The sequence below is a fragment of the Sphingomonas sp. UYAg733 genome (assembly GCF_054057355.1).
This window is the reverse complement of the sequence record NZ_JBSRZE010000003.1, coordinates 1-113,084: the sequence shown is the minus strand read 5'-3', so window position 1 is coordinate 113,084 and position 113,084 is coordinate 1. Positions and strand designations below refer to the sequence as shown.

Annotated in this window: 107 protein-coding genes, 2 tRNA genes, 1 other RNA gene and 1 pseudogene (1 of these 111 running past the window's edge); 66 read left to right on the top strand and 45 right to left on the bottom strand. The window is 63.7% G+C overall.

The window, feature by feature from the left end:
* Positions 1-487, bottom strand: the 5' end (the start) of a protein-coding gene (locus ACVWZA_RS07940) for an RcnB family protein (protein WP_457310653.1). The gene continues 524 nt to the left of window position 1, outside the view; the window shows 487 of its 1,011 coding nt (coding positions 1-487); the start codon lies at positions 485-487; its stop codon lies off the left edge, out of view.
* Positions 488-608: 121 nt separating this feature from the next.
* Positions 609-1,148 carry a (2Fe-2S)-binding protein gene (locus tag ACVWZA_RS07935; protein ID WP_457310652.1) on the bottom strand — a complete coding sequence of 180 codons (540 nt, stop codon included), beginning with the start codon at positions 1,146-1,148 and terminating at the stop codon, positions 609-611.
* A gap of 92 nt (positions 1,149-1,240) precedes the next feature.
* Between ACVWZA_RS07935 and ACVWZA_RS07930 the strand changes: the two genes are divergently transcribed.
* The gene (locus tag ACVWZA_RS07930; protein WP_457310651.1) at positions 1,241-2,053 is read left to right on the top strand and encodes a DODA-type extradiol aromatic ring-opening family dioxygenase; all 813 of its coding nucleotides are present in this window, start codon (positions 1,241-1,243) and stop codon (positions 2,051-2,053) included.
* A 32-nt stretch (positions 2,054-2,085) separates the two neighbouring features.
* Here ACVWZA_RS07930 and ACVWZA_RS07925 read toward each other — a convergent pair whose 3' ends face one another.
* The gene (locus ACVWZA_RS07925) at positions 2,086-2,844 is read right to left on the bottom strand and encodes a class II aldolase/adducin family protein (RefSeq protein ID WP_457310868.1); all 759 of its coding nucleotides are present in this window, start codon (positions 2,842-2,844) and stop codon (positions 2,086-2,088) included.
* 137 nt (positions 2,845-2,981) lie between these two features.
* Between ACVWZA_RS07925 and ACVWZA_RS07920 the strand changes: the two genes are divergently transcribed.
* Positions 2,982-4,289: a sugar MFS transporter gene (locus ACVWZA_RS07920; protein WP_457310650.1), complete on the top strand. Its 1,308-nt coding sequence runs from the start codon at positions 2,982-2,984 to the stop codon at positions 4,287-4,289.
* Here ACVWZA_RS07920 and ACVWZA_RS07915 read toward each other — a convergent pair.
* From ACVWZA_RS07915 to ACVWZA_RS07900, 4 genes are all read right to left on the bottom strand, one after another.
* A complete protein-coding gene (locus ACVWZA_RS07915; RefSeq protein ID WP_457310649.1) occupies positions 4,286-5,404 on the bottom strand; it encodes a CaiB/BaiF CoA transferase family protein in 1,119 nt (372 codons plus the stop codon). The genes ACVWZA_RS07920 and ACVWZA_RS07915 overlap by 4 nt on opposite strands.
* Positions 5,401-6,546: a CaiB/BaiF CoA transferase family protein gene (locus tag ACVWZA_RS07910; protein WP_457310648.1), complete on the bottom strand. Its 1,146-nt coding sequence runs from the start codon at positions 6,544-6,546 to the stop codon at positions 5,401-5,403. Before ACVWZA_RS07910 ends, ACVWZA_RS07915 begins: the two co-directional genes overlap by 4 nt.
* 126 nt (positions 6,547-6,672) lie before the next feature.
* On the bottom strand, positions 6,673-7,857 hold the full coding sequence (locus tag ACVWZA_RS07905; RefSeq protein WP_457310647.1) for an acyl-CoA dehydrogenase: 1,185 nt from the start codon (positions 7,855-7,857) through the stop codon (positions 6,673-6,675).
* A 62-nt stretch (positions 7,858-7,919) separates the two neighbouring features.
* The gene (locus ACVWZA_RS07900) at positions 7,920-9,164 is read right to left on the bottom strand and encodes a TetR/AcrR family transcriptional regulator (RefSeq protein ID WP_457310646.1); all 1,245 of its coding nucleotides are present in this window, start codon (positions 9,162-9,164) and stop codon (positions 7,920-7,922) included.
* 142 nt (positions 9,165-9,306) lie between these two features.
* On the opposite strand from ACVWZA_RS07900, the gene ACVWZA_RS07895 reads away from it, so the two are divergent.
* The 6 genes from ACVWZA_RS07895 (at position 9,307) to ACVWZA_RS07870 (ending at position 16,425) form a co-directional block, all read left to right on the top strand.
* Entirely contained in the window at positions 9,307-10,584 is a 1,278-nt protein-coding gene (locus tag ACVWZA_RS07895; protein ID WP_457310645.1) for an acyl-CoA dehydrogenase family protein, read from the top strand.
* Between the two features lie 100 nt (positions 10,585-10,684).
* Complete coding sequence (locus ACVWZA_RS07890) at positions 10,685-11,770, top strand: Zn-dependent alcohol dehydrogenase (RefSeq protein WP_457310644.1); 1,086 nt, start codon at positions 10,685-10,687, stop codon at positions 11,768-11,770.
* 11 nt (positions 11,771-11,781) lie between these two features.
* Positions 11,782-12,849: a phosphotransferase family protein gene (locus ACVWZA_RS07885; RefSeq protein ID WP_457310643.1), complete on the top strand. Its 1,068-nt coding sequence runs from the start codon at positions 11,782-11,784 to the stop codon at positions 12,847-12,849.
* A gap of 24 nt (positions 12,850-12,873) precedes the next feature.
* Positions 12,874-13,638 (top strand): SDR family NAD(P)-dependent oxidoreductase, encoded by a 765-nt coding sequence (locus tag ACVWZA_RS07880; RefSeq protein ID WP_457310642.1) that lies wholly within the window; start codon positions 12,874-12,876, stop codon positions 13,636-13,638.
* A gap of 114 nt (positions 13,639-13,752) precedes the next feature.
* Positions 13,753-14,553, top strand: a complete 801-nt coding sequence (locus ACVWZA_RS07875) for an SDR family NAD(P)-dependent oxidoreductase (protein WP_457310641.1) — start codon at positions 13,753-13,755, stop codon at positions 14,551-14,553.
* Between the two features lie 159 nt (positions 14,554-14,712).
* Positions 14,713-16,425, top strand: coding sequence for an alpha/beta hydrolase family protein (locus tag ACVWZA_RS07870; protein WP_457310640.1), 1,713 nt, complete (start codon positions 14,713-14,715; stop codon positions 16,423-16,425).
* Positions 16,426-16,880: 455 nt separating this feature from the next.
* Here the strand turns inward: ACVWZA_RS07870 and ACVWZA_RS07865 are convergent, their stop codons facing one another.
* Positions 16,881-18,725 (bottom strand): DUF885 domain-containing protein, encoded by a 1,845-nt coding sequence (locus tag ACVWZA_RS07865; protein WP_457310639.1) that lies wholly within the window; start codon positions 18,723-18,725, stop codon positions 16,881-16,883.
* Between the two features lie 125 nt (positions 18,726-18,850).
* Between ACVWZA_RS07865 and ACVWZA_RS07860 the strand changes: the two genes are divergently transcribed.
* On the top strand, positions 18,851-19,504 hold the full coding sequence (locus ACVWZA_RS07860; protein WP_457310638.1) for an NADPH-dependent F420 reductase: 654 nt from the start codon (positions 18,851-18,853) through the stop codon (positions 19,502-19,504).
* 12 nt (positions 19,505-19,516) lie between these two features.
* Here the strand turns inward: ACVWZA_RS07860 and ACVWZA_RS07855 are convergent, their stop codons facing one another.
* The 6 genes from ACVWZA_RS07855 to ACVWZA_RS07830 all read right to left on the bottom strand — a co-directional run bounded on the left by ACVWZA_RS07855 (position 19,517) and on the right by ACVWZA_RS07830 (position 27,524).
* On the bottom strand, positions 19,517-20,392 hold the full coding sequence (locus ACVWZA_RS07855) for an acyl-CoA thioesterase (RefSeq protein ID WP_457310637.1): 876 nt from the start codon (positions 20,390-20,392) through the stop codon (positions 19,517-19,519).
* Between the two features lie 14 nt (positions 20,393-20,406).
* Positions 20,407-21,546, bottom strand: a complete 1,140-nt coding sequence (locus ACVWZA_RS07850; RefSeq protein ID WP_457310867.1) for an acyl-CoA dehydrogenase family protein — start codon at positions 21,544-21,546, stop codon at positions 20,407-20,409.
* 100 nt (positions 21,547-21,646) lie between these two features.
* Complete coding sequence (locus ACVWZA_RS07845; RefSeq protein ID WP_457310636.1) at positions 21,647-22,831, bottom strand: acyl-CoA dehydrogenase family protein; 1,185 nt, start codon at positions 22,829-22,831, stop codon at positions 21,647-21,649.
* 22 nt (positions 22,832-22,853) lie between these two features.
* A complete protein-coding gene (locus tag ACVWZA_RS07840) occupies positions 22,854-24,164 on the bottom strand; it encodes an amidase family protein (RefSeq protein ID WP_457310635.1) in 1,311 nt (436 codons plus the stop codon).
* Positions 24,164-26,194 carry a 3-hydroxyacyl-CoA dehydrogenase NAD-binding domain-containing protein gene (locus ACVWZA_RS07835; RefSeq protein WP_457310634.1) on the bottom strand — a complete coding sequence of 677 codons (2,031 nt, stop codon included), beginning with the start codon at positions 26,192-26,194 and terminating at the stop codon, positions 24,164-24,166. Before ACVWZA_RS07835 ends, ACVWZA_RS07840 begins: the two co-directional genes overlap by 1 nt.
* 109 nt (positions 26,195-26,303) lie before the next feature.
* Positions 26,304-27,524, bottom strand: coding sequence for a serine hydrolase domain-containing protein (locus tag ACVWZA_RS07830; RefSeq protein WP_457310633.1), 1,221 nt, complete (start codon positions 27,522-27,524; stop codon positions 26,304-26,306).
* A gap of 116 nt (positions 27,525-27,640) precedes the next feature.
* Here ACVWZA_RS07830 and ACVWZA_RS07825 point away from each other — a divergent pair, with 116 nt between their 5' ends.
* Together ACVWZA_RS07825 and ACVWZA_RS07820 are read left to right on the top strand one after the other, a co-directional pair.
* Entirely contained in the window at positions 27,641-29,407 is a 1,767-nt protein-coding gene (locus ACVWZA_RS07825) for an AMP-binding protein (RefSeq protein WP_457310632.1), read from the top strand.
* 174 nt (positions 29,408-29,581) lie between these two features.
* Positions 29,582-30,553, top strand: a complete 972-nt coding sequence (locus ACVWZA_RS07820) for a M23 family metallopeptidase (protein WP_457310631.1) — start codon at positions 29,582-29,584, stop codon at positions 30,551-30,553.
* A 72-nt stretch (positions 30,554-30,625) separates the two neighbouring features.
* On the opposite strand, the gene ACVWZA_RS07815 is transcribed toward ACVWZA_RS07820, so the two are convergent.
* On the bottom strand, positions 30,626-32,089 hold the full coding sequence (locus tag ACVWZA_RS07815; protein WP_457310630.1) for an FGGY family carbohydrate kinase: 1,464 nt from the start codon (positions 32,087-32,089) through the stop codon (positions 30,626-30,628).
* A gap of 177 nt (positions 32,090-32,266) precedes the next feature.
* On the opposite strand from ACVWZA_RS07815, the gene ACVWZA_RS07810 reads away from it, so the two are divergent.
* Positions 32,267-33,412 (top strand): AI-2E family transporter, encoded by a 1,146-nt coding sequence (locus ACVWZA_RS07810; RefSeq protein ID WP_457310866.1) that lies wholly within the window; start codon positions 32,267-32,269, stop codon positions 33,410-33,412.
* A gap of 56 nt (positions 33,413-33,468) precedes the next feature.
* Positions 33,469-33,545, top strand: a tRNA-Asp gene (locus ACVWZA_RS07805).
* A gap of 94 nt (positions 33,546-33,639) precedes the next feature.
* Here the strand turns inward: ACVWZA_RS07805 and ACVWZA_RS07800 are convergent.
* From ACVWZA_RS07800 to ACVWZA_RS07780, 5 genes are all read right to left on the bottom strand, one after another.
* Positions 33,640-33,852, bottom strand: a complete 213-nt coding sequence (locus tag ACVWZA_RS07800) for a DUF2842 domain-containing protein (protein WP_457310629.1) — start codon at positions 33,850-33,852, stop codon at positions 33,640-33,642.
* Complete coding sequence (locus ACVWZA_RS07795; protein WP_457310628.1) at positions 33,849-34,394, bottom strand: 5-formyltetrahydrofolate cyclo-ligase; 546 nt, start codon at positions 34,392-34,394, stop codon at positions 33,849-33,851. The genes ACVWZA_RS07800 and ACVWZA_RS07795 overlap by 4 nt, the downstream gene beginning before the upstream one ends.
* 20 nt (positions 34,395-34,414) lie before the next feature.
* Positions 34,415-34,571: non-coding RNA, 6S RNA (gene ssrS, locus ACVWZA_RS07790), on the bottom strand.
* Positions 34,572-34,598: 27 nt separating this feature from the next.
* A complete protein-coding gene (locus tag ACVWZA_RS07785; RefSeq protein ID WP_457310627.1) occupies positions 34,599-34,886 on the bottom strand; it encodes a cell division protein ZapA in 288 nt (95 codons plus the stop codon).
* Positions 34,886-35,071 carry a hypothetical protein gene (locus ACVWZA_RS07780; protein ID WP_457310626.1) on the bottom strand — a complete coding sequence of 62 codons (186 nt, stop codon included), beginning with the start codon at positions 35,069-35,071 and terminating at the stop codon, positions 34,886-34,888. Before ACVWZA_RS07780 ends, ACVWZA_RS07785 begins: the two co-directional genes overlap by 1 nt.
* A gap of 168 nt (positions 35,072-35,239) precedes the next feature.
* On the opposite strand from ACVWZA_RS07780, the gene tkt reads away from it, so the two are divergent.
* The 6 genes from tkt (at position 35,240) to ACVWZA_RS07750 (ending at position 41,810) form a co-directional block, all read left to right on the top strand.
* Complete coding sequence (tkt, locus tag ACVWZA_RS07775) at positions 35,240-37,204, top strand: transketolase (RefSeq protein ID WP_457310625.1); 1,965 nt, start codon at positions 35,240-35,242, stop codon at positions 37,202-37,204.
* Positions 37,205-37,217: 13 nt separating this feature from the next.
* Positions 37,218-38,228, top strand: coding sequence for a type I glyceraldehyde-3-phosphate dehydrogenase (gene gap, locus ACVWZA_RS07770; protein WP_457310624.1), 1,011 nt, complete (start codon positions 37,218-37,220; stop codon positions 38,226-38,228).
* Complete coding sequence (locus ACVWZA_RS07765; protein ID WP_457310623.1) at positions 38,228-38,803, top strand: MOSC domain-containing protein; 576 nt, start codon at positions 38,228-38,230, stop codon at positions 38,801-38,803. The genes gap and ACVWZA_RS07765 overlap by 1 nt, the downstream gene beginning before the upstream one ends.
* Positions 38,800-40,005 (top strand): phosphoglycerate kinase, encoded by a 1,206-nt coding sequence (locus tag ACVWZA_RS07760; protein WP_457310622.1) that lies wholly within the window; start codon positions 38,800-38,802, stop codon positions 40,003-40,005. The genes ACVWZA_RS07765 and ACVWZA_RS07760 overlap by 4 nt, the downstream gene beginning before the upstream one ends.
* 163 nt (positions 40,006-40,168) lie before the next feature.
* A tRNA-Thr gene (locus ACVWZA_RS07755) sits at positions 40,169-40,240 on the top strand.
* A gap of 421 nt (positions 40,241-40,661) precedes the next feature.
* Complete coding sequence (locus ACVWZA_RS07750) at positions 40,662-41,810, top strand: slipin family protein (protein ID WP_457310621.1); 1,149 nt, start codon at positions 40,662-40,664, stop codon at positions 41,808-41,810.
* Between the two features lie 54 nt (positions 41,811-41,864).
* Here ACVWZA_RS07750 and ACVWZA_RS07745 read toward each other — a convergent pair whose 3' ends face one another.
* Positions 41,865-42,374, bottom strand: coding sequence for a TlpA family protein disulfide reductase (locus ACVWZA_RS07745; RefSeq protein WP_457310865.1), 510 nt, complete (start codon positions 42,372-42,374; stop codon positions 41,865-41,867).
* Positions 42,375-42,518: 144 nt separating this feature from the next.
* Between ACVWZA_RS07745 and ACVWZA_RS07740 the strand changes: the two genes are divergently transcribed.
* The 4 genes from ACVWZA_RS07740 to ACVWZA_RS07725 are packed head-to-tail and all read left to right on the top strand — an operon-like array spanning position 42,519 to position 44,995.
* Positions 42,519-43,427, top strand: coding sequence for a class I fructose-bisphosphate aldolase (locus tag ACVWZA_RS07740; protein ID WP_457310620.1), 909 nt, complete (start codon positions 42,519-42,521; stop codon positions 43,425-43,427).
* A gap of 7 nt (positions 43,428-43,434) precedes the next feature.
* Positions 43,435-43,836: a putative quinol monooxygenase gene (locus tag ACVWZA_RS07735; RefSeq protein ID WP_457310619.1), complete on the top strand. Its 402-nt coding sequence runs from the start codon at positions 43,435-43,437 to the stop codon at positions 43,834-43,836.
* On the top strand, positions 43,833-44,519 hold the full coding sequence (gene thiE, locus ACVWZA_RS07730) for a thiamine phosphate synthase (protein WP_457310618.1): 687 nt from the start codon (positions 43,833-43,835) through the stop codon (positions 44,517-44,519). Before ACVWZA_RS07735 ends, thiE begins: the two co-directional genes overlap by 4 nt.
* The gene (locus tag ACVWZA_RS07725; protein ID WP_457310617.1) at positions 44,516-44,995 is read left to right on the top strand and encodes a GFA family protein; all 480 of its coding nucleotides are present in this window, start codon (positions 44,516-44,518) and stop codon (positions 44,993-44,995) included. The genes thiE and ACVWZA_RS07725 overlap by 4 nt, the downstream gene beginning before the upstream one ends.
* Positions 44,996-45,148: 153 nt before the next feature.
* Here ACVWZA_RS07725 and ACVWZA_RS07720 read toward each other — a convergent pair whose 3' ends face one another.
* Positions 45,149-45,382 carry a hypothetical protein gene (locus ACVWZA_RS07720; RefSeq protein ID WP_457310616.1) on the bottom strand — a complete coding sequence of 78 codons (234 nt, stop codon included), beginning with the start codon at positions 45,380-45,382 and terminating at the stop codon, positions 45,149-45,151.
* A gap of 234 nt (positions 45,383-45,616) precedes the next feature.
* Positions 45,617-46,159, bottom strand: coding sequence for a DUF882 domain-containing protein (locus ACVWZA_RS07715; protein WP_457310615.1), 543 nt, complete (start codon positions 46,157-46,159; stop codon positions 45,617-45,619).
* Positions 46,160-46,241: 82 nt separating this feature from the next.
* On the opposite strand from ACVWZA_RS07715, the gene ACVWZA_RS07710 reads away from it, so the two are divergent.
* The 26 genes from ACVWZA_RS07710 (at position 46,242) to ACVWZA_RS07585 (ending at position 70,182) form a co-directional block, all read left to right on the top strand.
* Positions 46,242-47,255 carry a L,D-transpeptidase family protein gene (locus ACVWZA_RS07710; protein ID WP_457310614.1) on the top strand — a complete coding sequence of 338 codons (1,014 nt, stop codon included), beginning with the start codon at positions 46,242-46,244 and terminating at the stop codon, positions 47,253-47,255.
* A gap of 5 nt (positions 47,256-47,260) precedes the next feature.
* Positions 47,261-47,848, top strand: coding sequence for a M23 family metallopeptidase (locus ACVWZA_RS07705; protein WP_457310613.1), 588 nt, complete (start codon positions 47,261-47,263; stop codon positions 47,846-47,848).
* Positions 47,849-47,883: 35 nt separating this feature from the next.
* Positions 47,884-48,447 carry an elongation factor P gene (gene efp, locus ACVWZA_RS07700; protein WP_457310612.1) on the top strand — a complete coding sequence of 188 codons (564 nt, stop codon included), beginning with the start codon at positions 47,884-47,886 and terminating at the stop codon, positions 48,445-48,447.
* Positions 48,448-48,616: 169 nt separating this feature from the next.
* Positions 48,617-49,429: an inositol monophosphatase family protein gene (locus ACVWZA_RS07695; protein ID WP_457310611.1), complete on the top strand. Its 813-nt coding sequence runs from the start codon at positions 48,617-48,619 to the stop codon at positions 49,427-49,429.
* Positions 49,426-50,358: a hypothetical protein gene (locus ACVWZA_RS07690; protein WP_457310610.1), complete on the top strand. Its 933-nt coding sequence runs from the start codon at positions 49,426-49,428 to the stop codon at positions 50,356-50,358. The genes ACVWZA_RS07695 and ACVWZA_RS07690 overlap by 4 nt, the downstream gene beginning before the upstream one ends.
* 88 nt (positions 50,359-50,446) lie before the next feature.
* A complete protein-coding gene (locus tag ACVWZA_RS07685) occupies positions 50,447-50,821 on the top strand; it encodes an NADH-quinone oxidoreductase subunit A (RefSeq protein WP_457310609.1) in 375 nt (124 codons plus the stop codon).
* On the top strand, positions 50,812-51,351 hold the full coding sequence (locus ACVWZA_RS07680; protein ID WP_457310608.1) for a NuoB/complex I 20 kDa subunit family protein: 540 nt from the start codon (positions 50,812-50,814) through the stop codon (positions 51,349-51,351). The genes ACVWZA_RS07685 and ACVWZA_RS07680 overlap by 10 nt, the downstream gene beginning before the upstream one ends.
* Entirely contained in the window at positions 51,348-52,244 is an 897-nt protein-coding gene (locus ACVWZA_RS07675; RefSeq protein ID WP_457310607.1) for an NADH-quinone oxidoreductase subunit C, read from the top strand. Before ACVWZA_RS07680 ends, ACVWZA_RS07675 begins: the two co-directional genes overlap by 4 nt.
* Entirely contained in the window at positions 52,237-53,472 is a 1,236-nt protein-coding gene (locus tag ACVWZA_RS07670; RefSeq protein WP_457310606.1) for an NADH-quinone oxidoreductase subunit D, read from the top strand. The genes ACVWZA_RS07675 and ACVWZA_RS07670 overlap by 8 nt, the downstream gene beginning before the upstream one ends.
* Positions 53,469-53,633, top strand: coding sequence for a hypothetical protein (locus ACVWZA_RS07665; protein ID WP_457310605.1), 165 nt, complete (start codon positions 53,469-53,471; stop codon positions 53,631-53,633). Before ACVWZA_RS07670 ends, ACVWZA_RS07665 begins: the two co-directional genes overlap by 4 nt.
* Positions 53,626-54,294 carry a complex I 24 kDa subunit family protein gene (locus ACVWZA_RS07660; RefSeq protein ID WP_457310604.1) on the top strand — a complete coding sequence of 223 codons (669 nt, stop codon included), beginning with the start codon at positions 53,626-53,628 and terminating at the stop codon, positions 54,292-54,294. The genes ACVWZA_RS07665 and ACVWZA_RS07660 overlap by 8 nt, the downstream gene beginning before the upstream one ends.
* Positions 54,291-54,455: a hypothetical protein gene (locus ACVWZA_RS07655; RefSeq protein ID WP_457310603.1), complete on the top strand. Its 165-nt coding sequence runs from the start codon at positions 54,291-54,293 to the stop codon at positions 54,453-54,455. The genes ACVWZA_RS07660 and ACVWZA_RS07655 overlap by 4 nt, the downstream gene beginning before the upstream one ends.
* Entirely contained in the window at positions 54,455-55,759 is a 1,305-nt protein-coding gene (gene nuoF, locus ACVWZA_RS07650) for an NADH-quinone oxidoreductase subunit NuoF (protein WP_457310602.1), read from the top strand. The genes ACVWZA_RS07655 and nuoF overlap by 1 nt, the downstream gene beginning before the upstream one ends.
* Positions 55,756-56,442, top strand: coding sequence for a hypothetical protein (locus tag ACVWZA_RS07645; protein WP_457310601.1), 687 nt, complete (start codon positions 55,756-55,758; stop codon positions 56,440-56,442). Before nuoF ends, ACVWZA_RS07645 begins: the two co-directional genes overlap by 4 nt.
* A gap of 8 nt (positions 56,443-56,450) precedes the next feature.
* Entirely contained in the window at positions 56,451-58,469 is a 2,019-nt protein-coding gene (gene nuoG / locus ACVWZA_RS07640; protein ID WP_457310600.1) for an NADH-quinone oxidoreductase subunit NuoG, read from the top strand.
* A gap of 118 nt (positions 58,470-58,587) precedes the next feature.
* Positions 58,588-59,769 carry an NADH-quinone oxidoreductase subunit NuoH gene (gene nuoH / locus ACVWZA_RS07635; RefSeq protein WP_457310599.1) on the top strand — a complete coding sequence of 394 codons (1,182 nt, stop codon included), beginning with the start codon at positions 58,588-58,590 and terminating at the stop codon, positions 59,767-59,769.
* Positions 59,766-60,251, top strand: a complete 486-nt coding sequence (nuoI, locus tag ACVWZA_RS07630) for an NADH-quinone oxidoreductase subunit NuoI (RefSeq protein WP_457310598.1) — start codon at positions 59,766-59,768, stop codon at positions 60,249-60,251. Before nuoH ends, nuoI begins: the two co-directional genes overlap by 4 nt.
* A gap of 147 nt (positions 60,252-60,398) precedes the next feature.
* The gene (locus ACVWZA_RS07625) at positions 60,399-61,010 is read left to right on the top strand and encodes an NADH-quinone oxidoreductase subunit J (protein WP_457310597.1); all 612 of its coding nucleotides are present in this window, start codon (positions 60,399-60,401) and stop codon (positions 61,008-61,010) included.
* Complete coding sequence (gene nuoK, locus ACVWZA_RS07620) at positions 61,007-61,312, top strand: NADH-quinone oxidoreductase subunit NuoK (RefSeq protein WP_034161248.1); 306 nt, start codon at positions 61,007-61,009, stop codon at positions 61,310-61,312. The genes ACVWZA_RS07625 and nuoK overlap by 4 nt, the downstream gene beginning before the upstream one ends.
* A 109-nt stretch (positions 61,313-61,421) precedes the next feature.
* Positions 61,422-63,509: an NADH-quinone oxidoreductase subunit L gene (gene nuoL, locus ACVWZA_RS07615; RefSeq protein WP_457310596.1), complete on the top strand. Its 2,088-nt coding sequence runs from the start codon at positions 61,422-61,424 to the stop codon at positions 63,507-63,509.
* The gene (locus ACVWZA_RS07610) at positions 63,506-65,050 is read left to right on the top strand and encodes an NADH-quinone oxidoreductase subunit M (RefSeq protein WP_457310595.1); all 1,545 of its coding nucleotides are present in this window, start codon (positions 63,506-63,508) and stop codon (positions 65,048-65,050) included. The genes nuoL and ACVWZA_RS07610 overlap by 4 nt, the downstream gene beginning before the upstream one ends.
* The gene (gene nuoN / locus ACVWZA_RS07605; protein WP_457310594.1) at positions 65,050-66,495 is read left to right on the top strand and encodes an NADH-quinone oxidoreductase subunit NuoN; all 1,446 of its coding nucleotides are present in this window, start codon (positions 65,050-65,052) and stop codon (positions 66,493-66,495) included. Before ACVWZA_RS07610 ends, nuoN begins: the two co-directional genes overlap by 1 nt.
* Positions 66,496-66,542: 47 nt before the next feature.
* Positions 66,543-67,316: a biotin--[acetyl-CoA-carboxylase] ligase gene (locus ACVWZA_RS07600; RefSeq protein ID WP_457310593.1), complete on the top strand. Its 774-nt coding sequence runs from the start codon at positions 66,543-66,545 to the stop codon at positions 67,314-67,316.
* Positions 67,317-67,327: 11 nt separating this feature from the next.
* Complete coding sequence (locus ACVWZA_RS07595; protein WP_457310592.1) at positions 67,328-68,125, top strand: type III pantothenate kinase; 798 nt, start codon at positions 67,328-67,330, stop codon at positions 68,123-68,125.
* 127 nt (positions 68,126-68,252) lie between these two features.
* Positions 68,253-69,893 (top strand): ribonuclease J, encoded by a 1,641-nt coding sequence (locus ACVWZA_RS07590; protein ID WP_457310591.1) that lies wholly within the window; start codon positions 68,253-68,255, stop codon positions 69,891-69,893.
* A gap of 7 nt (positions 69,894-69,900) precedes the next feature.
* Positions 69,901-70,182, top strand: coding sequence for a DUF1467 family protein (locus ACVWZA_RS07585; protein ID WP_457310590.1), 282 nt, complete (start codon positions 69,901-69,903; stop codon positions 70,180-70,182).
* Between the two features lie 331 nt (positions 70,183-70,513).
* On the opposite strand, the gene ACVWZA_RS07580 is transcribed toward ACVWZA_RS07585, so the two are convergent.
* A complete protein-coding gene (locus tag ACVWZA_RS07580; protein ID WP_457310588.1) occupies positions 70,514-72,820 on the bottom strand; it encodes a hypothetical protein in 2,307 nt (768 codons plus the stop codon).
* An 81-nt stretch (positions 72,821-72,901) separates the two neighbouring features.
* On the opposite strand from ACVWZA_RS07580, the gene ACVWZA_RS07575 reads away from it, so the two are divergent.
* The 4 genes from ACVWZA_RS07575 (at position 72,902) to ACVWZA_RS07560 (ending at position 77,082) form a co-directional block, all read left to right on the top strand.
* Complete coding sequence (locus ACVWZA_RS07575) at positions 72,902-73,195, top strand: Hpt domain-containing protein (protein WP_457310586.1); 294 nt, start codon at positions 72,902-72,904, stop codon at positions 73,193-73,195.
* Positions 73,196-73,379: 184 nt separating this feature from the next.
* Positions 73,380-74,561, top strand: a complete 1,182-nt coding sequence (locus ACVWZA_RS07570) for a hypothetical protein (protein ID WP_457310585.1) — start codon at positions 73,380-73,382, stop codon at positions 74,559-74,561.
* Between the two features lie 35 nt (positions 74,562-74,596).
* Positions 74,597-75,712, top strand: a complete 1,116-nt coding sequence (locus tag ACVWZA_RS07565) for a DUF2336 domain-containing protein (protein ID WP_457310583.1) — start codon at positions 74,597-74,599, stop codon at positions 75,710-75,712.
* A complete protein-coding gene (locus ACVWZA_RS07560; RefSeq protein WP_457310582.1) occupies positions 75,709-77,082 on the top strand; it encodes a sensor histidine kinase in 1,374 nt (457 codons plus the stop codon). Before ACVWZA_RS07565 ends, ACVWZA_RS07560 begins: the two co-directional genes overlap by 4 nt.
* A 10-nt stretch (positions 77,083-77,092) precedes the next feature.
* On the opposite strand, the gene ACVWZA_RS07555 is transcribed toward ACVWZA_RS07560, so the two are convergent.
* From ACVWZA_RS07555 to gltX, 3 genes are read right to left on the bottom strand one after another with little or no spacing between them, the layout of a single operon-like run.
* The gene (locus ACVWZA_RS07555) at positions 77,093-77,281 is read right to left on the bottom strand and encodes a hypothetical protein (protein ID WP_457310581.1); all 189 of its coding nucleotides are present in this window, start codon (positions 77,279-77,281) and stop codon (positions 77,093-77,095) included.
* Positions 77,278-78,564 carry a citrate synthase gene (locus tag ACVWZA_RS07550; RefSeq protein ID WP_457310580.1) on the bottom strand — a complete coding sequence of 429 codons (1,287 nt, stop codon included), beginning with the start codon at positions 78,562-78,564 and terminating at the stop codon, positions 77,278-77,280. The genes ACVWZA_RS07555 and ACVWZA_RS07550 overlap by 4 nt, the downstream gene beginning before the upstream one ends.
* Positions 78,565-78,606: 42 nt before the next feature.
* Positions 78,607-80,049 (bottom strand): glutamate--tRNA ligase, encoded by a 1,443-nt coding sequence (gltX, locus tag ACVWZA_RS07545; RefSeq protein WP_457310864.1) that lies wholly within the window; start codon positions 80,047-80,049, stop codon positions 78,607-78,609.
* A 36-nt stretch (positions 80,050-80,085) separates the two neighbouring features.
* On the opposite strand from gltX, the pseudogene ACVWZA_RS07540 reads away from it, so the two are divergent.
* Positions 80,086-82,269: pseudogene (locus tag ACVWZA_RS07540) on the top strand (ComEC/Rec2 family competence protein); the annotation flags it as partial.
* Here the strand turns inward: ACVWZA_RS07540 and lexA are convergent.
* On the bottom strand, positions 82,247-82,912 hold the full coding sequence (gene lexA, locus ACVWZA_RS07535; RefSeq protein WP_457310579.1) for a transcriptional repressor LexA: 666 nt from the start codon (positions 82,910-82,912) through the stop codon (positions 82,247-82,249). The pseudogene ACVWZA_RS07540 and the gene lexA sit on opposite strands and share 23 nt — an antisense overlap.
* Positions 82,913-82,968: 56 nt before the next feature.
* Entirely contained in the window at positions 82,969-84,159 is a 1,191-nt protein-coding gene (locus ACVWZA_RS07530; protein ID WP_457310578.1) for a molybdopterin molybdotransferase MoeA, read from the bottom strand.
* A 170-nt stretch (positions 84,160-84,329) separates the two neighbouring features.
* Between ACVWZA_RS07530 and ACVWZA_RS07525 the strand changes: the two genes are divergently transcribed.
* The gene (locus ACVWZA_RS07525; protein WP_457310576.1) at positions 84,330-86,279 is read left to right on the top strand and encodes a hypothetical protein; all 1,950 of its coding nucleotides are present in this window, start codon (positions 84,330-84,332) and stop codon (positions 86,277-86,279) included.
* Positions 86,280-86,337: 58 nt separating this feature from the next.
* On the opposite strand, the gene moaC is transcribed toward ACVWZA_RS07525, so the two are convergent.
* Genes moaC through ACVWZA_RS07500 form a run of 5 tightly spaced genes read right to left on the bottom strand, consistent with a single transcriptional unit; the run spans position 86,338 to position 89,878 of the window.
* Entirely contained in the window at positions 86,338-86,805 is a 468-nt protein-coding gene (gene moaC, locus ACVWZA_RS07520; RefSeq protein WP_457310575.1) for a cyclic pyranopterin monophosphate synthase MoaC, read from the bottom strand.
* Positions 86,802-87,587 carry an indole-3-glycerol phosphate synthase TrpC gene (trpC, locus tag ACVWZA_RS07515; protein WP_457310574.1) on the bottom strand — a complete coding sequence of 262 codons (786 nt, stop codon included), beginning with the start codon at positions 87,585-87,587 and terminating at the stop codon, positions 86,802-86,804. Before trpC ends, moaC begins: the two co-directional genes overlap by 4 nt.
* Positions 87,584-88,579: an anthranilate phosphoribosyltransferase gene (trpD, locus tag ACVWZA_RS07510; protein WP_457310573.1), complete on the bottom strand. Its 996-nt coding sequence runs from the start codon at positions 88,577-88,579 to the stop codon at positions 87,584-87,586. The genes trpC and trpD overlap by 4 nt, the downstream gene beginning before the upstream one ends.
* A complete protein-coding gene (locus tag ACVWZA_RS07505; protein ID WP_457310572.1) occupies positions 88,576-89,175 on the bottom strand; it encodes an anthranilate synthase component II in 600 nt (199 codons plus the stop codon). The genes trpD and ACVWZA_RS07505 overlap by 4 nt, the downstream gene beginning before the upstream one ends.
* A 10-nt stretch (positions 89,176-89,185) precedes the next feature.
* On the bottom strand, positions 89,186-89,878 hold the full coding sequence (locus ACVWZA_RS07500; protein ID WP_457310571.1) for a phosphodiester glycosidase family protein: 693 nt from the start codon (positions 89,876-89,878) through the stop codon (positions 89,186-89,188).
* Positions 89,879-90,111: 233 nt separating this feature from the next.
* Between ACVWZA_RS07500 and ACVWZA_RS07495 the strand changes: the two genes are divergently transcribed.
* Positions 90,112-90,522 (top strand): hypothetical protein, encoded by a 411-nt coding sequence (locus tag ACVWZA_RS07495; RefSeq protein WP_457310570.1) that lies wholly within the window; start codon positions 90,112-90,114, stop codon positions 90,520-90,522.
* Positions 90,523-90,574: 52 nt separating this feature from the next.
* Here ACVWZA_RS07495 and trpE read toward each other — a convergent pair whose 3' ends face one another.
* Both trpE and ACVWZA_RS07485 read right to left on the bottom strand, forming a co-directional pair.
* Positions 90,575-92,026 carry an anthranilate synthase component I gene (gene trpE / locus ACVWZA_RS07490; protein ID WP_457310569.1) on the bottom strand — a complete coding sequence of 484 codons (1,452 nt, stop codon included), beginning with the start codon at positions 92,024-92,026 and terminating at the stop codon, positions 90,575-90,577.
* Positions 92,027-92,126: 100 nt separating this feature from the next.
* Positions 92,127-94,073 carry a SurA N-terminal domain-containing protein gene (locus ACVWZA_RS07485; protein ID WP_457310568.1) on the bottom strand — a complete coding sequence of 649 codons (1,947 nt, stop codon included), beginning with the start codon at positions 94,071-94,073 and terminating at the stop codon, positions 92,127-92,129.
* A gap of 150 nt (positions 94,074-94,223) precedes the next feature.
* Between ACVWZA_RS07485 and tpiA the strand changes: the two genes are divergently transcribed.
* Complete coding sequence (gene tpiA, locus ACVWZA_RS07480) at positions 94,224-94,976, top strand: triose-phosphate isomerase (protein WP_457310567.1); 753 nt, start codon at positions 94,224-94,226, stop codon at positions 94,974-94,976.
* Between the two features lie 82 nt (positions 94,977-95,058).
* Complete coding sequence (locus tag ACVWZA_RS07475; protein WP_457310566.1) at positions 95,059-95,205, top strand: hypothetical protein; 147 nt, start codon at positions 95,059-95,061, stop codon at positions 95,203-95,205.
* Positions 95,206-95,613: 408 nt separating this feature from the next.
* Here ACVWZA_RS07475 and ACVWZA_RS07470 read toward each other — a convergent pair whose 3' ends face one another.
* Positions 95,614-97,008 carry a leucyl aminopeptidase family protein gene (locus ACVWZA_RS07470; RefSeq protein ID WP_457310565.1) on the bottom strand — a complete coding sequence of 465 codons (1,395 nt, stop codon included), beginning with the start codon at positions 97,006-97,008 and terminating at the stop codon, positions 95,614-95,616.
* A complete protein-coding gene (locus ACVWZA_RS07465) occupies positions 97,005-98,438 on the bottom strand; it encodes a serine hydrolase domain-containing protein (protein WP_457310564.1) in 1,434 nt (477 codons plus the stop codon). The genes ACVWZA_RS07470 and ACVWZA_RS07465 overlap by 4 nt, the downstream gene beginning before the upstream one ends.
* A 177-nt stretch (positions 98,439-98,615) precedes the next feature.
* Here ACVWZA_RS07465 and ACVWZA_RS07460 point away from each other — a divergent pair, with 177 nt between their 5' ends.
* Both ACVWZA_RS07460 and ACVWZA_RS07455 read left to right on the top strand, forming a co-directional pair.
* Complete coding sequence (locus ACVWZA_RS07460; protein ID WP_457310563.1) at positions 98,616-99,413, top strand: ceramidase domain-containing protein; 798 nt, start codon at positions 98,616-98,618, stop codon at positions 99,411-99,413.
* A 251-nt stretch (positions 99,414-99,664) separates the two neighbouring features.
* Entirely contained in the window at positions 99,665-99,928 is a 264-nt protein-coding gene (locus ACVWZA_RS07455) for a hypothetical protein (protein WP_457310562.1), read from the top strand.
* A gap of 142 nt (positions 99,929-100,070) precedes the next feature.
* Here the strand turns inward: ACVWZA_RS07455 and ACVWZA_RS07450 are convergent, their stop codons facing one another.
* Both ACVWZA_RS07450 and ACVWZA_RS07445 read right to left on the bottom strand, forming a co-directional pair.
* The gene (locus ACVWZA_RS07450) at positions 100,071-101,624 is read right to left on the bottom strand and encodes a hypothetical protein (protein WP_457310561.1); all 1,554 of its coding nucleotides are present in this window, start codon (positions 101,622-101,624) and stop codon (positions 100,071-100,073) included.
* Positions 101,625-101,809: 185 nt separating this feature from the next.
* Positions 101,810-102,532 carry a hypothetical protein gene (locus tag ACVWZA_RS07445; protein ID WP_457310560.1) on the bottom strand — a complete coding sequence of 241 codons (723 nt, stop codon included), beginning with the start codon at positions 102,530-102,532 and terminating at the stop codon, positions 101,810-101,812.
* Between the two features lie 88 nt (positions 102,533-102,620).
* Between ACVWZA_RS07445 and ACVWZA_RS07440 the strand changes: the two genes are divergently transcribed.
* Complete coding sequence (locus tag ACVWZA_RS07440; RefSeq protein WP_457310559.1) at positions 102,621-103,484, top strand: LysR family transcriptional regulator; 864 nt, start codon at positions 102,621-102,623, stop codon at positions 103,482-103,484.
* Here ACVWZA_RS07440 and rimO read toward each other — a convergent pair.
* Complete coding sequence (gene rimO, locus ACVWZA_RS07435; protein WP_457310558.1) at positions 103,471-104,832, bottom strand: 30S ribosomal protein S12 methylthiotransferase RimO; 1,362 nt, start codon at positions 104,830-104,832, stop codon at positions 103,471-103,473. The two genes, ACVWZA_RS07440 and rimO, sit on opposite strands and share 14 nt — an antisense overlap.
* 438 nt (positions 104,833-105,270) lie before the next feature.
* On the opposite strand from rimO, the gene ACVWZA_RS07430 reads away from it, so the two are divergent.
* The 4 genes from ACVWZA_RS07430 (at position 105,271) to ACVWZA_RS07415 (ending at position 108,464) form a co-directional block, all read left to right on the top strand.
* Entirely contained in the window at positions 105,271-105,828 is a 558-nt protein-coding gene (locus ACVWZA_RS07430; RefSeq protein WP_457310557.1) for a DOMON-like domain-containing protein, read from the top strand.
* Positions 105,825-107,021 carry an exo-beta-N-acetylmuramidase NamZ family protein gene (locus ACVWZA_RS07425; RefSeq protein WP_457310556.1) on the top strand — a complete coding sequence of 399 codons (1,197 nt, stop codon included), beginning with the start codon at positions 105,825-105,827 and terminating at the stop codon, positions 107,019-107,021. The genes ACVWZA_RS07430 and ACVWZA_RS07425 overlap by 4 nt, the downstream gene beginning before the upstream one ends.
* Before the next feature lie 38 nt (positions 107,022-107,059).
* Positions 107,060-108,061: a hypothetical protein gene (locus ACVWZA_RS07420; RefSeq protein ID WP_457310555.1), complete on the top strand. Its 1,002-nt coding sequence runs from the start codon at positions 107,060-107,062 to the stop codon at positions 108,059-108,061.
* 259 nt (positions 108,062-108,320) lie between these two features.
* A complete protein-coding gene (locus ACVWZA_RS07415) occupies positions 108,321-108,464 on the top strand; it encodes a hypothetical protein (RefSeq protein ID WP_457310554.1) in 144 nt (47 codons plus the stop codon).
* A gap of 113 nt (positions 108,465-108,577) precedes the next feature.
* On the opposite strand, the gene ACVWZA_RS07410 is transcribed toward ACVWZA_RS07415, so the two are convergent.
* Positions 108,578-109,210 carry an immunity protein Imm33 domain-containing protein gene (locus tag ACVWZA_RS07410; protein WP_457310553.1) on the bottom strand — a complete coding sequence of 211 codons (633 nt, stop codon included), beginning with the start codon at positions 109,208-109,210 and terminating at the stop codon, positions 108,578-108,580.
* Positions 109,186-109,587 (bottom strand): hypothetical protein, encoded by a 402-nt coding sequence (locus tag ACVWZA_RS07405; RefSeq protein WP_457310552.1) that lies wholly within the window; start codon positions 109,585-109,587, stop codon positions 109,186-109,188. Before ACVWZA_RS07405 ends, ACVWZA_RS07410 begins: the two co-directional genes overlap by 25 nt.
* Positions 109,588-109,613: 26 nt before the next feature.
* Between ACVWZA_RS07405 and ACVWZA_RS07400 the strand changes: the two genes are divergently transcribed.
* A complete protein-coding gene (locus tag ACVWZA_RS07400; RefSeq protein ID WP_457310551.1) occupies positions 109,614-110,507 on the top strand; it encodes a hypothetical protein in 894 nt (297 codons plus the stop codon).
* A gap of 74 nt (positions 110,508-110,581) precedes the next feature.
* On the opposite strand, the gene ACVWZA_RS07395 is transcribed toward ACVWZA_RS07400, so the two are convergent.
* The gene (locus ACVWZA_RS07395; protein ID WP_457310550.1) at positions 110,582-111,760 is read right to left on the bottom strand and encodes a vWA domain-containing protein; all 1,179 of its coding nucleotides are present in this window, start codon (positions 111,758-111,760) and stop codon (positions 110,582-110,584) included.
* A 21-nt stretch (positions 111,761-111,781) separates the two neighbouring features.
* Positions 111,782-112,894 carry a hypothetical protein gene (locus ACVWZA_RS07390; RefSeq protein WP_457310549.1) on the bottom strand — a complete coding sequence of 371 codons (1,113 nt, stop codon included), beginning with the start codon at positions 112,892-112,894 and terminating at the stop codon, positions 111,782-111,784.
* Positions 112,895-113,084: the final 190 nt, after the last annotated feature.

Sequence of the window (113,084 nt, the reverse complement as noted above, 5' to 3'; positions counted from 1 at the left end):
GATCACCGCGACCGTCGCCGCGTACATCGGGGCGACCAACGCGACCATCGACACGCAGGTCGGGCCGTTCGCGGCTCACGTCCGGACCGCGCCCGCCCTGACCGCGCCAGTCTTGGCCGCGCCCGTCTTGACCGCGAACACCGCCTTGGCCGAAGCCACCGCGGTTCGGTTGCACTTGCGGCTGTTGCACCTCGGGTTGACGGACCTCCGGTCGGCCTTCCCAATTGCCGCGGCCCCAATTGCCACGGCCCTGACTGCGGCCCTCGACCGACTGCGGACGCGGCTGTTGCGGCTGAGCCTCGGGTGCGGGCCGCGGGTTTTCGCGGCGCTGCTCCTCGCGCGGCGCACTGGGCTGGCCACCGTCGCCGCGACCCTGGCGGAAAGCTCCACCTCGATCGCCGCGGTCACTATTAACATTCTCGGCCGATGCCACCGCCGGGATCAGTGCTGTCGCGGCCAACAAGGCCGCCAATATCGAAACACGCATTACGAACCCTCCAAAGCGCCGGCACACAGAAAGGCCCGGTCGACGGACAGGCTTTGCACTATTGTCGATGAGCCGTTTCTGAATTGCGATGACAGCATCGCGAAAGGAATCAAACCTGGGCTTATGGCGTCGGCACAAGGGCCGGAACGACCCGGGCGGCATCGCGGGGATCGATCCCCGGCGCCATACCCGCATCGATCTGCTCATCGCCGCGCTGTACTCGCGCGGCGCGCAGCACCGCCTCGATCAGCCGGGGATAGACGCCGCAACGGCACAGATTGGTGATCCCCTCGCGGATATCCTCCTCGCTCGGGTTGCCGTTCTTCTTCAGCAGCACCGAGACTGCCATGATCATGCCGGGAATGCAGAACCCGCATTGCGGTACATTGTCGGCGATGAAGGCCAGCTGCGCCGGATGGTCGCGCTCGCGCGACAGGCCCTCTATCGTGGTGACGATGCTGCCCTCGATCGAGCCGATCGTCGTCTGGCAGGATTTGACCGCTTGACCATCGATATCGACCGTGCACGCGCCACACTGGCCGTTGCCGCAGCCATATTTCGTCCCGGTCAGGTTTGACGCATCGCGCAGCGCCCAGAGCAGCGGCGTCGCCGGATCCATCTTGTACTGGATTGGTTGATTATTGACGGTGAAGCGGGTCATGCGCCCACTCTAGCGCCGCTGCGAGATTTGCGAAACGCCGCGTTTCGGATCGTGGCATTGTCGGGTCGATGGACCTCGCCGATATTCCTGCCATGACCCGACATACCACATTGCCGGCCTTGTTCATTCCGCATGGCGGAGGCCCCTGCTTCTTCATGGATCCGGCTGGCGGTCCGCCCGACCCGATGTGGCGGCCGATGCAAGCCTATCTCGCCGGTCTGATCGATTCGCTGCCGGAGCGCCCCAAGGCGATCCTGATGGTGTCCGGTCATTGGGAGGAAGATGCCGTCACGGTGCATGTCGGCGACGGCCAGCCTTTGATGTACGATTATTTCGGCTTCCCCGAACACACCTATAAGCTGCAATGGCCAGCCCGCGGCGCACCGGATGTGGCGCGTCACGCAGCGGCGCTGGTTGCGGAAGCGGGGTTTGCGGTGCGCGAGGAAGCATCGCGCGGCTGGGATCATGGCGTGTTCATTCCGATGATGGTCGCGGTGCCCGGCGCGGACATTCCGCTGGCGCAGATGTCGTTGCGCAAGGATCTCGATCCCGCCGCGCATATCGCGATCGGGCGGGCATTGGCACCGCTGCGTGACGAGGGCGTGCTGATTATCGGCTCCGGCATGAGCTTCCACAATTTGCGCGCACGCGGGGCGCAGGTGACTGCGGCCGCGGACGAATGGGACGCGGCGCTGACCGCAGCGGTGACTGATCCCGATCCGTCGGCGCGGGCGGAGCGCGTTTCGCGATGGGTGGAACTACCCCATGCCAGGTTCGCGCATCCTGAAGCCGAGCATCTGCTACCGCTGATGGTCGCGCTTGGCGCCGGCGGCGATGATCCGGTCGTCTGCGACTATCGCGATCACGTGATGGGTTGGGCCGTGTCGGGATACAGGTTCGGGTGACCTTGATCCTCCCCGTGCCGGGGAGGAGTAAGTTAATTCCGCCAGCTGGTGTCGATTTTGTCGACCTTGCGCACCATCGCCGCGAAGTCAGCCGCGCCCGCGCCGCCGGGCACTTGCGCCATATAAAGGTCGCGCTGATGCACCGCGATCACCTCGGGCGGGACGATCAGGGGCTCGCCCATGCCGAGCGTCGCAACCTGGATCTCGCACGCGCGCTGCAGTGCCCAATGCTTGACGAACGCCTCGGGCAGGGTCTTGCCCATCACTAGGATGCCGTGATTCTTGAGCAACATGACGCGCTTGTTGCCGAGATGATCGAGCAGCCGCTCGCCCTCTTCGTCGCGGACGGTGACGCCCTCGAAATCATGATAGGCGATCTGGCCGATGAAATTGCAGGCGTAGAAATTGGTCGGTTGAAGCCCGCCCTTGACCGAACTCACCGCCATGCCCGCCGTGGTGTGCGTGTGCATGATGCAATGCGCGTCGGGCAAGTGACGGTGGAACAGCGCATGCTGCACGAAACCGGCGCGGTTCACTGGATAGGGATTGTCGTCGAGCTTGTTGCCGTCGATGTCGATCTTGACCAGGCTCGATGCGGTGACCTCGCTGAAATGCAGCCCGAACGGATTGATCAGAAAGGCGCCTTCCTCATCCAGCTTCACAGTGATGTGATTGTAGATCATTTCCGACCAGCCGAGCATGTCGAACACGCGGTAACAGGCGGCAAGCTCCTGCCGCGCTTCCCATTCGGCTTCGCTCATCTGGCTGTTGCGTAGCGCTGCGGTGGCCATGACACTCTCCTCGGTCGCCTTGATCTTCTGCATTTTGATATCGCATGCGTCGAGACCGATTGCCAGACCGGGCAGCAATGCGCCAAGGTGCGCCGCGAGTCACCGGTGCCGTAAAGGCCGGACGAGAGGGAGCGCCAATGCACGTCGATCCAACCACCACCGCACCAGGTCTGCTGCCGGTCGATGAAACCGCGACCAAGGGCGTCGATGCGCCCGATCTGCAGGTGTTTGTCTTTGCGCTGTTCTTCATCTTCGGCGGCATCACCTCACTCAACGACGTGATCATTCCCAAGCTGAAAGATCTCTTCACGCTCAGCTATGCGCAGGCGCTCCTGGTCCAATCGGCATTTTTCGCCGCCTATTTTATCTTCTCGATCCCGGCTGCCGCCATCGTACGCAAGGCGGGATACCTGCGCGCCGCGTCGATCGGTTTGCTGACCATGACCGCTGGCTGCCTATTGTTTGTGCCGGCATCGCAATCCGGCACCTTCGGCGTATTCCTGCTCGCGCTGTTCGTGCTCGCGGCGGGAATTACCACGGTCCAGGTCGTATCAAATCCGCTGATCTCACTGCTGGGCAATCCGCGCACGGCGCACAGCCGGCTGACGTTCGCGCAAGCTTTCAATTCGTTCGGTACAACGATCTTTCCCTATGTCGGTTCGATCCTGATCCTGGGTTCGCTCGCCACGGTCGATGTGTCGACTTTGACCGGTGCGGCGCTCGATGCCTATCGCACGGCCGAAACGCAGGTCGTGGTACGCACCTATCTCGCGCTCGCCGTCGCGCTGGTGATCGTCGCCGCAGTCGTGTGGACGCGCCGCAACCGGCTCGGCAATGTGGTCGATGACAGCGGCAGCGTGCTCAAGGCGTTCGGCTTGCTCGAACGGCCGCGCTTCGGCATCGGTGCTTTGTGCATCTTCCTCTATGTCGGTGCGGAGGTCGCGATCGGGTCGCTGATCGTCAATTATTTGATGCAGCCCGAGGTCATGGGCCTGGGCGCGGAAAGCGCAGGCAAGCATGTGCCCTTTTACTGGGGCGGCGCGATGCTCGGTCGCTTTATCGGTGCCTATCTGCTTCGCGTGGTATCGCCGGGCAAGATACTGGCAACGGTCGCTGCCGGATCGATCGTGCTGCTGTTGATCTCGGCCAACACAATTGGCGCGGTGTCGGGTTGGGCACTGCTCGCGATCGGCCTGATGAACTCGATCATGTTCCCGACGATCTTCAGCCTGGCCAGCGAAGGCCTGGGCCGGCGCGCGGCGGAAGGATCGGGCATTATCGCGATGGCGATCGTCGGCGGTGCGATCATCCCGCCGCTGACCGGTCTGATCGCCGATCATTCGACGTTGCAGTTCGCGATGCTGCTGCCGGCGCTCTGTTACGGCGTCATCCTCGCCTATGGCATCTATGCGCGCCGCCCGGCGCCGGAGATCGCCGCAAGCTAAGCGGTCAGCGCGGCGATCTCGTCCGGCGTAAAGCCGCATTCGGCGAGGATCGCCGCGCTGCCCGACCCATCGGACAGCGCGGGCTTAACCGTTTCGCTGACCGAATAACGCGGGGCAGGGGCGGGCTGGACGATCCCGCCCACATCGACGAACGCGCCGCGCGCGACATTGTGCGGATCGGCGATCGTTTCGTCGAAACCGAGCACCGGCGCGAAGCATACTTCATGGCCCTCGAACGCCGCGCACCATTCGTCGCGCGTGCGCGTCTTGAACATGTCGGTCAGGCGCGCTTTGAGCACCGGCCATTGGCGTGGGTCGAACTGTGCGGCCCATGCGTCGTCGTCCAGCGCCATGACCTGGCGGAGCGCGGCGTAGAATTGCGGCTCGATCGCCCCGATAGAGACCCATTTCCCGTCGGCGGTCTCATAAGTGTCGTAGAAATGCGCACCGCCATCGAGCAGGTTGGTGCCGCGTGCATCGCTCCAGCGGCCGGTGCCGCGAAAGCCCCAGATCATGCTCATCAGCACTGCCGACCCTTCGGTCATCGCACAATCGACGACCTGGCCTCGACCGGTCGCCTTGACGCCGAGGATGGCGCTGAGCATGCCGAATGCGAGCATCATCCCGCCGCCACCGAAATCACCGACCATGTTGATCGGGAAGGCCGGCTTGCCGCCAGCCGGGCCATAAGCATGCAGCGCACCCGACAGCGCGATATAATTGATGTCGTGGCCGGGCGCCTGGGCGAGCGGCCCGGTCTGTCCCCAGCCGGTCATGCGGCCATAGACGAGCTTCGGATTGTCGCCGATCAATATGTCGGGGCCAAGGCCGAGCCGTTCCATAACGCCGGGCCGGAAGCCCTCGATCAGTCCATCGGCGGTGGCGGCGATCTTGCGCACGGCGGCGATCGCTGCTGGATTCTTGAGGTCGAGGGTGATCGTGTGGCGTGAGCGGAGCAGCGGATCGGTCGCTTCGATGGTGACGCCGCCAGCGCCGCCGGGGCGGGCGATGCGGATCACCTCAGCACCGTGATCGGCGAGCATCATACCGCAGAACGGGCCCGGACCGATACTGGCGATCTCGACGATACGGATGCCGTGAAGCGGTGGGCTCATTGCTCCGTCTTCGGGTTGTCGGCCCCAAGCATCGGCGCGGCGCGATCGAGCGTGAGGCTCGAGTCGGAGAAAGTGATCGGTGTACGCAGCCCGGGAAGCGCCTGGCCGTTGCGGTCAAGCGTCAGCGCCATGCCGCGGTGCACGACCTGCGGATCGGTGAATGCCTGGGCGACGGTATTGATCGGTCCGGCGGGTACGCCCACCGCCTCCAGCGTCGCGAGCAGCGGATCGCGGTCGAGCCTGGAGGTCGCCTCGCCGATCGCCGCGAACAAGGCCGGCTTATGCTCCAGTCGTCCGGCGTTGCTCGCATATCGCGGATCGGCCGCCATTTCCGTCAGCCCGAGCGCCGCGCAGAAACGCTGGAACTGGCCGTCATTGCCGACCGCCAGGATGAACCAGCCGTCACGTGTCGGGAAAACGGCATAAGGCGACACGTTCATATGCGCGTTGCCGACCCGCGCCGGAGTCTGGCCGCTGACGAAATAGTTCATCGCCTGGTTGGCGAGCACGCCGGTCATCGTGTCGAGCAACGACATGTCGATCTGCTGTCCACGCCCGGTCTTGTCACGCGCGGCGAGCGCCGCCTGGATCGCGATCACCGAATAGAGACCGGTGAACAGGTCGGCAAAGGCTACGCCGGTCTTTTGTGGTGCGCCGTCGGGCTCGCCGGTCAGGTCCATGATACCGCCCATGCCCTGGATGATGAAGTCGTATCCGGGGCGATGCGCATAGGGGCCGGTCTGGCCGAAACCGGTGATCGAGCAATAGACGAGCCGCGGGTTGAGCGCGCTCAGGCTGGTATAATCCAGGCCATATTTGGCCAGTGCGCCGACCTTGAAATTCTCGATCAGCACATCGGCTACGGCGACCAGTGCACGGACCTGTGCCTGGCCCTCTGGGTCACGGAAATCCACCACCACCGATTTCTTGCCGCGATTGGTTGCGTGGAAATAGCCGGCGTCTTTGGTGCCGTCCGGATTGGTGATGAAGGGCGGCCCCCAGGTGCGCGTGTCGTCGCCCTCGGGGCTTTCGACCTTGATCACCTCGGCGCCAAGATCGGCAAGGGTCTGGCCGGCCCATGGCCCGGCGAGGATCCGTGCGAGTTCCACGACCTTCAGGCCGGCAAGGGGCGGTTCACCCACAGGTGTTATTCCAGCGACGACACGTCACCCCAGCAAAGGCTGGGCTCTCTCGGTTGGATAACGCTCGCCCACCCCCTGAGACCCTCGCCTTTGCTGGGGTGACGATTATGGGGCAGGTGCGGGGCATTAAAATGCCGCGATACCCGTAATCGCGCGGCCGAGGATCAGGGCATGGACGTCATGCGCGCCCTCATAGGTGTTGACGGTTTCGAGATTCATCAAATGGCGCATCACCTGATATTCGCCCGAGATGCCGTTGCCGCCATGCATGTCGCGGCTCATCCGCGCGATATCGAGCGCCTTCCCGACATTGTTGCGCTTGACGATCGAGACCATCTCCGGCGCGAACCGTCCTTCGTCCATCAACCGACCGACACGTAAGGATGCCTGCAGGCCAAGCGCGATCTCGGTCTGCATATCCGCGAGTTTTTTCTGGTAAAGCTGGTTGGCGGCGAGCGGCTTGCCGAACTGATGCCGGTCGAGGCCGTATTGCCGCGCGGCATGCATGCAGAATTCGGCCGCGCCGAGTGCGCCCCAGCTGATCCCGTAGCGCGCACGGTTAAGGCAGCCGAACGGACCCTTCAGGCCCTGCACATCGGGCAGCAGCGCATCCTCGCTCACCTCAACCCCGTCCAGCATGATCATGCCGGTGATCGAGGCGCGCAAGCTGAGCTTGCCCTCGATCTTTGGAGTCTCCAGTCCTTTCATGCCCTTTTCCAGGACGAAGCCGCGAATGCCGCCGCCATGATGGTCGGACTTGGCCCAGACGATGAACACATCGGCGATCGGCGAATTGGAAATCCAGGTCTTCGACCCCGACAGGCGGTAACCGCCGTCGATCTTCTCCGCCTTGGTGCGCATCCCGCCCGGGTCCGACCCGGCATCGGGCTCGGTCAGGCCGAAACAGCCGATCCATTCGCCGCTCGCAAGTTTCGGCAGATACTTATGCTTCTGCTCTTCCGATCCATAAGCGTAGATCGGATACATCACGAGGCTCGACTGCACGCTCATCATCGAGCGATAGCCGGAGTCGATCCGCTCGACTTCGCGCGCGACCAGGCCGTACGCGACATAGGAAGCGCCAACGCCGCCATATTGTTCGGGCACGGTCGGGCCGAGCAAGCCGAGCTCGCCCATTTCGCGGAAGATCGCGACATCGGTGACTTCGTTCTGGAACGCGTCGATGATGCGCGGGGCGAGTTTCTCCTCTGCATAGGCGCGCGCCGTGTCGCGAATCATCCGCTCGTCTTCCTCGAGCTGGTCGTCGAGGAAGAAGGGGTCAGCCCAGTCGAATGCGCCCATGCCGCTCATGTCAGTCTCCAGAATATGATCTGCCGTTGCCAGCTAGGCCGCCCGCTTGTCCAGCCGTGGCGTTAAAGACCCAGCACCCGATCATCGAACAGGCCGAAAGCCAGGGTCGAGGCATAGAATGCCACCGCGCGGTCGCGCGGCATGGTGCCGGCCCATTTGCGCATGTCGAAGGCGGCGTTCTGCAGCGCCATCAGCGCTTGCGCTGCGATCAGTGAGTCGATTGCACGGATCGATCCTTCGGCGATGCCGTCGCTCATCGTCCCGGCGTAACGCCGCGCGATCCGGTTCGACCTTTCGACCATCGCGCGCCGTACGCCCGCTGGCAGGCCGTGCAACGCGGTGGTCCGGAGCAGCGGCCCGGGTTCGGAGAACTGGATGTCGCACAGCGTCGCGATGGTGCTCGACAGGCGGTGCCAATAGCTCCCGCCACGCTCGTCCGACAGATGCTGCGCGTCGGCGATCGTATCGAAGCTGCGCTTGTAGCAGGCGATGACCAGATCGTCCTTGGCATCGAGGTGATGATAGAAGCTGCCCTTGGTGACATTCAGTTCCGACGCGATCTTCTGAACCGAGGCCCCCCGATAGCCGAGCTCATTGATTAGCCGCGTCGCGGCGAGCAGGAACGCCTCGCGCCCGGGCTCCGAATCGTCATGGTCGAGATCGATCAGTTCGGGGGTCCATTGCTGGCCGGTCGCGGCGATGCCGTGTTCGAACACGTCCATCAGCCGCTTTTCGACCCGGTCGAACTGATCGAGTTCGTAACGCACCAGCCAAACCGGCAACCAGAAAGTATTTTCAAGCAGGACATGCGCGCGCGCGCCGAACAGGTCGGTCTCCGCGCGGCTGCGGCCTGGACCCCACAGGCTGCGCGTCTTGCGGAACACGTCGCGCCACGCTCCCATCAACTGGCCGCGCATCGGTTCTTCCATCGCGCGCAAGTCCGACAGCACGGCAAAGGGCGTTTCCAGTCCCTGCTCTATGCGCTTCAGGCGCTGCATGTTGATCGACAGATAGCGGGCGACGCGGCGCTGCGGCGTCGGCTCCTTCATCGCCTGGTCGAGCATTTCCTGCAACCGGTCGAGCGTGTTCTCGAAACAGGCGGTGGCAAGGTCGTCCTTGCGCTTGAAATAATAAGTGACGCTGGTGGTGTTGAGCCCGACGCGGCGCGCGACATCGGCGAAGGTCATGCCCTTCGCGCTCTGTTCGTTGATTGCCTGGGCGGCGGCGGCAAGGATCGCATCGCGCTTCGCGCGGAAACGCTTCGTGCCGCTTTCGTCGTCCTGATACGCTGTGTCCGGTTCCCCCATGGCGGATATGTATCAGTATCTTTTCGAAGAAACAGTGTTTTTTCGAATGGCGCAATATCCGGCCATTTCATCGCTTATGACGCTTTACCGAAAACGCGGTACGGTCTAACGAACCCGGGCTTATAGCCGCAGGAGAAAGCACATGGATTTCACATTGAGTGAGCGGGAGACCTATTTTCGGGACCGCGTAAAGAGCTTTATCGATCAGAATATCCGGCCCCGGCAAGACGATTACAACAAGCAAAGCCATGAGGGCGATCGCTGGAAAGTGATCCCGGTGATCGAGGAGATGAAGGAAAAGACCAAGGCCGCCGGCCTGTGGAATTTCTTCATGCCGCCGCATTCGGGCCAGACCCATGTCGATGACAGTTTCGAATTCGAAGGCACGCAGCTCACCAACCTCGAATATGCATTGTGCGCCGAGGAAATGGGCCGGGTCGGCTGGGCATCGGAATGCTTCAACTGCTCCGCGCCCGACACCGGCAACATGGAAGTGCTGCACCGCTACGGCACGTTGGAGCAGAAGGAGAAGTGGCTCCGCCCGCTGATGAACGGCGAAATCCGCTCCGCCTTTCTGATGACCGAGCCGGCGGTGGCCTCGTCCGATGCGACCAATATTGAAACGCGGATGGAGCGCGACGGCGATCATTATGTGATCAACGGCACCAAATGGTGGTCGAGCGGTGTCGGTGATCCGCGCTGCAAAATCGCGATCACCATGGGCAAGACCAATCCGGAAGGATCGCGGCACAGCCAGCAGAGCCAGATTCTGGTGCCGATGGACACGCCTGGCGTGACCATCAAACGCATGCTTTCGGTTTATGGGTATGATCATGCGCCCCACGGGCATGGCGAAGTCGTGCTCGAAAATGTGCGTGTGCCGGTGGAGAATTTGCTGCTCGGCGAAGGTCGCGGATTCGAGATCGCGCAGGGGCGGCTCGGGCCGGGCCGCATCCATCATTGCATGCGCACCATCGGCGTCGCCGAGAACGGCATTGAGGCGATGGCCAAGCGGCTGTTGACCCGCGTCGCGTTCGGCAAGCGCATCGCCGATCATTCGGTGTGGGAGGAACGCATCGCGCGCGCACGCATCGATATCGAGATGACACGCCTGCTCTGCCTGAAGGCGGCCGACATGATGGATCGCGCGGGCAACAAGTCGGCCCAGCTCGAGATCGCGATGATCAAGGTCGCCGCACCGTTGATGGCGCTGAAGATCCTCGACGATGCGATCCAGGCGCATGGCGGTGGCGGCGTATCGAGTGATTTCCATCTGGCGCACGATTGGGCGGCATTGCGCACCTTGCGTTTTGCCGACGGTCCCGACGAGGTTCATAACCGGGCGATCGCGCGCAACGAGTTCGGACGTTACGCCGACCTGCCCGAGGCAATCGCGGCGAAGGAGCAGGTGCGGCGCTAAGCCAAATCTGTCATCCCGGCGCAGGCCGGGTCTTATTGTAACGAAGCGCACCCATGCGGCATAAGATCCCAGCCTGCGCTGGGACGACGAAGGAGCAGGAATGAAAGCAGCCGTTCTTTTCGAAGCCAGGACCGACCTCCGGATCGAAGATATCAAAATGTCCGACCCCGGCCCGCGCGAGGTGCTGATCCGCACCGCGGCGGTCGGCGTGTGCCGGTCCGATCTGCACTTCGTCGATGGCGCCTTCCCGCATCCGGTGCCGACCGTGCCCGGGCATGAGGCGGCGGGCGTGGTCGAGGCGGTGGGCAGCGATGTCGCGCACCTCAAGGTTGGCGACCATGTCATCACTTTCTTCACCGTGTTCTGCGGCGCATGCGAAATGTGCGTCACTGGCCGGCCGTCGCTGTGCGTCGACCCGTCGACGCGGCGGCCAAAGGGCGCGCCGTCGCGCCTGACGTTGAAGGACGGCACGCCGCTCGCGCCGTTCCTCAACCTGTCGGCCTTTGCCGAAATGATGCTGGTACATGAAAATGCCTGTGTCGCGATCTCGAAGGACATGCCACTCGACCGCGCCGCCTTGCTCGGTTGTGCGGTGATCACCGGTGCGGGATCGATCTTCAACGACAGCCAGTTGCGCCCCGGCGAAAGCGTCGCGGTGATCGGTTGCGGCGGCATCGGCCTGGCTGCGGTCAATGCGGCGAAAATTGCCGGTGCGGGCACGATCATCGCCATCGATCCGGTCCCCGAAAAGCGTGCGCTGGCCGAGAAGCTGGGCGCGACGCACAGTCTCGACGCGTCTGATCCCGATGTGGCGAAAAAGGTCGCCGGCCTCACTGATGGCGGTGTGCATTATGCGATCGAGGCGGTCGGGCGGTCGAACACCGCTGAACTCGCCTGGACGATCCTGCGGCGCGGCGGCACCGCCACGATCCTCGGCATGATCGCGCCCGGCAACGAAGTGAAAATTCCCGGACCGACATTCCTGACCGGCAAGAAGCTGCAAGGCTCGCTGCTTGGCTCGACGCGCTTCCCGATCGACCTGCCGCGGCTGGTCAAGCTCTATCTCGACGGCAAGCTCGACCTCGATTCAATGGTCGCGGAACGGATCAGGCTTGAAGATATCAACGAAGCGTTCGCCAAGCTGCGCACCGGTGATAGCGTCCGCTCCGTCATCGAGTTCGCGTGAATGGAGTCTGCATGATGGATGAGGCGCAATCGGCCTGGACCGGCACGATCGAGGTCGAGGAGCGCGACCGGCTCGATCTCGACAATCTCACGGCGTGGATGACCGCCAATGTCGCGCGATTTGCGGGGCCGCTGCGCTACGCCAAGTTCGCCGGCGGCCAGTCCAACCCGACCTATCGCCTGTCGAGTCCCTCGGGCGATTATGTGTTGCGGCGCAAGCCGTTCGGGCCGCTGCTGCCATCGGCACATGCGGTCGATCGCGAATATCGCGTGATCGCCGGTCTCCACCCGACCGGCTTTCCGGTGCCGCTGCCCTATGGTCTGTGCGAAGATCCCGACGTGATCGGATCGGCCTTTTATGTGATGGAACTGGTGATCGGCCGCACGCTTTGGGACGGCACCTTGCCCGACATGACGCCGCCTGAACGCCGCGCACATTACGATGCGATCACCGACACGCTCGCCGCACTTCATAACGTCGATTACGCCGCCGCCGGGCTCGAGGCCTATGGCAAACCCGGCAATTATTTCGAACGTCAGGTCGGACGCTGGACCAAGCAATATCGCGCGTCGGAAACCGAGCGCATGGATACCGTCGAGCGCCTGATCGAATGGCTGCCCGCAACCCTGCCGCAGCAGACGCGCACCTCGATCGTCCATGGCGATTACCGCATCGACAACATGATCTTCGCACCCGACAAGCCAAAGGTCATCGCGGTGCTCGACTGGGAATTGTCGACGCTGGGTGACCCGCTCGCCGATTTCTCCTATTATCTGATGAGCTGGGTGACCAAGCCGGAAGGTCGCTCCGGCGTCGAGGGCATGACCGGCCCGGAAACGGGCATCCCGACGGTTGAGGATATCGTCGCGCGCTATTGTGCCGCGACCCGGCGCGACGGCGTGCCCGACCTCAACTGGTATTTCGCTTATAATCTGTTCCGGCTGACCGGCATCGTCCAGGGCATCAAGAAACGCATCGTCGACGGCACCGCGTCGAGTGCCCAGGCGGAAAAATCCGCGGCCGGCGTCTATCGCCTCGCCGATGCGGCCTGGGGCTTTGCGCAAAAGGCGGGCGCCTGACGACAACAAAAAGGAGGGGCGAGGATGAGTTTGTTCGATCTGACCGGCAAGGTCGCCATCATCACCGGTTCCACCAAGGGGATCGGCAAGGCGAGCGCGTTAGAACTCGCCGAGCACGGCGCGAAAGTGGTGATTTCGAGCCGCAAGCAGGATGCCTGCGACGCGGTCGCGGAGGAGATCAACGCCAAATACGGCGACGGCACGGCGATCGCCGTGGCGGCGAACATCTCTGACAAGGCCGGCTTACAGAATCTGGTCGATGAAACCCGCCTCGCTTTCGGGCAAGTCGACGTGCTGGTCTGCAATGCCGCGTCGAACCCCTATTACGGGCCGCAATCGGGCATTTCCGACGAGCAGTTCCGCAAGATCCTCGACAACAATATCGTGTCGAACCATTGGCTGATCGGCATGGTCGCGCCCGAGATGCGCGAACGCAAAGCCGGGTCGATCGTGATCATCTCCTCGATCGGCGGCATTCGCGGCACGCCGGTAATCGGCGCCTATGCGATATCAAAGGCGGCCGATATGCAGCTGGCGCGCAATCTGGCGCATGAATTCGGCCCCGATAATGTCCGCGTGAACTGCATCGCGCCGGGGTTGATCAAGACCGATTTCGCCCGCGCATTGTGGGAGGATCCGGAGCGGATCAAGGCCGCCAACACCAGTGTGCCGCTGCGCCGCATCGGCGAGCCCGATGAGATCGCCGGCGCGGTGGTGTTCCTCGCCAGCCGGGCAAGCGCGTTCATGACCGGGCAGGCGATCGTCATCGATGGCGGCGTCACGATTTAACGAAACCCAATTTCCCGTTCGTGCTGAGCCTGTCGAAGCACTGTACTTCTAGCAACGCGGGAAAAGAAAAAGCAGCCCTTCGACAAGCTCAGGGCGAACGGAAGGTTGGAGAAGATGGCAAGGTTTACCGGAAAATCGATCATCGTCACCGGCGCGGGCTCGGGTATCGGACGCGCTGCGGCGATGCTCTTCGCCGGCGAAGGCGGGCAGGTGTTGTGCGCCGACAAGACCGAGGCAGCGGCCGAAACCGCCGACCTGATCGTCAAGGCTGGCGGCATCGCGCACTCGATCCAGATCGACGCAGGGACCGAGGACGACGTGATCCGCGCGGTCAATGTCGCGTGCGAATATTATGGCGGGCTTGATGTGATGTTCGCCAATGCCGGCATTTCAGGCGGCATGGCCAATATCTTCGACACCGATGTATCGCTGATAACCGAAGTGCTGCGAGTCAATCTGATCGGGCCGTATCTGGCGATCAAGCATGCCGCACCGAAGATCGCCGAACGTGGTGGCGGCGCGATCGTGCTCACCGCCAGCGTCGCGGGCATTCGCTCGGGCGCGGGTAGTCCCGCCTATTCCGCGTCCAAGGCGGGCGTGATCAATCTGGCGATGGTCTCGGCGCAGCAATTGTCCGGCTCGAACGTGCGGGTCAACGCGATCTGCCCCGGCCTGACCGAGACCGGCATGACCAAGCCGACCTTCGATTACGCCAAGGAAGCGGGCAAGATGGACCGGGTCGGGCGGCTCAACCCGTTGCGCCGCGGCGCGCAGCCCGAGGAACTGGCCAAAGTCGCGGCGTTCCTCGCCTCCGACGATGCGAGCTATGTCAACGGACAGGCGATCGCGGTCGATGGCGGCCTGTCGTCGAGCCATCCGGTGACCAAGCAGGAATATGGCAGGACGGCGGTTTGAGTTGATATCTTGGATTACCTCCTCCCGTTCGAGCTGAGCTTGTCGAAGCACCGCCTTTCCTCTCGATGGTCGATAAGAAGAACGGTCCTTCGACAAGCGCAGCGCGAACGGGGTGACGGCCTACATAATCGGACTTGATCCGGAAGCGGGGGGAGAGCGATGACCGACACAAGACCGGGCTATCCGCGCGCAAAGGGCTGGCTTGCCGCCCTTGGCCTGTTGCTCATCCTCGCCGGGGCGTGGCTGGCCGCCACGATCCAGACATCGGGTGGGGTCAGCGTCCGCGATATTCGCTTCGCCGGTACAAATGGCACGGTGATGAGCGCACTGCTCTATGTGCCGCGCGGCGCGACGGCGACGACGCCCGCACCCGGTATCCTCGCGGTGCATGGCTATATCAATTCGCGCGAGACGCAGGACGGCTTTGCGATCGAATTCGCGCGGCGTGGTTATGTCGTACTGGCGATCGACCAGACCGGGCATGGCTATAGCGGCGGCAAGGCTTTCTCGAACGGGTTCGGCGGGCCGGATGGCCTGACCTACCTGCGTTCGCTACCAATGGTCGACAGGGGTCAGGTCGGGCTTGAAGGGCACAGCATGGGCGGCTGGACCGTGCTCGCGGCCGCTGCGGCGATGCCCGACTCCTATCGTTCGATCGTGCTGGAAGGGGCCTCGACCGGCGCGCCCTATGCCAGGGATGGCAGCCCGACCTGGCCGCGCAATCTGGCATTGGTGTACAGCCGCCACGACGAATTTTCCGCGCTGATGTGGAACAGCCCGCGCGCGATGGATGTCGTGGGCAGCGCGAAACTGCAGGGCGTGTTCGGGTCGGGCGGGGCGATTGAGCGCGGCAAGCTTTACGGCTCGATCGATGCCGGCACGGCACGTGTCCTGTTTCAGCCGGTAACGACGCATCCGGGCGACCATTTCTCGCCCGCCGCGATCGGCCATGCGACCGATTGGTTCGCGCGCACGCTCAAGGGCGGTACGCCGCTCCCGGCGAGCGACCAGCTTTGGTACTGGAAGGAGATTGGCACTGGCATTGGTCTGGTCGGCTTCGTGCTGTTGATCCTCGGTACGCTCCACCTGCTGCTTCGTACCGCGCCGTTCCGCACCTTGCAGGGGGCTGCGATCCCGGCGGTCGCGGCCCGCGATACGCGCTGGCGGCGCGGTATGTGGCTGACCACGCTGGTGCCGATCCTGCTCTTCTTCCCGGCATTCATTGCGATCTTCGTGCTCGTGCCGCCGACCGCGATCCTGCCGCAGACGGTGACCACGCAGGTGGCTTTCTGGGCATTGCTCAGTGCAGGCGTCGGCCTGTTGTTGCGACGCTTCGGCCCGGCCCCGCAACCATCGCCCACGTCACCCTGGCTGCCGGCGATCGGCATCGCGCTGGCAACGGCCGCCATCGGCTATTTGGCGGTGTTCGCGGTCGACCGCCTGTTCACTACCGACCTTCGTTTCTGGATCGTCGCCATAAAATGGCCGAGCGCGCGGCAATGGGGCATTGCCGCTGTGTATCTTGTGCCGATCACGCTCGCTTTCCTCGTGACCCTGCGCGGGTTGCAGGGGCTGATGGTGAAGGGCGAGAGCGCGGGGCAGACGTACCGGTCGGCGATAGTCGCGATGGCCGGCGGCTTCGCGGGCGTTATCGCGCTGATCTATGCCGGCTTCTTCGCCACCGGCACGCTGGTCACCGGCTTTGATCCACTCAGCACGGTGATCGCGCTGCAATTCGTCGCGGTGCTCCCGGTGATCGCGGTCATCGCGACCTTCGCCTGGCGGCGGACAGGGAGCTACCGTGTCGGCGCGCTGCTCGTCGGGTTGCTCGTCACGCTCTATGTCTGTGCGGGCACTGCGACGCAGGGATAAGGCGGTGTTTGACAGGAGGTCCCGACCTCCCCACCCCTGCGCCGGAACGAGGGTGGGGCATAGACGGGCAGATATCGCGGCATGATCAACGCAGCCAAGTTATCAGGCGCTAGTATTTGATATATAGGGACTTATTCAAATTTTCGCCGTGGCGACGTTGAGAAAAGATATGATACATAAGGGTGTGACATATCTCCCGACGTTCGTCCCGCAGCTCCATCGCCTTGCGAGAAGTGCGCCGGCAGCGATTCAACCATCACACGGTATTTGGCATGTCCGCCCGTGCCGGATTTATGCCGGTGCGCCCTTTCTCAATTGTCGAAAACAAATTGCTGCGGGGCGGTGAGCTCAACGGCCCTGGCGCGTGACCCGCGCAACGCTTTGGCCTCGATAACCTCAGATCAAGTCCGGGGACGGACGATGGTTGGGGGCATTCCCGTCGTCCCGCTGACGCGTTAAGCCCTCGCTGCCGTCGCCCAATTGTCGACCACACGCTCCAGCACGTTCAGCGGCACACCCCCGACTCCGACGGTCAGGTCGTTGAACGCCTTCACATCGAACTTCGCACCTAGCGTCGCCTTCGCTTTGCTGCGCAGCCGGTTGATCTCGTTGTGCCCGGTCTTGTAGCCGAGCGCCTGACCCGGCCAGGCGCAATAGCGGTTGAGCTCGGATCGGCATTGCGACGCGGTGTAGCCCGTCGCTTCGCCGAACCAGCGCATCGCCTGCTCCATCGTCCAGCGTTTGTGATGCAGCCCGGTATCCGCGACGAGGCGGCTGGCGCGGAAATTCATCGATTGCAGATAGCCCAGATGCGCAAGCGGATCCTCCGCATAGACCCCGACCTCATCGGTGAGCTGCTCGGCGTAAAGCGCCCAGCCTTCGCTATAGGCATTGAACGCGAGCAGCGTGCGGACCAGCGGCAGGCTGAACGTATATTCGCCCTGCCAGACATGCCCTGGAATCCCTTCGTGACTGACCAGGGTCGGCAGCGAGAAGCGCGGCCAGATGCTCGTGTCCTTCAGGTTGATGTAGAAATTGCCCGGCGACTTGCCGTCGATCGATCCGGCACCGGCATAGGCATTGGGTGCGCCCCCTTCGATCGAGACGGGCACGCGCTTCACGATAAGTTTGCCCGCGACCACCTTGCCGAACACCTGTGGCATCTTGCCGCGAATGCTGGCGACGGTGCGGTTGAGATAACCGAGCAGCTCGGCGCGCCCGGCATCGGTGTTCGGATAAAGCAGGTCGGGCCGCTTGCCGAGTTCGGCCAGCCGCGCGCCGACGCTGCCCTTGGTCAGGCCTTGCGCTTTCAGCAGAACATCCATCTCGGCACTAAGCGCCGCGACTTGCTCCAGGCCGGATTGGTGTACCTCCTCGGGTGTGCGCCGCGTCGTGGTGCCGGCCTCGACCAGCCACGCATAGGCGCGCTCGGCCTCCGGCAGGCTCCACATGCCCGGTGTGTCGCCGGCCTTGGGCCTTAGCCCGGTCAGCGTGGCGGCTTGACGGGCGAGCGCTGGGGCGATCTTGCCGGTCGCGATCGCCGTCGCGCTGTCACTCCATGTGCCCGCGACGCCAGCCTTGTCGGCCTTTGTCACGAAGGAGCGGATCAGGCTCCATTCTTCGACCTTCTGAGCGGCAGCGGCGTCGAGCTGACCCGCGGTGATGTCGAGCAGAAAGCGCGGCAGGACGATACCCTTGCCGGCATCGGCGACGATCCGCGCGGTCTCGGCATCGAGCGACCCGGCATAAGCCTCGAGCCGCGCGAGATAGGCATCGGCATCGCCGCGCATCGCGATCTCGTGCTTGCTTTCCATCATGTCGGGCACTTCGGCAAACGCGCCCGTACCCTGCGACACGATATAGGGCGTGCTGCGATAGGAGATATTCTGGTTAAGGATCGCGACATCGCCGCCGGGCAATGCTTCCCAGCCGTCGTGCGCGAGCTGATATGCCGCCTGGGCGACATCGACATCCAGCTCGATCTGGGATGACAGCGCCGATCGGTCGATGGCTTTCAGCGCAAGCAGCCGCGACCTGGCAGCGGCGCGGTGCCTACGATCGCCAGTCGCGCTGCGATCGGTCAGCTTTGCCTTGAGTTCGGCACGCGTGCCGGCGTCGATGCCGAGCGTCGTGGCGTTGTCCGGAAACGTCGCCAGTATTTCCTCCGCGATCGAGGCGAGCGTTTTCGCCGCTGCTTCGTCGCCCGGTGCCGCGGGCGTTCCCGCAGCGAGAGCAGGGAAGGCAGCTGCGACACCGGCAATGCCGGCGCCGGCAAGGAGGTTTCGTCGATTGAGCAGCATGAGTCATCCTGTGGTGAGCGATCCAAGAAGATGCTGCCACAGGTCAGGCGGTCGATGACAGCGAAATGCTTGACGCCGCCGCGATCAATGTTAGTTGCAAAACGAAACTTGATTGGGGCTGGATTATGAAGATCGGCATTATCGGCGCGGGCTTTATCGGCCGCGCGGTCGCGCGGCTGGCGATTGTCAATGGGCATGAGGTGATGATCAGCAATTCGCGTGGTCCCAAATCGCTGATGAGCACGATGATCGCGCTGAAATGCGCGGTCGGTACGGGCGCGGATGCGGCGACATTCGGCGATGTGGTGCTGATGGCGATTCCCTTCTCCGGCATCGAGGATCTCACGCCCGCGCCGTTCGCGGGGAAGATCGTGATGGACGCCAATAATTATTATCCGCAGCGTGACGGTCAGATCGAAGCGCTCGATACGCATGCGACCACGACCAGCGAAATGCTTGCCGCGCATCTGCCCGGTGCGCGCATCGTCAAGGCGTGGAACGCGATCCTGGAAAAGGATATCGAGGCAGATACGCGTATGGCGGGTGCGGCGGATCGCCGTGCATTGCCGATTGCCGGCGATGATGAGGATGCTAAGGGTGTGGTCGCCGGCCTGTTCGACAGTTTGGGCTATGATGTGGTCGATGCCGGCGCCTTGTCGGAGGGCTGGCGTTTCGAACGCGCTCGCCCGGCTTATTGCATGCCTTTCGACATAGCGCGACTCAAGGCTGCGCTCGACGATGCCGGTGCGACTGTGGCCGAAGGATCGTGGCGGACCTGATCGACGGCGGGATCATTCCCGCAGCCGCATCAGTCCCTCTTGCGCGCAGCTGGCGACCAGTCGCCCGTCGCGGGAATAGATGCTACCGCGATTGAAGCCGCGCGCATGGCCGGCCCAGGGGCTGTCGGTGGTGTAGAGCAGCCAGTCGTCGGCGCGGAATTCCTCGTGCAGCCAGACCGAATGGTCGAGGCTGGTCGCCTGCAGCTTGTGCGTCATCCAGCTGACGCCATGCGCCAGCGAGGCCGTGCCAAGCAACGTCATGTCGGACGCATAGGCCAGGATCGCACGGTGCATCGCCATATCGTCGCCGATCGGCGCGACGACGCGGAACCAGCTGCTTTGCTTCGGCTCCTGCTTGACCGGGTTGAGCCAGCCACGCGGCGACACCGGGCGGATCTCGATCATGCGTGGACGCAGGAACTGGTGGCGAAACTTTTCCGGGATCCTGTCGCCCATCGCCAGCCGCAACTCATAGTCCGACTGCAGGCCCTCGGGCGGCGGTACTTCGGGCATCGGGTCCTGGTGCGCCAGCCCGCCCTCCGGCGCTTGCAGCGAGCACGCCATGTTGAGGATCGGCTGCCCTTTTTGCATCGCGATGACGCGCCGTGTCGCGAAGCTGCGCCCCTCGAAATCGCGCACCACGCGGTAGATGATCGGCAATTCCTCCGCGCCGGGTCGCATGAAATAGGCGTGGAGCGAATGCGCGACCTTCGGCGCATCGGTCGACCGCTGCGCCGCTTGCAACGCCTGCGCGATCACCTGTCCGCCGAATACCCGGCCGAATCCGTCATTGCCGACTTTGCCGCGATAGAGATCGGTGTCGAGCTCCTCGACGTCGAGCAGGTCGAGCAGGTTCAGGGCGAGCTGTTCGGGTGTGGGATCGGTCATGACGGACGCGCCTATCAATAGCCCGCCGCGACCGCTAGCCGGTCGGCATGGAAATTCGCGTCGCCGAACATCTCGGCGAGCACGCGCGCGCGCTTCATGTAGAAGCCAATGTCATATTCGTCGGTCATGCCCATGCCGCCATGCATCTGCACGCCTTCCTGTACCGACAGGGTGGTGGCGAGCGCGGTCATCGCCTTGGCGACCGACACCGCCACATCCGCGCCATTGCCAACCACGCCGTTGCCCTCATTAAGTAGCTGCGCGGCCTTGAGCACGGCGGCGCGGGCGACTTCCATTTCGGAATAGAGATGCGCGGCGCGGTGCTGCAGTGCCTGGAAACTGCCGATCGTCGCACCGAACTGCTTGCGTTCCTTCAGGTAATTGACGGTCAGGTCCATCGCCCCGCCGCCGACGCCGAGCAGTTCGGCAGACGCCCCGGTACGGCCAGCGCGCAGCAAGCGATTGAGAGGCTCGCTGCCGGCATCGACTTCACCGATCACCGCATCGGCATCGACCTCGACGCCGTCGAATGTCAGCCGTGCGGCGAGGCTGGAATCGGCGAGCCGTTCGGCTTCGGCGGTCAGCTTCGCGGCACCCTTGTCGACCGCGAACAGCGTGATGCCCTGTTCGTCATCGGCTGAACCAGCGGTACGCGCGGCGACGATGATCAGGTCGGCATTGTGGCCATGGGTAACGAACTGCTTCCTGCCCGACAGCTTGAAGCCGTTGCCCGAACGCTCGGCCTTCATCGCGACGGTGCCGCGATGCTTGGCACCCTCGTCGATCGCCAGCGCGGCGACGGTCTCGCCGGCGATGATACCGGGGAACCAGCGGCCGGCCTGTGCCGTGCCCTTCAGTGCTTCGACCGCCGCGACGGCGGTCGACAGGAAGGGGGAGGGGGACAGGTTGCGGCCGATTTCCTCGAGCACGATCCCCGCCTCGACATGGCCGAGGCCAAGGCCGCCGTCATCCTCACCGATCAGGATGCCGGTGAAGCCCATCTCGGCAAAGCTCTTCCACAGATCGCGCGAAAAGCCGGTTGCATCCTTTGCGTCGCGCAGCGCGCGCATGTGCGAGACGGGGGCATGTTCGGCGACGAAATCGCGCGTCGTGTCGCGGAGCATGGTCTGTTCGTCGTTGAGATAGAGAGGCATTTTTCTCACTTTCGTCATCCCAGCGAAGGCTGGGATCTCGTGCCGCGAGGGCGCGCTTCGTTACGGGAGAACCCAGCCTGCGCTGGGGTGACGGATTGGATCAGGTGCTGGGCAAATCCAGAATCCGCTTGGCGATGATGTTGAGCTGGATTTCGCTGGTGCCGCCCTCGATCGAGTTCGCCTTGGTCCGCAACCAGCCGCGCGGCGCGCTGCCGCCCGACGACCGCTCGCTCTCCCATTCCAGCGCGTTCGATCCACCCGCCGACATCATCAGCTCATGGCGCGCCTTGTTCAGCTCGGTGCCGTAATATTTCATCATGCTCGGCTGCGCGGGATGCGCGCGGCCTGCCTTGAGTTCGTCGATGAAACGCTCGGACATCATTCCGAATGCCTTCGACCGCACCTCGAACATCGCGATGCTCGCGCGCAGCAACGGGTCGGCGAGACGCCCGTCATGGTCGAGACCGATCGTGGCGATCGCACCGTCGATCAGCGGATTGCCACCGGTCGAGGCAAGGCCCATGCCCGAGATCATCTCGCGTTCATGACCGAGCAGATATTTGGCGACGTCCCAGCCCTTGTTCTCATCATGGATGCGATTGGCCTTGGGCACTTTTACATTGTCGAAAAAGGTTTCGCAAAAGGGTGAATAGCCGCTGATCAACAGGATCGGCTTGGTCGACACACCTTCGCTCGCCATGTCGAACAGCACGAAACTAATTCCGCCCTGCTTGCTGCTCTTGTCGGTGCGTACCAGGCAGAAGATCCAGTCCGCCTTGTCGGCATAGCTGGTCCAGACCTTCTGGCCGTTGACGAGGTAATAGTCGCCCTTGTCTTCGGCAGAGGTGGCGAGGCTGGCAAGGTCGGAGCCGGCATTGGGTTCCGAATAACCCTGGCACCAGCGGATCTCGCCGCGCGCTATCTTGGGCAAATGCTCGAGCTTCTGTTCCTCGGTGCCATATTTCAGCAATGCCGGCCCGAGCATCGAAATGCCGAATGAGTTGAGCGGGTTACGCGCCTTGATGGCAGCCAACTCTTCGCGCAGGATCTTGGTTTCGGCGGGCGACAGGCCGCCGCCGCCATAGGCCTTGGGCCAGTCGGGTACGGTCCAGCCGCGGCCGGCCATGGCGTCCATCCATTCCTTTTGCCCGGGCTGGAAATCGGGATTGCGCCCGCCCCAGGTCGCATCCTTTTCGGAACGAAGGGGTTCGCGCATCTCGGGCGGACAATTCGCCGCCAGCCAGGCGCGGGTCTCGGTGCGGAAGGTGTCGAGATCGGTCATCATGTCATTTCCTGGGTCTGGCAGTTCATCCGATCGCGCCATCGACGAGGCGGGCGACCGCTATGGCGGTATGATCGCGGTGCGGTGCGGCGATCACTTGCATGCCGATGGGCAAGCCATCGGCGGTGGTGCCGATCGGCACGGCGGTAGCGGGCAGGCCGGGATAGGTGGCCAGGCCGGGCCAGGCGAATTGCGCCGCGAACGGCGTCTGTTCGCCATCGATCAGCAGCGTTCGGATGCGCAGCTCGGTATCGTCATGCGCAAACGCCGCGCTGCCCAGGACGGGCGCGAACACGACATCGAAATCCTCGAACAAGCGCACCCACGCCCGCGTGTTGCGCGCCTGATCGTCCATCATGTCGAACCACTGCACCAGGGTCGCGGGCGTCCCGCCGGCCGGCGCGATCCCGCGCGCCATTGCGATGGCGAGCATGCGCATATAACCGCCTTGTTGCTTCGCCAGGTCGGGAAGCAGATCGGTCTTGCGCGTGATCTGCGCGCCGGCCGCCGCGAGCGCGCTCGCGGCCTTTTCGATTGCCGCGACGATCGCCGGATCGGCTTTGGCGAGCGGATGGTCGGTCAACAGAAGGACGCGCAAGCCGCGCGGGCCCTCGATCGTCGAGCGCGGTTGCGGCACATCGGCGACCAGATCGAATGCCAGCGCCAGATCGGCACCATCGCGCGCCAGCGGGCCGATCACCGAGAGGACGGCGCGTGCGCCGTCAGTGCCGGGGAAGAAATGCCCCTCGGTTGGCAAGACTCCAAAGGTCGATTTATGTCCCCACACGCCGCAGAAATGCGCCGGCACGCGGATCGAGCCACCAATGTCGGAGCCATATTCGAGCGGCACCATGCCCGCGGCGAGTGCCGCCGCCGATCCTCCCGACGATCCGCCCGGGACATGCGCATGATTGTGCGGATTGTTGGTGCGGCCATAGACCGGATTGATCGATTGCAGGTCCGCCAGGCTGACCGGCACATTGGTCTTGCCGAGAAACACGACGCCGGCCGCCTTCAGACGTTGCACCGCGACCGCGTCTTTCTGCGCGAGGTGACCGCGATGCGCCTCGAAGCCCCAGGTCGTCGGCAAGCCGGCGATGTCGTAGCTTTCCTTGATCGTCATCGGCACGCCGAGCAGCGGCGCGGTATCGCCGGCGGCGAGGCGGCGGTCCATTTCCGCCGCCTGCGCCCGCGCGCGATCGAAATCGCGCACGACCACTGCGTTGATCGGCCCGTCGCGCGCCTCGATCCGGTCGATCGCGGCTTCGCATTCGAGGAGAGCGCTGCTCTCCCCGCTACGGATCACGGCGGCGGTTTCGAGCGCGGACCGTTCCATCAGCTGAAGCGCCCGTTGCTTTCGGCCTTGCTCTTGAGCAATTCGGCGACCTTGAAGCCGTGCTTCTCCAGGCCGGCAACGATCTTCTTCAGGCCTTCGGTGTCGGCCCAGAACATCGGGCCGCCGCGATAGACCGGCCAACCATAGCCATAGATCCAAACCACATCGATGTCCGACGCGCGCTGCGCCATCTTCTCCTCGAGGATCAGCGCGCCCTCATTGACCATGGTGTAGAGCGTCTTCTCGATGATCTCCTCATCGCTGATATCGCGCTTCTGCAGGTTCGATTTGCTGCGGAATTGCTCGATGATCTCGGCGACGCGGGGGCTGGGGGTCGGATTGCGCTTCTCGTCATAATCATAGAAGCCCTTGCCCGTCTTCTGGCCCCAACGGCCTTCGGCGGCGAGCGCGTCGCGGATATTCTCGATCCGGGTCGGGTCGCGGTGCCAGCCAATATCGACGCCGGCGAGATCGCTCATCTGGAACGGGCCCATCGGCATGCCGAACGCGACATGGACGCGGTCGATCTGCTCGGGCGTCGCGCCTTCCATCAGCAGCTTGTTGGCTTCGACCTGACGCGGCATCAGCATGCGGTTGCCGATAAAGCCGTGGCACACGCCCGCGACCACCGCGACCTTCTTGATCTTCTTGGCCAGCGCCATGACCGTCGCGAGCACATCGTCCGCGGTCTTCGCACCGCGCACCACTTCGAGCAGTTTCATAACATTGGCGGGCGAGAAGAAATGCATCCCGAGCACGTCCTGTGGACGACCGGTGACGGCAGCGATCTCGTCGATGTTGAGATAGGATGTGTTCGATGCGAGGATCGCACCGGGCTTGGCGATGGTGTCGAGCTTGGTGAAGATCTCCTTCTTCACTTCCATCGTCTCATAGACGGCTTCGATGATCAGGTCGCACTCGGCGAGTTCGGCGAAATCCAGCGTCGGCTTCAGCGCGCCCATCGCCTGCTCGACCTGCTCGGGCTTGAGCCGGCCCTTGGCGGCCGACGCTTCGTAATTCTTGCGGATCACGCCGGTGCCGCGGTCGAGCGCTTCCTGCTGCATTTCGACGATCGTCACCGCAACACCGGCGGACAGGAAGTTCATCGAGATGCCACCACCCATCGTGCCGGCGCCGATCACCCCGACGCGCTTGATGTCGCGCAGCGTGATATCGGGTGCGATGCCGTCGATCTTCGCGGCCTGGCGCTCGGCGAAGAACAGATGGCGCTGCGCGGCGCTCTGCACGCCCATCATCAGCTTCATGAATTCCTGGCGCTCGAACGCGATACCCTCGGCGAAGGTCGAGCCGTCAGATGCCTTTTCGACGCAGGCGATGTTGGCGGCGGGCGCGTCAAAACCGCGGAAGCGCTTGGCATTGTCCTTCTTGAATGCGGCGACCGCATCGGGGTCGGCCTTGGCGACCTTCTCGCTGGCGCGGGGCAGGGGGCGTGTATCCGCGACTTCACGGGCGAAGGCGATCGCATCGGCGGCAAGGCTATCCTCACCGGCGAGGCGGTCGATCAGGCCGGCATCGAGTGCGCGCTTTGCGGGGATCGGGTCGCCCTTGGCGGTCAGTTCGAGCGCGATCGGGACACCGGCGACGCGCGGAATGCGCTGCGTGCCGCCGGCTCCGGGGAGCAGGCCGAGCTTCACTTCCGGAGTGCCGATCTTCGCGCTCGGTACGGCGATACGGTAATGGCAGCCGAGTGTGACCTCGCATCCACCGCCGAGCGCGGTGCCGTGGATCGCGGCGACCACGGGCTTGTCCGATGCCTCGATCATGTCGACCAGCGTTGGCAGGCCGGGCTCCTGCATCGCCTTGCCGAATTCCGTGATGTCGGCACCGGCGAAAAAGGTGCTGCCGTCGCAGCGGATCACCATCGCCTTGACGCTGGCGTCGGCGAGACCTTCCTTGAGGCCGGCCTCAAGGCCCTGGCGCACGGCGGCGCCGAGCGCGTTGACCGGCGGGTTGTTCGAAATGATGACGAGGACATCGTCATGGCGTTCGGTGGTGATCGGACCGGTCATATTCTCTCTCCAGTTTCAGTATCGTCGTGCCAGCGAAAGCTGGCATCTCATGGGACGGGCGATAGGCCGGCCTCACAAAGACCCCAGCCTTCGCTGGGGTGACAGTCGGTTAAGTCAGCGCGGAATAAATCAGCGTCTTCAGTTCGCGCCGGATCGGATAGACGTTCGATGGACTCATCTGCGTCATGAATATCATGTGGAGCTTCTCGACCGGGTCGATGAAGAAGGCGGTCGAGAACATCCCGCCCCAATAATATTCGCCGACCGATCCCGGGATCATCGACCGCGCAACATCGATATTGACCGCGAAGCCGAGCCCGAAGCCGGTGCCGGCATTGGCCGCTTCGCTGAACAGTGACCGCGACATGGTCGAAAGGTCGGAACCGCCGGGCAGATGGTTCTGCGTCATCAGCTCCAGCGTCTTGCGCCCGACGATACGCGCGCCGTCGAGCTCGCCGCCATTCAGGCACATTTGGCAGAAGCGATGATAATCGAGCGCGGTCGAGACCAGCCCGCCGCCACCCGAGAGAAGCTTTGGCTTGCGGCTCCAGGCACTTTCCGTCCCGCGATCATACATCACGCGGCCCTTGCCAGCGACGAAAGTGTAGCAATCGGTCAGCCGTTCGGTCTTGTCCGCCGGAACCTCGAAGAAAGTGTCGTGCATCTTGAGCGGCACGAAGATGCGCGCGCGGAAGAAATCGTCGAGTTTCATACCCGATACACGTTCGACCACGGCGCCGAGCACATCGGTCGACACGGAATAATTCCAACCTTCTCCGGGCGAGAATTCGAGCGGAATCTTGCCCAGCGCACCGATGAAACCGTCGAGATCGAGATTGCCGCGCCAATTCTCGATTTTGCCCTCGCGGTAGGCGGCATCGACGTTGGAGCGATTCTGGAAACCATAGGTCAGGCCCGAAGTATGGCGAAGCAAGTCGACCATGCGCATCGGCTCGGCCGTTGCCTTGGTCGCGAACGGCACACCAGCGCCGCCGCCATTATAGACCCCAAGCCCCTTGAATTCGGGCAGCACGTGGTGAACCGGGGTATCGACCGCGACCAAACCCTGTTCGACCAGCATCATGAAGGCGATCGAGGTGATCGGCTTGGTCATCGACGCGATGCGGTAGAGCGAGCTTTCATCGACCGGCTTACCGCCTTCGCGCGCCGCGCCCTGGCTGCTGAAATGGACGATCTCGCCGTCGCGCGCGATCAGCAACTGAGCGTTGGGCAGCTTGCCCGTATCGAGATAGCGCTCTTTCAGCAGGCCATCGATATGGGCCAGTCTGGTGGAGTCTAAACCGTGCGATCCTGGCTTGGCGATCTTCATCTGGCTTTCCATACCCCCGGTTCGAAACTGGCTGCACCCTATTGCCTTGAGTAGCGCGCGAATCAACACTAACCTTGGATGAAACGGTAGATAAGCCAAACCCGAAGTTCAGAAATATGGAGAGACGCGCCTTGGATATCGAACCTCTCGTCGCGCTCGACCCCAATTGGCCCAAGGTCTCGCTGGCGCAGGCGCAGGCTGCGCTGACCGTACCCGGCAGCAAGTTCGAAATGGATCTGATCGATATCCGCGGTGTGCCGACTCGCGTGTGGAAACATGCGCCGCCAACGCTCGGTTTCCTGATCCAGGCAGCGCGCGCCTATGGGCAGAACGTCTTTACCATCTATGAGGACGAACGTGTCACCTATGAGGCGAATTATCGCGCGGTCGCGACGCTGGCGACCCGATTGCAGGAGATGGGCATTGCCAAGGGTGACCGCGTCGCGATCGCGATGCGCAACCTGCCCGAATGGCCGGTGATCTTCTTCGCCGCCGCGTCCATCGGTGCGATCGCTGTGCCGCTCAATGCGTGGTGGACTGCGGGCGAACTGGAATACGGCATCGACGATTCGGGTGCGCGCATCCTGTTCGTCGACGATGAACGCCATCTGCGGCTGGTCGATTCCGGTACGGCACTTCCCGCGATGGAGCGGGTCATCGTCGCGCGCGCATCGCATCCGTTGGAGGGCAGGGCCTCGCGGCTGGAGGATCTGATCGGCACGCCGGCCGACTATGCGGCGCTGCCCGACTTGCCTTTTCCGCAGGTCGAGATCGACACCGATGACGATGCGACGATCTTTTACACCAGCGGTACGACCGGTAGCCCCAAGGGCGCGCTCGGCACTCACCGCAATCTGATGACCAATATCCTGTCGGGTGGCTATGCTTCGGCACGGTCGGTGCTGCGCCGCGGCGAGGCGGTCCCCGATCCGTTGCCGCGCACCATGCTGACGGTTATCCCGCTCTTCCACGTCACCGCGTGCAGCGCGAGCCTGATGGGGGTGATCGCGACCGGATCGACGATGATCTTCATGCGCAAATGGGACGTGGTGCGCGCGATGCAGATCATCGAGCGCGAGAAGGTCAACGTCACTGGCGGGGTGCCGACCGTCGCCTGGCAACTGATCGAGCATCCCGATCGCCACAAATACGACCTCTCCTCGATCGAGGCGATCGCCTATGGCGGCGCGCCGGCGGCGCCCGAACTGGTCAAGCGCATCCATGAGGAATTCGGTGCGCTGCCAGGTAATGGCTGGGGCATGACAGAGACGATGGCGACGGTGACGAGCCATTCGAGCGAGGATTATCTCAATCGCCCGACCAGCGCGGGACCACCGGTCGCGGTGGCCGACCTCAGGATCATGGATGATGACGGCACGACCGAAATGCCGCTCGGAGAGGTCGGAGAGCTCTGGGCACATGGCCCGATGATCGTGAAGGGCTATTGGAACAAGCCGGAGGCGACCGCCGAGACTTTTATCGACGGCTGGGTGCGCACCGGCGACCTGGCGCGGCTCGACGATGAGGGCTTCGTCTATATCGTCGATCGCGCCAAGGACATGATCATCCGCGGCGGCGAGAATATCTATTCGAGCGAAGTCGAAAACGTCCTTTACGCGCATCCCGCAGTGACCGATTGCGCGCTGATCGGCATCCCGCACCGGACACTCGGCGAAGAGCCTGCGGCGGTGGTCCATCTCGCACCCGGTATGGAAGCGACCGAGGCGGAACTGCAGGCCTGGGTGCGCGAACGGCTCGCCATTTTCAAGACGCCGGTCGCGATCCGCTTCGTGCATGAAACCTTGCCGCGCAATGCGAACGGCAAGATCATGAAAAAGGATCTGAAGATATTGTTCGAGGACAGGGTTGGGGTGGCCGCCTGACGCGGTTACGTTGCGTCGATGCGTTATCGCCATTGGCTCCTGTTGTGTGTTGCTCCTGTCTTGCTGGGGGGTACTGGCGGCGAAGCGGCGCCTGAATCGTTCGATGTCGGCATTCCGCAGCTTCCCCAAATCGTCGCCACCGATGGCGGGAAAGCGGTTCGCTACGAGCTTCATGTGACGAATTTTTCCGCGGTGCCGCTGGCGGTGCGCGGCATATTGGTCACCGATGCCGACACCGGCAAGGTCATCAGGAGTTTCAGGCTGCGGCCGTTACTGACGCATTTAATCCCGCTCGCCGGGGCGAAGGATGATCCGGCTTCGGCGCAGGTCGCGATCCAGCCCGGCGCGAGGGCGGTCCTCTATGTCGAACTGACCGGCCCGGTGCCACGGCGGATCGGCCATACGGTAGATTATCTAGGCGGCTGCGAGACTTGTCCCTCGCGTCTCGACGTCGCCGCCGTTGCGGTGAACCAGACCGCGCCGGTGACGCTCGCGCCGCCACTGGCTGCGGGACTTTGGGCGGCGGTACAGTCGCCGAACTGGCCGCGTGGCCATCGACGCGTAATCTATACGCTCGGCGGAAAAGCTCGAATTCCCGGGCGTTACGCGATCGACTGGGTCGGCATCGATGAAAATGGCCGGACGACTCGTGGCGACCCCGATCGCCCCGCCGACGCGATCGGTTATGGCGCGCCAGTTCTGGCCGGCGCCGATGCACGCGTCGCGGCGGTGCGCGACGGCATGGCGGAGAGCGCCTCGATCGAGCGCAGTACCAAACATCTGCTGGGGGACGGTGCGGGCAATTATGTCGCGCTCGACCTCGGCCATGGCCGCTATGCATTTTACGAACACCTGCAGCCAGGCAGCGTCAGGGTGAAGATCGGCCAACGCGTCGGCCGCGGCGAGTCGATCGGCGCGCTGGGTTTCAGCGGTGATACGACCGGGCCGCACCTCCATCTCCATGTCGCCGATGGGCTCGATCCGCTGAGGGCGGAAGGGTTGCCGTTCGTGATCGATGCTTATACCCAAGTCGGGCGATACGACGATATCGGCTCGCTCGGGCGCGCGAAATGGCAAGCGCCGGGCGTCGCACTCAAGTTGCGCGAATGGCCGGCCTCGAATGTCGTGGTGCGCTTCACGCGGTAATAAGGGAGGGTATCTGTCTGTTCCCCTCCTTTATGGGGGGAGAGAACAGCCTCCTGTACTGAATCTAACCCTCTATGCGCCGACGACATTGCCAACCGCGCTCTTCCAGCCCTTCAGTCGCGCGGCACGAATATCGCGTTCCAGGGCGGGCTCGAATGTCTCGACCGCGCTGCGCATCACCGATGCTTCTTCCAGCCCGTCGAACAATCCGCACCCGATGCCTGCAAGCATCGCCGCGCCGAGCGCTGTCGTCTCGGCGAATTTCGGCCGTTCGACCGTCACGCCGAGAATGTCGGCCATGTCCTGCGCCATCCAGTTGTTGGCGACCATGCCGCCATCGATCCGCACACACTCCCAGTCCACACCATCGGCGGCGAAGGCTGTTTTCAGGTCATGCGCCTGGTGCGCCATCGCCTCGAGCGCGGCGCGCACGATATGCGCCCTGGTGGTCGAGAAGCTCAGGCCGGACAGCGCGCCGCGTGCCTCAGGTTGCCACCATGGCGCGCCTAGGCCCGACAATGCGGGGACGAGATAGACGCCGCCATTGTCCGGCACGCTACGCGCCATTGCCTCGGTCTCCGCGGCGGTGCCGATCAGGCCGATTTCGTCGCGCAGCCATTTGATCAGGCTGCCCGCGACGAACACCGATCCTTCGAGCGCATAGGCGCGACGCCCGTCAAGCTGCCAGACGATGGTCGAGAGCAAGCGGTTGCGCGAGGTCGGCGGAATCGCACCGGCCTGGGTGAGAACGAACGCACCGGTGCCAAAGGTCGCCTTGGTCTCGCCGGCCTTGAGGCAGGACTGGCCGATCGTCGCGGCCTGCTGGTCGCCGGCGATGCCGCAGATCGGGATCGCCGCCCCGAACAGAATGGTCTCGCCGAACTGTCCCGCACAATCGACGATCTCGGGCAACGCCTTGCGCGGTGCGCCAAACAATTCGATCAGCCCGTCATCCCAATGGCCGCTGCCGATCGCCATCAGCGCGGTGCGACTGGCGTTGGTTGCGTCGGTGATGTGCTCACCACCCGTCAGCTTCCAGATCAACCAGCTTTCGATCGTGCCGACCGCGAGCCGGGCTCCGGCCGCCTTCAATTGCGGCCAGTTCTGCATCGCCCAGCCGATTTTCGATCCCGAGAAATAGGGATCGAGCAGTAATCCCGTCTTGGCTTGTACGGCGGGTTCATGGCCCGCCTCTCGCAAATCCCGGCAGATCGCAGCGGTGCGGCGGTCCTGCCAGACGATCGCGGGCGCAAGCGGTTCGCCAGTCGTCCGGTCCCAGAACACCACTGTCTCGCGCTGGTTGGTGATGCCGATCGCCGCGATCCGCTCCGCGCCGCCGGCCAGTTCGACCATCGCACCGGTGACGGCGAGGGTGCGTTGCCAGATTTCGGCGGCGTCATGCTCGACACGACCAGGTTCGGGATAATGCTGAGTGAGCTCCGCAGCCTCGCTGCCGATGCAACTTCCGTCGGGTTTGAAAAGCATGGCACGGGTGGATGTCGTGCCTTCGTCGATAACGAGGATGAGGTCGCGCATCAAACAAGGCTAGCCGGGATTACAAGCTGAGGGAATGAGGCTAGTGTCGTGGCGAACACAACAAGGACGGATGTAATAGTGGCGGACGAGGCGACGGGAGAAGAACGGCCGATCGAACAGCCAGCGATCACGCCGGCATCGACATTTGGTGCGTTCGGACTGCCGCTGATCGGCACCATCGAGGCGGGCGAAGATGCCCGAATCGCGACGCGCCGCGACCGTCTGCTCGCGGCGCTGACGCTGATCTGCGGCATCGGCCTGGCGCTGGCCTTGCCCTTCGCACTCAAGGCGGGGGCGGAGTTCTTCCTGCCGACCACGGCGGCGCTGGTCGTCGCGATTGCACTGGTCCCGGTGCTCGAATGGCTAGAGCGGCATCACGTACCGTCGCCGCTCGCGGCGCTGACCTGCGTTCTGCTGTTCCTGGTCGCGGCGAATATCGCGCTCGCCGCAATCGTTGTCCCGGCGACCGAATTCTTTCGTAAGCTGCCCGAGCGGATCAACCGCATTCAGATGAACATCCAGCCGATTCTCGACCTATATTCGACGCTGGAAAAATATATCAACCGCACTGTGCGCCAGCTCGCCTCGAACGAGGCGGTACGCCAGCCGCAGACGGTCGCCGCGACACCGCCCAATTCGATACTCGAACTCGCCGCGACGTCCGCGCCGACGCTGATCATCCAAGTGTTTTTCGCCATTCTTGTGGTCTATTTCTTCCTTTCCGGCTGGACCCGGTTGCGCAAGAAAACGATCACCAGTCGGTCGAGCTTCGGTGGCGCAATGGCCACCGCACGAGTGATCCAGGATGTGGTCGACGACGTGTCGGCCTATCTCGGTACGATCACGATCATCAACCTTTCGCTCGGCGTGGTCATCGCCTTTGCGCTTTGGCTGATCGACATGCCCTATCCGCTGATGTGGGGCGGCATCGTCGCGCTGCTCAACTATATCCCCTATTTCGGGCCGATCATCGCGGCGATGCTGTTGCTGCTCGGCGGGCTGATGACTTTCCAGGACATATGGGTCGCGGTGCTCCCCGCCGCGATCATGATCGGAGCGCATCTGATCGAGGCCAACGCGATCACACCATTCATCGTTGGACACCGCCTGACCATTAATCCGATCCTGATACTCATATCGCTGAGCTTCTGGGGGTGGGTGTGGGGGACGACCGGTGCGTTGCTCGCGGTGCCTTTGCTGATCATCCTGCAGACGGTGATCGGTGCGGCGGGCAAGCCCGATATCGCCGGCTTCCTGTTTGAACACGGTACGCTGACGCAGCAGCGCAAGCGGCGTGGACGCAATGATCCAGCGGACAGCTAAACAGTCGTTGACAGGGTAGGGCACCTCGCTTAGGTGCCGCGCCTCACGCTTCATAAGCGGGTGTAGCTCAGTTGGTTAGAGCGCCGGCCTGTCACGCCGGAGGTCGCGGGTTCGAGCCCCGTCACTCGCGCCATTCCCAAGTTGGAATGGCCTAAGTGTTCTTCGAAAAATCGCGATCCTGCCGCAGGCCTGAGCCGCGCGCTGCGTCTACCCAGCACCAAAACTCCTCAGCGCCAGCGTCCGGTTTCCATCCACAGCAACATTCGCCGCATCGGCAGGATCCACAGCCAGACGATGCCCGTGACGAGATAAAAGGCAAGCTGCAGCAACCAGTGCCAATTACCCACCCAGTTCGAGGCACTGGCGACAGCGATCACCCACAGGGCGATCAATACCAGGATCGCGAGCATGCCGACCGGTTTGCGCCAGCTGGGGGTCATCGGACGATCCATTCTCTTTCGGTGGTGATGACATGGAGCGGTACGTCCCACGGCTCCACGGGCAGCGAGTCGACCTGCTGTATCGACCAGGCAATGCCGATGCGCCAGCTTTCCGGAAAGCGCAAAAAAGCGCGATCGTAATAGCCGGCGCCCTGCCCTAGGCGGTTGAGGCCGTGGTCGAACGCCACCAGCGGGGTCAGGATGATGTCGGGGCTAAGCTCGGCCGCCGCCTCTGCCGGCTGGTGCAGGCCGAACGGTCCGGCCATCAACGCCGCTTCGGTATCCCAGGCGAGGAAGCGCATCGGCTTTGTACGATCGACGATATGGGGCAGGGCGATGACGCACCCGGCCTCGACTGCGGCGCGGGCGAGCGGGCTTGGGTCGGCTTCGCTGCCGATCGGCACGTAAGAGGCGATGGTCAGCCCGTGCGACAGGCGGGCGAGATAGGCGGGTGGTGGCGTCATGATCGGCCGCGTGTCCGCCACGAAGCGGTCGCGGGCGGCACGCGTCGCCGCGCGCAGGGCTTGCTTGTCGAGCATCATCTGAAAAAGCCGGTGGAAGTGGCGGGACCACCGTGGCCGTTTGCCTGAATATCCTCTGACGCCGTTAGCATCAGGTGGGGATCATGTACGACAGGCCAGGACCTGCGCAGGGACAACCCCCTAGGAAGAATAATCGCCTCAGGGATAATCGGTAAGGCTCGTACCGGGCAGTGCCCGCCACTTATACCTATAGCAACTGAGAGGTTAATTCTCAAGGGTCGCGGCCAGCCCTTCGAGCCGATCGGCCAGTTTTTCGAGCAACGCCTCGCCGGCCTTGTCGGGCGCGCGGCGTTCGGCCTCGTCGAGCGAATCGCCCAGCATCAGCGCGATGAACAACATCGTACGTTCGGCATTCATTCCGCCAGCCGCGCGTGAGGCGGCGGGCCAGCGCCCGTCGAGCATCGCGCCGACGCGGCGCAATTGCTCTTCCTCGTCATCGCGGCAGGCGACGATATGGCGGCGGTCACCGATGGTGAGCGTGACGTCTGCCATCAATCTTCTCCGCCCTGCGCGATTACCTCGTCGAGCGCGACGATCGCTTCGGCCATACGGCTGCGCAGCGTCTCGTGACGCCGGACGAGCGCATTGTTTGCCCGAGTCCGGGCAGCCATCGCAGCCTCGATCCGGGCGATAGCGTCCTCGATGCGGTCGGTGGCGGAAGAAAGGGCATCGGCCATGTTGTTGCGATAGCACGGCTTCGCGTGACGACAAGATCGATTTGGACCAGCGCGGTTGACGCAGAGGGCGAGCCACCGCAAAGACCGCGCACATTATCGACTCGCCGGCTGCCCCACCAAGGCTTTTTGGGCCAACAGCATTTGGGCCCCGGCAACCCGAGGAAACCGATGGCCGCTTCTGATACCGATCTCGCGAACGCAATCCGCGCGCTTGCGATGGACGCGGTGGAGGCCGCCAATTCCGGCCATCCAGGTATGCCGATGGGCATGGCGGACGTCGCGACCGTGTTGTTCACACGCTATCTGAAGTTCGACCCGGCCGACCCGCACTGGCCGGACCGCGATCGTTTCGTGCTGTCGGCCGGCCATGGCTCGATGCTGATCTACGCGCTGCTCCATCTGACTGGTTATGAAAAGCCGACGATGGACGACATTCGCAACTTCCGGAAACTTGGCAGCCCGTGCGCCGGCCATCCGGAGAATTTCGAACTCGCCGGCATCGAGGCGACGACCGGACCTTTAGGGCAGGGATTCGCGATGGCGGTCGGCATGGCGGTCGCCGAACGTCATCTCAATGCGGTGTTCGATGGCGATCTGGTCGATCACAACACCTGGGTGATCTCGGGTGATGGCTGCCTGATGGAGGGCATAAATCACGAAGCGGTCGGGCTCGCCGGGCATCTCGGCCTGGGCCGGCTCAATGTGCTGTGGGACGATAATCGCATTACCATTGACGGTGCGGTCAGCTTGTCGTCGAGCGAGGACATCCCCGCACGCTATCGTGCGAGTGGCTGGCATGTCGCATCGTGCGACGGTCATGACGTGGCCGATATCGCGCGCGCGATGGATGAAGCACTGGCCGACCCGCGCCCTTCGCTGATCCAGTGCCGCACGATCATCGGCAAGGGCGCCCCTAACAAGCAAGGCACCTCGGCGACTCATGGCGCCGCGCTGGGTGCCGCCGAAGTGGCCGCGGCGCGTGAGACGCTCGGCTGGAGCTCGGCGCCGTTCGAGATTCCGCAAGATATTCGCGACACCTGGCTAGAGGCAGGCAAGCGCAGCGTCGAGGTTCGCAAGGCTTGGATGGAACGTCTGGCAAGCCATTCGGATCGGGCCGAATTCGAGCGCCGTATGGTGGGCGATATCAAGGCAAGCGATGCTGTCGCAGCAGCCTTTTCCAATTGGGAAAAAATGCCAGCTTCGGTGGCGAGCCGCAAGGCATCGGAACTGGCGCTGGAAGGTCTTGTGGCGGCGATGCCCGAATTGATCGGCGGCTCGGCCGACCTGACCGGGTCCAACAACACCAAGGCCAAGGCGCAGGGGCCGCTGACCCGCGACGATTATGCCGGACGATATCTCTATTACGGCATCCGCGAATTCGGCATGGGCGCGGCGATGAATGGCATGGCGCTGCACGGCGGCGTTATTCCCTATGGTGGCACTTTCCTGGTGTTCAGCGACTATGCGCGTCCCGCGATCCGCTTGTCGGCGATCCAGCAGACCCGTGTCGTCTATGTCATGACCCATGATTCGATCGGGCTCGGCGAAGACGGCCCGACGCATCAGCCGATCGAACATCTGATGAGCTTGCGCGCGATCCCCAATCTCGACGTCTATCGCCCGTGCGATTCGGTCGAGACGGCGGAATGCTGGGCTCTTGCGCTGGAAAAGAAGACCGGCCCCGGTCTGCTCGCATTGTCGCGGCAGAATCTGCAACAGGTTCGTACCGGTGGCGAGATGCTCAGCGCGAAGGGCGCGTACCGCCTGCGCGAAGCGAACGCCGCACGGCGCGTCGTGCTGATCGCGACCGGGTCCGAAGTACAACTGGCGGTGTCGGTCGCTGACCGCCTTGAAGAACATGGCATCGGTGCCGATGTGGTTTCGATGCCGTGCACCTCGCGCTTCGATGCGCAGCCCGACGCCTACCGCGCCGATGTGCTGCCGGCTGGTGCGTTGCGCGTCTCGATCGAGGCGGGCGCGACCTGGGGGTGGGAACGCTATACCGGCGATACTGGCCTGCGCTTTGGCATCGACAGCTTCGGCGCCTCCGCGCCAATCGAAGCACTATATGAGCATTTCGGCCTGACCGCGGACGCGATCACGCCACAGATCATTGCGAAACTGGAAGCTTGAGGGAGACGATTCGATGACGGTCAAGGTTGCGATCAACGGGTTCGGGCGTATCGGGCGGCTTGTCGCGCGTGCGGTGCTGGAGCGGGGCGATACCGGGTTGGAACTCGTCGCGATCAACGATCTGGCAGATGCCAAGTCGAACGCGTGGCTGTTCAGCCGCGATTCGGTGCACGGCAAATATCCCGGCAAGGTCTCGGCCGAGGGCCAGGACCTGGTGGTTGACGGCAAGCGCATCCGCGTCACCGCCGAGCGTGACCCGGCGAACCTGCCGCACAAGGAACTGGGCGTCGACATCGTGCTCGAATGCACCGGTTTCTTCACCGACCGTGAGAGTGCGCAGAAGCATCTCGATGCGGGGGCAAAGAAGGTGCTGATCTCTGCCCCGGCCAAGGGCGTCGACCTGACCGTGGTGTACGGCGTCAACAACGACAAGCTTGAGGCTGGGCACAACATCGTCTCGAACGCATCGTGCACGACCAACTGCCTGGCGCCGGTCGCCAAGGTGCTGAACGACGCGATCGGCATCGAGCGCGGCCTGATGACCACGATCCATGCCTATACCAACGACCAGAAGATCCTCGACCAGATCCATCCCGATCTGCGCCGCGCGCGTGCCGCCGGCATGTCGATGATCCCGACCACCACCGGCGCCGCGCGTGCCGTCGGTGAAGTGCTGCCCGAACTGAAGGGCAAGCTCGATGGCTCGGCGATCCGGGTGCCGACCCCAGACGTCTCGCTGATCGACCTGACCTTTACCCCGTCGCGCGACACGACCCGGGAGGAGGTCAATGCGATCCTCAAGGCCGCGTCGGAAAGCGCTGTTCTCAAAGGCATTCTCGACTACACCGACGAGCCGCTGGTTTCGATCGACTTGATGCACACCTCCGCATCATCGACCGTGGACAGCCTGGAAACCGCGGTGCTCGACGGCAAGCTGGTCCGTGTGGTCAGCTGGTACGATAACGAATGGGGCTTCTCCAACCGCATGGTCGACACCGCCGGCGCAATGGCCAAGTTCATCTGATGGGCACGCTCGTCATGCCAGCGCTGGCTGGCATCTCCTCGTTCGAGCCGGATCGCTCGCCACAGGGAGATCCCGGCCTTGGCTGGGGTGACAGCAAGAATGGCATTGAGGGTGCCATCGGCGTGATCGCCGGTATTGCCCGCCATGCCCGTGCCAAGGCGCCGATGGAGGTGATCGAGCGCGCGGTGGTGACGCTCGACGGCGGCATCACCGGGGATCATCGCGGCGTGCGCAAACCCGGCGCATCGGGCAAGCGCCAGGTGACGCTGATCGAACGGATCGACTGGGATGCGGCGATGGCCGAGGTCGGGCATAACATTCGCTGGTACGAACGGCGCTGTAACCTGCTGGTCGACAGGTTGGACTTGCCGCAACTGGCCGGTACGCGATTGCGTATCGGCGCGGATGTGCTGCTTGAAGTGACGCGCCAGACCAACCCGTGTGAGCGGATGGAGGCATTGGCGCCGGGATTGTTCGCGGCACTGCTGTCAGACTGGCGCGGCGGCGCATGTACGCGTGTTCTTGCCGGCGGCACGATCGTCGTCGGCGATATGATCAGGATTGAAGAAACATGACCAGGTCCTTCAAGACGCTCGATGATATGGGCGATATTTCGGGCAAGCGCGTGCTCGTGCGCGAGGATCTGAACGTGCCGATGGCCGGCGGTGCGGTGACCGACGATACGCGATTGCGCGCGACCCTGCCGACAGTGACCGAACTGGCGGAAAAGGGCGCGATCGTCCTGATCCTGGCGCATTTCGGGCGGCCCAAGGGCCAGCGTAACCCGGAATTGTCGCTGGCGATGTTGACCAAACCCTATGAGGTCGTGCTTGGCCGCCCGGTTCGCTTCATCGGCGATTGCGCCGGTGCGGAAGCCGCAGAAGCGGTCGCCACGCTACAGGCGGGTGACGTCGCGATCCTCGAGAATACGCGCTTCCATGCCGGCGAAGAAAAGAACGACCCCGCTCTGGTCGCCGAAATGGCCAAGCTCGCCGATTTCTACGTCAACGATGCCTTTTCCGCCGCGCACCGCGCGCATGCATCGACCGAGGGGCTGGCGCATGTCCTGCCGGCCTTTGCCGGTCGCGCGATGGAGACGGAATTGGACGCGCTCGACAAAGCTCTGGGCAATCCCGAGCATCCAGTCGCGGCGGTGGTCGGCGGCGCCAAGGTGTCGACCAAACTCGACGTGCTCAAGCATCTCGTTGCCCGCGTCGACCATCTGATTATTGGCGGCGGCATGGCCAACACTTTCCTCGCTGCGCGCGGCGTCAATGTCGGCAAGTCGCTGTGCGAACACGACCTGACCGGTACCGCCGAAGAGATTTTCGACGCGGCGGAACGCGCCAATTGCACGATCCATCTGCCCTATGACGTGGTGGTGGCGACGGAATTCCGCGCCAATCCGCCCGTTCGCACCGTCAATGTGCATGAAGTGGCGGCCGACGAGATGATCCTCGATGTCGGCCCCGCCGCAGTCGAGGCGTTGGCTGACGTGCTGAAGAATTGCCGCACCCTGGTGTGGAACGGCCCGATGGGCGCGTTCGAGACGCCGCCGTTCGATATGGCAACGGTCGCGCTGGCAAAGACCGCGGCGGCGCTGACCCGCGACGGCTCGCTCGTTTCAGTGGCGGGCGGCGGCGATACCGTCGCGGCGCTCAACCAGGCAGGTGTCGGCGGCGATTTCACCTTCGTTTCGACCGCCGGCGGCGCCTTTCTGGAATGGATGGAAGGCAAGGAACTGCCCGGCGTCGCCGCGCTCTCGCGTTCACGCTAGACATTCGCTGCATCGCAGCATAAACTGTCCGTGATTTGGTCATTTCGTTGGGGCTCTCGAGACCCCGCGGGCGCGGTCGGCTTTGCCGGCGCCGTGTTCCATGACTGGATCACGCTCGTAGGAGCACTTGCCTGCCACGCAAGAATGACGGTTCACGCCGTCCCTTTGGATAGCTCATCGGGAGAGCAACAGATTTGTAATCTGTGTGTAGCGGGTTCGAATCCCGCTCCAAAACATGCCCCTGAAAAGGCATTTCATGTGGGAAGGCCGGTGGGATATTCAGGTTGAAGGAAACGCGCCGAGGCCTTGGCCGACGCGCCGATCCCGACGCCACCTGGTTTCCGGCTTTGTGCCGGCGAGGATACCGGCAGGCCGCGCGGCGACGCGGTTCTCCTTCCAGGCTCGGGCCACGGCCCGTTCGCTGTGGGGGCGTCTAACCGCCAACCGGCCAGCCTCAATCGCCGAACCGCCGCGTGACGGAGAACATCCCCCGGCCGACCTTCCCGGCCGCCGTCTCCCAGAGCTAACGGTTCAAGATATGCACATTTCGTTATATGGTGCAGTGCAGCATTTTATACTTGCGCCCGTAACGATCCACGCCTAACCGCCCCCTCCCGCTTGGCAATTGGGCTTGGCGGACGAAGAGGAGGACGGCGATGATCCGCAAGGAATTCATTGTTGCCGAGAACCAGCGCGGCCTCTTCGTTAAGGATGGCCGCCTGCTTCAGATGCTCGATCCCGGACGCCACGCGTTCTGGGATTGGAATAACCGGCTCAGCGCCGAGATCGTTACCGCACAGGGCGTATTCAATTCGTCCTGGGCTGCGATCATCGAAAAGCTGCACCCGGCGATGGCGGCCGAGTATTTCATGGTCGTGCGGCCCGGCGAAGGCCAGGCGGCGGTGGTGTGGCTCGATGGGCGGGCGTCGCTGATCGTACGGCCGGGCCAGGCGGTGCATGTGTGGAAGGTGCTCAACGACGTTCGCGTCGAGACCTTCGACGTGCTCGCCGACGCGCGGTTGGGCAAGGCGCAACTGGTGGCGTTCGAAAAGGCCGATACGGTCACGGGTGGGCTGGTCGCGGCGATCGCAATCGTATCCGTGGCGGAAGCGCAGGCGGGGCTCGTCTTCTTCGACGGAGAGCTTGTCGAGACGCTGAAGCCAGGTCGTTACGGCTATTGGCAGATCGGCCGCAAGGTTACTGCCCGGACGCTCGACACGCGGCCACTGCCGCTCGAGGTGACCGCGCAGGAGATCCTGACGCGCGACCGTATCTCGATCCGGGTGACGCTCACCAGCTTCGTGCAGGTGACGGACGTGGAGAAGGCCGCGCTCGCGACGCCGGATTACCAGGCGCACATCTATAAGCTCGTCCAGTTCGCGGTCCGTGAGGCCGTGGGCGGGCGGACGCTCGATGAGGTGCTCAACGACCGCGAAACGGTCGATGCGCAGATCGTCGGTCATGTCCGGCGCGAGCTTGGTGATATCGGTGTGGTCGTGACCGAACTCGGCGTGAAGGACGTCATCCTTCCCGGTGAGATGCGGGAGCTGCTCAACAAGGTGATCGAGGCGGAGAAGCTCGCTCACGCGAACCTGATCCGCCGGCGCGAGGAGACTGCGGCGACGCGCTCGCTGCTCAACACGGCAAAGCTGATGGAGGACAACCCCACGCTGCTGCGCCTGAAGGAGCTTGAGAGCCTCGAGCGTATCACCGAGAAGATCGGCCGGATCGATGTGCATGCGAGTTCGGGCGAGGGGCTCAATGCCGTCCTCGACCGGCTCGTGCATCTAAAGCCGCGTGACTGACCGGAACGGGGAGGGGCCATTGGCCTCTCCCCGTTTCAATATCGCAGTACCGCACTATTGCGTTGGAGCGGGCTCCCTGAGCAACGGCACCAGATTCTCGTTCAGATCGTCAAGATCGAACGATGCCGCCTTGGCATAACGGATTCGTCCGCTGCGATCGATGATATAGTTGGTCGGGACGGCTTTGATCTGCCCATAAGGCCCGGAGATTTTCCGCGCTGCCGGGATCTTCATCACTGCGAACAGCTTCTTCAACTGGTACACCGGCAGCGATCCCTCGGTCGTGATGGCGAAAACCCTGAGTCCGTTCTTTTTTTGCATGTCGTAATAGCGGTCTAGCAACGGCAGTTCCGCTCGGCACGGCACGCACCAGGTTGCCCAGAAATTCAGCACGATGACATTGCCGCGCAACTGTTCGAGCGTGACCTTCGATCCATCGACCAGGGTGATTTCAAAGGGCGGCGCCATGTCGCCGACCTTTGGCGGCCGCGACGCGCCGAGCAGCAATGTCGCTGCCGCGCCAATCGCGAACACCCTGAAAAATCGCGACAATCGAGTTGCCATTGGCCCGTTCCCCCTATTGGTGCGAACCTGTGATACGATACCGATCACGTCAAGCGCGGCGATCCATGCGCGCGCATTGTTGCCCGATCCGCGCTCGCCCGCTAACAGCCGCGCCAACACCTTATTCATGCACAGGGGACAATGATGACGCCGATCGTGAAGGCCATTCTCGACAAGTACGAGTCCGACAATGCCGGCGTGAAGGCGAATCTCGCGCGCATCCTGATGCAGGGCAAGCTTGGCGGCACCGGCAAGCTGATCATCCTGCCGGTCGATCAGGGCTTCGAACATGGCCCGGCGCGCAGCTTCTCGGTCAACCCCGCGGCTTATGACCCGCATTACCATTATCAGCTCGCGATCGATGCCGGCCTGTCGGCCTTTGCCGCGCCGCTCGGCATGATCGAAGCCGGCGCCGCAACCTTCGCGGGCCAGATCCCGACCATCCTGAAGGTCAACAGCTCGAACAGCTGGGCGACCAGCGCTAATCAGGCGGTCACCGGCGGTGTCGAGGACGCAGTGCGGCTTGGTTGCTCGGCGATCGGCTTCACCATCTATCCCGGTTCGGACGATCTGTTCGAGATGATCGGCCAGATCCGCGAACTGTCGGCCGAAGCCAAGTCGGTCGGCATCGCAACCGTTATCTGGTCCTATCCGCGCGGTGGCGCGCTGCCCAAGTCGGGCGAACTCGCACTCGATGTCGGCGCCTATGCTGCGCACATGGCAGCGTTACTCGGCGCGCATATCATCAAGGTGAAGCTGCCGAGCGACCATATCGAGCAGAAGGAAGCCAAACCAATGTACGAGGGCACTGACTGGTCGAAGCAGTCGGACCGCGTGCGTCACGTCGTGCAGTCGAGCTTCGCCGGCCGCCGCATCGTCATCTTCTCGGGCGGCGCGGCCAAGGGCATCGATGCGGTCTATCAGGACGCGCGCGACATTCGCGACGGCGGCGGCAATGGCTCGATCATCGGGCGCAACACCTTCCAGCGCGAGCGCGGCGAAGCACTTGCCATGCTCGAAAAGCTCGTACGCATCTATAAGAACGAGGAGTGAGCGACCGATGGTAAAGGACGGGGCGATCGCCGGGCGGCGTGCCTTTGTCGGCGGCGCCTTTGCGATCGCGCTGATCGGCCTGCCGTCAACCGCGATGGCGGAAGAGGGTGAGATGTACGGCATGATCGGCCGGATGATCGCCAAGCCTGGCCAGCGTGACGCGCTGGCCGCGCTGCTCACCTCTGGGTCCGATACGATGCCAGGCTGCCTCAGCTATGTCGTTGCCGAGGATCTCGCCGATGCCGATGCGTTGTGGGTGACTGAGGTATGGGAGAGCAAGGCAGCGCATGATGCGTCGCTGAAATTACCCGCCGTGCGCAACGCGATCACCAAGGGCCGTCCGCTGATCGCCGGTTTCGACAGCAGTGCCGAGACGCGGCCGATCAGCGGTGTTAAGGGCGCGCGATGACTGATTTCATCGACGACCCGCTCGGCCCGCTCGACCCGAATTTCGCGGCGCGCTTCACGCGCGACATCCGGCGGCCACCGTGCCAGCTTTACCTGATCTCGCCGCTCGATGTCGGCGGCACTTTCCCCGACCGGCTGGCGCGTGCGCTCGACGCCGGGCCGGTGGCGGCATTCCAGTTCCGTGTGAAGGATGTCGACCAGCACGAGGCCGCGCGGCTGGGCGAGCCGCTACGCGCGATCTGCGCCGAGCGTGACGTTGCATTCATCGTCAACGACAGCATCTCGCTCGCCAAAAGATTGGAAGCGGATGGCGTGCATCTCGGCCAGGAAGATGGTGACCCGCGCGAGGCGCGCTCGGTGCTGGGGCCGACCGCGCAGATCGGTGTGACCTGCCACGACAGCCGCCATCTGGCGATGGAAGCGGGGGAGGCGGGGGCGGACTATGTAGCGTTCGGTGCCTTTTTTCCGACCACCACCAAGACCGTCAGCCATGTGCCCGATCCGGTGATCCTGAGCTGGTGGTCGACCGTCTTCGAAGTCCCGAGCGTCGCGATCGGCGGCATCACGCCTGGCAACGCGCCGCCATTGATCGCGGCGGGTGCCGACTTTATCGCGGTTTCCCATGCGGTATGGGGCGGTGACGAGGCGGCGGCAGTCAAGGAGTTCGCGGCGGTGCTGGGATGAACGAGGCTTTCGACGGCGGCTGCGAATGCGGCGCGGTGCGTTATCGGATGCACGGCGCACCGATCACGACCAATTGCTGCCATTGCCGCGACTGCCAGCGCATCACCGGGTCGGCGTTCGCGATCAATGTCATGACGGAAACCGGTTGGATAGAAATCCTCCGGGGCGAACCGATCGTGCGCAGCCTGGAGCGTGGAGACAAGGGCGATACGCGGGCGTGGCGTTGCGGGGTATGCGACACCTTGCTCTACGCCGATCACCCGATGTTCGGCGACAAGGCGCGTTTCGTGCGTGCGGGGACGCTGGATCGGGGCGAACTCCTGACCCCCGATGCGCATTATTTCACGCGGTCGAAACACCCCTGGGTGATGATCCCCGAGGGTGTGGCGCAATTTCCGACGCTACCCGAAAATGGTGTCGGCGTGGACCTGGGCGAGGAACGTACGGCGCGGCTGATGGCGACGTTCGCAGGGTAGCTGCTGCCACGCTGTCCCACGCGCTACCGTCCACCCTGAGCCAGTCAAAGGCTGCTCACCACAGACGCGACGTCGTTTTGCATGCAGGCCCCGACAGACTCAGCGCGAACATTGTTTGGCCCCAGGTGCGGCGGGGCGGTCAAAAATCAGGCGTCATTCCGAGTGGGCGATCTCCACCTCTCCACGCAAATCGCTATCGCGCTTCCCTTGGAACAGCGTGCGGTTGATATTCGTCATGTGAAAGAGCGGGCGGCGGTTGCGAGGCGTCGTCTGGATTGGACTAGCGGTTGCACAAGCGAGATTGAATCGGCGATATTGGCCACCTGAAGCCGCAGCGTTCTGATGCGCCGCCATCAACCAAATTCCCGTTGCCGCGGGAATTTTCATGGAAAAACGCTTTTTTGCGGGAAGCTGCGGGAAGCTGCGGGAAAAACTGCGGGAAAATCGGTGAGCCTGCACAGGTATTTGTTGAAGGCCCTGCGGGAATATCGGGAAGACTGGGGCGGCACAGTGGCTCAACCCCAGAGACCCCAGCCTTCGCTGGGGTGACGTATCTGCGGCATTCGGCAAGTTGGATCGACGTTAAACCGATAGCGGGGCGCGTCGATCCCCGTCAGCGCGTTACCAGTGACGCACGCGTCCGGTATCGACATGGACGAAGCCGTCGCGCGGATAATAGCCGACGCCACCACCACCTAGCGCCAGCGCCGCGCCTCGCAGCCGATCGAGCGAAACGCCCTGGATCATGATATCGGTCGCTTTGCCCAGCATATGCTGGCTCTGGCTCGCCACGCCGGTATGCGCGCCACCACGCACGCGCAGTGCCGCATTGGTGTCGGGCGAGCGATAGCCGGAAATCAGGTCGATCTTCCGCCCGCCCCTGACGTCGAGCTTCTCGCGCAGCTGAACCAACAGCCCGAGCAGTTGGCGATCCATCGGGAATATCTGACCGGTGCGCCAGTCGCGCAAGCCATGGTTCAGTTCGGCGAGGCCGTCGGCGACGAAATTGCCGTTCCGCGCGAACACGGCATCGACGGTCTCGTTGGTGTGGACGTTGCGGATCGCCAGACGCCATTCGGCGCCGGCCGCCATGGCGGGCAGGGGCATGGTAAGGGCGGCGCCCCCGGCAAGGCCGGCGCCGAGCAGCGAGCGCCGGGATATCATTGGCGATGATGTCTGCTGAGAAATGGAAACAAGCCCCCGGTCCGTCGTTATCTGCATGGAATATATGTAGGGGATTGAGATTATGAGAAAAATAACGGTGGGCGCGGCCTGTCTGGCAATTGCAACTCTTGGTCCCGTTTATGCCTTGGCCCAGGGAACAAAAGCTGCTGCCGCGCCGACGCTTGATCGCTCCATTCTTCATGTTCAGGTGATTCTCGACCATCTCGGCTTCTCGCCCGGCGTCCTCGACGGTCGCTCGGGCAAGTCGTTGGTGGCCGCGTTGAAAGGGTTTCAGGAATCGCGCGGTCTGAGGGAAACCGGCGAAATGGATCCGGTCACGCTTCGTGCGCTCTATCCCTTTCGCGCGCTTCGTCCGACTCGAACACTCGCCCTGGCGGCGACGACGCTAGCTGGCCCCTATACCGACCCACTGCCCAAGGAGCCGGCGGACCAGGCCAGATTGCCGGCGCTCGGATACCGATCGCCGTTGGAAAAGCTCAGTGAGATGTTCCATACAACGCCGGCCGTGCTGGTCGAACTCAACGGGCTGACGGCGAAACTGACGCCAGGTTCGCCGATCGTCGTTCCTAATGCGCTGCCAGCGTCGCGTGATTATGATTCGAAACTGTCCCCCGAATGGCGCAAGACACTCGCCGATCTGAACGTCGACGCCAATCAACCCCAAGGGACGAAAGTGGTGGTGGACAAGTCCGATGAGGTGCTCCGCGTGCTCGACAAGGACGGCAAGTTGATCGCCCAGTTCATGGCGACGATGGGCAGCAGCAACGATCCGCTGCCGATCGGCAGCTGGACGATCAAGGGGGCGTCCTACAATCCCCCCTTCCATTATAACCCGAAACTGTTCTGGGACGCAGACAGCAGCGACAAGGCGGCGAAACTGCCGCCCGGCCCGAACGGACCGGTCGGGGTGATCTGGCTCGACTTGTCCAAACCGCATTACGGCATCCACGGCACCCCCGAACCGAGCACGATCGGGCGCGCGGAAAGCCATGGCTGTATCCGTCTGACCAATTGGGACGCGGCGCGGCTGTCACTGATGGTCAAGCCGGGGACGCCCGCCGTGTTCCAGCCCTGAGCATTTTGCGCAAATTGGGCTATGGCCTGCTGATCGCTTTCCTGGCGTTGATCGGCGTGTGGGTCGCGTTGCTGATATTCCTGCCCGATGCGGCCCGGACCGTGAAACCGGCCGAGCCGCTGAAGGTTACGCAGAACGGCGCGCCGGCGCCCGCGCTGGCGGTGCCGGTTGCGGGCATCCGGCGTGAAGCGTTGAGCGATAATTGGGGCGATCCACGCGATAATGGCCTTCGCGCGCACCACGGCACCGATATCATGGCGCCGGCCAACACGCCAGTGCTTGCCGCCGCGCCCGGTACGGTCGAGAAGCTGTGGACCAGTGCGGCGGGAGGAACGACCATCTATGTCCGTTCACCGGGGCGCGACTGGATCTATTATTATGCGCATCTCGCGGCTTATGCGCCGGCCCTGCACGAAGGGCAGGCGGTCAAGGCCGGCGACCAGATCGGTTTCGTCGGCGATACAGGCAATGCGGGCGCCGGCAATTACCATCTGCATTTCGGCCTGGCGCGCACGACGCCCGAACAGCATTGGTACGAAGGGCAGGATGTCGATCCCTACCCCTATCTTGCCGGAAAGCCCGCCCCCGGCTAAAGGCCCCGCTTCGCTCTTTCCAGCAGGTATAGGTCATGAAGATCAACGCGGTCGAGATTCGTCCCGGCAACATTCTCGAATATGAAGGCGGCATCTGGCGCGCGGTCAAGATCCAGCACACCCAGCCGGGCAAGGGCGGGGCCTATATGCAGGTCGAGATGAAGAACCTGATCGACGGCCGCAAGAACAATGTCCGCTTCCGCTCCGCCGAGAGCGTCGAGCGCGTCCGCCTCGACACGGTCGATTTCCAGTTCCTGTTCCGCGAGGGCAATACGCTGACCTTCATGGACAAGAATAATTACGAGCAGATCACGCTCGACGCCGATATCCTCGGCGATGCGGCGGCGTTCCTGCAGGACGGCATGGATGTCGTGATGGAGTTGTGGGAGGAGCGCCCGATCTCGGTGCAGTTGCCTGACACGATCGAAGCGCTGATCATCGAGGCCGACGCGGTGGTGAAGGGGCAGACGGCATCATCGTCCTACAAGCCCGCGATCCTCGAAAACGGTGTTCGCGTGATGGTCCCGCCGCATATCGGCGCGGGCACGCGGATCGTGGTCGATGTCTATGAGCAGACCTATGTGAGGCGGGCCGACTAGCCTTCCTTCCTTGCCCTCCCTTTATGGGAGGGGTTGGGGTGAGTGGCGAGCGTAGCGAGCGTAGCGAGCCTCTCAACCTCACCACTAATAGCTGCGGAGCAGGCATTGAGCCTCCTCCGCCGCTGACCCACCCCCAACCCCTCCCTTGAAAGGGAGGGGGGAGTAAAACATGGTTTCCCATTCCGGCCTGATGACTGTCATGGATCGCGCCGCGCGCAAGGCGGGGCCGCGGCTGCGTCGTGACTTTAACGAGGTCCAGCAATTGCAGGTCAGCCGCAAGGGCCCGGCCGACTTCGTGACGATCGCCGACCAGCGCGCCGAACAGACCTTGTTCGAGGAATTGTCGCGTGGCCGGCCCGATTGGGGGTTTCTGATGGAGGAGCGCGGCGAAGTCGCCGGCGATCCCAACAAGCCGCGCTTCATCGTCGATCCGCTCGACGGCACGTCGAACTTTCTCCACGGAATCCCGCACTTCGCGATCTCGATCGCGGTCGAGGAAACGTTGCCTAACGGCAAACGCGAGGTGACGTCGGCGCTTGTCTATCAGCCGCTGACCGATGAAGCCTTTTGGGCGGAAAAGGGCAGGGGTGCTTGGGTTCAGTCCGAACGGTTGCGCGTATCGGCACGGCGTGACCTTGCCGATTCGCTGATCGCGACGGGCATTCCTTTTCTTGGCCATGGCAATTTTGCCGAATGGAGCCGGATCTTCGGTGCGATCGCACCCGAAGTCGCCGGCATCCGCCGCCTCGGCTCGGCCGCGCTCGATCTCGCCTGGGTCGCGGCGGGGCGCTTCGACGGGTTCTGGGAATCGAGCCTGCAGCATTGGGACACCGCGGCGGGCATGTTGCTGGTCAAGGAAGCGGGCGGATTCGTCACTGATTTCCGCGGTGGCGAGAAGATGGTCGAGCGCAGCGAATATCTCGCGGCGAACGACGTGCTTCAATCAAAACTGCACAAATTGCTTGCGAACGCGCTGCGGTGATCTGGCTGGCGGCCCTGCTTGGAATCATCGCCCAGGCCGCCATCGACCCGCCAGAACCCGCCATCCTGCTGACCGTACCGGCCAGCCATCGGCTGATCGAAGGCATCGCCACCGATGGCGAAACGGTGTGGCTGAGCAGCGTCGTCGATCGCCGGATCCTGGTTTGGCGGCGCGGAAAGCCGATACGCTCGATAGCCATGCCGTCGGGCACCGCGCGGCCGATTGGGCTGGCTTATGACGCCATGCGCCAATGGATCTGGATCGCCACCGATTGCCCGAAGATCGCGGCCGAAGGCGTGTGCGACAAGGGCGCGCTGATCGCCATCGACCGGATTGGAAGACTGAAGGCGAGGCTCGCGCCGGCCGATCGCGACGCCCATTTCGGTGACGTGTCGGTCGCAAGCGGCGTGGTGCATGTCGGCGATTCCTCGAACGGCTCGGTCTATCGCTGCCGTGATGCCTGTACGGCGCTGGAAACCGTCATTCCGCCCGGGGTCAACCGCAGCGCGCAATCAACCGCATCCTATGGCGATGGCCGGTTGCTGGTGGCGGATTATTCGGTCGGCATCGTCAGTGTCGATTCGGCGGGGAATCAGACGCCGATCCTGCGCGAGGACGAACGGCCATTGCGCGGTGTGGATGGGCTGGCGCGGGCAGTGGACTGGTTCATCGGGGTGCAGAACAGCCAGAGCCCCGGCATCGTCCTTGCATTTCGGCTGGCGCCGGACGGCAAGCACATGACCAATCTGCACGTACTGGGCGGTGAATCCGGCTTCCCCGAGCCGACTCAGATCGTCGTTGCCGGCGACAGCATTTACGTCGTGGTCGATGCGCAATGGGCCGCTTATGATCCCGCTGGAACCGCGCCACGCCCGGCGCAGCGAGCGACGCCGATCCTTATCCTGCCGGTGCCCGTCAATGCGCCCTAATTGCGAGTGATTCTCATGGCCTGTGCCCTTGCTCGACTAGGGTCATCGGCCTAAAGCCGCCGCATCACTTCGCACATGCGAGAGAACCTTGGTCGACCTGTCACAATATCTGCCGATCCTGCTGTTTCTGGGCGTCGCTATCGTCCTGTCCAGCGCATTCGTATTCCTGCCGATGATCGCGTCGCGTTTCACGGGGTCGCACAAGCCGACTGCGGAGAAGCTGACCGAATATGAATGCGGCTTTCCCGCGTTCGAGGATTCGCGCAGCCAGTTCGACGTGCGTTTCTATCTCGTCGCGATCCTGTTCATCATCTTCGATCTCGAAGCCGCCTTCCTCTACCCCTGGGCGGTCAGTGTGTTCGACCTCGGCTGGACGGCGTGGATCTCGATGATGATCTTCATTGCGGAGCTTGCGCTCGGCCTTGTCTATGCCTGGAAGAAGGGAGCGCTGGAATGGGAGTAGAACTCACCGCGCCGCCGCCCGCCGGTAGCTTACCCGATGTGTCGTTCCTCAACGACATTAACGGCGAGATCAACGACAAGGGTTTCCTGGTCACGTCCACGGAAGACCTGTTTCAATGGGCGCGCACCGGATCGCTATGGTGGATGACCTTCGGGCTTGCCTGCTGCGCGGTCGAGATGATCCATGTGAATATGCCGCGCTACGATCTCGAACGCTTCGGCGCCGCGCCGCGCGCGTCACCGCGTCAATCGGATGTGATGATCGTCGCCGGCACGCTGTGCAACAAGATGGCCCCGGCACTGCGCAAGGTCTATGACCAGATGTCGGAGCCGAAATACGTCATCTCGATGGGCTCGTGCGCCAATGGCGGCGGCTATTATCATTACAGCTACAGCGTCGTGCGCGGGTGCGACCGGATCGTACCGGTCGATATCTATGTCCCGGGCTGCCCGCCGACCGCCGAAGCCCTGCTTTATGGCATCATGCAGTTGCAGCGGAAGATCCGTCGCGTGGGAACGATCGAACGGTGAGGGCGCCCGCACCGGCTTATGCCGCGAATGACGGCATCATCGATTCGGCGGCGAGCGTGCTCGGCGCGGCGTTGCTGTCGTCGCTCGACGCTGTCGGAGAGGTCGCGCTGAGCGTGGATCGCGTGTCGCTGGTCGACACGATGATCGCGCTGCGCGACACGCCCGGCCTCGAATATCAGCAGCTGATGGAGATTGCCGGGGTCGATTACCCGAATCGCGAAGAGCGGTTCGAAGTGGTCTATTGCCTGCTCTCGCTGACCCGCAACCACCGCATCCGTGTTCATGTCCAGACCGACGAAGAAAAGCCGGTGCCGTCGGTGACGGGCATCTGGCCGGTCGCCGGGTGGCTCGAGCGTGAAGTGTACGACATGTACGGCGTGCTGTTCGAGGGCAACCCCGACCTGCGCCGCATCCTGACTGATTATGGTTTTCGCGGCCATCCGCAGCGCAAGGACTTTCCGCTCTCCGGGTTTGTCGAGCTGCGCTATTCGGAAGAAGCGAAGCGCGTGGTGTACGAGCCGGTCAAGCTGGCGCAGGATTTCCGCACGTTCGACTTCACCTCTCCCTGGGAGGGTGCCGAATATGTCCTGCCGGGCGACGAAAAAGCTGCCTTGCCCGAGGCAAAGGGCGCGCCGACGCCATTGAAGGCCGACGAGATCGTCAAGGCCGATGCGGCAAAGAGCGAAGCCAAGGCGCCGCCGCCCAAGCCCAAGACCACGGAATCGCCAGCGCAGACCGGCGTCGGCAAGGCCGAACCCGAAGCCAAGCCGAAACCCGCCGATCCGGATGTAGTGAAGGCGCCGCGCAAGCCGCGCGCCGCCAAGCTTGCTGCGTCGGATACCGCGCCATCCAAGCCGCGTACGCGCAAGAAGCCGGATACGAACAATGGCTGATCATCTCGACGCCATCGAGCACAAGATGGATGCCGCCGATCCGACTCCGGGTGATGTGGAAATCCAGAACTACACGATCAATTTCGGCCCGCAGCATCCCGCCGCGCACGGCGTCTTGCGTCTGGTGATGGAGCTCGACGGCGAGATCGTCGAGCGCGTCGATCCGCATATCGGCCTGCTCCATCGCGGCACCGAGAAGCTGATCGAGTACAAGACCTATACCCAGGCGCTGCCTTATTTCGACCGCCTCGATTACTGCTCGCCCTTGTGCATGGAGCACAGTTTCGTGCTCGCGATCGAGAAATTGCTCGATCTCGAAGTGCCGATCCGCGCGCAATATCTCCGGGTGTTCTTCGCCGAGCTGACGCGCATTTCGAACCATATGCTCAATCTCGGCAGCCATGTCATGGACGTCGGCGCGATGACGCCGAACCTGTGGCTGTTTGAGATCCGCGAAGACTGCATGAACTTCTTCGAGCGCGTTTCGGGCGCGCGCATGCACTCGGCCTATTTCCGGCCCGGCGGTGTGCATCAGGATACGCCGCTCAAGCTGTTGACCGATATTGCCGATTGGCTCGACACGCGCTTGCCGCGTTTGTTCGAGGACGCGATCAGTCTGGTCGCCGACAACCGCATCTTCAAGCAGCGCAATGTCGACATCGCCACGGTCAGCCGCGACGATGCGGTGAAATGGGGCTTTTCCGGCCCGATGATCCGCGGCTCGGGCATCCCATGGGATCTGCGCAAGTCGCAGCCTTATGACGTCTATGCGAAGATGGATTTCGACGTGCCGGTCGGCACGCGCGGCGATTGCTATGACCGTTTCATGGTGCGCGTCGAGGAAGTGCGTCAGTCGGCACGGATCATGAAGCAGTGCCTGAACGAAATGCCCGACGGGCCGATCGCGTCGCTCGACCGCAAGGTCGTACCGCCCAAGCGCGCCGAGATGAAGCGTTCGATGGAGGCACTGATCCATCACTTCAAACTCTATACAGAGGGCTTTCATGTGCCGGCGGGCGACGTCTATGTCGCGACCGAAAGCCCCAAAGGCGAGTTCGGCGTGTATCTCGTCGCAGACGGCAGCAACAAGCCATACCGCTGCAAGATCCGCCCGACCGCGTTCAGCCATCTCCAGGCAATGGATTTCATGGCCAAGGGCCACATGCTTGCCGATACCACTGCCATTCTCGGCGCGATGGATATCGTGTTCGGGGAGTGCGACCGGTGAACAAACGCAATGTATTTTATGCGTTCGCAATTGTGGCGCTGCTCGGCAGCTACTTCGTTGAAACGCAAGGTCTCGATTACCTGAGATTTCCGCTGTACGGGCTGGCTGCGGTGCTTGGTTTCATTGGATATTCCTCACCACCTGAAGAGCAAGATGGCTGAAGCACCCAAAATCCCAGACGAGGCCGAGACCCGCGCGCGCTGGGGCGCGTTTGCGTGGACCGATGAGAATCAGGCAAAAGCGAACGAGATCCTCGGTCGCTATCCCAAGGGGCGCGAGCAATCGGCGTCGCTGCCCTTGCTCGATCTCGCGCAGCGCCAGGTCGGTGCGGAGACGCAGACCCAAGGCTGGCTGCCGGTTCCGGTGATCGAGTTCGTCGCCCGCGTGATCGGCGTGCCGTACATGCGCGTTTACGAGGTCGCGACCTTTTACACGATGTTCAACATGGCGCCGGTCGGCCGTTACCATGTGCAGGTGTGCGGCACGACGCCGTGCATGCTCGCCGGGTCGGACGATGTGTTGTCGGCATGCAAGAATCATGGCCTGATCAAGGGCAAGACCACGCCCGACGGGCTGTTCACCCTGACCGAAGTCGAGTGCCTCGGCACCTGCGCCAATGCGCCGATGGTTCAGATCAACGACGATAATTACGAAGACCTGGATTACGACCGCACCACCGCGATCCTCGATGCGCTGGCCGCGGGTAACACGCCGCCGCCGGGATCAACCACCGGGCGCAGGAGCAGCGAACCCGCCGGCGGGCCGACCACGCTCAAACAGATGGTCGACGAGAACCACGATTATCGGGGGGAATGGGCATGAACAAAAACACCGTCATCACCATCCTCGCGATCATCGGCGGGCTGGTTGTCCTTGGCTGGGCGCTCAAGCTGACCTTCAAGCTGCTTGGCCTGCTGATCGTGATCGGCATCGGCCTGGCGATCTATTTCGCCGTGCAGAGCGCGACAGGGAAGGGCAAATAATGCTCGCCGACAAGGATCGCATCTTCACCAACGTCTATGGCTTCCAGCCATGGAACCTTGCCGCCGCGCAAAAGCGTGGCGACTGGGACAATACCAAGGCGCTGATGGCGCTCGGTCAGGACGCGATCATCGACAAGATGAAGGCATCGGGCCTGCGCGGTCGTGGCGGCGCGGGTTTCCCGACCGGCATGAAGTGGAGCTTCATGCCCAAGGAACCGAAGCCCGACCGGCCGAACTTCCTGGTCATCAATGCCGATGAATCCGAACCCGGTTCGTGCAAGGACCGTGAGATCATCCGCCACGATCCGCACAAGCTGATCGAGGGCGCGCTGATCGCCGGCTACGCGATGCGCGCGCGTGCCGCCTATATCTACATTCGCGGTGAATATATCCGCGAGGCGGAGACATTGTTCGCGGCGGTGGCCGAGGCATATGACAAGGGCCTGCTGGGCAAGAACGCCTGCGGTTCGGGTTATGATTTCGACGTCTTCGTCCATCGCGGCGCCGGCGCGTATATCTGCGGCGAAGAAACCGCGATGCTCGAAAGCCTGGAGGGCAAGAAGGGCCAGCCGCGCCTGAAACCGCCATTCCCGGCCGGTGCCGGACTGTATGGCTGCCCGACCACGGTCAACAATGTCGAATCGATCGCGGTCGTTCCGGCCATCTTGCGGCGCGGCCCGGAATGGTTCGCGGGTATCGGGCGCGAAAAGAATGAGGGCACCAAGCTCTTCCAGATCAGCGGGCATGTGAACCGCCCATGCGTCGTCGAAGAGGAAATGGGCATTTCCTTCCGCGAACTGATCGAAGTGCATTGCGGTGGCATTCGTGGCGGTTGGGATAATCTGCTCGCGGTTATTCCGGGCGGATCGTCGGTGCCTCTGGTGCCGGCAGCCGAGATCATGGACGCGCCGATGGATTTCGACGGGCTGAAAGCGCTTGGTTCGGGCCTCGGCACAGCGGCGGTGATCGTCATGGACAAGTCGACCGACATCGTCCGCGCGATCAGCCGCATCTCCTATTTCTACAAGCATGAGAGCTGCGGCCAGTGCACGCCGTGCCGCGAAGGAACCGGCTGGATGTGGCGCGTGATGGAACGGATGCGCACCGGCGATGCCGATGTGTCGGAGATCGACACCCTGTATCAGGTGACCAAGCAGATCGAAGGCCATACCATCTGCGCGCTCGGCGACGCGGCGGCCTGGCCGATTCAGGGCCTGATCAAACATTTCCGCCCCGAGATGGAGCGGCGGATCATCGAGAAACAGGGCGGTGGATTGTCGCCGATGATGGAGGCGGCGGAATGAGTATCGCTTTCGGCCATATCGGACCGCGCTTCTGGATGGGCTGCCTTGTCGCTGGCTTTGGCGGAGTCTCATTCGTTGCTCAGGCGCAAATAAATTCGCCGAACGCCGCGATCATTCCATCGGAGGGCAAAGCCACGATGAATCAGACGCGGCTCACAATGTATCGATACGCGAGTTGCGTTCTGAAGCAGCGTCGCAAGAAAGTTGATACTTACCTCGCTACCGAACCGGAATCGTTTGAATCCCGGCAGCTGGCGCGCGGTCTTGGAATGGCCGAATGTCTAGCGAATGGACAGTTGAAGTTCAACGACGTGATTTTTCGCGCGGGCCTTTACGATGCATTGTATCGCTCACGGTTTGCTCGAACGGCCGTCGATATCGGCAATGCTCCTCACATAAAATATTATAGTAGTTCGGCTGAGTCGCCGCCGGCGGCTGGCGATTGGATGAACATGCGCGAGTTTGCCGAGTGCGCTGTTAGAAAAGCGCCCGACAAGGCTCGAGGTTTAATTCTCAGTGCCGTTGCAACGGAAGAGGAAACGAATGCCTTTCGGCAGATCACACCTGCCCTCTCTGCGTGCATGCTCAGCAACATGACGATCAGGTTCTCGCCGACGTTGTTGCGGGGCTATATAGGCGAAATATTGTATCGTTTGTCGGCGGCATCGCCGAGCAAAAGCTAGGAAAGCCGATGCCCATCCTCAAAGTCGACGGCGTCGAAGTCGAAGTCCCCGCCGGCGCCACTGTGCTGCAGGCGTGTGAGCTCGCCGGTAAGGAAATCCCGCGTTTCTGTTATCACGAACGGCTGAGCATCGCGGGCAATTGCCGCATGTGCCTGGTCGAGGTGAAGCCCGGCCCGCCCAAGCCGCAGGCATCGTGTGCGCTGCCGGCGGCGGACAATCAGGAGGTCTTCACCAACTCGCCGATGGTCAAGAATGCGCGCGAAGGCGTGATGGAATTTCTGCTGATCAACCATCCACTCGATTGCCCGATCTGCGATCAGGGTGGCGAGTGTGATCTGCAAGATCAATCGGTCGCCTATGGCCGCGGTCAGTCTCGCTATGACGAGAACAAGCGCGCGGTGACCGAGAAATATATGGGGCCGATCGTCAAGACGGTAATGACGCGGTGCATTCAATGCACGCGCTGCATCCGTTTCGCCCAGGAAGTCGCCGGCGTCGAAGAAATCGGCGCGATCGGTCGCGGCGAGGATATGCAGATCACGTCGTACCTCGAAAGCGCGGTGACCAGCGAGCTTTCGGGCAATGTCGTCGACCTTTGCCCGGTCGGTGCGCTGACCTCCAAGCCATATGCGTTCGAAGCACGCCCCTGGGAGCTTAAAAAGACGTTGACCATCGACGTGATGGACGCGGTCGGCACCAATATCCGCCTCGACAGTCGCGGCCGCCAGGTGCTGCGCGCGCTCCCCGTGATCAACGAGGACGTCAACGAGGAATGGGCGAGCGACAAGACCCGCCATGCCGTTGACGGTCTGGTGCGCGGTCGCCTCGATCGGCCCTATGTGCGGACCAACGGCAAGCTTGTTCCCGCAACCTGGGATGAGGCGTTCGCGGCAATTGCGGCGGTGAATGCCGGATCGAGCGTCGCGGCGATCCATGGCGACTTACTCGACTGCGAGACGCTGTACGCCGCGAAGGCGCTGCTCGCGTTGATGGGCTCGGCCCTGCTCGAAGGTCGTCAGACCGGCATGGATTACGATGCCACATCCATCGCGGCGGTCAATTTCAACACCAGTATCGCGGGCACCGAAGACGCCGATGTGATCCTGCTCGTCGGCACCAATCTGCGCTGGGAAGCGCCGCTGGTGAACACACGGATCCGCAAGGCGATCAAAAAGGGTGCGAAGGTCTTTGCGGTCGGGCCGGAAACCGACCTGACCTACAAGGTCGAATGGCTCGGCAGCGATCTCGCGTTGCTCGGCAAGCTGCCCAAGGGTGCGGCCGATGCGTTCAAGGACGCGGCGAAACCGATGGTCATCGTTGGCGGCGGCGCGCTCAAGGATGGTCATGGCGCCGCGCTGGCGCTGGCCAGGAAGCTCAACCTGGTGCGTACCCTTGAAGGTGGGGGGGCGTGGAACGGCTTCAACGTCGTGCACATGGCGGCGAGCCGCATGGGCGGGCTGATGCTCGGCTGGGCGCAAAAGGGCGGCATTGCCGACATCGTTGCGGCCAGGCCCAAGCTGGCCTTCTTCCTCGGCGCCGACGAAGCGGATTTCTCCGCATTCGCCAACAGCTTCAAGGTTTATATCGGCCATCATGGCGACAAGGGAGCGGCCAATGCCGATGTGATCCTGCCCGGCGCGAGCTATGCCGAGAAGTCGGGCACCTGGGTCAATCTCGAAGCCCGCGTCCAGCGCGGCGAGCTTGCGGTATTCCCGCCAGGTGACGCGCGTGAGGATTGGACGATCCTGCGCGCGCTGTCGGCGGTACTGGGAAAGACCTTGCCGTTCGACACGATCGAGGAACTGCGTGTGGCGATGGGCAACGACGTGCCCGATCTCGCGACGTTGGGCCTCAAGACCTTCGCCTGGAACCCGCCGGCGCTCGACGCTAGGGACGGTGGCGAGCTGACCGGTTATCCGATCAAGGATTTCTACCTGACCAACGCAATCTGTCGTGCATCGCCGACGATGCAGCGCTGCTCGGCCGAGCTGGTCCATGGCCAGGAATTCGCGGAGGCGGCGGAGTGATGATGACCTCTTCCACCGTCATCCCAGCGAAGGCTGGGATCTCGTGCCGCATGGGCGCGCTTCATTATCTGGAGACCCCAGCCTTCGCTGGGGTGACGCCAGACGGGAGTTGGGCGCAATGACCGCCTTGTTCCAATCCTGGGGCATGTCCTTCGAATTGGCGTGGTTCACCTCCACGATCGTCGGCATCCTCGTCATCGCACTGCCGCTGATGCTGGCGGTCGCCATGATCATCTATGCCGATCGCAAGATCTGGGCGGCGATGGCGCTGCGTCGCGGGCCGAATGTGGTCGGGCCGTTCGGCTTGTTGCAGAGTTTCGCCGACGGCCTGAAGGTGTTCCTGCAGGAAACCATCGTGCCGACCGCCGCGAACAAGGGCCTGTTCCTGCTCGCGCCGATCATCACCTTCACCGTCGCGCTGATCGTGTGGGCGGTGGTGCCGTTCCAGGTCGGCGTGATGCTGTCCGATATCAATGTCGGGCTGCTCTACGTCCTCGCGGCGTCGTCGCTCGGCGTCTATGGCATTATCCTGGCGGGCTGGTCGTCCAACTCGAAATACCCGTTCTTCTCGGCGATCCGTGCCGCGGCGCAGATGGTCAGCTATGAAGTCGCGATCGGCTTCGTGCTGATCTCGATCGTGCTGTGGACCGGCAGCTTCAACCTGTCGCGCATCGTCGAGGCGCAGCGCGGTGTCGGTTTCGGTGTGATCAACGGCTTCATCGTGAACCCGCTGCTCTTTCCAATGGCGATCGTCTTCTTCATCTCCTCGCTGGCCGAGACGCAGCGCGCGCCGTTCGACCTGACCGAGGCGGAGAGCGAGCTCGTCGCCGGCTATCAGACCGAATATTCGTCGATGAGCTTCGCGCTCTACTGGCTCGGCGAATATGCCAACGTGATCCTGATGTGCACGCTGAACGCGACCCTGTTCTGGGGCGGTTACCTCCCGCCGTTCGACTGGGCGCCGCTCTATATGGTACCCGGCATCATCTGGCTGTTTGCCAAGATCCTGTTCTTCTTCTTCCTGTTCAGCTGGGTGAAGGCGACCGTCCCGCGCTACCGCTATGACCAACTGATGCGCCTGGGCTGGAAGATCTTCCTGCCGCTGTCGCTGTTCTGGGTGTTCCTCGTGTCGGGCTTTCTGATGCTCAGCCGCGTCGGCACCGACTGCGATCCTTCGCAGAGAGTATATTTGAAGCAGTACGTTACGCCGAGTGGGCTGTATCAAGCGCAGCGGCCTCGATATCCGACCGACGGTGTTTGCCGTAGTGCGGTCATCGCCAAATCGGAGAAGCGCCCGTGAGCGTCGCCCAGATCATCAAGTCCTTCACTCTGTGGGAGTTCCTCAAGGCGCATGCGCTGACCTTGCGGTATTTCTTCAAGGCCAAGGCGACGATCAACTATCCGTTCGAGAAGAACCCGATTTCCCCGCGCTTCCGTGGCGAGCATGCGTTGCGCCGTTATCCGAACGGCGAGGAACGTTGCATCGCGTGCAAGCTGTGCGAGGCGGTGTGCCCGGCCCAGGCGATCACGATCGAGGCCGAACCGCGTGAGGACGGCAGCCGCCGCACCACGCGCTACGACATCGACATGACCAAGTGCATCTTCTGTGGTCTGTGCCAGGAAGCCTGCCCGGTCGATGCCGTGGTCGAGGGCCCGAACTTCGAATATGCGACCGAAACGCGTGAAGAACTGATCTACGACAAGGCGAAGCTGCTCGATAATGGCGATCGCTGGGAACGCGCGATCGCCGCGAACCTTGCCGCCGATGCACCGTACCGTTAAGCGCGCGACAACAACTGGGACCGCGATGATTCACTCAACTTCCGTCATGCCAGCGCAGGCTGGCATCTCCCCGTTGCAGAGCGGACCCGTGCGGCATGAGACCCCAGCCTGCGCTGCGGTGACGGCTGTTTATGGGGCGACCGTCCAGTGATCCAGGCAATCGCCTTTTACCTGTTCGCGACTCTCGTGATCGTCAGCGGTGCGCTGACGATCACCGCGCGTAACCCGGTTCATGCCGTGCTGTGGCTGATCTTCGCCTTTTTCAACGCGGCGGGGCTGATGGTGCTGGTCGGTGCCGAGTTCATCGCGATGCTGCTGATCATCGTCTATGTCGGCGCGGTCGCGGTGCTGTTCCTGTTCGTGGTGATGATGCTCAACATCGATTTCGCTGAGCTGCGTGCCGGTTTCGCGCGTTATGCGGCGATCGGCGTGGTCTTCGCGATCGCGCTCGCGGCCGAGATCATGGTCGCCTTCGGTGCCTGGAGCGCCGGAGCGATCGAGCTGAGCCGGCGCGCTGCGCCGATCGACGCGACAATACCCAATATCGAAGCGATCGGCCGGCTGCTCTACACGCGTTATCTGTTCGTGTTCGAAGGCGCTGGCCTGGTCCTGCTGGTCGCGATGATCGGTGCGATCGTGCTCACGCACCGCGAACGTGGCGGTGTGCGCGGGCAGAATGTCGCGCGCCAGAATGCCCGCCGCCCGCAGGACGCGACCCGCAATACGCAGCCCGGTATCGGGCAGGGGGTGGAATTGTGATCGGCCTCACGCATTATCTGGTGGTCGCGGCGATCCTGTTCGCGCTCGGCGTGCTCGGCATCATTGCCAACCGCAAGAATCTGATCGTCATGCTGATGGCGATCGAGCTGATCCTGTTGTCGGTGAACATCAATTTCGTCGCCTTCTCGGCTTATCTCCACGATCTGGTCGGACAGGTGTTCGCGATGTTCGTGCTGACCGTTGCAGCGGGCGAGGCGGCGATCGGCCTGGCTATCCTGGTCATTTACTTCCGTGGACGCGGCACGATTTCGGTCGACGATGTCAATCGGATGAAGGGGTGATGTTCGTGTCCATATCCGTCATCCCAGCGAAGGCTGGGATCTTTGCGTTGTCGGACGCGCCTATGCCGCTTGAGACTCCAGCCTTCGCTGGAGTGACGGGGGTGGTTGCGTGAACTTCATTCTGTTCATCGTTTTCCTGCCGCTGCTCGCCGCGATCGTCTCTGGTCTGGGCAATCGCATGATCGGCAATGTGCCGGCCAAGATCATCACGACCGGCGCGCTGTTCGCGTCGTGCCTCTTGTCCTGGCCGATCTTCCTTAGCTTCGTCGCCGGCAGCGCCGAACCCGCCGTCGTTCCAGTGCTGCATTGGATGCGTTCGGGCGATTTGAGCGTCGATTGGGCGCTCAAGGTCGACGCGCTGACCGCGGTCATGCTCGTCGTCATCACAACGGTGTCGGCGCTCGTCCATCTATATAGCTGGGGCTATATGGCGGAGGACGACAGCCAGCCGCGCTTCTTCGCCTATCTCTCGCTGTTCACCTTCGCCATGCTCATGCTGGTGACCGCCGATAACCTCGTCCAGATGTTCTTCGGCTGGGAAGGCGTCGGTCTCGCTTCCTATCTGCTGATCGGATTCTGGTTCAAGAAACCCAGCGCCAACGCCGCCGCGATCAAGGCGTTCGTCGTCAACCGCGTCGGCGATCTCGGCTTCATGCTCGGTATCTTCGGCACTTTCCTGGTGTTCGGGACGGTATCGATCCCGGAAATCCTTGCGGCCGCGCCCGGCATGGCCGGCTCGACCATCGGTTTCCTCGGCCACCGGCTCGACACGATGACGATCCTATGCCTGTTGCTGTTCGTTGGGGCGATGGGCAAATCGGCGCAGCTCGGTCTGCATACCTGGTTGCCCGACGCGATGGAGGGCCCGACCCCGGTGTCGGCGCTGATCCATGCCGCGACGATGGTCACCGCTGGCGTATTCATGGTCTGCCGCCTGTCGCCGATGTTCGAAACCAGCACGGTCGCGCTGAGCGTGGTGACAACCGTCGGCGCCGCGACCTGCTTCTTCGCCGCGACGGTCGGCCTGGTGCAGACCGACATCAAGCGCGTCATCGCTTATTCGACCTGTTCGCAGCTCGGCTATATGTTCTTCGCAGCCGGCACTGGCGCGTATGGCGCGGCGATGTTCCACCTCTTCACGCACGCCTTCTTCAAGGCTCTGCTGTTCCTTGGCGCGGGCTCGGTGATCCATGCGATGCACCATGAGCAGGACATGCGTTACTATGGCGGGCTGCGTAAAAGCATTCCGATCACCTTCTGGGCAATGATGGCGGGTACGCTCGCGATAACTGGTGTCGGTATCCCCGCGGTGTTCGGCAACACGCTGGCGATCGGCTTTGCCGGCTTCCATTCGAAGGATGCGATCATCGAGGCGGCCTGGGCTTCGGGCCAGTCGGGCGCATCGATCGTCGGCATGATCGTCGCGCTGCTGACCAGCTTCTATTCGTGGCGGGTGATGTTCCTGACCTTCTACGGCAAGCCGCGCTGGGCGCAGTCCGAGCATATCCAGCACGCGTTGCATGATGCGCATGGGCATCATGTGCATGGCCACGACGACGATCCGGCGGCCGAAAGTGTCGGGCATGCGCCCGATACGCACGCACCCGGCGCTCATGACCTTCCCACCGGCACCGGCGGTTATCATCCGCATGAGAGCCCCTGGTCGATGCTGACCCCGCTCATCTTGCTGTCGGTCGGTGCGGTTGCGGCGGGCTTCGCATTCCACGCCTTCTTCATCGAGCCGCAATCGGGCGAGACCTTCTGGAAGGGCAGCATCGCCTTCAGCGAGCATCTGATGCATTCGATGCACGAGGTGCCGCTGCTGGTGAAACTCAGCGCGACAATCGCCATGGCGGTGGGGCTGTGGGGCGCCTGGATGGCCTATATCCGCGCACCCGGCTTCCCCGCGCAGGTCGCGGAGCAGTTCCGTGTCGTCTACGACTTCCTGCTCAACAAATGGTATTTCGACGAACTGTACGACCTGCTGTTCGTGCGTCCCGCCTTCGCCATCGGCCGCTTGTTCTGGCATCGTGGTGACGAGAAGACGATCGATCGGTTCGGTCCGAACGGCTCGGCCTGGCTGGTGCAGCAGGGCACGCGCGTCGCGGGCCGTCTCCAATCCGGATATGTATATAGCTATGCTTTCGTCATGCTGATCGGCCTGACCGCTGCGATTACCTGGGCGATCACACGATGAGCGGCTTTCCGATCCTCTCCGTCATGCTCGCGATCCCGACGATCGCGGCGATCGCTTGCCTGTTCGTGAATGCGAACACTGCGCGCTGGCTCGCGCTTGGCGCGACGCTGGTCGACCTGCTGCTCGGCATCGGCCTGTGGGCGCAATTCGATATCGGCGGGCAGCAATGGCAATTCGTCGAAGACGCCGGCAGCCTCGGCGTGTTCAGCTGGAAGCTCGGCATCGACGGCTTCGCGCTGATGCTGATCATGCTCAGCGTATTCCTCATGCCGATCTGCATCGGCGCGAGCTGGAGCGCGATCACCAAGCGCGTTCCCGAATATATGGCAGCGTTCCTGATCACCGAAGTGCTAATGATCGGCACTTTCGCGGCGCAGGATTTGTTCCTGTTCTACATCTTTTTCGAAGCCGGCCTGATCCCGATGTACCTGATCATCGGCATCTGGGGCGGCGCCAACCGCATCTACGCCAGCTATAAATTCTTCCTCTACACGCTGCTTGGCTCGGTGCTGATGCTGATCGCGATGCTGTGGATGGTGCAGGAAGCGGGCACGACCGACATCCCGACATTGCTCAATTACGATTTCCCGGTCCATGCGCAGACTTGGCTGTGGCTCGCCTTCTTCGCCTCGTTCGCGGTCAAGATGCCGATGTGGCCGGTCCATACCTGGCTGCCCGACGCGCACGTCCAGGCGCCGACCGCCGGGTCTGTCATCCTTGCCGGCGTGCTGTTGAAGCTCGGCGGATACGGTTTCCTGCGCTTCTCGCTACCGATGTTCCCCGAAGCTTCGGCACAGCTCGTCTGGCTCGTCTTCGGCCTGTCGGCGGTGGCGGTGATCTACACGTCGCTGGTTGCGCTGGTGCAGTCGGACATGAAGAAGCTGATCGCCTATTCATCGGTCGCGCATATGGCGATCGTGACGATCGGCCTGTTCGCCTTCAACCAGCAGGGTATCGAAGGCGCGATGATCGTCATGCTCTCGCATGGCCTGGTTTCCGCGGCGCTTTTCCTGTGCGTCGGCGTGATCTACGACCGGCTGCACACCCGCGAGATCGACCGCTATGGTGGCCTCGCCATCAACATGCCGAAATACGCGTTGTTCTTCATGCTGTTCACCATGGCGTCGGTCGGACTGCCCGGCACCAGCGGTTTCGTCGGAGAATTTCTCAGTCTGGCCGGCACCTACAAGGTATCGACCACGATCACGTTGCTGTGCACAACCGGTATCATCCTCGGCGCGGCATACATGCTCTACCTTTACCGTCGTGTGGTGTTCGGCGACCTGACCAAGGACGATGTCCGCGCCATGCCTGACATGAGTGCGCGCGAAATCGCCTTGCTTGCGCCGATCGCGGCGGTCGTGTTGTGGATGGGTGTCTATCCCGAAAGCTTCATCGCGCCGATGCGCGGCGATGTGCAAACCCTGGTCGCTCGCGTGGCCCGCGCCACGCCGCCGGGTGACTCGCAACTGAAACTCGGCAAGCCCGCGCCCGCTGCGGCGCTTGGCGCCGCACCTGCCGCGCATGAGGGCGGTCACTGATGGATTATAACGCTTCACTCCTCATGACCCTGCCTGAACTGGTGCTCGGCCTCGGCGCGATCGCGCTGATGCTGGTTTCCGCCTGGGGCGGTCAGGCCTCGACCCGGGCGGTATCCTGGGCGTCGGTCGCGGTGCTGGCCGGGGCCGGCATCTCGCTGCTCGGGCCAGCGTCGAGCGGCGGCGCGGCGTTTTACGGCCTTTACCGCGCCGACGCCTTTGCCGCTTTCGCCAAGGTGCTGATCTACATCGCCGCCGCCGTCGCGATCATCATCGCGCCGCGCTTCTTCGCGCGCTCCAATGGTGACGATCTGCGTCCCGAATATCCCGTGCTGATCCTGCTATCGGTGGCGGGGATGGGCATGATGGTGTCGGCCGGCGATCTGCTCACGCTGTATGTCGGTCTCGAACTGCAAAGCCTCGCCGCCTATGTACTGGCCAGCTTCATGCGCCGCGACACGCGTTCGGCCGAAGCCGGCCTCAAATATTTCGTGCTCGGCGCGCTGGCCAGCGGCATCCTGCTTTACGGCATTTCGCTCGTATACGGCTTCTCCGGCAGCACCATGTTCGACCAGATCGCCACCGCTTACGGCGCGGGCCATTCGCTTGGCCTGACCTTCGGGCTGGTATTCATCTTTGCCGGCCTCGCCTTCAAGATCAGCGCCGTGCCGTTCCATATGTGGACACCCGATGTGTACGAAGGCGCGCCGACCCCAGTCACCGCCTTCTTCGCCAGCGCGCCCAAGGTCGCGGCGATGGCGATGGCGGTACGCGTCGCGGTCGAGGCGATGGGCCCGGCGACCGACCAATGGCGCCAGATCGTGATCTTCGCGGCGCTCGCCTCGATCATCCTCGGCGCGGTCGCGGCGATCGGGCAGAGCAATATCAAACGGCTGCTCGCATATTCGTCGATCAACAATGTCGGTTTCGCGCTTGTCGGCCTCGCCGCCGGGACCGAAGCGGGTGTGGCGTCGGTGCTGTTCTATCTGACGATTTATGTCGCGATGACGCTGGGCAGCTTCCTGGTCGTCCTGCAGATGCGCGATGCGAGCGGGCAGTCGGTCGAGACGATCGCCAGCCTCGCGGGCCTGTCGCAGACGCGGCCGGGTCTTGCGTTGGCGCTGGCGACGTTCATGTTGTCGCTGGCGGGCATCCCGCCGCTGCTCGGCTTCAATGCCAAGCTGGCGGTGTTCAATGCTGCGGTCGGTGCCGGGCTCTATCCGCTCGCGGTGGTGGGCTTCGTCGCTTCGGTGATCGGCGCCTATTATTATCTGCGCGTCGTGAAGGTGATGTATTTCGACGAGCCTGCGGCCGCATTCGAGCGTAACGACAGCGTGGTCGAGGGAGGCCTGATCGCAGCGGCGGCAGTGTTCGTCTCGCCGGTCGGCTGGGTTCTGCTCGCGCCGCTTGGCGTGCTGACGCTGACCGCGGCACGATCGCTGTTCTGAACCACAACATCCGCACCGTCGCGGAGACGGGCTCGACCAACGCCGATATGCTGGCGCTCGCGCGGAGCGGTGCGGAAGAGGGACTTTGGCTGCGTGCCGAACGCCAGAGCAGCGGGCGTGGGCGGCAGGGCCGGGCATGGGTCTCACCCGTCGGCAACCTTTATGCGTCCACGGTGGTGCGGTTGCGCCCGTCGGATCTGCAGCCGGCAACCCTGGCATTGGTCGCCGCAGTGGCGCTGGAAGAGGTGGTTCGTGCTTACCTTCCCTCCCGTCATTCTCGCGAAAGCGGGAATCCCGCTTCGTCTTCTTTTTCTTCCGCTCCGACCGCCGCCAATGTCGAAAGGCAGCGGGATCCCCGCTTTCGCGGGGATGACGGGAAAGGAGGCGGTCTCCAGCTCAAATGGCCCAACGACCTGCTGCTGGACGGCGCGAAACTCTCCGGCATCCTGCTTGAGGGTACCACCGACGCGGTTGTGATCGGAATCGGTGTCAACCTCGCACACTATCCGACCGACCTCGACCGTCCCGCCACCAGCCTTGCCGCGCACGGCATCACGCCTGAGCCGGCCGATTTTCTCGATACTCTGGCAGAGGCCTTCGCGCTCTGGCTCGCCCGCTGGCGCGGCGAGGGGCTCGCGCCGATCCGCGCTCGCTGGCTCGAACGCGCCCATGCGATCGGCACTGCCCTGACCGCCCGATTGCCCGACGGCAGCGCGATCGAAGGCCTGTTCGCCGGTCTCGACAGTGACGGCGCGCTTATCCTTCGCTTGGCGGATGGCACGACCCGTGTCATTCACGCCGCCGATGTGTTCCTGATCTGAAAGGCCACCACATGCTGCTCGCGATCGATGCCGGCAATACCAATGTCGTGTTCGCGCTGGTGGAAACCGGAGCAGGTGGGGGCACGATCAAGGCGCGTTGGCGTATCGCCACCGACCCGCGCCGCACCGCCGATGAATATGCCGTGTGGCTCAGCCAATTGCTCACGCTCGAGGGCTATGATCGCAAGGACGTGACCGGCGTGATCATCGCCACCGTGGTGCCGCGCGCGCTGCACAACCTTCAGACGCTGGCGCGCAAATATTTCGGCGGCGAACCGCTGATCGCCGGTGAACCGCCGGTCGAATGGGGCATGCAGCTCGATGTCGAGGAACCGCATGCGGTCGGCGCGGATCGCGCGGTCAACATGATCGCGGCACATGCGCTCCATCCAGGCGACCTGATCACGATCGATTTCGGCACCGCGACCACGTTCGATTTCTCCGACTATTCCGGCGCATACAAGGGCGGAATCATTGCGCCGGGTATCAACCTGTCGCTCGACGCCCTGGTCACCGCCGCTGCCAAGCTGCCGCGCATTGCGATCGAGGCACCGACAGGCAATCTCTCGGTGATCGGCCGCGATACCGTCAGCCAGATGCACATCGGCATCTATTGGGGCTATATCGCGATGATCGAAGGGCTGGTCTCGCGCATGAAGACGGAGGTCGGCCGGCCGGTAAAGGTCATCGCCACCGGCGGTCTGGCGACGTTATTTGAGCAACACACCAATGTTTTCGACTGTATCGAAGCCGATCTGACCATTCAGGGGCTGGCGATGTTATGGGATCGCGCCCATATAAAGCCCTAGAGATTTGCGAGAGCGCGCCCGGGAACGGCGCCCCGCTCCATCCTCAACCAAATTATCGCGCTAACCACGCACTCCTATGGCCGTCCGCTGTCGCGGTACTGGCCGAACCAGAAAGACAATAATTTTAGTGACTAACCCAAAGAAAGAACTCCTGTTCGTCGCGCTCGGCGGCTCGGGCGAGATCGGCATGAACGTCAATCTCTATGGCTGTCAGGGCAAATGGCTGATGGTCGATTGCGGCATCACCTTCGCAGATCCGCAATATCCCGGCATCGACGTCATCCTGCCCGACTTGCAATTCATTGAGGAGCGCCTTGACGATCTGGTCGGCATCGTGCTGACCCATGGTCATGAGGACCATATCGGCGCACTGCCCTATCTCGCCGAAGATCTCGGCGTGCCGCTTTACGCCACGGCATTCACCGCCGGCCTGATCCGCGGCAAGCTCGAAGAAGAAGGCAATGCCGCGCGTGTGAAGCTGCACGTCAAGCAACCCGGCGAGCCCTTCGATCTTGGCCCGTTCGGCGTGCAATTCGTACCCATGTCGCACTCGATTCCCGAGGCGAGCGCGCTGCTGATCGATACGCCTTATGGCCGCGTCTTTCACACCGGCGACTGGAAGCTCGATGCCGCGCCCGTCATCGGCAGCCCGGCGACGACCGAACAGCTCGCCGCGATCGGCGATGCCGGTATCCTCGCGCTGGTCTGCGATTCGACCAACGTATTCAATCCGGAAGCCTCAGGTTCGGAAAGCGATGTGCTGCTCGGCCTGATGGAGACGATCGGCAAGGCCAAGGGCAGGGTGCTCGTCACTTCATTCGCCTCCAACGCCGCCCGCCTCCATACGCTGGGCGAAGTCGCCCGTGAGACTGGCCGCGCCTTGTGCGTCCAGGGCCGTTCGCTCGATCGCATCCTGAAGGTCGCTCGCGCGACCGGTTATCTCAAGAACTTCCCCGAAACGATCGACGCCGAAGCTGCGATGCGCTTGCCGCGTAACAAGGTGCTCGTCGTCGCCACCGGCGGGCAGGGCGAGGAGCGCGCCGCACTGGCACGCGTCGCCAATGGCCAGCATCCGGTCAGCCTTGATGCCGGCGACACCGTCGTGTTCTCGTCGAAACAGATCCCCGGCAACGAAGTCGCGATCGGCCGTATCCAGAACCAGCTCGCGGCAAAGGGCGTGGTGATGATCACAGACCGCCAGGCGCACGTCCATGTTTCCGGCCATCCCGGACGGCCGGAACTGGCGCAGATGTACCGCTGGATGAAGCCGGAAGTCCTGATGCCGGTACATGGCGAGATGCGCCATTTGATGGAGCAGGCACGCTTCGGCTTGTCGGAAGGCGTGCCGAGCTCGATCGTGCAAACCAATGGCGACATCGTCCGGCTCGCGCCGGGCAATCCGCAAAAGATCGGCCATGCCGCGGTCGGCCGTCTCGTGCTCGACGGTGACGTGATCCTGCCGGGTGACGGTGCGACGATCAACGAACGGCGCAAGCTTTCGCTGTTCGGCCAGATTTCGGTCGCGGTCGCGATCGGCAAGAACGGCGCGTTGCTTGGGACACCGCTAGTCCAGCTTCAGGGTATTCCGGTCGAGGAAGACCGCGATCCGTTCGTCGCCGAAGCGATCGATGCGGCGGTCGATGCGGTTCGCTCGGGCGGGCGCGACCGGGCGAAGCTGCGCGAGGGCATCAGGCTCTCGGTGCGCCGCGTCGCGACGCGCTGGACCGGCAAGAAGCCGATCGTCGACGTGCTGCTGATCGAGGCCTGATCTGGCGATGCGGTGGACCTCGGCGCTCGCGATCTACTTCCTGTTCTGGGCCTTTTCGGTGTTCTTCGTGCTGCCCTTCGGGGTGCGTACGTCGGACGAGGCCGGGGTCGCGCGCGTGCCGGGACAGGCCGAGAGTGCACCGCACACTTTCCAGGCCGGCAAGGTCGCAATCCGCGTGACGATCGTCGCGACGATCCTGTTCGGGCTGTTCATGCTCAACTATCATTTCGGCTGGGTAACACCGCAAAGCGTCGATCTGTTTGGCGCGCTCGCGAACGAGGCGGGGTAGGGCATGGAGGGGCGACCCTCCATTACCCCTTCACCGTTACGATTTCCGCGCTGACGGCGCTTCGAACGGGGCATCTCTACGGCTCGGCGCGAAGCCACTCCTTTGCCGACTTTCAGGTCGATCGCATTCGGCTGCAGGTCAGTGTGATTCACATCGCTTGCCGGGGTCGTCGGCTCCGCGCGGAATGATCTATCGATTCAAGCTCGCGTGTCGATCCGCCAGTACCAACTCCGGTTTGGTACCCATTAGCGCCGCCGGGCTCTTTCACATGATGAACAATATATTCACCGGCGCGCCACGTGGCGGGACAGGTTGATCAGGTTAACGCCAGTCAGGTTCGCAGCCGCTCGATCGACTGCGCCAGCACCACATACAGCTTGCCCATATCCGACGACAGCAAGGTCACGCCGAGCGGCGAGCCGTCGCGCTGCGCCAGGATCGCGCGCAGCATCGCTTCGAAATCATGGATGTAGCGATTGACCTGTTCGCGGAACACGGGATCCTCGTCATAATGGCGCAGGATCTCGCGCGCTTCGCCGGCATCGAGCAGGCGCACCGCACGACGCGTGAAGACGCCGCGATCTCCCTTCAGATAGGCCGCCCAGGAACTGTCGGAAACTTCGGTCGAGACCGACTTGGTGATGTCGATCGACACCGAATTGAGCGATTCAATCAATAGTGAAACGCGTCGCGCGAACGTGTCCTGGTCGGCATTCTCGCGCTCGGCACGGGCATCCTCGATCCGGTTTTCGACCATTGCAGTCGAATCGGCGATCGCGAGCATCTGGCGCGTGAGCCGTTCGGACGCGCGCTGCGCGACCTCCGCCGCCATATCGGCGGCCTCGCCGATCGCGGCGATCTGTTGTTGCAGGGCATGGCCCGACGCGCGCCGCATCGCTTCGGCGCTGGCCGTCTCGAGCGCAAGGGCGGCTTCGGGGATGACCGTGGCCAGCGTCTCCCGCGCGCGGTCGGCGGCGGCGCTCGCCGTATCACGGACGCGCAGCAGCGCTTCGACCAGGCGCGGTGCGGCTTCCTCGGCGAAGCGGTGCGTGCGGCCGATCGTGTCATCGACCATCTGGCCGAGTGCATCGGCCTTGGTCTGACCGCTGGTCAGCGTTTCGAGCAAGGTGCCTGACAATTTCTCAACCGTGTCCCGCTGGCCGGAAATGACATGGGCGATCGCCTCGATCGCATCATGTGTGCTCTCCGCGGCAGTGACCAGCGCGAGCAGCTCGGGTTTGGCATCGCCGACGACGCGCCGGCTTTCGGCGACGCGCGCATCGAGCCGGGCGAGGGCATCGGGCATGGTTTCGTCGATTTCGCGCGCGGCGGCATCGAGCGCGGTCAGCAAATGCTCGGTTCGGGTGATCACGGCCAGCGCCATCGCGTCGCCGGCCCGCAATGCCTCGGTCATCGCGTCGGCCGATCCGCCCAGCGCGCTGATCGACGCGGCCAGCATCTGCGAGCGATCGACACCTTGTATATGCAACGTGTCGAGCCGGCCCGATACATGCGTGATGCCGGTGTCGAGAACGGTGATAATCTCGTCACTCGTGCCGCGCTGTTCGTCGAGCCGCGCTGCAATCCGGTCGATCAGCGTTTCGATCGTGCTCATCCGTGCCGCCAGCGCTTCGGCACCGTCCTGGCCGGCACGGTCGAGCGCGGCCTGGTTGGTGCCGAGCATCGCCAGCAGCGCTTCGCCTTGCGCGGTGATGCCCTTGCGGGCTTCGTCCACCGCATCGGCAGTGCGGCCGAGCAAGCCGTCGACCGCTTCCGACATGGAGCCGGTGACCTGTTCCAGTCGTGTGCCGGCGGTCTCGCCGGTCGCTTCCATCCGCGCGATATGCGCGGCGAGGCGCTGTGCCGCGCCGCCGGCCACAGCATCGGCCTCGCGTCCGCGTTCGGCGAGCGCGGTCAGCTGCGCGTCGAGCGCGGCGGCAAATTCGGTCGCGCTCAGGCCGGTGCGTTCCAGCGTCTTGGTCATTTCGACCGTCTCGCCATGCGCGCGGGGTAACATCGCCATCAGCACGTCGAGCTTGGCATGGGCGATGGTTGCTGCCTCGGCCAAATTGCCGGCATGCGCATCGGCGGCGGCAACCTGTGCCGCGAGACCCGTGCCGATCGTGGTCAGTTTATGGGCAGCACCATCGCCCATCGCCATTAACGCGGTGGTCTGTTCGGCGAGCCGGTCACGATTGGCGTCGATTGTGCGCGACAGTACCGCGATCGTGCGTTCCAGGCTGGCGGCTTCGGCACGCATCGCCTGCGCGGTATTGCCGAACCGTCGTGCCTCGGCGGTACTGGTGCGCAGCCGGAGCAGGAGCAGGATGCCGATCAGTGCCGGCGGCACGCACAACGCGGCGATGAAGCTGGCCAGCGCCATCGGCGCCACGATGGCCAGGCTTGGCCAGGACAGCCACAGCATTGCCGCGACCCAGGCGATCGAAACCAGCGCGGCTAATGACGGCACGACCCATCCAAAACGCTCCAGCGACTCCTCACCCTCCCATTCATCGACATCATAATATGTCGGTTCGGGTGTTTCGGGCGGAGCAGGATCGGACAGGACAAGCTCTTCCTCAGGGGTGGCTTTGCCTTGTCCCCAGCGTATATCGAAAATGCGCGAACCCCCAGTCATGTCACTCGTTTACCATGATTTGCGCCGTCGGAAAGCGAATAGCGAAACCTCGCCTTAAGGGTTGGCTTGTATGAAAGCGACATGGCGTATGATCCCGGTGCAATCGATGCGACGCTGGCGGCTGCGGTGGGTGACGAACCCGCGCTGATCGCTGAGCTGCGCGAAGCGTTCCTCGACAGTGTCCGGCGCGGCCTAGACGGTCTCGAACGCGCGTGCGATTCCGAAAGCTGGCAGTCCGCCGCGTGGCGGCTGAAAGGGCTGGCGGCAAGCTTCGGCGCGATCCGCCTGATGGCGATCGCCACCGAAGCGGCAACCGTGCCACCTCAGGACGTGGTCCTGCTGCGCAAACTCCGCCGCGCGGTTGAGCGGCTCTGATATCGGTTCGAGTGCCGGATCAATTCAACTCGAAAACACCCTGACCCCGGATTGCGCCAAGTGACCCATGGGCGCCGCCTATGAGGCGAATGGTCACGCATGGATGCTGAAACGAGTTCAGCATAAGGGGTTCCCGGCAACCCGGCCTTTGCCATCTCAGCCCCAACCCCCTAACAGCCCCATGATGCTGGCTGGACTGATTTTCGCGACTGACGATGCCGAGGACCGTCGCGGCACATTGGCGGCGACCTTGCCGTTCGGCGGGCTGACCCTGATCGAATTCCAGGCCCGGCTGGTGGTCGCTGCCGGCGTTTCGCACCTGGTCGTCGTCGTCGCGCGGCTCACGCCCGAACTGCTCGGCGCAATCAGCCGGATCGGGCGGCGCGGCGTATCGGTCGATGTCGTGCGCAACGCTGTCGAAGCGCGGGAGAAGCTTCATCCGCTTGCCCGCGTGCTGGTCGTCGCCGACGGCCTGGTGACGACCGGCGACGTGGTCGAATCGCTCGTCGGCTTGGGCCAGGATGCGCTGCTGACCATGTCCGAGCGCGATGCCATGCCCGGTTTCGAGCGCGTCGGCGCCGATACGGCCTGGGCCGGGCTGGCGCTGCTCGATCCTAAGCGCATTGCCGAGGTCGCGGCGATGCCCAGGGATTATGATTTCCAATCGACGCTGCTGCGCGTCGCGGCGCAGGCGCAGGTTACCCATATCGCCATGTCCCCCGGCGCGGCGGGTGGCGCGCATGGCATCGAACGTGATTCGCGCACGCTGGCCGATCGCGGCAATGTGATTCTTGCGGCGTTGGTGTCGAAACCGACCGCCTGGGCCGACCGCTTCCTGCTCGCGCCGCTGGCGCGTCTCGCGCTGCCGCGCCTGATGGCGCGCGGCGTGCCGAGTTGGGTACTGAGCGCGGTCGGTGTCGTGCTCGGCATCGGCGCCCTTGCGGCGACCTGGTTCGGCTGGCCGGCCACGGGGATCGCGTTGACCATCGTCGCGGCGTTGGCGCTAACCATCGGCGCGGCACTCGCCTGGCTCCGCGACGAGGAGAGGCATTCACGGACTCAACAGGCCATGATCCCCGCATTCGCGAGCCTCGCGGTGCTCGAACTGGGCCATGTCACGAGCGTGCATGCCGGCACCGCGACCGGCTGGACATTGGCGCTCGCGCTGACCGCCGCCGCCGCGCTTGTCGAACGCGCGGCGAGCGACCGCACGCGGCGACGCTGGTGGGGCAGCCCGGTCGCCTATCTCGTCGCGATGCTGGTGCCGGTCGGCGCCGGATACCCGCTGATCGGCCTCGCGCTCGCCGCACTCTATGCGACGCTGACGCTTTTTGCCGCGATCGAGGCGTTTCGCGAAAAGCCTTAGTGTCGTTTTAACCGCACTTCCCTAAGTCTAGATGCATGTCGATTACCGTTCGCGACATGGATGACGGCACCCAAAGGGGGGCCAGCCCGCTGCTCGTGCGCGCAGCGGGCGCAGACGCGCGTGCCGCCCGGCGCCTTGCGGTGGCGATCGACGACTTTTTTCTGCCCGAGGAGGCACGGCTAGACGATCGGTCGCGATCGGCGATGGCGTCGGCGCTTGCCGGCATGGTCGCGGCGATCGACGGCGCGCTACGGCAGCATGCCTCACGCCTGTTGATCTCGCGCGAGGAACTGGCGCTGGCCGCGGCGCTCACCGCACCGGGCATCCTGGTGCTCGACCGTCTCGTTGCGGCGGGGCTGCTCCGCGATACCGATCTGATGCGCGAACTTATCGCGCGGGTGCAGCAGGATGCACTGGGCGACGGCTTGCCCTCTACCGCACCCGACGAACCCGAGAAACCGAGCCTGCTGTCGCGTCTGGTGAATCAAGCCGATTCGGTTGTCGCGACGAGCGCGATGGCATTGCTCGCGGCGGAAAGCCGACGGCGCGGCGCCAGCGAGGGAGGCACCGGATCACACACGGATTTGCCCGCCGACTTGCATCACCGCCTGGTATGGTGGGTCGCCGCCGCTCTGCGCGAGCGTTTCGCGACCGGCGCGACGGAAGCGGTCGCGGCACTGGATCGCGCGCTGGCCGAGGCGGCGGTGCGCAGCCTTGCCGCGCATGACGAAGGCGATCGGCTCGAGGCGACCGCGATGCGCCTCGCCGTCGCGATCGAGGCGACGCCGCGCGAACTGCCGGCTTTGCTGGTCGAATCGCTCGGCGACCGCCGCATCGCCCTGTTCACCGCGCTTATCGGACATGCGATGGGGCTGGATTATAGCCAGGCACGTGAAGTCGTGATTGACCCCCGGGCCGACCGGCTATGGCTGGTGCTGCGCGCGCTGGAACTCGAACGCGAACCGATCGCCCGGATCGGCCTGGCGCTATGCGAGGCCGATCCGCGCCGCGATCTCGAAGGCTTTGCCGAATCGATCGGCGATATCGTCGCGGTGCCGGCCGATGCAGCGCGCGCCGCGCTCGCGCCGCTCAAGCTTCACCCCGATTACCGCGCTGCCCAGTTGGCGCTGACGCGCGGGCGTGCAGCATGAACGCGGTCGATTCCAGTCTGCCGCCGGTGCGCGGCCGGCTCGATCCTGAGGGAAGGCTGATCGAGGCAGATCAGCGCCTCAACGAACTCAACACACGCGCCGGCGGCGCGATCGGCCTGCCGATCGCCATTCCGCAGGTCGCGACTCTGGCGCGGCTGGCGCAGCGCCTCGGCATCCTGATTTCGCGCGGCGCGGTTGCCGGCGACGGTGATGGCGATGTCGATCTGTGGGTGCGCGCCAATCCGAGTGCGGAGGGCGTACGCCTGGAGATCACCGGCTGGCGCATGCGCTCGCCATGGCGGCCCGGCGCGCCCGAGGGCGATCGCGAAGGCGATTTCCTGCGCAGCGGTGCGGACTGGCTGTGGGAGACCGACGGGGCACTGCGGCTGAGCTTCCTGTCGGTCAACGCGGGTGCCAAACATGGCTTCGATGCGGGCGACATGCTCGGCCAGCCGCTGACGCGCCTGTTCGTGCTCGGTGAGGATCGCGAAGGGCAGTTTCCGATTCTGGGCAGTCTCGCGATGCGCCAGCGCTTCGACGACCAGTGCGCGACGATCCGCGCGACCGGACAGGCGGTGCGACTCGCCGCCACGCCGCGCACCGATCGGCAAGGCGCCTTCGCCGGTTTCATCGGCGCCACGCACATGATCGACCCGGAACCCGTCGCGGCAGCCCCGTTCCCGGAGAATGAAGGCATATCCGGCGCATTCGCGGCGCGGCTTGATTCGGCATTGCGCAATCCGCTCGGCCGAATCATCGCCAATGCCGACAGCATCAATGCGCAATCGGAAGGCCCGCTACGCCAAGATTATGCCGACTATGCCGCTGATATCGCCAGCGCCGGTCGCCATCTGATGGGCCTAGTCGACGATCTGGTCGATCTTCAGGCGATCGAGCGCCCGGACTTCCGCGTCGCGAGCGAAGCGATCGACCTCGCCGATGTCTCGCGCCGTGCCGCGGGGTTGCTCGGCGTGCGCGCGGGCGATGCGAAGGTGAAGATCGACAAACCGGCGCCCGGGGACATGTTGCCGGCGACCGGCGAATTCCGCCGCGCGCTACAGGTGCTGGTCAATCTGATCGGCAATGCGGTGCGGTATTCGCCCGCCGACGGCATGGTGTGGATCCGCACCGAACGCGAAGGCGATATCGCCGCAGTGATCGTCGCTGACCAGGGCAAGGGTATCGCGCTCGACGACCAGAAGCGCATTTTCGAGAAATTCGAACGCGTCGATCCACGCGAAGCGGGCGGCAGCGGCCTCGGCCTCTATATCGCGCGCCGTCTTGCCCGGGCGATGGGCGGCGACATCACCGTCGACAGCGCGCCGGGGCAGGGGGCACGCTTCGTGTTTACCTTGCCCTATCGGGAATAGCGGAACCGGCTCAGAGCCGGCGCGACCAGACGATCAATCCGCCGCCGAACGCCGCGATGATCGCGCCGTAGATCACCCATTGGCTTTTCGCGAGCATGAAGCTCGACGAAGGCCACATGATCATGCCGCTGCCCTGCGCGCAGAAGAACAGGCCCATCAGCGCCACGACGATACCGGCGAGCAGCAGGGCATGTTTCATAAACGCTTCTCGACCGCGACGTAATCGCGTTGCGCCGGGCCAGTGTAGAGCTGGCGCGGGCGGCCGATCTTCTGCTCTGGATCGGCGATCATCTCGTTCCACTGCGCGACCCAGCCGACGGTGCGGGCGAGCGCGAACAGGGCGGTGAACATCGTCGTCGGGAAACCGATCGCCGAGAGGATCACGCCGGAATAGAAATCGACGTTGGGGAACAGCTTCTTCTCGATGAAATACGGATCGTTGAGCGCCATTTCCTCAAGCTTCAGCGCGACGTCGAACACCGGGTCGGTGACGCCGAGTTCGCCAAGCACTTCACGCACGGTTTCCTGCATCACCGTCGCGCGCGGATCGTAGTTCTTGTACACGCGGTGGCCGAACCCCATCAGGCGGAACGGATCGTTCTTGTCCTTGGCGCGGGCGATATATTCCGGAATCCGATCGACCGTGCCGATTTCGCGCAGCATGTTGAGCGCGGCTTCGTTGGCGCCTCCATGTGCCGGACCCCATAGACAGGCGATGCCGGCCGCGATGCACGCGAAGGGATTGGCGCCCGATGAACCGGCGAGACGCACCGTCGAGGTCGAGGCGTTCTGCTCATGATCGGCATGAAGGATGAAGATGCGATCGAGCGCGCGCTCGACCACCGGGTTGACGACATATTCCTCGGCTGGAACGCCGAACGTCATGCGCAGGAAATTGCCGGTGTAGGACAAGGAGTTGTCGGGATAGAGGAAGGGCTGCCCGACCGAATATTTATACGCCATCGCGGCGATCGTCGGCATTTTCGCGATCAGCCGGTGGCTGGCGATCATCCGCTGGCGCGGATCGGTGATGTCGGCGGAGTCATGATAGAAAGCGGACAGCGCGCCGACCACGCCGCACATGATCGCCATCGGATGCGCGTCGCGGCGGAAACCGCGATAAAAAGTCGCGAGCTGCTCATGCAGCATGGTGTGACGGCTGATGGTGTAGCTGAAATTGTCCAGTTCGGCCTTGGTCGGCAGTTCGCCGTTGAGCAGCAGATACGATACTTCCATGAAGCTCGACTGCTTGGACAATTCGCCGATCGTATAGCCGCGATGGAGCAGGATGCCCTCGTCACCATCGATATAGGTGATCGCCGAATCGCAGCTTGCGGTCGAGGTGAAGCCGGGATCGTAGGTGAATTTGCCGGTCTGGGCATAGAGCTTGCGGATATCGATGACGTCGGGGCCGACGGTGCCCGGCATCACGGCAAAATCCAGATCTTTGCCGCCGACGCTCAGCTTTGCGGTGTCGCTCATCGATTACGTCCTTTTTCTCTGCGGCCCAACCCTCGAGACGAGTCAGGCGGCCATCTGATCGGCGATCCGACCGAGGCTCTCGTCACGCCCGAGCAAATCGAGCACTTCGAAAATCCCGGGCGAGGTTTTCTTGCCGGTCAATGCCGCGCGTAACGGTTGCGCGACCTGACCCAGTTTCGTCCCCGCCTCCTCGGCAATCTGCCGAACCGCGTCTTCAAGTTTCTCCGTATCCCAGCCGTCGAGCGCGTCAAGCTTGCTATGTGCAAGTGCGAGAATTCTGCGCCCATCGGCGGTCAGCAGGTCGGCGGCCGCGGCGTCGATTTCAAGGGGACGGGTATTAAACAGGAAGGCGGTACCGCTGGTCAGCTCGATCAGATTGGCGGCGCGCGGCTTCAGCGCTGCCATGCTGCGCCGCAAAAGATCGCGCTGTCGTGCGTCGGGTTCGAAGTCGAGCCGGCCGGCCACCATATCGGCCAGCCGCGCATCATCGGCGAGCCGGATGTAATGACCATTTAGGTTCTCCAGCTTCTTCAAATCAAACCGCGATGGTGATTTTCCGACGCCAGCAAGGCTGAACCATTCGACCGCCTGTTCGCGGCTGATGATCTCGTCGTCACCATGGCCCCAGCCGAGCCGAAGCAGATAATTGTTCAGCGCCTCGGGCAGGATGCCGAGCTCGTCACGGTACGAATCGACCCCGACCGCGCCATGCCGCTTGGACAGCTTACCGCCGTCCGATCCGTGGATCATCGGCACATGGGCGTAGATTGGTTCGGGCCAGCCCATTCCGCGGATCACGCTCAACTGACGGAACGCGTTGTTGAGATGATCGTCGCCGCGAATGACATGCGTCACGCCCATGTCGTGATCATCGACCACCACCGCGAGCATGTAAGTCGGCGTGCCGTCGGAGCGGAGCAGGACGAAATCGTCGAGTTCGGCATTTTGCACGGTGACCGGGCCCTGGACCTGGTCGTCGATCGTCGTTGCACCATCCTTCGGGGCCTTGATCCGCACCACGAAGGGGGTGCCTTCGGGCGCTTCGCTCGCATCGCGATCACGCCAGCGGCCATCGTAACGCATCGGCAGCTTCGCGGCCCTTTGGCTTTCGCGCAGCGCGGTCAGCTCTTCGGCGGTGGCATAGCATTTATAGGCATGGCCCGAGGCGAGCAGTTGATACGCGACCTCGGCATGGCGCGGCGCGCGCTCGAACTGGAAAATAGCATCGCCGTTCCAATTCAGGTCAAGCCAGGTCATCGAATCGAGAATCGCATCGATCGCCGGCTGAGTCGAACGCGCGCGATCGGTATCTTCGATGCGCAGCAGGAATTTGCCGCCATTCGCCTTGGCAAACAACCAGTTGAACAATGCGGTGCGCGCCCCGCCGATATGCAGGAAACCGGTCGGCGACGGTGCAAAACGGGTAACGACCGGTTTTGTCGTCGAAATGCCCCCCGATATACCCGGGGTGGTGGCATCAGCAATTGCGCTCAAGCGCGCATCCTTTCAGACTTGGATCAGATGGCCAGTTCAGCCGCCCACGCCCCTAGCACGCGACCTTGGCCGCTTCAAATCGGTCAGGGATGGCGTGTGTCCGTCATTCGCGATGCGCTAGAACGCTGGCTCGAAGCTGAGCGCGACCAGCTGATATTATGGTTTCCGGTAGCGGTCGGTGCTGGCGTGACGGCGTGGCTGATACTGCCCGATCCTCTGGCATGGCGCGCCGCATTACTGGTGGCGAGCGCGGTGGCGTTTCTGGCGCTTGCGGTTGGATGCGGCGGCAGGGCGGGCAGGGCGGTCGGCGTCGGTGCGCTGGCCATGGCGCTCGGTCTCGCACTGGTGTGGTGGCGCGCGAGCGATGCCGCCGGGATCGTGCTTACGCGGCCAGCGATCGTCGCGTTCGAGGCACGGGTCGAGACGATCGAACCGCTGGCGGCGCGCGAACTGGTCCGGCTGCGGCTGGCGCCAATCCGGGTGATCGATCAGCCGACGGATCGAAAACCGACCAGGCTGCCGGAGCATGTGCGCGTAAACCTGGCCGAGGACGATGTACCCGCGGCGCTCACGCGCGGCGCGACGATCCGGTTGAAAGCGCGGTTGATGCCACCGCCCCAACCCGCGGTGCCGGGGGCCTATGATTATGCCCGCGTTGCCTGGTTCGACGGGATCGGCGGCACGGGACGTGGCTTCGCGCCGATTGCGGTGATCGCAGCGGGCGACGCGCCGGGCGCGGGCCTGCGCGATCGGCTCTCGCGCCATATCCAGAGCCACGTCGATGGCAGCGCGGGCGGGATCGCCAGCGCACTCGCGACCGGCGACCAGGGCGCGATCGCCGAGGAAGATGCGGAGGCGATGCGCCGTTCCGGCCTTGCGCATCTATTGTCGGTCAGCGGACTGCACATCACAGCGGTTGTGGCGGCGACAATGCTGGTGGTCCTCAGGCTGTTGGCGCTGAGCCCCTGGCTTGCCCTTCGTTTCCGCTTGCCGCTGATCGCCGCGGCAGCCGGTGCCGCGGCGGCGATTGGCTACACCCTGCTCACCGGATCGCAGGTGCCGACGATCCGCTCCTGCGTCGCGGCCCTACTCGTGCTCGCCGCGCTAGCGATGGGACGCGAGGCGATGACCTTGCGGCTGGTCGCGGCCGGTGCGGTGGTCGTGGTGTTGCTCTGGCCCGAAGCGCTTGCCGGGCCGAGCTTCCAGCTATCCTTCGCCGCGATCACCGCGATCGTCGCGCTGCACGAACATCCGCGCGTGAAATCCTGGTTCGCGCCGCGCGGCGAGCGCTGGATCGCCAGGGTCGGCAGGGGGCTCGGATCGCTGATCCTGACCGGGCTCGCGGTGGAATTTTCACTGATGCCGATCGCGTTGTTCCACTTTCACAAGGCCGGTTTTTACGGCGCACTGGCCAATATCGTCGCGATTCCCTGGACCACGTTCGTCGTGATGCCGTTGGAAGCGCTGGCGCTGTTGCTCGATACCGCCAGCCTCGGCGCACCCTTATGGTGGCTTACCGACCATTCGCTCAACCTGTTGTTATGGCTGGCGCGGACGACCGCCGGACTGCCCGGGTCGGTCGCGGCACTACCAGCCATGCCTGCGGGCTCCTATGCGTTGATGGTGCTGGGTGGATTATGGATTGCCTTGTGGCGCACGAGATGGCGGCGGCTCGGGCTGGTTCCGCTTGCGGCCGGAATCCTGTGGGCGTTGATGACGCCGGCACCCGATCTGCTGATCACCGGCGACGGGCGTCACGTCGCGATCCGTACGACAAATGGCGGGCTGGCTTTGCTGCGTGACCGGGTCGGTGATTATACGTCAGACATGCTCACCGAAAATAGCGGGGTCGACGGCGAACCGCTATTGCTGTCAGATCAGCCCGACGCGCGGTGCAATCGCGATCTGTGCCTGACCGAGCGGCGTATCGGCGGCCGGACCTGGCGCATCCTCGCCACGCGCAGCGCCTATCTGGTGCCGGCTGGCGAGCTGATCGCGGCGTGCAAAGGGGCGGACATCGTGATCAGCGATCGGCGCCTGCCTATGGCTTGTACACCGCGCTGGCTGAAGCTCGACCGGCCGACCCTGGCACAGACCGGCGGCGTCGCGATCACGCTTTCCAGCGGCAGTGTCGCCACCGTCTACCAGCCGGGTGACCGCCACCCGTGGCGGACGCCCGGCACTGAAATTAATCGTAACGGCGCAAAAGGCCGGCGAGCTTACCCTGAACGCGGACCTGCGCCGGGGAATAACGCTGCGCGTCATAAGCCCGGTTCGCCGGGTCGAGCCGGACCATCGCCCCTTCGCGGCGGAAATATTTGAGCGTCGCCTCGCTATCGTCGATCAAGGCGACGACGATTTCTCCGTCGCGCGCCGTATCGGCGCGGCGGATCAGCGCATAGTCGCCGTCGAGGATGCCAGCCTCGACCATCGAGTCGCCCGACACTTCGAGCGCATAATGTTCGCCGCCACCGAGCAATGCAGCGGGAACAGCGAGCATCGAACTGCCCTCGAACGCCTCGATCGGCACACCGGCGGCGATGCGGCCGTGCAATGGGATCTCGATCACGTCGTTGGCGGGTTCGGGCAGGACCCGGATATTGGCCGGTGAAGCAGGCGTCTTGCGCGCGACATCGCCGCGTTCCGGCACTTTCAACACTTCCAATGCGCGGGCGCGATTGGGCAGGCGGCGAATGAACTGGCGTTCCTCGAGCGCGCTGATCAGGCGGTGCACGCCCGATTTCGACTTGAGATCAAGTGCCTCCTTCATTTCCTCGAACGAAGGCGACACGCCGGTTTCGGCGAGACGATCACTGATGAAGCAGATCAGCTCATGCTGTTTGCGCGTTAACATCCGAATTCCTCCGTCGGAACAGACTGGGAACGTTTTCGCAATGTTCCTCGTGCTTGTCAAGCGATGCGCAGAGTATCGACGATTTCGCCCGTCGCGGCGGCGGGCGCATGGGGCGCGCGGAGGATCAGGCAGTCGGCGCGCGAGAGTGTGCGGAGCATCGACGAGTCCTGGATCGTCGAGGCGAAAACCCGGCCATCACGGGTTTCCGCGCGCAGATAATCGTGACGATGGTCATTGGCGGCGAGCGCTTCGCCGAGCATCGCCGGCGTCGTGCGCGGCAGCGGATCGGCCGCGCCGGCCATTGCGGCGATCAATGGGCGCAGGAACAGCGTTGCGGTGACGAAGGCGGAAACCGGGTTGCCGGGGAGGCCGAGCACGATCGCTTCGCGGAGCCGCCCCGCCATCATCGGCTTGCCCGGGCGCAGCGCGACACGCCAGAAATCGATAATGCCCCCCGCGGCCTCGAGTGCGGGGCGAACGAGATCATGATCGCCGACCGACGCGCCGCCGGTGGTGACGAGGATATCCGCATCGACGCGCGCCAGGGCCGCGGTCATCACGTCGAGACGGTCGGGCAGGATGCCGAAATCGACCACCTCGACCGGCAAGTCGTCGAGCATCGCGGCGAGCATCACGCCATTGGATTCGGGAAGGCCCGCGCTACCGATCGCCGCACCGGGCGCGGTCAATTCGTCGCCGGTCGCAACGATCGCAACGCGGATCGATCGGCTTACGTGAAGTGCGCCATGCCCACCGGTCGCGGCAACCGCGATGCGCGCCGGTGTGAGGCGTTCGCCACGCGCCACGAGGATGTCGCCAGTTGCGAAGTCGAGCCCTTTGCCGCGTGTATTGCCGCCGAGCCGGCGCGGACCTTCGCCGGCCAGTGTCACGATATTCCCGTCGTGCGCGACTTCCTCCTGGATCATCACCGTATCCGCGCCCTCGGGCATCGCCGCACCGGTGAAGATGCGAGCGGTTTCTTTCGCGCCGACAGCCCCGGCGAACGGCCGGCCGGCGGCACTTTCGCCGATCAGGGTGAAAGGGCCGGGCAGGTCGGCGTAGCGAATCGCATAACCGTCCATCGCCGAAAGATCGGCGGCGGGCTGAGTCCGCAAAGCGACGATGTCGGCCGCCGCCCAGCGATTGGCGGCGGCGCGCAGCGTTACGGTTTCACTCGAAACGCGGGGCGCGAGCGCGAAAAGCCGCGACTGGGCCTCGGCGAGAGGAAGAAGAGCGGGTGGGTTCACAGGCGGTGATGTACCCGGCAGGCCGCGCCCGCGTCCACCATGCTAAACAAGAGCAAGGCGAACAAATGCAAGCCCGGCAGCACCGACCCTCGATGAACGACCGTGCCACGCCGGGTTCAGGAACATTGCGCCATGTTCCACGCTTTGGGGCGCACCAGGAGTTGGATGCCATGACCAAGCGAATACACCCGAGCCTTCGCCGGGCCAGTGCCGCGATCGCCATTGCGGCGTCGCTGATGCTTGCCGGATGCAATCCCGAGGCCGCGACCGACAGGGACAAGGCTGCCTATCAATTGCCCGAACTGCCGGCGACGCTGCCGCTCGCGGCCGGCGCGGCAACGGCTATCCGGCCCGCTGCGGCGGTGGCGGCACTTCCTGCGGCACGTCCGATAAGGGCGGTGCAGCTGGCCGACCCGGGCCAATCCTATGCCTATGCCGACGATGCCTGGGGCTTTGCCGACGCGCTCGGCGACGCGCCGCCCGATTACGGCTTCGACTATGACGAGGTCGAGCCTTGGGCTTGGCAGGGCTATGACGATTCGATCGCTTTTGCCGAGCCGATCGATGACGGATACCGCTATTATTATTACCGCCCGGGCGCCGATTCGCCCTATTTCGTGCGCGATGGCGATGAAGGCTATGGCTATGACGATGGTCAGCTTGCTGTCGTCTATGCCGCCGGCGGCGGGATCCTTCCTTATAGCTCTTATGGGCCACGCCAGGATTATGCCGCGCGCTATTACGAGCGCGGCCGCAATCTCTATCAATCGTCGCGCCAGCGTCGTCCGGTGGTTGCCGCCAATTGGGCCGCGCGCCGCGATGCAATTGTGGTCGCGCGGACGCGCTGGTCGGCGGAGCGCTCGCGCGAGACCGATTGGCAGCGTTACCATGCCGGCGTAGAGCAGCGGCAACGGCGCCACTGGGGTCAGGAACAGGTGCGCCGTCGCGCCGATATCGTGCGCTACGACACCTGGCACGATCAGCGCTTTCGCACCCCGCCGCCTCCACGCGCCATTCCTGCCGCCTGGACGCAGGCGCCCTGGGCGCGTGACTCCAATCGCTACGCCCCGGCCGCGCGCGGCTTTGCCGGTGACCGCGCCGAGCGCCAACGCGCAGTCGCGATCGAGCGCCGTCGCGTCGCCACCTTGGCGGCACGACCGGTCGACACACACGACGATGTGCGCCGCGCTGCGATCGAACGGCAACGCGCGCTGGGCCAGCAGCAGGACGATCTACGGTTCGCGGGCCGCAACGGTGCCGACCGACAGCGCCTTCAGGCGCAACGGCAGGCCGACGCGGCGCGTCGCCAGGGTGACCGCGCCCGGCAGGTCGCGGCAGGCGATGCCGCGCAGCGCGATCGACAGGCGCGCGCGCTGGCGATGCAACAGCGCCGTGCCGGGCTCGATCGGGATCGGTCGGTTCAGGTGACGCAACAGGCAAGGCGCGCCCAGGCGCAGGATGACCAGCAAGCCCGCGCCGTACAGGCACGTCAACGCCAGCAAGCGCAATCCCAGGCACGCGCCGCGCAACTCGAACAGCGTCGACAGGGCCGGGTGGCGGCGCAGCGGACGCAGGTAGAACAACGTCGTCAGGGTCAGGCGCGCGCCGTCGAAGCGCAGCAGCGTCGACAGGCGCTGGCACAAATCCAGGCTCAGCGGCGACAACAGGGGCAGGTGCGCGCTGCACAGGCGCAGCAACGTCAGGCGCAGGTCCAGCAGCGCGCCGTGCAAGCCCAGCAACGTCAGGCTGCTCAAGGTCAGGCTCGCGCCGCACAGGTCCAGCAGCGCCAGCAAGCTCAGGATCGCTCGGCACAAGCGCAGCAGCGTCAGGCAGCCCAGGGCCAGGCCCGCGCGGCACAGGCTCAACAACGCCAACAGGCTCAGGCTCGCGCGATGCAGGCTCAGCAGCGTCAGGCGGCGCAAGGTCAGGCCCGCGCGGCGCAAGCTCAACAGCGCCAACAGGCTCAAGAGCAGGCTCGTTCCGCTCAGGAGCAACGGCAGCAGGTACAAGCTCAGGCACGCGCAGCGCAGATGCAGGCGCGCGCCGCGACGCGGCCGGCGGCCGCGGCACGCCCGGCAGAACCGCCGCGGGCCGATCGCCACGGCGGCCGGGACCGCTGATCCAGTATGATAGGCGCGGCGGGCTCGGCCGATCGGCAGGGCCGACCGCGCAGGTCGTTCAGGCCGACCAGTCTCCGGATTTGCCGCCGGTCTTCGACAACAAGCGCACACTGCCGATGATCATTGCCTTATCGATCGCCTTGGCCATGTCGTAGATCGTCAACAGGGTGACGGAGACGGCGGTGAGCGCCTCCATTTCGACCCCGGTCTTGCCGTCGGTGGTGGCGGTCGCGGTGGCCTCGACGCTGCTTTCGTCGATCTTCAAGTCGATCGCGACGCGTGACAATGGCAGGGGATGGCAGAGTGGGATCAGGTCGCTGGTGCGCTTGGCCGCCATGATACCGGCGACCCGCGCAACCGCGAGCACATCGCCCTTGGCCGCCGCGCCGTCGCGGATCGCGCTGACCGCGGCGGCGGACATGGTGATGCGCCCGGTGGCGACGGCCTCACGCAAGGTGATCGCCTTGCCCGACACATCGACCATATGCGCCGCGCCTGCCGGGTCGAGATGGGTGAGTTCGCTCACCCCACCAGCGCCCGCGTCGCCGCCTCGATATCGTGCTGCCGCATCAGCGCCTCGCCGATCAGGAAGCATTTCACGCCGCGTTCGGCCATCGCGTCGAGATCGGCGCGTGTCGTGAGGCCGCTTTCGGCGACGAAAGTGCAACCGGCCGGCGCCTTCGACACCAGTTCATAGGTGCGTGCGAAATCCACCGTGAAATCGCGCAGGTTTCGGTTGTTGACGCCGATCAGCCGCGACTGGAGTTTCATCGCGCGGTCGAGTTCTTTGGCGTCATGCACCTCGACCAGCACGTCCATGCCGCATTCGATCGCCGCCGCTTCGATCTCGGCGAGCAGCGTGTCATCGAGCGCGGCCATGATCAGCAGGATCGCATCGGAACCGATCGACCGTGCCTCCGGCACTTGCCAAACATCGACCATGAAATCCTTGCGCAGCACGGGCAGCGTGCATGCCGCGCGCGCTTCGGTCAGATAATGGTCAGCACCCTGGAACCATGGCTCGTCGGTGAGCACCGATAGGCAAGCGGCACCCCCGGCCTGATAGGCGCGGGCATGGGCAGGGGGATCGAAATCGGCACGGATCAGGCCCTTGGAGGGGCTCGCCTTCTTGATTTCGGCGATCAGCGCGTGGCCGGTCATGGCCTTGGCGTCGAGCGCGGCGCGAAAGCCGCGCGGCGGTGTTTGTTCGGCGCGCCGCGCATCGAGTTCGGATAGCGATGTGGTCGCCTTGCGCGCGGTCACCTCCGCGCGCTTGGTCTCGAGTATGCGGTCGAGGATATCGGTCATGAATAAGCGATCCAGCGGTCGAGCAGCGCGTTGGCCGCGCCAGAATCGATCGCCTCGCGCGCGGCATCGACACCGTCGCTCAGCGTATCGTTATGACCCGCGACCATCAAAGCAGCGGCTGTGTTGAGCAGAACGGCATCGCGATATCCGCCAGTCTCGCCGGCGAGCAATCGGCGCAGCGCCGCGGCATTATAGGCCGGGTCGCCGCCATGGATCGCGGCGATCGGATGACGCGGCAGGCCGGCATCCTCGGGCGTGATGCGCGCCGGCATCTTCAGGCTGCCGACGCTGATCGTGACACTGGGGCCGGCACCGGACAATTCATCGAGACCCTCTTCGCCGGACGCGACCAGGGCCGCCTCGGTGCCGAGCTGTTCCAGCGCTTCGGCATAAACGGTCGCATAGTCGGGCCGGGCGATGCCGATCAGCTGGCGTCCGACGCGCGCCGGGTTAGCGAGCGGACCCATCAGGTTGAAGATCGTCCGGCGACCGATCTTCTTGCGAATGGGGGTGATGCGCTTCATCGCCGGATGATGATTGCCGGCGAACAGGAACGCGATGCCGATATCGCGCAGGCTCGCCTCGGCCAGCAGACCGGCGCGTTCCATGTCGAGCCCGAGCACCTCAAGCGTATCGGCCGCACCCGCCTTGGACGATGCGGCGCGATTGCCATGCTTGGCGACCGGAATACCGCAGGCCGCGACGACCAGCGAGACGGCGGTCGATACGTTTAGCGTGTGATGGCCGTCGCCACCGGTACCGCAGACATCGACCGCGCCGGCCGGCGCGGCGATCGGGATCAGGCGCGCACGGAGCGCTCGCGCCGCCTCGGCGATCTCGATGCTGGTTTCGCCGCGATCGGTCAGCGCGATGAGGAAGTCGGCGATCGCTTCCTCCGACGTCTTCGCATCGAGGATATCGGCAAAGGCCCGCGCCGCGCTTTCGTGCGACAAGGGCGTGCTTGGATCGGGCAGCGGGGCGAGTATCGTCACGCCGGCGCCTTTGCGGTTAGTGTCTTTACCGGAAGCCCCGCGATGCGCAGGAAATTCGCCAGCAAGGCATGGCCATGTTCGGTGGCGATGCTTTCGGGATGGAATTGCACGCCGTGGATCGGCAGCGTCGCGTGACGAACGCCCATCACCGATCCATCGGCAGCGGTCGCGTTGACGATCAGCGTATCGGGCGCGTCCTCGACGATCAGCGAATGGTAACGCGTCGCGATGAACGGGCTGGGCAACCCCTCGAACAGGCCGGTGCCGTCATGCGACACGGGGCTGGTCTTGCCATGCATCAGGCCGCCGCGCACGACCTTGCCGCCGAAATGCTGGCCGATCGCCTGATGGCCGAGGCAAACCCCCAGCAGCGGCTTATATGCCTCGGCACACGCGGCGACCAGGTCGAGGCTGATACCGGCTTCATTGGGGGTGCACGGCCCGGGTGAAATCAGGAATGCCTGCGCATTGCTCGCGATCGCGTCGCGCACCGTCAGCGCATCGTTGCGCACGACTTTTACCTCGGCACCCAGCTCCATCAGATAATGGACCAGGTTCCACGTAAAGCTGTCGTAGTTGTCGATGACCAGGATCATACACGCGCCGCTAGCGCGTTTGCAGCACCACCACAATCGGCCCGATTGGAACGCCGTCATCGCGTCGGCCGGAGGCGATGTCCCAGAGCGACGATACCGCGCCGTCCAGGTACAGCGCATTCGGGCAATCCAGACGATCGCGAAACAACCGCGCGAATTTGCCAAAGGATACCGGAGCATCGCTGATCGCGAAAAATGCTTTCCCGTCATGATTGATGCCGACGGCGTTACGGATAAAGCGCGATTCGCCATTCTCGGCCAACGCCGGATTAAAAGCTCCCTTGTTCACCAGCATCGGCCCCGATTGAGTCGCGAAGTGCAGCGATGCCGGCGCGCGCGCGGCAAAAGCGGCAGTCGTCGCCACGTGCCAGCCGCTGTCGTCGCCATAAAAGACACCATTGGGCATCATATGGAAATTGCCCGTGCCGCGCCGCCGATTCAATGGCCGGAGTTCCTTGTTGTGCTCGACGTACAGGCCGACCGGCAGACCGGCATCGTCATACATGCCGGCATTCATCGCGAACGCCATTGGGTTGAGGCGGCTTCTCCACACCGCTTCGAGTCGGCGAAAGCTGCGCATCGGCTTGTCCTGCGCATCAAGCTCGGCGAGCTGGATGCTGTGTTCCGCCGGATTGGCGGTGCAGATAGTGAAGGGGACATCGTCGAATATCGTCGAATCGCAGGCCCCTTGTTTGGCAAACACGGCCGGTGGCGCCCCATTGCGAGAACCGCTGCTCGCATCGCATCCGGTCGCGAGCAACACCGCGAAGCAAAATCCGTTTTTGATGCTCGAGAATCGCTTCATCTTACAATCATATCAGTGATGAAATGAAACTCCTGCCCGTTTTCCGCCTCAATCAGCGCCGATGGACGCTTCGTTCAGGGTGGATCAATCGACGTTGGGGGACGTTGGTATCACCACAGGAGTCGCACCGAATGATCCGTTTCCCGATAGCCTTGATGCTACTCGCCCTACCGGCCGCGACCTTCGCGCAGGACAGGCCGGCGGCCGAAAACGGCAAGTCTCCGCTGCGTATCCGCAATGTGCAGCTCGACAAGGGCGAGAAATGTCCACCGGCGGTCGGCGACGAGATCGTCGTGTGCGGCACGATCGAGGAACCCTATCGCATTCCCAAATCACTGCGCGAATCGAAACCCGACGCGGCGAGCCAGAGCTGGGTCAATCGCGCGGCGACGATCGACGAGGCCGGGCGTGTCGCCGGCGGCCTGCCCAACACCTGCTCGCCGGTCGGCACCGGTGGCCAGACCGGTTGCATCACAAAAATGCTGCGCGACTACACCGCGGAAAAGGTGGAAAAGAAACGACAGGAACAGAGCGTTCCCTGAAGGGATCGGCGGGTTGCAATCCAACTGGCCTGACGCTTTCACGCCACCGCAATTATTGGCCGAACCCGGCTTCTCCGGCACGCGCGATCGCCTCGCGCGCGGCGGCGAATAGCGCGCCCGCCTTCGCCTCGCACTCGCGCTGTTCATAAACCGGGTCGCTATCGGCGACGATGCCGGCACCCGCCTGGACATGCATCATGCCGTCCTTGACCACCGCGGTGCGCAACACGATGCAACTGTCCATCGATCCATCGGGCGAGAAATAGCCGACCCCGCCGGCATAGGCGCCGCGCTTTTCGGATTCGAGTTCGGCGATGATAGCGCACGCCCTGACCTTGGGCGCGCCGCTCACCGTGCCGGCGGGAAAGCCGGCCAGGATCGCGTCGATCGCGTCATGATCCTTGCCCAGCCGCCCGACCACGTTCGACACGATGTGCATCACATGGCTGTAGAATTCGACCGTATAGCTGTCGGTGACGGTGACCGTCCCGGCATCCGCGACGCGGCCGACATCGTTGCGGCCAAGGTCGAGCAGCATGAGATGTTCGGCGCGTTCCTTGGGGTCGGCGAGCAGGCTGGCGCGGTTGGCCTGATCCTCCTCCGCCGTCTTGCCACGCGGCCGCGTACCCGCGATCGGGCGAATGGTGATCTCGCCGTCGCGCACGCGGACTAGGATTTCCGGGCTCGATCCGGTGAGCGCGAAGCCCGGCAAGTCAAGATGGTAGAGAAAGGGCGATGGATTGATGCGCCGCAGCGCGCGGTAGAGTTCGATCGGCGGCAGGGTGAAAGGCGTGGTGAAACGCTGCGCGAGGACGACCTGAAAAATGTCGCCGGCGACGATATAGTCCTTCGCCCGGGCGACCATCTCACCATAGCGGCCGGGGGCCAGCACCGGCTCAAGCATCGCTTCGGGCAGGTCGATCGCGCGTGCCGGCGGCGGGAGGCCGGCGCTGGCGAGCCGTGCGGCAATGGCGTCGATGCGTTCCTCGGCTTCGGCGACGATCGCGGCCGGATCACGCGCTGCGTCGGGCCATACCGGCGCGACGAGGAACAGCGCGTCGGCCAGGCGATCGAAGATCAGCACGACGGTCGGGCGCACGAACATCATGTCGGGCAAGCCGAGCGGATCATGATCGGGGCGCGGCAGTTTTTCGACCAGGCCGATGGTCTCATAGCCGAAATAACCGACCAGACAGGCCAGCGCGCGCGGCAGTTCGGGCGGCACATCCATCCGGCAATCGGCGACCAGCGTCCGCAGCGTATCGAGCGTCGGCGTGTCGCAGGGCGTGAAGGCGTCGCGATCGGTCAGCCAGTGACGGTTGATCTCCGCGCTGTTGCCATTGGCACGGAACACCAGGTCGGGCGCCAGACCGATCAGGCTGTGCCGCCCGCGGATTGCGCCGCCCTCGACCGATTCGAGCAGGAAGTCGCCACGACCGGGCTCGATCAGCTTGAGCGCGGCGGCGACCGGCGTTTCGGTGTCGGCGATCTGACGACGCCACACCAGCGCCGGCCGGCCCGCCGTCAGCGCGCCGACCGGATCGCTGCCATCGCGGGGGCCATCGCGGGGGCCGTCGAGTGGGCCGTCGCGGGAAAGCTCAGGATTAATTGGCGCTGCTCTGGCCGGTCAACGCGGCCTTTACCGCGTCGAACGCCTTGGCATTCTTCTTCACACCGACCTGTGCGCGGACTGCCTGGCTGAACTGTTCGACATACTCGCGGCCGATCACCTTGCCCAGATCGTTGCGGGTTGCCGCGATGATGCCCGGCTGGTTGGTCGCGTTGCCGCGCTCGATCTGGCGGAGATAGACGATCGACCAACCCTGATTTTCACCGAGCTCGAGCAACTTGGCGGATTTTTCCGTCATGCTGAACATCAGCGCGACCGGCGGTGGAACCTGGCGGCCCGCCGCGGCCAGCTGCGCACGCGACGCGTCCAGCTTCTGGACCGGTGGGGCTTTCACGCCGCTTTCGGTGAACGCCTGCGTGACCGGCATGCCTTTATTGACCTTGGCGACGATCGCGGCGGCGACCTGACGCGCGGCGCGGCGCGCACGGTCGATCGCGAAGTCGTGTGCCACGGCGGGGCGGATCTGGGTGAGCGGCGGCGCTGCGGCTGGAACGATACGCTCAAGGGTGACCACCGCGAAGCCGCCTTCCTGGTCGATCGGCACCATTTGCGGGCTGTCGCCCTGCTCGACGGCGAAGGCGGCGGCGACCACTGGCAGGAAGTCCGGTGCGGCCTTGACCGTCGCGTCGTCGGGATTGCGCCCGTCGGACAGCAAAGGCGGGGTCGCCTTGGCGGTCAGCTTCTGGCCGGCGATCAGTTCGTCGAAGGTCGCCTTACCGGAGATCGCATCGTCGATCGCGTCATGGATCGAGCCGATCGCTTGCGTGGTTTTTTCCTTGGTCAGCGCGGGGACCAATTCGGGCTTGGCCTGTTCGAGCGTTTTGCCGGCAACCTTCTCGATGCCATCGACCCGAACGATGCTGAAGCCAAGCAAGGAGCGCAACGGCCCGACCACAGCGCCCTGGGCCGCGCCGAACGCGGCATCGGCGAGGGCGGGTGAGCTTTGACCGGCATAAGCGGCCTTTTCGACGCCGGTCAGCGTGGCCGGCTCAAGCCCGGCGGCACGTGCGGCGGCTTCGATCGATGCGCCGGCCTTGATCTTGGCGGCCAGCGCGGTGGCTGCGCCCTGATCGGCAACGATCACCTGGACCAGCGTGCGCTTTTCCGTGGCGGCATATTTGGCGCGCTGCGCCTGATAGGCGGCGGCGATTTCTGCGTCGGTCGGGGTGGTCGACGCGGTGAGCTGGTCATGCGTGACAATCGCGTAACGGATCGAACGGCGTTCCGGGATGGTATAGCGCGTGATGTTGCGTTTGTAGAAGGTCGCGACCTCGGCATCGGTCGGTGTCGCGCCTGCACCCATCGCCTGGGTCGGGATGAAACCGACTTCGCCATGGCGCTTCTCGAGCAGGAGCGACGCGTAGGGCAAAGCGAGTTGCTGCGGGATCTGACTGGCGCGGCTTATCGGAAAAATGAGCTGCTGCGTGAGCGTTTCACGCGCGATATCGGCGCGAATCTGCGCATCGGTCAGCCGCTTCTGTATCAGGAGCTGCTGATAGATTTGCGGGCTGAACTTGCCGTCCAGTCCCTGCAAGCCGGGAATGCTCGCGATCTGGCCATCGACGACGCGCTTGCTCACCACCATGCCCTGCGATTGGCCAAACTGCTCCATGGCGAAATTGTTGATCATCCGGTTCAGCGCCCCGTCGAGCCCGCCGGCGTTGACGAAGGTCACGATGTCGAGCCCGGGTTGCTGCTGACGGAAATTTTCCATCTCGTTCTCGGCACGCATACTCAAGTCGGTCTCGGTCAGTTTTTGCTTGCCGACCGTCGCCACCGTGTCACCCGTCGGCGCGCCGGCCTGACCGTTTATTCCGGAGATGTCGCCCGCCGCGAACGCCAGCCCGATGATCGCGAGAAAGGCGAAGGTGATGAACAGGCCGACCTTCGAATTGATCAGGCGGCGAATAAGGCTGAGCATGGGAGACCGATCTGTTGGACACGCGGATTCGTGATTGCTTTACGGGCAGCATCGCGCCGCTTCAAGCGTGTGGAGTCGGGCCAGAGGAGACGGGCTTGTGGAGTCGAGCGGGAGCACTCTATCGGACGGGGAGAGTTTTGGAGGGCGCAGATGACACGACGCAAACTGATCGCGGGCAATTGGAAGATGAACGGCGATCTGGCGGCGCTGGCCGAGCTGGACGGCATCGCCGCAGCGGCCGCCGCGAATCCCGGCGTCGATGTCGCGATAGCCGTGCCCGCGACCCTGATCGCCGCGGCGTCGGCGCGCGGTCCCGATCTCGCGATTGGGGCGCAGGACGTCCATGCCGCCGACAAGGGCGCGCATACCGGCTGCATCTCGGCGGCGATGATCCGCGAGGCGGGCGCGCGTTTCTCGATCGTCGGGCATAGCGAACGACGCGCCGATCAGCATGAAAGTGATGCCGAGGTGAAGGCCAAGGCCGAAGCGCTGCATCGTTTTGGGCTGAACGCGATCCTGTGCGTGGGCGAGACGCTGGAGCAACGCGATGCGGGGCAGGCCAAGGCGGTGGTGACCGGGCAATTGGCTGGCTCCCTGCCGGACGCAGCGGGCGCGGCCTGGTTGTCGATCGCTTATGAACCGGTCTGGGCGATCGGTACGGGACGAACGCCGACGGTTGCCGATGTGGCGGCGATGCACGGCGCGATCCGCACCAAATTGCGCGCGCTGATCGGTGAGGAGGCTGATGCCGTGCGGCTGCTCTATGGCGGGTCGGTGACCGGCGAGAATGCGATGGATCTGCTTGGCTCGGGCGATGTCGATGGTGCGCTGGTCGGCGGGGCGAGCCTGACGGCGGCGAAGTTTGTACCGATCATAGAGGCGGGAGCCCGTATGCCGCTCTAACTGCGGCTGCTTGCCGCGCGCCATGCCTTGGTCGGTGAAATGGTATATTGTGGCGCAAGGCGTGGTCTTGCGGAGTCGTCCGATGAAAACCTTGCTCGCCGCCGTCATTCTCGCCTCGTTCGTCGTCGCGCCGGCATCGGCGAATACGCGGTCGAAGCGCGTCGATATCGCCTTGTCGAATTTCAAGTTCACGCCGTTGTTCAACCCTTCAAATGCCTATACATTTTGATGGGTTGAACATTGAACGCTGGGTTTTCGGGCGAGGGATAGGGCGGGCGCCGTCGGTATAGCGCGGCCAACTCATCCAAACTCCGTTCGTTTCGAGCGTAGTCGAGAAACAAGCCACGAACGCTGCGCAAGGTTTCTCGACTACGCTCGAAACGAACGGCGGTTGGGATAGATCATCAACGCGGGGAGGTAGAGTCTCGGTGATGAAACGATCGAGGCAGCCTCCCCCATTACCCCGATCCCCTGGATCCGAGTCTGGCTGGCGCAATGGCCGACCGCTGACACGAGTCGTGGATCGTTTGAATCAGCGCTACCAGCGGGCGATGGAGCGCGTCCGGTGTTCAATGTTCAGTCTGTATAGCGGACGGAACACTGAACACCCCGCGCTTGGAGCCGTGGCAAGCAAAGATCAGCCGTAGCGCGCTTTCAACACCGCCCAGGTCGCCCGCAGGCCGAGCGCATCGCCACCTTTGGGTCGGCCCGGCTTGGCCGTTGGCCGCCAGGCGAAGGTGTCGAGATGCGCCCAGGCGGTGCCTTCGGGCACGAAACGGCGCAGGAACAGCGCCGCAGTGGTTGCGCCGGCAAAACCGCTATCGGCCGAATTGACCATGTCGGCGATGTCGGACTTGAGCAGATCGTCATAACCATCCCAGAGCGGCATGCGCCATAACGGGTCGCCAACCGCCACCGCCGCCGCGACCAGGGCTTCGGCAAGCGGTTCGTCGTTGACGAATGTCGCCGGCAGATCGGGCCCGAGCGCAACACGCGCGGCGCCGGTGAGGGTGGCGAAGTCGATGATCAGTTCCGGCCCCACACCATCGGCGCCCTCCGCCGCTTTGGTGATCGCGTCGCCCAGCACCAGCCGTCCTTCGGCATCGGTGTTGGTATTCTCAACCGTCAGCCCCTTGCGCGTCGCAAGCACATCGCCGGGCCGGAAAGCGTTGCCGGCAATGCTGTTCTCGACCGCCGGAATGAGCAAATGGAGCCGCACCTTGAGCCGCGCCGCCATCACCAGCCCGGCCAGCGCCAGCGCGTGCGCGGCACCGCCCATATCCTTCTTCATCAGCCGCATGCCCGAACTCGGCTTGATGTCGAGCCCGCCCGAATCGAAACACACGCCCTTGCCGATCAACGCGATGCGCGGGTTCTTCGGGTCGCCCCATTCGAGTTCGATCAACCGTGGCTCGCGGCCCTTGGCGGCGGCCTGGCCGACCGCCTGGATCATCGGATAACCCTTGGCGAGCGGCTCGCCTTTGGTCACGGTGAGGGTCGCGCCATGTGTCTTGGCCATGGCAGCTGCCTCGGCCTCCAGCTCGGCCGGGCCGAGATCGGCGGCGGCGATATTGACCAGATCGCGCACCTGCGCGGTGGCCGTGGCGAGGCGCACCATCTCCTCGATCTTGGCCGGTTCGCCGGTCAGCAGGATGCGTGGTCCATGGCTGTCCCCTTTACGATAGCGTTCGAAGCGATGCTGCGCGAGCAACCAGCCGAGCATCGCCGCACCGGGCTCGCCGGATGCGAGCCGATAAGTCCCTTCGGGCAGCGTTTCGCCGAGCGATGCGATCCGCCACGGCGAACTCGCCGGTTCGTTGCACACCAGCAATGCCGACCAGTCCTCCGGCCCGTCGCCGGGCAGCACGGCGCGATTGCCGGCCTTGCCAGTGAGCCGGTGCGCTGCGGCCGCAGTCCGCACCCGGACCGGTTGGTCGGCCAGCCAGGCGGCGAAGGCGTCGGGATGGACGATATGGATCAAACGTACGGGCTGGCCGCGATCGGGCTGCAACAAGGTCTTGAAATCGGTCATTTTTGCGTCTCGTTGACGAGGAACTGCTCGATCCGGCCGCCATCGCGGGGCTCGGTATAGGTGCTGACCGAGAGCGTTTTTTCGGCATAGGTCACGCGGTAGTTGCGATTGACGAAGCCGCCGCGCAATCGCGCCTTTCCGGTCTGGGCGAACGCGGTCGGCTCGCCAAGTGGGGCCAGGCTCGCCTTGAAATCCGCCAGCACGACCGGGGTGAAGTAGAAATCGGCATCCTCGGTCAATTGGCTGCGGTCGAGCGTGCCGCCGCGCAGCTGATCGAACACCTGACGGACCTTGATCGCGGCGGCCGTGTCGGCTGCGTCTGCCGGCGGCGGCGGCAGGATCGTTTTGACGATCCCTTGTGCGATCTGCGTGAAGGCGTCGCCCGACCAGGTGTTGGTCAACACGGTCACCGCCGCCTTGTCGTCGGGATAGACGATGTTCTCGCTGAGAAAGCCGACCGCCTCGCCGCTATGCTCGACATAACGCCGGCCATTGGTAGTGCCGGTGAACACGCCCAGGCCATAGCCATTGGTCGATCCGTCGGTCAGCCGCACCGCGGTTTCCTGCGCCGCCCAGTCCTCGGCCGGCAGTACGCTGCGGTTGAGCCGGGCGACGTTCCATTTGGCGAGGTCGCGCGCGCTCATCGACAATTCTCCGGCTGCGAACAACCAGCCATGCGCCGCCGGCGTGACGACCCGCACCGGCCCGAGCGCGTTGCGGCCATAACCCTGTGGATAGGCTTTGCCGATCGCCAGATCCTGATCCATCGCCTTGATCCCGAGCGGCTTGAAAATCTTGCGATCGAGATAGGACAGCAACGGCTCGCCCGCGACCTTCTCGACGATCATGCCCGCCACGACATAACCGGTGTTGGAATATTGCCACTGCGCGCCGGGCGCGAAGTCGAGCGGTTTCTTCGCCCAGCGATCGACGATGCCCTGTGGCGTTACCGGGGTCGCCATCGCCTTGAAGCTGTAATCCTGCGGCCAGTAATCCTGCAGGCCCGATGTATGGCTGAGCAACTGGCGCAGCGCGATCGTGTCGCCGCCGGTGATGTCGGGGAGATATTTCGACACCTTGTCGTCAAGGTTCACCTTGCCCTCATTCTCAAGCAGCAGCAGCGCAGCGGCGGTGAACTGCTTGGACACCGACGCGATCTGGTACGGCGCGTCCGGGTTTGCCGTCTTCATCGTCTCCGATTGCCTGCCATAAGCCTTGGCGAAGACGATCTCACCGCCGCGCACGATCGCGATCGAGGCCGAGGGGGCGCCGCTTTTCGCGAGCGTTTCGGTGACAAGCGTATCGACCTGGGTGGTTTCGGCCGGTGTCAGCGCCTGGGCATAGGCGGCGGGCGCGGCGGTCAGCAGGGCGAGAGCAAGCAGCGGACGCGCGAACTGGGGGCGGGGAGTCATCGAAGGGCGGGGGGTCATCGAAATCCTCGGGCAAAAGCGGAAACGCCTTAGATGCACGAGCCGCGCCTTCACTGCCAGCCCCCGTCCGACAGGCCCGTCCGACAGGCCCGCCCGACAGCCCCGCACGATCGCGGTTGGCGTTATCGCTTAACCGGCCTAGCCTTCGCCCATAACAGAACAAGATAGGGGCAGGACTTGGATCGGACCATCACATCGCGCCATGTGCTGACCGCGCTCGCGCTCGCCGCGCTTTCGGCGCTTGGCATCGTGCTGCTGCTGTTGCAGCTTGGCCCCGACTGGGCGGCCTATGCGCCCGCCACCTGCACCGCGACACGCTGCTTCTGCGAGCTGCCGCGGCTCGGCGCGCTGATCGTGCAGCCGGCGAACAGCTGGTCGTCCTATGGCTATGTCTTTGTCGGTTTTCTGATGATCGTGCTGGCGCGCGGCAAGGGCTGGGCTTCGGCGATGCCGCCGGTCGCCGCGATCGCGTTCGGGATCACCGCGATCTCGGTCGGGCTGGGGTCGGTCCTGCTCCATGCGACGCTGACCTTGTGGGGCCAGTTTTTCGACGTACTCGGCATGTATCTGGTCGGCTCGTTCATGCTGGTCAGCGCGCTGAGCCGCTGGCTGCGCATTCCCGATCGGCGGGCGATCGCACTGTATGTCCTGCTCTGCGCCGCGCTCGTCGCGCTGTTGATCGCGGTACCGGAGGTCCGGCGCTGGCTGTTCGCGGTGCTGTTGATTACCGCGATCATCGTCGAACTGGCGTTCGCCCGCCCGAAGCGGCCACAGGTGAAGGTCGGGTTCTACTTCGGTGGCATCCTCGCCAAGGCGATCGCCTTCACCCTCTGGAACCTCGACCAGCACGGCCTGGTCTGTTCGCCGCACAGCCTGGTGCAAGGACATGCGGTCTGGCACCTGCTTGGCGCGACGTCCTTGTGGCTGACCTTCAGCTATTATCGCAGCGAACGGCGATCGACGACGATCGAGTAAGGGTCTGTTTGGAAACGCGCCTGCAGGCGCATTTGGCGGTGCTGGCACCGTCCTAAATTCGCTCTGTCGCGAATTTTCAAACAGCCCTAAGTCGAGCGTCCCTCGCAAGTTAAGTCTTGTTCACGCCAAGTATCCTGTAAATCAAAACCGGATCGGTCTCAACTCTCCTTGAATCAGTCTCCAATGAGAGGATGATGTTTGCCGGGCATGGTCGAGACAAGCCGGTGCCCGTCAAAGCAGGGAGGCTGTCAATGGAATATGCATTCTTGGCGATGATCGGTTGGTGCGGGACCAAATGGCCCGGCTGGTGGCGCGGGCCCCGGCCGCCGCAGCCCGATCCCTGGTGGTGGATCGTCGGATTGGCGGGCGCGATCGGCGGCATCGTCGCCGCGACCGTGTTCCACCCGGTGATCGGCGAGGCTGGCTTCTTCGCCACGACGATAACGGCGCTGGCCGGCGGCGTGTTCGCCGGAAGCATCGTCGACGGCCTTGGCGGACTCGTCAACAAGGGCTGATTCGCCGATCGTCAGTCGGGGGAGACGGCGTTTGAGCCTTGCCGTCTCCCTTGATCGCCGGGCCCGCTCGATCGGCGTTTTCCACCATGCCGATATGCCGAAGACTGGAAGCTGCGATCCTTGGATCGTAAGGACGCCCGTTCTACGATGTCGCGGATCTCGCCTCGACCAGCGCGTCCGTCACCCAGCTCCATGGGGTGGGGCTCATATGCATGCCGATCATCGTCTTCACCTTGATTCCGCGCACCGCCACTTCGTCGGTGATCTCCTGCAGCGATTCCGGCAGGATCAGTGCGCCGCCCGGCCCTAGTGGCTGGACCATCTCGGCGGTGTGCAGCATCTCGACCGCCGGCAGATGGACCATCAGCATCGGACCGCTCGCGCGCCGGATGGGGTATAGGGTGAGCCGGCCAGGACCGGTGCCCAGCGATATCGGGCTCGACACCGGAATGATCGAAGTCTTTTGCGGACGACGCGCGAGTGTGTCGGGACGAAGCTTGTGGGGCGCCGACAACAGCGCCTTAACCACGGGCACATTGCGGTCGAGCGCGTAGATCGGGATGCCTTGCGCGGCATATTCGCGCAAGCCGGCAATGTGCCAGTTGAAACTGGTAGTCGAGATGACCGCCTTGATCGGAATGCCAGGGAAGCGGCGCGCGGCCTCCGCCATCACCTTGCGGCTGTAACCGTTCGAGATCGGCGCATCGATAATGATGATCCCGTCGGGCTCGCGCACCAGCGTGGTGTACCAGGAGCCGGGGATCTGCACAACGCCCGGTGCGATCTCGGTCACCGGACGGTCGGCACGACCGAGCGGAAGCTCATCAACGTCGCGACTGCCGGGGCGGTCGAGCATCGCCGTCATTGCCGGTTCGATCGACAGGCGTCGCGCCTCGATGGCTGGGTTGAGTGCGGCGCTCCGCACCGAAATCGACCGCGATGGTGCGCCGTTCAGCGACTCGTCGATCTGGAAGGGCAGGCGCACGCCATGGACATATGTCCAGTTCTGCCACTCGACGCGTAGCTTGAGATCGCCGCGGCTGCTCCAGGCGATCGAATCCGGTTGGACGACGATTGCTTCGGCGGCCATGGGTAATCCGGTGCCGTCGGCGATGATCAGGCGTGCGGCAAAACCGTCGATGCCGAAGCCCAGGATCGTGGCCGGTGCGCCATGCAGTATCGCCCGTCCGACCAGTACGACATCGGGTGCCGCTCGGGCGGCCCGCAACAATTGCAACGGCTGGTTCAGCCGCCAGGCGGGCGGGGCAGGCGTCACCTGTTCGAACGGCGGAGCGCCCGTCTGTATCTGTCGCACTGTTCGTGCGGTCGGCGTGACGAGTTCTTCGGTCGTGCGCGACGGGCCGGTCGCAAGTTGTTCGAGACTGGTGATCAGGCGTCGCGATCCGGCCAAATCCTCGATCAGCGTCGCATCCCCATAATCCGGGATATAGGGCGGCCCGGCATGATCTCCGTCGGCGAGGTGGAAGGTGGCGATCCTGATCTCTTCGCTCAAACCGGTCAGCGTGGTTTGCGACCGTTCACCCAGCATCACCTTCAGGGATCGGTCGATCAACTGCACCGCCTCGGCATGTCGCTGCGCGACATTTGCGGGCGCTGGCCGCGCGAAGGCGGGCCGGGCGGTGATCGATAACAAGGCGAAAAGCGTCAGGGCACGGACGGTGTCTTTTCGTGTCATCGATCATCCTTCTACCTGCGGCGTATCTCGACCGTCGGTTGGTGCAGGCAGATCGCACACCCCGGTTACATCCGAACACGACGCCGGACGATGTCCTCCTGATGTTGATCGAAATCCATAGCGGCAAGCCGTGACGCTCCGCGCGTCGCTAAAACGCCGCCGAACGTGATGCCGGCCGAGGTCGCTTAGCGTGCAAGCGACTGCCCGGGAATCAACGACAGGCGCGGCGCATAAAGCCAGCTTTCCGCTCGTACCGTGTCGATCCGGCCGATCATGGCTGCCGGATCGGCACGGTATGTCGCTCGCAATATTTCGGCCAGCGCACCGTGCCGGTTGGATTTCATGCCATGGACCAACAACATGTAACTGCCGCCGGCATCGGCATCGCCGCTACGGTACCAGCTCAAATGACTTTTGCCGCGACTCCCGCTCGTCAGGCTCTTCGCCGCAGCTTCGAAGGCGTCGATTTGCCCCGCCTTCACGGTGACGAAGAACGCCGCCAGGCGATCGCCGGGGCGCCGCTGTTCGAGCGGCGTGGCAGTGGTCGGTGCGGCCCAGAGCGACCAGGTCGTGATGCCGGTCGAGCGGGCATGAGGACCGGCGCTTTGTGCGAAATCGGCGCTATCGCCCTGTTGGTCCGGCCGCGCCTCCAGGTCCGACAGGGTGGTACCGAACGTGCCGTCGATGAAGGATCCACGCCGGTCGCCTTCGGTCACATGCCAGGCATACCAGACCAGCCGATCCTGCCGTTCGGCATGCCAGCCGAGGTGCGCGCGATAGCCTGCCTCGAACGCCGCCCTGTCGATCAGCGTATAGGAGAAGAGGCGCGCGGTGCCGGGCTCTTCGGCGGCTGCGGGCGATCCGCCCGCGACAAACGCCGCAGCGGTCAAGAATATCATCCCACGCATGATCGATCTCCTTCGCAGCGCAAATAGGCGCTCGACGGAAGCTCAACTATTTGTAATTTTAATGCCGATCATTCGGCAGGAGCGAACGATGGAGGGCGGACATCTGCGCCGCGCGGCAGTCTTTCATGCCGTGGCGGCAAATGGCGGCATTGCGGGTGCTGCGCGCGCGATCGGCAAGTCGGCGCCGGCTATCCATAGCGATCTCCGCCGCTTCGAGCGCGATGTCGGTGTGCCGCTGACCGAACGGGTCGGACGTGGCCTGCAACTGACCCTCGAAGGGCGCGCACTGTTCGAGACGGTCGGCCGTGCACTCGATGACATTGCGCGGATGAGTGCGCATCTTCGCGATACCGATCCTTCTGTCCTGCCGCTGCGCATCGGCGCGGTGACGGGATTCGGCCGCTATCGCCTTGCGCCGCGTCTGTTCGAGGAATTGCTGAGCGAGCGTCCGGTCGGGCTTCGGATGGGCAGCCATGAGGATGTGGTGGCGCAACTGGTACGCGGCGAGATCGAACTGGCGCTGACCTATCGCACGGTGAACGTGGTTCAGGTCGAGAGCGCCTTGATCGCGGAGGAGGAACTGGTTCTCGTCGGTGGCGCCGCGCTCGCCGACGCGTCGCTGGAGGTGATCGAGCGCCTGCGCTTCGTGACTTATGAAGAGCATGAATATGTCTTCGCACGCTGGTTCGCCGCGGTTCATGGGCGCCAGCCGGAAACGATGATCCGACACGACCATTGCGACGAACTGGAGGAGGCGTTGCTCAGCGTTGTCGCCGGGCGTGGGGTGACGATCGCGCCGTCGGATGCGGCGCTCGCCTTTGGCCTGACGCCGGTCGGTCGGGCCTGCAGCAACAGGATTTATCTATGCGCGACCGGCGATCGGCTCGATGGTCCCGACGCGATGATGATTCGCGAAATGTTGGCGACCAGACCCAGTATCAGGCTGGGATGACGGGCACGCCGAACAGGTCATGGTCGTCGGCATCCTCTACTCGCACGCTGACGATATCGCCCTTGTTGAGATGCCCGGCGTTGCGCAAATGAACCTCGCCGTCGATCTCCGGTGCATCGGCCTTTGACCGGCCGGTCGCGCCTCCCGAACCATCGGCGTCATCGACCGCGTCGATGATCACGTCGAGCGTGCGGCCGATCTTGGCCTGGAGCTTGTCCGCAGAAATCCGCGCGGTCAGTTCCATCAGCCTTGCGTAGCGCTCTTCCTTGATTTCTTCGGGAACATGGTCGGGCAGGGCGTTGGCCGCGGCACCCTCGACTGGCTCGAACCGGAATGCGCCGACCCGGTCGAGCTGCGCTTCTTCCAGCCAGTCCATCAGATATTTGAAATCATCCTCGGTCTCGCCGGGGAAACCGACGACAAAGGTCGAGCGGATCGCGATATCGGGTGCGATCGTGCGCCAGTTCTTGACGCGTTCGAGCACTTTTGCCTCGTTGGCGGGGCGCTTCATCAGCTTCAATACGTTGCGGCTGGCATGCTGGAACGGAATATCGAGGTAGGGGAGGATCAGCCCTTCGGCCATTAGCGGGATGACATGATCGACATGCGGATAGGGATAGACATAGTGCAGCCGCACCCAAATATCTTTTTCAGGCCTGCCGAGCTTGCCGAGTTCGCGCGACAGGTCGGTCATGTGCGCGCGGACTTCCTCACCCTTCCACATGCGCGGGTGATGCCGGATATCGACACCGTAAGCCGATGTATCCTGGCTGATCACCAGCAACTCTTTGGTGCCCGCCTCGATCAGCTTCTCGGCTTCGCGCAGGATCGCGTCGGGGCGGCGGCTGACCAGGTCGCCGCGCAGTGACGGGATGATGCAGAAGGCGCAGCGGTGATTGCAACCCTCGGAAATCTTCAGATAGCTGTAGTGACGCGGGGTGAGCTTCAGGCCGCTTTCAGGCACCAGGTTCAGGAAAGCGCTGGGCGGCATCGGTGCCGCGTCGTGCACCGCACCGACCACTTCCTCATATTGATGCGCACCGGTGACGGCGAGGACCTTAGGGAAGCGCAGGCGGATCATTTCCGCCTCCTTGCCCATGCAGCCGGTGACGATGACACGGCCATTTTCCGCGATCGCCTCACCGATCGCCTCAAGCGATTCTTCCTTGGCGGAATCGAGGAAACCGCAAGTGTTGACCAGTACCACGTCGGCGCCGGCATAGTCGGGCGACATGGCATAACCGTCGGAACGGAGCTTGGTCAGGATGCGTTCGCTGTCGACCAGATTCTTGGGACAGCCGAGCGAAACCATGCCGATTTTCGGCGGGGTGGGAAGGATTGTTGCCATGGGAAGCGCGTCACATAGGCGAAGTGAGCGGGTTTTTCCAGCGCTTAGGCGCGAAGAGAGTCCAGCACCGCGTCGGTAACATTCTGGCCAGCGGTCAAAATTGGTGTGCGGCGACCCGATCGAATGGATCGGGCCCAGGGCATGCAAGGGACAGTGGCGAAGGGCGCGTGTCCTGGATGTTCGGAAAAAGCCGGGCGTTATCGAAGTCCGACCCTTCGTCGGCCCTTGCCGGCAATTCCTGGACGGCGCGGTCCGTGCCCCAACGGGCGTACCATCGGTCGGCGCCTCCATTGTATGATGACATAGTTCGCTCGCACCCCGGAACAAGACGGGGAACAATTGCATGGGGCGGCGCCAGAATTCTCGACTTCACGCCGTACGGACGGGTAGGATGCGCGGCGATGGGTTGGACAGGCTCGACCCGGATGATGGAGCTTTATGCCAGAATATGAACTGATCCCGCACCCCGACCGGCCTCGCGGTCCGTTGGCGACGATAATGGTCACCGCCGATCGGCCATCGCGCGATCTGCTGGTTCTGCATTATCGCGCGACAGGCGCAATCGACGGCGTGATCTGGCCCGCGCAGGTCGAGCCCGATCGGGCCGACGGCCTTTGGCAGCATAGCTGCTTCGAGGCATTCATCGCGCCCGGGCCTGCCAGGGGCTATACCGAACTCAACGCATCGCCCTCGGGCCGATGGGCGATTTACGAATTTGATGGTTATCGCGACGGGATGCGCAATTCCGCCACCGCGCGCATCGATAGTGCCGAGTGGCGCGTGACCCCCGACGCGGTCGAGCTGAAAATGTCGCTTGTCCTGCCCGACTCGGCCGATGGGCCGCTATGGCATCTCGGACTCACAGCGGTGATAGAGGCGAAGGATGGCAGCAAATCCTTCTGGGCGCTTACGCATCCGACCGACACGCTCGAATTGCCCGATTTCCACAACCGGGATTGCTTTACCGTCGAGCTCGCGGCACCCAGCGGCGCATGAAATTCGGTATCGATCGCCTCCTCGCCGACCCCGCCCTGCGCGCGCCACTTATCGGCAAGCGTGTTGCCTTGCTCGCCCATCCCGCTTCGGTCACGGCGGACCTCACCCATTCGATCGATGCGCTGGTCGCAAGCGGTCTCAACGTCTCCGCGGTGTTCGGCCCGCAACATGGGGTGCGCGGCGACCTGCAGGACAATATGATGGAGTCGCCCGACTTCACCGATCCGATTTATGGCATGCCGGTGTTCAGCCTGTATGGCGAAGTGCGCCGACCGACCGGCCAGTCGATGGGTACGTTCGACGTGATGCTGGTCGATCTGCAGGATGTCGGCTGCCGCATCTACACTTTCGTCACTACGCTGCTTTATGTGATCGAGGCGGCAGCCAAGCATGGCAAATCGGTCTGGGTGCTCGACCGGCCCAATCCGGCGGGACGGTCGATCGAAGGGCTGACCTTACTGCCCGGCTGGGAAAGTTTTGTCGGCGCGGGGCCGATGCCGATGCGCCATGGGCTGACGCTGGGCGAACTGGGGCACTGGTTCATCGACCATTTCAAGCTGAACGTCGATTATCGCGTGATCGCGATGGAGGGCTGGGAGCCCGATGCGGCGCCCGGTTTCGGCTGGCCCGCGGACCGGGTGTGGATCAATCCCAGCCCCAATGCCGCCAATATCAACATGGCGCGCGCCTATGCCGGCACGGTGATGCTGGAAGGCACGAATTTGTCGGAAGGACGCGGCACGACGCGACCGCTCGAACTGTTCGGCGCGCCCGATATCGATGCCAGGGCGGTGATCGCCGAGATGCGTGCATTCGCGCTGGACTGGTTGGCGGGCTGCACGCTGCGCGATATCTGGTTCCAGCCGACCTTCCACAAACATGTCGGCCAATTGTGCAACGGCGTGTTCGTCCATGCCGAGGGGCCGGGATACAATGATGCGACTTTCAAGCCATGGCGGGTGCAGGCGCTTGGGTTTAAGTCGATCCGACGGCTGTATCCGGATTATGACCTGTGGCGCGATTTTCCGTACGAATATGAATTCGGCAAACTCGCGATCGATGTGATCAACGCCGGACCGGGATTGCGCGAATGGGTTGATGACGGTGCCACTGTTGCCGCGGACCTAGACGCACTGACCCTGCCAGACGAAGCGGCCTGGGCGGACGTCCGCAGGGGTCATCTGCTCTATTGAAGTCGCTGAGCGACTTCAAAATTCCCGAGGAAATGTCCATGCGTCGGGCGAATATCTGGTTGTCATTGACCGCGTGCCTGTTCGCCGGATCGGCCGCCGCGCGGCCCTCTGCCCGCTCATCCGCTCCTTGCCGGCTGCAATCCTCCGACCGGGCATGGGTCGAACAGGCGCTGGCCAATTGGCGTTATGCCGAAGCCAGGTTGCTGAGCCTGCCGCCGGCGCCGATGCCGGAGGTGGTCGCCGTCGATGAGATCTGCCAGGCGAATGCCCTCCCCGAAACGGGCAAGCCGATACGCTGGTCGGGCAGGCCGCATCACGGCAAGCTGGCGATACCCGATGGCAATATTGCACCGGTCGGCGTAATGTCCTTTGCCGGGCCGAACCCGAAGGGACCGCGCGGCGGTTTCTTTGTCATGAGCATGCCATCGGTATGGCGCGCGGGCGGCGTCACCAGCGAGATCGGCCTCGAAACGCTGATGGACGGCGTGCTGCTGCACGAGATGATGCACACACGGCAATTCTCCTTCGCCAACCCCGCGCTGGCCGAACTGTCCAGGCGTTATGCACTGCCGGAAGATATCAACGACGATTCGATCCAGGCGGCATTCAAGAACGATGCGGACTATGTTCGCGCCTATGAGGCCGAACGCGATCTGCTCTACGCCGCTGTCGCCGCGCCGACCGACGCCGAGGCGCGCCGGCTGGCTGGGCAGGCGCTGGTCGCGATGCGGACGCGGCATGCGCGCTGGTTCGTTGGCGACGGGGCGAAATGGGCGCCGCTCGACGAAATTTTCCTCCAGATGGAAGGGCTGGGCCAGTGGCTGATCTGGAAATGGTATGTCGATGGTCCGCGCCGCGTTTACGCCCCCGATGTCGCGTTGCGCGCGGTGCGGCGTGGGAAGAAGCAATGGTCGCAGGATGAGGGGCTTGGGCTGATGCTGGTGGTCGACCGGCTGGTACCGGACTGGCGCCGGCGCGCCTTTGCAGAAAAACCGGCGCTGGCAGTCGAATTGCTCGCACGCGCAGCGCAGGCTGGATGATCAGCGCATGAATGCGACGCGTCGAAATCATATTGCGGGATTGGGTCGATAATCACGCTGCCGAGTCGGCGGCTCGGACGCGATCACTGACCCGGATGAGGCCGCTAGGGCAGCCAAAAGGCGGCGATTTCTGCTTTATCAACGCGCCGCACAACCATTCGGCGCGGATTCACGACATCCCAGCCCAAAGTAATGTTTTTGGTAATATTTATGCCGCATCACGCTGGCAACAGGGAAGTCGTTTGCGGGGACGAGTTCGGTGGAATCCAATCTTCATTATTACGCACGGCGAGCAATGCAGGAACATGCGGCGGCGCGGACCGCGGTGACCGACGAAGCGCGCAGCCGTCGGCTTGCGCTGGCGCTCATGTTTCAGGCCAAACTTGAGGCGTTGAGCGCCTGACGAGCTATCCCAAGGCCCAGTATCTACTCTTCGTTATTGTCGATTTCGATAAACGCACCGCTATCCGCATTTCGTGCGAAGCGTGAGCCAATCGGCTTGTCGATCAACGCAAGTCATTTGTCGTCCCGGTTGAGAACTGCGGCTAATGCAACGTAGAGCGGACTGCGTTCATTTTTTTCATCTGCCATGATTGCTTCGTCGGTACCGCGAATGCGCCACCCGCTGTCGGGATAGAGTTCCTCTGTCTCGGCGGCATCCGGTTCTTCACGGTAAAGATAGTCGACCGGACTGCGGCCCTGAAGCACGCAATCGTCCACCATGCATCGATCCCAATATTCGCGATGCTTCGGGCTCGGCGGCGGTGCCACTGCTCGCTCCGCGCCCCAGTCCAGATCGATCACGTTCGATCGCTTGAAATGCACCACCTGCCCTGGGCGCAACTGCGGCATGTCTGACGGATCGTTATCCAGCGTTCCGATCAGCCGGTCACCGTCCGCTTCGGTTATGATGACCCACATCCGTTCGGCTCCCCAATTCGGGGCCGGCGGCATCGATCGAAATATGATCTTGGCCAGATCGCCCGGCTGCAGTGCGAGAAGTTCGTTCTCCGACGGCAGGTAAAATGTATAGCGCGCCTGTTCGGCGACGGGGCGAGGGTCGTCGATCTCGAACCTTCCGAACCAACGGCGGTGCAATCGGTCGATCGCCTTCGGTAACCGCATCACCGCTTCCGCATCAGCTTGCATGCGATCCGCGCGGTTTGCGGATATCCCCATTGCTGCTTGGGCTCGAAACGCTGATGGACGGCGCGCTGCTGCATGCGATGATGTACAGGCGGCAATTCAATTTTGGCAATCCCACATTGGCCGATCTGACCCCGCACCACGTCTATACCGGATGTCGCAACGCGGCCGGACGCATTAGTCGCTGGATGGATGATTCGCGTCACTGCCGGTGCTTGACCGGCTGGTGCTGATTGTCGTCGATGCGCGTTTGCAGCCAGGGTCGGCGCTTGATTAGATGCTGCTTCCACTGCCCGCAGATTAAAGAAGAGTTGAACAGCGTCGATCTTGAATGCGCTTACCTCACAATGTAAAAGTGTATTAGCGTAATAGGGCGGCATCGGGCCGGCTCGAGAAAGATGTCGTGATGCGATCGAAATTGGTACTGCGGGTTTTCGCGCTACTCGCATGCCAGCTTTCTGCCGGCGCCGTGTCGGCACAGGAACGCGCTCCCGCGAGCGACACGTCGAGCGAGGACATCGTCGTGACGGCCGCAAAGGAACTCGACGCCAAGGCCGCGACGCATTTTGTGCGTGAGATCAGTGCGACGACACAGGGGCAGTTGGCAAAATTCCTGGCGCCGATCTGTCCGGTGGCGATCGGCTTCGAGCCTGCGGCCGCCGCGATAATCGTCGCGCGCATTCGCGATGTGGCGAAGCGAGTCGGTGCGGAGGTCGCCAAGCCGGGATGCTCGGGCAACGTGATCCTGCTGACCACGCCCGACGGTCAGGCGCTTGTCCGCGAGTTGCGCAAGAAGCATCCGCAACTTCTGGAAGGTCTGACGCCCAACGAGATCAACCGCCTGATCGATCGCCCCGGACCTGTACGGGTTTGGAGTCGAACCGCGATCGCTAACGAAGATGGCAAGCGCGCATCCGGCGGACCCGGCGAAACGACCGGCGAATTTCGTGTGCTTGAGGTAAAGAGCGCGTCCGCGTTTCATCCGCAGAGCCAGCAGGTGATCGATACGGCCACCGTTGTGATCGATTCCGCCGCCGTGCTCGGCAAGAGCCTGACCCAATTGGCCGATTACAGCGCCATGCGCGCGCTGGCGAGGACTCGACCAATCGAAGGCAGGACGATCGATACGATCCTGGGCCTGTTCGGCGATTCGAGCGCCGCGACGGCGCCGGGAATGACGGCAGCCGATCTGACTTATCTCAAGGCGCTCTACGCGATGCCGGGCAATCGCTCCACCACCTATCAGGTCGGGCACATCGCGAAGCAGGTCAGAAAAGGCACTCCGCTGCCGCAGGATTAGCTGGAGCGGAGCCGCGCTATCTGGCCGATGATGCGGTGCCCGCGTTAGACGACTTGGCAAACGCGGGCACCGCATCATCGCTTGCGTGTCAGCTCGCGCATCCCGTCGTCCAGCCCCGCCAGCGTCAGTGGATACATGCGGTCGTTCATCAGCTCGCGGATAATCCGCACGCTTTGTGAATATCCCCATTGCTGCTCCGGGATCGGATTGAGCCACACCGCCGCCGGATAGGTAGTGGTCATGCGGTGCATCCACACCGCGCCCGATTCCTCGTTGAAATGCTCGACCGAGCCGCCGGGATGGGTGATTTCGTACGGGCTCATCGAGGCGTCACCGACGAACACCAGTTTATAATCGTGGCCGAACTTGTGCAGCACATCCCACATCGGCGTGCGTTCGGTGAAGCGGCGCTTATTGTCCTTCCACACGCCTTCGTATGGGCAATTGTGGAAGTAAAAGAATTCGAGATTCTTGAATTCGGTGGTCGCGGCCGAGAATAATTCCTCGCACAGCTTGACCCATGGGTCCATCGATCCGCCGACATCAAGGAACAGCAGCAGCTTGACCGCATTGCGCCGCTCGGCGCGCATCACGATATCGAGCCAGCCCTGGCGCGCGGTGCCGTCGATCGTCGCGTCGATATCGAGCTCGTCGGCAGCACCCTCGCGCGCGAACTTGCGCAGGCGACGCAGCGCGATCTTGATGTTGCGCGTGCCCAGCTCGCGCGTGCTGTCGAGATTCTTGAAGTCGCGCTGGTCCCACACCTTCAATGCGCGCTTGTGCTTGCCCTCGCCGCCGATGCGTACGCCCTCGGGGTTATAACCGCCATTGCCATAGGGCGAGGTGCCACCGGTTCCGACCCATTTGTTGCCGCCCTGATGCCGACCCTGCTGCTCCTCGAGCCGCTTCTTCAGCGTATCCATGATCTCGTCCCACGATCCGAGCGACTTGATCGCCTCCATTTCCTCTGGGGACAGATATTTCTCGGCGACCGCCTTGAGCCAGTCGGCGGGAATGTCGGTCGGCGCCTGGCCGAACGTCGTGGCGATGCCCTTGAAGACTTTGGAGAAGACCTGGTCGAAGCGGTCGAGCAGCCCCTCGTCCTTCACGTACACGGCGCGCGAGAGGTAATAGAAATCCTCCGGCGTGCGATCGATCACATCGGCGTCGAGCGCCTCGAGCAGAAGGAGATGCTCCTTCATGCTGGCGGGAATGCCCGCGGCGCGGAGCTCGTCGAGGAAGTTCAGGAACATGGTGAAGCTCTCTCGGCCGGATTATCTAAACGTGTCGCTGTTGATCGTGATGTTCGATTTGCCGTCGGGCGTAAAGGATGACCGCGACAGAACCGTTGCCCCGATCCGGTCGCTGCCGTCAATAATCGCGCCGATCTGCGTCGCGTTGGGCAGCGTCTGAAATCCGCCAAGGACATCGACGAACCCGATCCCGTATCGTTTCACGCGATAACCCTCACCAAGCAGTTGCGGTTCGATCGCCAGAACGCCGCCGGCGTCGTCGGTTTGAATGAGCAATCGCATCCCATCATCGTCGGGCTCTACCGGCTGTAATATCCTGAAAGTTCGATTGCCGGCCGAGGCTGTGCCACGGACGCAGATCGGTGATGCGCCATTGCGCGGGAAGGATATCATTCCCGGATCGTCCGGTTTGTCCTTACTCTCCAGTTTGATCGCGCCACCCAACAGTCCGGCGATCAGCATGTCGGCGTCTGAATCCTTGTTCTTTTTCAGCCGCTTTGCCGGACGTGATTCCGCCGCCGGACATGTTGCTTCGATCTTGATCGGCAGCGCTTCCATCGGCTTGCTTTTGCCGTCGAATGCCAGTCCGCCGACCAACGCATCCAAGGCGGCCTCGATATCGACACGGCGCGCAGCCGGGCCGCTTGCGCGGATTACGATTTGCCAGCCGGCCGCGCGCACGAATGCGGCGGTTGTGGTCAGCGGTTTGCCAGGTTCGAGTTCGCCCTTTTCGTACACCCGACGAATAGCGGCGCGAGGTACGCCCCCGGCGGCGATCAGCGTTTCACTGCCGAGTACCAAAGCGGGGCTGAAACGCTGGCGGATGGCGTTGTCCGTACCCAAGCTGGCAAGCGCGGCGTCGGCATAGCTGGTGTAGAAGATGAAAGCTGTCGCCTCGATTGCACCATCTTCCGACGCGTATTGCGCAACATTGTCGATTCCGCTGCCGTTTTGCGACGCCTCTCCGGTCTTGACCAGGGACAGGCTGGCGGCCTGCGTCGGTATCGAAATGCCGGCCGATACGATGATCGCGCGTTTGCTATCGGTCTTCCACGCGCCCTGCGGCGCATTTTGCGCGGTCACCGGTGCAGCACCGGCCGCCGCCAGCAAAATCGCGGTTAAAAAAGCGCGCATCCCCAACCCTTTGCAGTTACCGGCCCCGAACTCGCCTAAAACGGCCGAGTATTCCAGAACGCTAGTGGATTGATCGGAACGAAGGAGTCCGTTTCAGGATTCCCATGGCGGCTGCGGCATGCGACGTTGCGACATGCGCACTGGTATCACGATTGAGGTTACATCCTCGGATAGAGTTCGACTTGCGGCG

What these genes read in the sequence shown, in the direction of transcription:
- ACVWZA_RS07935 (WP_457310652.1), bottom strand. Translation starts at nt 1,148, where the DNA reads ATGACCCGCTTCACCGTCAATAATCAACCAATCCAGTACAAGATGGAT.
- ACVWZA_RS07930 (WP_457310651.1), top strand. Translation starts at nt 1,241, where the DNA reads ATGACCCGACATACCACATTGCCGGCCTTGTTCATTCCGCATGGCGGA.
- ACVWZA_RS07925 (WP_457310868.1), bottom strand. Translation starts at nt 2,844, where the DNA reads ATGGCCACCGCAGCGCTACGCAACAGCCAGATGAGCGAAGCCGAATGG.
- ACVWZA_RS07920 (WP_457310650.1), top strand. Translation starts at nt 2,982, where the DNA reads ATGCACGTCGATCCAACCACCACCGCACCAGGTCTGCTGCCGGTCGAT.
- ACVWZA_RS07915 (WP_457310649.1), bottom strand. Translation starts at nt 5,404, where the DNA reads ATGAGCCCACCGCTTCACGGCATCCGTATCGTCGAGATCGCCAGTATC.
- ACVWZA_RS07905 (WP_457310647.1), bottom strand. Translation starts at nt 7,857, where the DNA reads ATGAGCGGCATGGGCGCATTCGACTGGGCTGACCCCTTCTTCCTCGAC.
- ACVWZA_RS07900 (WP_457310646.1), bottom strand. Translation starts at nt 9,164, where the DNA reads ATGGGGGAACCGGACACAGCGTATCAGGACGACGAAAGCGGCACGAAG.
- ACVWZA_RS07895 (WP_457310645.1), top strand. Translation starts at nt 9,307, where the DNA reads ATGGATTTCACATTGAGTGAGCGGGAGACCTATTTTCGGGACCGCGTA.
- ACVWZA_RS07890 (WP_457310644.1), top strand. Translation starts at nt 10,685, where the DNA reads ATGAAAGCAGCCGTTCTTTTCGAAGCCAGGACCGACCTCCGGATCGAA.
- ACVWZA_RS07885 (WP_457310643.1), top strand. Translation starts at nt 11,782, where the DNA reads ATGATGGATGAGGCGCAATCGGCCTGGACCGGCACGATCGAGGTCGAG.
- ACVWZA_RS07880 (WP_457310642.1), top strand. Translation starts at nt 12,874, where the DNA reads ATGAGTTTGTTCGATCTGACCGGCAAGGTCGCCATCATCACCGGTTCC.
- ACVWZA_RS07875 (WP_457310641.1), top strand. Translation starts at nt 13,753, where the DNA reads ATGGCAAGGTTTACCGGAAAATCGATCATCGTCACCGGCGCGGGCTCG.
- ACVWZA_RS07870 (WP_457310640.1), top strand. Translation starts at nt 14,713, where the DNA reads ATGACCGACACAAGACCGGGCTATCCGCGCGCAAAGGGCTGGCTTGCC.
- ACVWZA_RS07865 (WP_457310639.1), bottom strand. Translation starts at nt 18,725, where the DNA reads ATGCTGCTCAATCGACGAAACCTCCTTGCCGGCGCCGGCATTGCCGGT.
- ACVWZA_RS07860 (WP_457310638.1), top strand. Translation starts at nt 18,851, where the DNA reads ATGAAGATCGGCATTATCGGCGCGGGCTTTATCGGCCGCGCGGTCGCG.
- ACVWZA_RS07855 (WP_457310637.1), bottom strand. Translation starts at nt 20,392, where the DNA reads ATGACCGATCCCACACCCGAACAGCTCGCCCTGAACCTGCTCGACCTG.
- ACVWZA_RS07850 (WP_457310867.1), bottom strand. Translation starts at nt 21,546, where the DNA reads ATGCCTCTCTATCTCAACGACGAACAGACCATGCTCCGCGACACGACG.
- ACVWZA_RS07845 (WP_457310636.1), bottom strand. Translation starts at nt 22,831, where the DNA reads ATGATGACCGATCTCGACACCTTCCGCACCGAGACCCGCGCCTGGCTG.
- ACVWZA_RS07840 (WP_457310635.1), bottom strand. Translation starts at nt 24,164, where the DNA reads ATGGAACGGTCCGCGCTCGAAACCGCCGCCGTGATCCGTAGCGGGGAG.
- ACVWZA_RS07835 (WP_457310634.1), bottom strand. Translation starts at nt 26,194, where the DNA reads ATGACCGGTCCGATCACCACCGAACGCCATGACGATGTCCTCGTCATC.
- ACVWZA_RS07830 (WP_457310633.1), bottom strand. Translation starts at nt 27,524, where the DNA reads ATGAAGATCGCCAAGCCAGGATCGCACGGTTTAGACTCCACCAGACTG.
- ACVWZA_RS07825 (WP_457310632.1), top strand. Translation starts at nt 27,641, where the DNA reads ATGGAGAGACGCGCCTTGGATATCGAACCTCTCGTCGCGCTCGACCCC.
- ACVWZA_RS07815 (WP_457310630.1), bottom strand. Translation starts at nt 32,089, where the DNA reads ATGCGCGACCTCATCCTCGTTATCGACGAAGGCACGACATCCACCCGT.
- ACVWZA_RS07800 (WP_457310629.1), bottom strand. Translation starts at nt 33,852, where the DNA reads ATGACCCCCAGCTGGCGCAAACCGGTCGGCATGCTCGCGATCCTGGTA.
- ACVWZA_RS07795 (WP_457310628.1), bottom strand. Translation starts at nt 34,394, where the DNA reads ATGATGCTCGACAAGCAAGCCCTGCGCGCGGCGACGCGTGCCGCCCGC.
- ACVWZA_RS07785 (WP_457310627.1), bottom strand. Translation starts at nt 34,886, where the DNA reads ATGGCAGACGTCACGCTCACCATCGGTGACCGCCGCCATATCGTCGCC.
- ACVWZA_RS07780 (WP_457310626.1), bottom strand. Translation starts at nt 35,071, where the DNA reads ATGGCCGATGCCCTTTCTTCCGCCACCGACCGCATCGAGGACGCTATC.
- tkt (WP_457310625.1), top strand. Translation starts at nt 35,240, where the DNA reads ATGGCCGCTTCTGATACCGATCTCGCGAACGCAATCCGCGCGCTTGCG.
- gap (WP_457310624.1), top strand. Translation starts at nt 37,218, where the DNA reads ATGACGGTCAAGGTTGCGATCAACGGGTTCGGGCGTATCGGGCGGCTT.
- ACVWZA_RS07765 (WP_457310623.1), top strand. Translation starts at nt 38,228, where the DNA reads ATGGGCACGCTCGTCATGCCAGCGCTGGCTGGCATCTCCTCGTTCGAG.
- ACVWZA_RS07760 (WP_457310622.1), top strand. Translation starts at nt 38,800, where the DNA reads ATGACCAGGTCCTTCAAGACGCTCGATGATATGGGCGATATTTCGGGC.
- ACVWZA_RS07750 (WP_457310621.1), top strand. Translation starts at nt 40,662, where the DNA reads ATGATCCGCAAGGAATTCATTGTTGCCGAGAACCAGCGCGGCCTCTTC.
- ACVWZA_RS07745 (WP_457310865.1), bottom strand. Translation starts at nt 42,374, where the DNA reads ATGGCAACTCGATTGTCGCGATTTTTCAGGGTGTTCGCGATTGGCGCG.
- ACVWZA_RS07740 (WP_457310620.1), top strand. Translation starts at nt 42,519, where the DNA reads ATGACGCCGATCGTGAAGGCCATTCTCGACAAGTACGAGTCCGACAAT.
- ACVWZA_RS07735 (WP_457310619.1), top strand. Translation starts at nt 43,435, where the DNA reads ATGGTAAAGGACGGGGCGATCGCCGGGCGGCGTGCCTTTGTCGGCGGC.
- thiE (WP_457310618.1), top strand. Translation starts at nt 43,833, where the DNA reads ATGACTGATTTCATCGACGACCCGCTCGGCCCGCTCGACCCGAATTTC.
- ACVWZA_RS07725 (WP_457310617.1), top strand. Translation starts at nt 44,516, where the DNA reads ATGAACGAGGCTTTCGACGGCGGCTGCGAATGCGGCGCGGTGCGTTAT.
- ACVWZA_RS07720 (WP_457310616.1), bottom strand. Translation starts at nt 45,382, where the DNA reads ATGAAAATTCCCGCGGCAACGGGAATTTGGTTGATGGCGGCGCATCAG.
- ACVWZA_RS07715 (WP_457310615.1), bottom strand. Translation starts at nt 46,159, where the DNA reads ATGATATCCCGGCGCTCGCTGCTCGGCGCCGGCCTTGCCGGGGGCGCC.
- ACVWZA_RS07710 (WP_457310614.1), top strand. Translation starts at nt 46,242, where the DNA reads ATGAGAAAAATAACGGTGGGCGCGGCCTGTCTGGCAATTGCAACTCTT.
- efp (WP_457310612.1), top strand. Translation starts at nt 47,884, where the DNA reads ATGAAGATCAACGCGGTCGAGATTCGTCCCGGCAACATTCTCGAATAT.
- ACVWZA_RS07695 (WP_457310611.1), top strand. Translation starts at nt 48,617, where the DNA reads ATGGTTTCCCATTCCGGCCTGATGACTGTCATGGATCGCGCCGCGCGC.
- ACVWZA_RS07680 (WP_457310608.1), top strand. Translation starts at nt 50,812, where the DNA reads ATGGGAGTAGAACTCACCGCGCCGCCGCCCGCCGGTAGCTTACCCGAT.
- ACVWZA_RS07670 (WP_457310606.1), top strand. Translation starts at nt 52,237, where the DNA reads ATGGCTGATCATCTCGACGCCATCGAGCACAAGATGGATGCCGCCGAT.
- ACVWZA_RS07660 (WP_457310604.1), top strand. Translation starts at nt 53,626, where the DNA reads ATGGCTGAAGCACCCAAAATCCCAGACGAGGCCGAGACCCGCGCGCGC.
- ACVWZA_RS07655 (WP_457310603.1), top strand. Translation starts at nt 54,291, where the DNA reads ATGAACAAAAACACCGTCATCACCATCCTCGCGATCATCGGCGGGCTG.
- nuoF (WP_457310602.1), top strand. Translation starts at nt 54,455, where the DNA reads ATGCTCGCCGACAAGGATCGCATCTTCACCAACGTCTATGGCTTCCAG.
- ACVWZA_RS07645 (WP_457310601.1), top strand. Translation starts at nt 55,756, where the DNA reads ATGAGTATCGCTTTCGGCCATATCGGACCGCGCTTCTGGATGGGCTGC.
- nuoG (WP_457310600.1), top strand. Translation starts at nt 56,451, where the DNA reads ATGCCCATCCTCAAAGTCGACGGCGTCGAAGTCGAAGTCCCCGCCGGC.
- nuoH (WP_457310599.1), top strand. Translation starts at nt 58,588, where the DNA reads ATGACCGCCTTGTTCCAATCCTGGGGCATGTCCTTCGAATTGGCGTGG.
- ACVWZA_RS07610 (WP_457310595.1), top strand. Translation starts at nt 63,506, where the DNA reads ATGAGCGGCTTTCCGATCCTCTCCGTCATGCTCGCGATCCCGACGATC.
- nuoN (WP_457310594.1), top strand. Translation starts at nt 65,050, where the DNA reads ATGGATTATAACGCTTCACTCCTCATGACCCTGCCTGAACTGGTGCTC.
- ACVWZA_RS07600 (WP_457310593.1), top strand. Translation starts at nt 66,543, where the DNA reads ATGCTGGCGCTCGCGCGGAGCGGTGCGGAAGAGGGACTTTGGCTGCGT.
- ACVWZA_RS07595 (WP_457310592.1), top strand. Translation starts at nt 67,328, where the DNA reads ATGCTGCTCGCGATCGATGCCGGCAATACCAATGTCGTGTTCGCGCTG.
- ACVWZA_RS07585 (WP_457310590.1), top strand. Translation starts at nt 69,901, where the DNA reads ATGCGGTGGACCTCGGCGCTCGCGATCTACTTCCTGTTCTGGGCCTTT.
- ACVWZA_RS07580 (WP_457310588.1), bottom strand. Translation starts at nt 72,820, where the DNA reads ATGACTGGGGGTTCGCGCATTTTCGATATACGCTGGGGACAAGGCAAA.
- ACVWZA_RS07575 (WP_457310586.1), top strand. Translation starts at nt 72,902, where the DNA reads ATGGCGTATGATCCCGGTGCAATCGATGCGACGCTGGCGGCTGCGGTG.
- ACVWZA_RS07570 (WP_457310585.1), top strand. Translation starts at nt 73,380, where the DNA reads ATGCTGGCTGGACTGATTTTCGCGACTGACGATGCCGAGGACCGTCGC.
- ACVWZA_RS07565 (WP_457310583.1), top strand. Translation starts at nt 74,597, where the DNA reads ATGTCGATTACCGTTCGCGACATGGATGACGGCACCCAAAGGGGGGCC.
- ACVWZA_RS07560 (WP_457310582.1), top strand. Translation starts at nt 75,709, where the DNA reads ATGAACGCGGTCGATTCCAGTCTGCCGCCGGTGCGCGGCCGGCTCGAT.
- ACVWZA_RS07555 (WP_457310581.1), bottom strand. Translation starts at nt 77,281, where the DNA reads ATGAAACATGCCCTGCTGCTCGCCGGTATCGTCGTGGCGCTGATGGGC.
- ACVWZA_RS07550 (WP_457310580.1), bottom strand. Translation starts at nt 78,564, where the DNA reads ATGAGCGACACCGCAAAGCTGAGCGTCGGCGGCAAAGATCTGGATTTT.
- lexA (WP_457310579.1), bottom strand. Translation starts at nt 82,912, where the DNA reads ATGTTAACGCGCAAACAGCATGAGCTGATCTGCTTCATCAGTGATCGT.
- ACVWZA_RS07525 (WP_457310576.1), top strand. Translation starts at nt 84,330, where the DNA reads ATGACCAAGCGAATACACCCGAGCCTTCGCCGGGCCAGTGCCGCGATC.
- trpC (WP_457310574.1), bottom strand. Translation starts at nt 87,587, where the DNA reads ATGACCGATATCCTCGACCGCATACTCGAGACCAAGCGCGCGGAGGTG.
- ACVWZA_RS07505 (WP_457310572.1), bottom strand. Translation starts at nt 89,175, where the DNA reads ATGATCCTGGTCATCGACAACTACGACAGCTTTACGTGGAACCTGGTC.
- ACVWZA_RS07495 (WP_457310570.1), top strand. Translation starts at nt 90,112, where the DNA reads ATGATCCGTTTCCCGATAGCCTTGATGCTACTCGCCCTACCGGCCGCG.
- ACVWZA_RS07485 (WP_457310568.1), bottom strand. Translation starts at nt 94,073, where the DNA reads ATGCTCAGCCTTATTCGCCGCCTGATCAATTCGAAGGTCGGCCTGTTC.
- tpiA (WP_457310567.1), top strand. Translation starts at nt 94,224, where the DNA reads ATGACACGACGCAAACTGATCGCGGGCAATTGGAAGATGAACGGCGAT.
- ACVWZA_RS07475 (WP_457310566.1), top strand. Translation starts at nt 95,059, where the DNA reads ATGAAAACCTTGCTCGCCGCCGTCATTCTCGCCTCGTTCGTCGTCGCG.
- ACVWZA_RS07470 (WP_457310565.1), bottom strand. Translation starts at nt 97,008, where the DNA reads ATGACCGATTTCAAGACCTTGTTGCAGCCCGATCGCGGCCAGCCCGTA.
- ACVWZA_RS07465 (WP_457310564.1), bottom strand. Translation starts at nt 98,438, where the DNA reads ATGACCCCCCGCCCTTCGATGACTCCCCGCCCCCAGTTCGCGCGTCCG.
- ACVWZA_RS07455 (WP_457310562.1), top strand. Translation starts at nt 99,665, where the DNA reads ATGGAATATGCATTCTTGGCGATGATCGGTTGGTGCGGGACCAAATGG.
- ACVWZA_RS07450 (WP_457310561.1), bottom strand. Translation starts at nt 101,624, where the DNA reads ATGACACGAAAAGACACCGTCCGTGCCCTGACGCTTTTCGCCTTGTTA.
- ACVWZA_RS07445 (WP_457310560.1), bottom strand. Translation starts at nt 102,532, where the DNA reads ATGCGTGGGATGATATTCTTGACCGCTGCGGCGTTTGTCGCGGGCGGA.
- ACVWZA_RS07440 (WP_457310559.1), top strand. Translation starts at nt 102,621, where the DNA reads ATGGAGGGCGGACATCTGCGCCGCGCGGCAGTCTTTCATGCCGTGGCG.
- rimO (WP_457310558.1), bottom strand. Translation starts at nt 104,832, where the DNA reads ATGGCAACAATCCTTCCCACCCCGCCGAAAATCGGCATGGTTTCGCTC.
- ACVWZA_RS07430 (WP_457310557.1), top strand. Translation starts at nt 105,271, where the DNA reads ATGCCAGAATATGAACTGATCCCGCACCCCGACCGGCCTCGCGGTCCG.
- ACVWZA_RS07425 (WP_457310556.1), top strand. Translation starts at nt 105,825, where the DNA reads ATGAAATTCGGTATCGATCGCCTCCTCGCCGACCCCGCCCTGCGCGCG.
- ACVWZA_RS07420 (WP_457310555.1), top strand. Translation starts at nt 107,060, where the DNA reads ATGCGTCGGGCGAATATCTGGTTGTCATTGACCGCGTGCCTGTTCGCC.
- ACVWZA_RS07410 (WP_457310553.1), bottom strand. Translation starts at nt 109,210, where the DNA reads ATGCAAGCTGATGCGGAAGCGGTGATGCGGTTACCGAAGGCGATCGAC.
- ACVWZA_RS07405 (WP_457310552.1), bottom strand. Translation starts at nt 109,587, where the DNA reads ATGCCGCCCTATTACGCTAATACACTTTTACATTGTGAGGTAAGCGCA.
- ACVWZA_RS07400 (WP_457310551.1), top strand. Translation starts at nt 109,614, where the DNA reads ATGCGATCGAAATTGGTACTGCGGGTTTTCGCGCTACTCGCATGCCAG.
- ACVWZA_RS07395 (WP_457310550.1), bottom strand. Translation starts at nt 111,760, where the DNA reads ATGTTCCTGAACTTCCTCGACGAGCTCCGCGCCGCGGGCATTCCCGCC.
- ACVWZA_RS07390 (WP_457310549.1), bottom strand. Translation starts at nt 112,894, where the DNA reads ATGCGCGCTTTTTTAACCGCGATTTTGCTGGCGGCGGCCGGTGCTGCA.